An 82,836-nucleotide genomic window follows, 5' to 3' on the forward strand; every position below is an offset into this window, starting at 1 on the left:
ACCGGTTGCCAACAAAGACCCCGCTATCTGGCGGGGTCTTTGTTTTTGGTCTGTTTGCCAAACGAGTTGTGGCTATCAGGGCTGGCGATAGGTGGTGTCGATGATGGGCTCGGCCGGGAAGGTCTTGCCGCTCTTGATGGCTGCCCTGGTCTCGGATTTTAGCTCTTCATCAATCCACAGCAGACCGCCATAGCTGTAACCGCTGTTGTCGCCACCGAGGGGCCAGTAGAGTTGCTCGCTCTTGGGGGTTGCTGGTACTTTTGGCAGTTTGATCCAGCGCCATGCCCCTTCCCGGGTGTAGGGCACCTGATACGCAGGCACGAAGCTGGCCAGCTCATAGAGCCGCTGCTGGATCTGCCGTGACAGGGCAGCTTTTTTGGCAAAGTCGAACTCCTTGTCATACTGCTCCACCAAGGCCGTGATGGCATCGTCATCGATGTTCATGATGTTGTTGGTCTGGGGCTTGTTGGCGTTGACCTTGTGGAAGAACTCCCAATAGGCAGGATAGCGGCTGCCCGCCCAGGCCATCCAGGCGCTCTGGTGCTTTTTCTCCAGCATCGATTTGAAACCGGCCGATGCATCCATCAGGTTGAGCTCCAGATTAAGCCCCGCCTTCTTGGCCTCTTCCCGCAACAGCGTGAGCCGCTGGGCATGCTCTGCGGTGGTGTAGGTGATGGCGAGGGTCAGTGACTGCCCCTTGTCGTTTTGCAAAATCCCCTGCGGCCCCACTTTGTTAAAGCCTGCCTTGGCAAAGTATTCCCGCGCCAGTTTGGGATCGAACGGACGGGCCTTGATCTCGCTGTTGGTAAACTCACCCTGACCTGAGCCATAACTGTTGAGTCGCTGGTAATCCCCCCGCAGCAGGGTGGTGAGCATCTTGTCGAGGTTGAGGGCATGCTGGACCCCGAGCCGCACATCGAGATTATTCAGCTGTGGATCGGCGGTGTTGAGATAGAGCCCCATCGGCGATTGCGGAGTCTGGTTGTAGAACCAGGTGCGCGCGATATACCCCTTCTCGAACTCGGCGGTTTTGGTCTTGTCGTGCCACCAGTTGGGCATCACCAGCGGGAAGGTGTCGAGATCGCCGCGCAGGAAGTGCTGCCAGGCGATGTTCAGATCCCTGAGCACCTTGATCTCGATCCGCGCAGGATTGAAGCGATGCTGGAAGTAGCGCTCGTCATCCCCCCACCAGTGTTCAACCCGTTTGAAGGTGACCGATTTGCCCTTTTTCACCTGATCGATCTGATAGGGGCCGGTGACTGGCAACACCTTCCAGTTGTACTCCTTGACCCAGTTGGCGGTGAGCTTGATGGCGTGGCTCGGCTCCGGGCTGATGGGCAGTGACTCGAGCAGATCCTGGCGGCTCTTTTCGGTGCCGCTGGTGATGGCCAGGGTGTGATCATCAAACTTGGTGATGTCTGCTATCTGGGTGCTGTAGTAGTTGTTGTACCAGGGGTCGTTGATCTCTTTGCTGCGCATCATCTTGAGGGTAAATAGCCAGTCATCGGCGGTGACCGGCTGGCCGTCTGACCAGCGCGCCTTGGGATTGATGCGAAAATAGAGGGTCTTGTTGTCGGCGCCGAAGGCCCACTCGTTTGCCAGCATCGGCATGGGGTTGCCGGTGACGGGATGAGTGCTCAGCAGTGGCAGGTTGGTTTCCCGCACGTAACCGGCAAAGCCGCCGTTGGAGTCGGGGCCATATTTGCGCAGGGTCAGGGGGAAGCTGGTCATAAAGGTGCGAAAGGTGCCGCCGCGCTTGGCGGCCGGATCGGCATAGAGAGGATCCTGGTTGTTGCTCTCCCACTTCAAGTCGGCGGGCAGCGTGGCACTCCAGCCAAACGGGCTCCAGCACAGGGTCAGGGTGATGGCGGTGGCGCGAATGATAGGGGAGAGTCGGCGCTCCCCGGCTGTGATGGTCGATGGCATGTCCTTGCTCTCCTGAAGTCTGCTTCCTGCAGATCACACACTGGTGATGTCAGTCCCGATGGGGACTGGCTCATCATGAAAATTTTATCCTGTCAGGTCAATGAAGTAGCGTGAATTAGCGGGTGGCTTAGGCCGCAACGCAGTGCAGGGTGATCCCCTTGGCCGCGATGGCTGCCCGCATGGGGGCGGGCAGGGCATCGTCGGTAACCAGCACGTTGATCTGGCCCGGCGCGCCAAGCTGGCTCGGGTGGATGGCGCCAAATTTGCTGCTGTCGGTGATCACCACATTGGTCATCCCCTTGGCCAGCACGCTGTTGACCACGTCGGCCCGCATCATGTCGCGGCCGGTAAAGCCCATCTCGGGATGAAAACCGTCGACCCCGATAAAGGCCTTGGAGAAGTGCACCTGCTCGATGCAGAGGCGCGTGAGCGGCCCCACCACGCTCTCGCTCTGATGCTGGAACAGCCCGCCGAGCAGCACCACCTGAGCCGGGGTATCTTTGAGCAGATGGGCGATATAGCTGCTGATGGTGATGATGGTGACCCGTTTGTGCAGGGCCAGATGGCGCGCCAGCATGGCGTTGGCACTGCCCCCTTCGATAAAGACCGTTTCGCCATCTTCCACCAGCTGGGCGGCCCGCTCGGCGAGGCGCTCCTTGAGCAGGTAGTTGATGTTCATCCGGGCATCGGGGTCATCGGTCTCCAGCGCCATGGCCGAGCCGTGTACCCGTCTGAGCAGTCCCTGTTTCTCCAGCGCGGTGAGGTCGTTGCGCACCGTCACCTCAGACACACCTGTGTGTCGGGAGAGTTCACTCACGCTCATCTTGCGAGCCTGATGGACCAGAGTGAGGATCAGTTGGTGGCGTGGATTCATGGTGCGCTCGCATGCAAGGTGGTGGATAGCGGAAAGCCACCCGAGGGTGGCTTGCCAATCATATGACGTCACAGGCGCCATGGGGAGCGCCCCGTCAGAGACTGTGCTCGGTGCGGGCGATGATATCATCTTGCGCATCCGGGGATAAGGCGGTGAAGAAGGCTGAATAGCCCGCCACCCGTACCACCAGATCCCGGTATTGATCCGGATTGGCCTTGGCTGCCAGCAGGGTTTCCCGCGAGACGATGTTGTACTGCACGTGCCACCCCTTGTGCACCTCGAAGAAGGTGCGCAGCAGGCTCATCAGCTTGGCCTTGTCCCGCTCGTTCTCAAGGCTCGCCGGACTCAGCTTCTGGTTGAGCAGCACCCCGCCGAGGATGGCCGCCGTGGGCAGCTTGCCGATGGAGTTGAACACCGCCGTCGGGCCGAGACGATCCGAACCCGACGAGGGGCTGGCCCCTTCCGCCAGCGGCGTGCGGGCGTGGCGGCCATCCGGGGTGGCCATGGTGGCGGCACCGAAGGGGACGTTGGCCGAGATGGAGGAGGTGCCGGCATAGTAGGTGCCGCCGATGGGGCCACGGCCGAAGCGGGTGTTGTGCAACCCCTTAAGCTCGTCGATGTAGCTCTGGTAAGCCTGCACCAGCAGCAGGTCCACCTCGTCCAGATCGTTGCCATATTTGGGGGCTGCATTGGTGAGGCGCTGGCGCAGCTGCTCCCCCGCCAGTCCTGAAAAATCTTGCTCGAGTGCTTCGGCCAGCTCTTGCTGATCCACTATCCCCTGTTCGAACACCAGTTTCTTCAGGGCCGCCAGACTGTTGCCCAGGTTGGCGATCCCCACCTGCAGACCTGAGACCCAGTCATAGACAGCGCCCCCCTCCTTGATGGTCTTGCCGCGCTCGATGCAGTCATCCACCAGGGCGCTGCAGAGGATGTCGTGGGCCTGAGCCTCCAGCACGCTGTCGACCACACAATCGATCTCGATGGATTTGCGGGTGAAGTAGCGCACCTGATCGTTCCAGCGGGCCATCACCTCGTCAAAGTTGCCAAAGCTCCCGTCTCGCAGCGACTGGGGCTGGGGCAGGAATACCTTGCCGGTGGTGGCATCGCGGCCGCCATCAAGGGAGGCCAGCAGGATGCGGGCGAAGTTGATAAAGCTCATGCCGGTGCAGCGATAGCCCCACTTGCCGGGCACGGCGGTCTCGATGCAACCGATGGCGGCGTAGTGGTGGGCATCCTCCACGCTCACCCCGAGCTTGATGAACTCGGGGATCACCACCTCGTCGTTGTTGAAGGCGGGCATGCCAAAGCCGCAGCGGATCACCTGAATGCAGGCGTCGAGGAAATCCTCGCTCATCCCGGCATGGTAGCGCACCGAGAGGTTGGGCTGGGTGGATCTCAGCTGGCCGCAGGACTCCAGAATCGCGTAGGAGAGGCCGTTGACCGCGTCATGGGCACTGCCATCCCGCCAGTTCTGGCCGCCGATGGTGACGTTTTGATAGAGCGGGCTGCCGGCGGATGCCTTGGAGTGGGTGCCGGAGCGGATCTTGTTCACCTCCAGCAACTTGAGCCAGCACCCTTGCAGCAGCTCGATGGCGCGCGTCCGAGGCAGGGATTCCGACAATTCCACCTCGCGGCGATACCAGGGGTAGAGGTACTGATCCATCCGGCCAAACGACACCGAGTGACCGTTGGATTCGATCTGCAGGATGAGCTGGATAAAGTAGCAGAGCTGCAGCGCCTGCCAGAAGGTCTCGGGGGGCTGGTGGGCGATGTGGGCGCAGTTGAGCCCGATGGTCTCAAGCTCGTTTCGGCGCTCGGGGCGAGATTCTTGTGCTGCCATATCATGGGCAAGGGCGGCGTAGCGCGAGATGTGAGCGCTGACCGCATCCAGAGTGATGGCGACGGCGTGCAGGAACTGCTCGCGCTGCAGATCGGCCCAATCCGCCAAATCCAGCCGACTGCGCCGCTCGGCCACCTTGGCCTTGAAGCCATCGAGACCCAGCGTGAGCAGCTCCTCATAGTTGACCGCGAGGTGGGCATCCCCCGAGGTCATGTTGCCCTCGGCCTTGATGATGCCGCTCTCCAGCAGCGCTTTCTGCTCGTCGGTAAAGAGGCCGAAGCAGCGATCCTGCACCGTCTGGCCGCGCCAGAAGGGGGTGAGGGCGTGGATGATCTCCTTGTCGGTTTCGCTGACTGCAAAACCGGCGCCGGGACGGTCTGCCAGCTCGTCGATCTCCTTCTCAATCCAGCTCACCGTGTATTCGGGAAAGAGCGGCGCCGCCCGCACCTGACTGGCCTGATTGCCGACGATCAGCTCGTCGTGCTTGATCCAGATAGTGCGCTCCTTGAGGTGATGAGCCAGCGCAAGAGCGCGGCGCACCGGCAGCGGCCGGGCGAGATGAGCCTGATAGGCCGCGGTGTAGTGGCGGGCACGCTCGGTGCAGACCGGCGGCTGAACGATGTGGATCAGGCTCTCTTTGTGGGCGCGGATCCGTGGGCTCAGGGTATTGAGGTCGAGCTGGGTCATGATCTTATCCTCTGGTCACAGGGGTCAGCCCCTGACGTTGGGCGTATGCATGGGCAAAGTGGAGTAAATCGGGGTCGTCGAGCGGTGTCTCCGGCGCCTGATAGGGCAGATCCAGCAGGGCATATTTGCCCACGCCTAAGGTGTGGTAGGGGAGGAAGTGGATCTCCTGCACGGTGCCGAGACTGGCGGCGGTGTCGGTGATGGCTTCGATCGATGCGCGGTCGGCATTGAAGCCGGGAATGAGCGGCACCCGGATCTGCATCGGCACGCCGTGCTCGGCGAGGCGTTTGAGGTTCGCGATGGGCAGATCCACCTTGCCGCGGGTCCAGTGGAAGAAACGTTCTTTATCCACGTGTTTGAGATCCGCCAGCACCAGATCCAGTGAGGGGAGACTTGGCTCAATCTGGTGCCAGGGCACATGGAGGCAGCTCTCAACCGCTGTGTGCAGCCCTTCGGCATTGCAGCGGGCCAGCAGGGACGCGGCAAAGTCGGGCTGCATAAACGGCTCGCCACCGGAGAGGGTGATGCCACCGCCGCTGCGCTCGAAGAAGGGGCGATCCCGCAAGATGGTGTCCATCAGGGTGTCCAGGGTTTCATCGCGGCCGCACACCTGCAGCGCTTCGCTTGGGCAGAGGCCGCGCAGCCGTTCCATATCGCCGGCCTTGAGGGCAGAACGGCTGAGCTGGATGCCCTCGCTGTCACGCAAGATTGCCGGACAAGCCTGGCTGCAGAGCTGGCATCCCTCGATGCACTGGCGCCGGTCGAGTAGTATGTCCGGCTTGGGAGAGCGGCTTTCCGGGTTTTGACACCACAGACAGGCCAGCGAGCACCCCTTGAGAAACACCAGGGTGCGAATGCCGGGGCCATCGTGAGTTGAATATCGTTGCAGGTCAAAAATCATACCGCCTCCTTTTGTATTTGCATTCTATTTGCTTTCGTTCGAAAGTTGATTTGATTTCGATCAAGCTATTTGCAGATGTTTTATCGCTAGAATGGTGACATATTGAACATCCCGTTAAGGAGTTAGAGATGGAGCTGTATCTCGATACCGCCGATGTGGCGGCAGTGCGTCGCTGGTCACGGATCCTGCCGTTGGCCGGTGTCACCACCAATCCTTCCATTACCGCCGCCGGGGGATTGCCGCTCTGTGAGCTGCTGCCCGCCCTGCGCGACGTGCTGGGCCCCAAGGCGCGCCTGTTTGCCCAGGTGATGGCCAAAACCGAAACCGAGATGGTGCGCGAGGCATTTGCCCTGCGTGAGCTGGACCCGGATCTGGTGATCAAAATCCCGGTGTGCTCAGAGGGGCTGGCGGCCATCAAGAGCCTGACCGCCAACGGTGTGCCGACTTTGGGCACCGCTGTCTATACCCCGCTGCAGGGTTGGCTGGCGGCGGTGGCGGGGGCGGAATATGTCGCGCCCTACGTTAACCGGCTGGATGCTCAGGGGGGCGATGGCATCGCCACCGTGCAGGAGCTGCAACAGCTGCTTGCGCTGCACGCACCGAACAGCAAGGTGCTGGCGGCGTCATTCCGCACTCCCCGTCAGGCGCTTGACTGCCTGCTGGCGGGTTGCCAATCGATTACCTTGCCGCTCGATGTGGCGGAGCAGCTGCTGAACGTGCCTGCGGTGGATGCGGCGCTGGTGAAGTTCGATCAGGATTGGCTGCGCGCTTTCGGTCGCTGATCCCGGTGGCAAGCTGATTGCCGTGATTGAGGGGGAGGGTGAAGAAGCGCGGGTGATGGGGATTGACCGACTAGACTTGAAACAGGTGGCTACATTCGCTGGCCGCCTTGCTGTCTACCGGAGGTATCCCATGAGCGACCATCTGCTACTCCCCCATGGTGAAGATTTGCGTCGTGCGGTGCTTTGGCTCAGCGAGCATCATCAGCACGATATCGCCGCCATTGAAGAGGCCAGCCTGCGTTTTGATCTCTCGCCGCTGGATGAGGAGTTTCTGATCCGGCACTGGCTCGACAGCCAGCGCCAATCATGAAGATCCGAGGTGAGGGATTAGAAGAAGTTGGCGAGGTTGATGCCAAACTCTTTGGGGTCGACCGTGTTTTCGATGCTCTCCTGCACCCCTGACTTGGCCAGATCCAGCCACTGTACGTCGAGGTAGTGACGCTGGGTGGCGTGATAGATCACCTTGACCACCGGCTTGAGCGGCTGCTGCTCGTTGCGCTGCATCACGATAGCCAGGCGCTGGTTTGAGAGCTGTACCAGGGTTCCCACCGGATAGACTCCCATGCACTTGATGAACTTGGTGACCAGTTCGGCATCAAAGTGCTGATTGATTCCCTTGAGCAGAATGCGGAAGGCCTGGGTCGGCTGCATACCCGCTTTGTAGACCCGATCCGCTGTGATGGCATCATAGACATCGACGATGCCGCTCATCCGGGTATAGAGGGAGAGCTGCTCCCCCTTGAGCCGCTGCGGGTAGCCGGAGCCATCGAGCCGCTCGTGGTGGTTGGCGGCCACCTCCAGCATGGTGGGGGTAATGCCAGGGGTATTGCTGAGGATCTCGTAACTGTGCACCACATGCTGACGCATGATGGCGAACTCCTCATCGGTCAGCTTGCCCGGTTTGTGGAGCACCTCGTCCGGGGTCATGATCTTGCCCACGTCGTGCAGCAGGCCACCCAGGGTCAGCTCTTTGAGCACGCTGCGCTCCAGTCCCAGATAGCGGCCGAAGTTGGCCAGCAGAATGGCCACATTCATGGAGTGCTCCATCAGGTAGGCATCCTTGGCGCGAATACGGGCCAGACAGAGCATGGCATCGCCGTGGGTGAACATGGTGTCCACCATCTCTTCGGCGACTTCGGCCAGCGGGGTGATGTCGATGGGCTCACCCGCTTTGAGGTGGCGAATGAACTTGCCTTGCAGCTCGCGCGCTTCCTGATAGAGGCGGCGGATTTTAAGCTCCCGCCCTTCACCGTTGGCACTGGCTCGGCGCCCTACCTGGGCGCTGTTGGCATTGAGATCGGGGGAGGTAACGGCGTCACTCTCGGCACTGCCCAGCTTGCTGCGAGCCAGATCGATGCGTACCGTGAGCACCCCCTGACGCACCAGATTGGCAATTTGCGCCACGCTGGTCACCAAGCCCATCTGGGCGATCTCCATCCCACCTGTCTGGCTGGCGATAGCAATGACATACATGCCGGGTTTCAGCTGGTTGACGGGAATGACGGGATAGGATGCTTGAGACTTCATGAGGGCTTCCTGACTCTTATTATTATGAGTATCGTTCGGATGGGTCACACCGGAGAAGTGTAACATCGGATGACCAGTTCGTCATAATTGGCACCCCTTAACAGTGGCGTTGTCGCCCCCGCCCGATATAATGACGCCCCTTTACTTGTTGGACTCCGAGGTTGTGAATGCGGCTTGATAAATTTCTGTGCGATTGTTCGGATTTGACCCGCTCGCTGGCAGGCAAACTGATCCGTCAGGGTGAGGTCATGGTGGATGGCATTGTGGTCAAGCAGCCCGCCTTTCATATCAATGAGCAGAGCCAGATCGAGTTTGACGGCGTGCTGCTGACGCTGGAGCAGCGCAACCGCTATTTCATGCTGCACAAGCCGGAAGGTTACGTCTGCTCCAACGAGGATCCGGATCACCCGACCGTCTTCTTCCTGATGGATGAACCGGCGATGGGCAAGCTGCATGTAGTGGGGCGCCTCGACCTCGATACCACGGGTCTGGTGCTGGTGACCGACGACGGTCAATGGTCCCACCGCATCACCTCGCCGCGCCACGAGTGTGCCAAGACCTATCACGTCTGGCTGGCCGATCCGGTGAGCCCGGATGCGATCGCGCTGTTCGCCGAAGGGGTCTACCTGCGTAACGAGACCGATAAAACCCGTCCTGCCCAGCTGGAAATTCTCGGCGAGTGCGAGGCCCGACTGACCATTCACGAAGGCAAGTACCATCAGGTCAAGCGGATGTTTGCCTCCATCGGCAACAAGGTCGTTGGCTTGCATCGCGAGCGGGTGGGCGGTCTGACGCTGGACGAAGATCTGGCCCCCGGTGAATACCGCGAGCTGACCGCTGAGGAGATTGCCCTGTTCTGATCAGGGATGGTGCCGGGTGTCAGTGAGTGCTGAAACCCAGCACTAGCGCCGTGCCCAGGGTGGCAATCAGTGCCCCCGCCCAGGCGGCAATGGATGGCCGCTCCCCCGAGTGCCACCACAACAGCGGCAGCAGCAGTACCGGCGTGGTAGAGGAGAGAATGGCCACCATGCCCACCTCGCCCTGCCGCAGCGCCATCAGGATCAGCGTCATCCCCAGCCCCATCGCCAGAAAACCGTTGGTGGCAATCATGGCGAGGATATGGCGATTGACCGGTTTGAGCGGCATGGCCAGCGGCAAGCGCCCCAGCCGCAGGACGCAGTGGGCCAGCAGGGCACTGCCCATCCGGATGCCCGATGCACTCACCGCATCCACCTCACCACTCATCATCACCGGCTTGGCGATGATGGCTCCCACGCTTTGACACAGTGCCGCCGTCAGGCCAAGGCCAATTCCCAGCGCCAGATTGCCACGGATCTGCTCCCACTCGTTGCTGCTACTGCGTCTGCCAAACAGGATCGCCAGCATCACGCCAGCAAAGACCAGCATGGCCCCCAGCAGTCGCCAGCCTGTCAGCTGTTCATTAAAGAGCCACAGCCCAAGCAGGGCGGAAAACAGCGCATGGCAGGAGAAGAGCAGGGCACTGCGTCTTGGCCCCAGCCGATTCATGCAGGCAAACAGCGCGGTATCGCCCACGAAGATGCCGACCAGCCCCGAGATGGCGAGCAGGGGCAGGGCGCTTGCGGTGAGGGTTTGCCAGCCACCGGTGAGCAGACTCATGGTGCCGAGCATCAGGCTGACCAGAAACATGCGCCAGCGGCTGTAGGCAAATGCGCCGAGATGACGGGCCGGTTTGACCGAAATAAGCGCTGCAACTGCCCATAAACTGGCCGACGCGAGGGCCAGCCACTCATAACCCATAAAAACTCCTGAAAAAATTAACCCGAAAGACTCCATCTCCCGGGCAAGCCCGATACAATAAGGGGCGTTTTCGGGGATAACAAGAGCGGCATCAGGCATTCATCAGGCGCGCCGTCGGCCTTCCCCTCCTGCAGTGGTGTTATTTGAGGTTTTGTCATGAGGTATGGTTTCTTCCCCAAGCTGGCACAGCGCTGGCTCTCCCCGCTATTGCTTGCCGTGCTGGCTGGGCCCCTGGCCCATGCCACCACCGTTGAGCAGCAGCCTCTGCTTGCCGATCGGCAAACCCTGGTCAAGGGCAACGGTGCCGAGCCGGAGTCACTGGATCCGGCACTGGTGCGCTCCGGTTTTCCGGGGGAGGCCGTGCTGGTCGATCTGTTTGAAGGGCTGGTCAGCGAAGATGGTCAGGGGCATATCGTTCCTGCTCAGGCCCAGCGCTGGGAGGTGAGTGACGATGGGCTGGAGTGGCGATTCTTCCTGCGACCCCAACTGAAATGGTCCAATGGCGAGCCGCTGGTGGCCGCTGATTTTGTCTATGCCTGGCGCCGTCTGCTCGATCCGGCCATCAACTCCCCTTCTGCCGGATTGCTGCTGGCCACGGGGATCAACAATGCGCAATCCATCTATGCCGGTGCGCTGGAGCTCGGCAATCTGGGCATTGAAGCGCAAAGCGATCAGATCCTGAAAATCACCCTGGAGCGGCCGGCTCCCTATTTCCTGCAGCTCATCAGTCAGCGCCCCTTTGTGCCAGTCAATCAGAAGGCGATAGCCAAATTAGGCAAACAGTGGACCGAGCCCGGCAAGCTGGTGAGCAATGGTGCTTACCGGTTGGCAAGTTGGACGCCAAACGAGCGGATAGAAGCCGAGCGCAATATCCACTACTGGGATGACCTTCACACCCGTATCGGACGGGTCACCTATCTGCCTATCACCTCGCAACATGCGGAGCGGCTGCGCTATGAGGCCGGTGAAATCCAGCTCACCAACAAGGTCTCCCTCGGCTATTACCAGAAGATGAAGCGCGAATCTCCGGAGCGGCTGTGGGGGTTGCCGCTGTTTGGCACCTATCTCTATGCGTTCAATTTGAAGCGCCCGGAACTGCAGGATGTGCGGGTGCGTCAGGCGCTCTCCATGGCGGTTGATCGACAGTTGCTCATTGGATCGGTGAGCGGGCAGGATGAACAGGCGGCATGGTCGCTGTTGCCGGAGATGCCGGGTTACCCCCGGGTGATATTGCCTGTGGCGCTTGAAGATATGCCAACCCGCCAGGCCAAAGCAGCAGCCCTGCTGTCAGCGGCCGGGTATAACAGTGCCAATCCACTCAAGCTGAGCATTACCTACAACAGCGCAGAAACCCACAAGCAGATGGCGATGGCCATTGCTGCCATGTGGCAGAAGCTGGGGGTGCAGGTCACCCTCAACAGTCTGGAGTGGGGCGCCTATCAGGTGGCCAAGGATAGCGGTGATTTTCAGGTGGCCAGAAGCTTCCTGTTTGGCGATTACGTGGAGCCGTCAGCCATGCTGGGCAGCTTCCGTTGTCAGGATCTGCGCAACGAGAGCGGCTACTGCAATCCCGACTTTGATCTGCTGCTGGAGCAGGCGGCCAATACGCTGGACAGCGCGAGCCGGGTTGAACTCTACCGGCATGCCGAACAGTTGCTGCTTGAGGAGGCGCCGATCCTCCCCGTGTATCATTACAATCAGATGAGACTGGTCGATCCCACCCTGCGGGGACTGCCCAGCCAGAATTTGAAAGGGACGATTGCCACCAAGGATCTCTATTTCAGCCCGCAGTGAGGAGCATTTCATGAAACTTGCCATCATTTCCGACATCCACGGCAGCATCATTGCGCTGGAGCGGGTGCTGACCCAACTTGAGCCCTGGCAGCCGGATCACTATCTGCTGCTCGGCGATCTGCTCAACCATGGCCCGCGCAATCCTCTGCCGGAAGGGTATAACCCGGCCGCCGTGGCTGATCGGCTCAACGAGCTGGCACCGCAGATCATCGCGGTGCGGGGCAATTGTGATTCCGAAGTGGATCAGATGCTGTTGCGCTTTCCCATCACCGCCTCCTACAACCAGTTGCTGGTCGATGAGCGGCGCTGGTTTGTAAGCCATGGCCATCTTTATCGCCCGGACGAGGTACAGCTACCGCCGGGCAGTCTGTTCCTGAGCGGTCACACCCATGTGCCGGTGCTGGAGTGGCAGGGGGAGCGGGTATTGATGAACCCGGGGTCGATCTGTTTCCCGCGCGGCGAGTTGCCTGCCAGTTACGGGTGCTATGAGGACGGGGTACTGCGTGTCAATGCGTGTGAGGACGGGCGAGAGTTGTTGCGACTGGTGCTTTAAAACGGAGTGCAAAAATGCAAGGCCTGATAAGAGATGTCAGGCCTTGATACCGTAGGAGCGGGTGCCAGAGCGAGTGTTACCCTTGGCGTCATAGGTCAGGCTGTTGCGATCGCGCAGCTGACTCAGAAAGGTTGCCAGACGACGGTTTGAGACGATGCTCAATTCTAGCAAGCGACCGTTGATATCATTTTGTGCCTGGCAAGCATCCAGTTTCGCACGAAGCTGTGCCATCTCGTCGGGATAGGCTGCCAGCTGCAGTGCCAGTTCCGGCATCTCTGCCAGTGTCTTGTCCAGCGTTTCTATCGCAGCAAGCAACTGCTGTTTGCGCTCGGTCAGTGCGGGCAGGGCCAGTGCCTGATGCTGTTCGAGCAAGCTGAACTCCTCTTCCAGAATGCCTTGCATCTGGCTGAGGTAATCATCTTGGGTGTACAGTAACGAAGGTAAATCCATCATCCCAGAACTTTGTCCAGATTGGCCTCGAAACTGAACATCTTCTTGGCCACAGCATCGCTGTTAACCTGATATTCGCCACTCGAGACGGTTTTTTTCAGCCGTTCGACCTTGCTCTCATTGCCGGTCGAGGCGGTATTGAGGTTTTGTTGCATCTTTTGCAATTGTTGCGCCTCACTGGTCAAGGAGACGGAGTCCAGCTTGACAGTAGCCGCTTTGTTTTCGGGCGATGAGGTGACTGACTTGCTGCCTGTCCCCTGGCTATTAGCGGTATTTTGCAACCGATTATTCGCCAAGTTGTTGATATTGTTGATGGCCATTTTAGTTACCTTCGTCTGCTTTAAGGTTTGCTTACCTGTTTATCGGTGCGGCAGATCAAAACTTTAGAAAAAAAGTTGTCAAGGATCCGGATTTAAAAAGTGACCGATACGGCACCTACTGCACTGACTTTACCCTCAACGGTTTTGCCGGAGCGAATATTCACGAGTTTGATGATCTCTCCGAAGCTGCCATCTTGCAAGGCTCGGGCCATGGTTTTGATCTGGAAGTTGCTATTTTCTGCCGTCAGGGTGACCTGATCCCCTTTGCACACGACACAAACCTGGCTCAAACGGATGGGTTGCCCAGGTTTTAGCTCCCGCTTGCTGCGTACTCCGACAAGAGGGGCTGTGTCAGTCAGGTAGTCGCCGCGGATCAGGGTCTGATCCTGATAGGCCAACACCAGCTGGCTTTCACTCAGCAGGTCCCCCTTGGCGATGGGGTTGGTCACAGTGACATAGGGCTTTTGAATGCTGACCCGCACCGGGAGATAGACGTCCCAGGGCCTCTCCTCCTCACACTTAAGGTAAACTGTTGTATTACGGCGAATTTCCATTTTTGCTGGTAAGCTGATAGTGAGCAGATCTTCGCAGCGGGTCAGTGGGAGCCGTTCATCCAGCGTGGCAGAGGTGACCTCGGCTCTGGCATCCAACGGAATATCCAGCTGGCTGTAAACGAACTCTTGTGCCTTTTCTTGCAGATAAGTAGTGACGTCCGAGGCGTAGCTGGAAGATATGCTGCCAAAAAAGAGGCTGATGAGTAAAAGTCGGTTAATCATTTTCGCTCGTTGGTCGATAAGTTGTTCACGCATATCACCATATTTAACTATGATTGCTTCAGAATCTGTTCGTTGTCACATCGATAGTCTGACGCAATCCATCACGCATGCATGATTAATGCCAAGCGTTTTTAGGGAGTGTTTATGGCCAGTATCCTGGACTCGGTCAACCAACGTACCCAGCTAGTGGGGCAAAACCGGCTGGAGTTGTTGTTGTTTCGTCTCAATGGACGTCAAAGATTTGGCATCAACGTATTCAAAGTGCGTGAAGTGTTGCAGTGTCCCCCCTTGACCGTGATGCCCAAACTGAACTCCTGCATCCGCGGGGTTGCACATATTCGTGGCCAGACTATCTCGGTTATCGACCTCAGCATGGCGGTTGGCAAACGCCCGATTGATGATTTGAGCAAATGCTTCATTATCATCTCCGAGTACAACCGCTCTATTCAGGGATTTCTGGTGCATTCGGTCGAGCGCATCATCAATATGAACTGGGAATCCATCCTGCCTCCGCCCAAAGGTGCGGGTCGCATCAACTACATGACAGCCGTGACTGAAGTCGATGGCGAGTTGGTCGAAATCCTTGATGTTGAGCGGATATTGAACGAAATTTCGCCGGTTGCAACGGATGTTAGTGAGGAGCTGGTTCAGGCCAGTGTCGACCACCCGACTCTGGGGCGTCCTGTTCTTGTTGCGGATGACTCATCAGTGGCACGCAAACAGGTACAACGTGCGCTTGAGGCTATCGGTGTCGAATGCGTGTTGGCAAAAGATGGCCGCGAAGCATTGAACATGCTGCTGGAAATGACCAAAAATGGTCCTATCAAGGATCAGGTTGCGCTGGTTATTTCGGATATCGAAATGCCGGAAATGGATGGCTATACCTTCACTGCCGAGATCCGGAATAATCCCAATCTCAAGGATTTGCATGTTATTCTGCATACATCGCTCAGTGGAGTATTCAACCAGGCAATGGTGCAGAAAGTTGGTGCGAACAATTTTATCGCCAAGTTCCAGCCTGATGAATTGGCCAAGGCCGTACAAAACGCACTCTAATAAAGAAGAACAGCTGCATGAAGACACTTTCGGACGACTTATACAAACAGTTCAGCAACTTTCTGGCGGTACAGAGCGGAATTGTGCTGGGGGATAACAAACAGTATCTGGTGAAGAGCCGTCTTTCACCTTTGATGGCTCAGTTTGGCATCGAGAGTCTGTCTGATCTGGTTACCCGTGCAATGAGTGTGCGAGAGCGTGACCTGAAAATGGCCGTGGTGGATGCCATGACGACCAACGAGACCCTCTGGTTTCGTGATACCTATCCGTTTCAGCTTCTTACTGACAAGATTTTCCCCGAGTTGGGGAAAAGTGGCCGCCCCATCAAGATCTGGTCGGCTGCATCCTCGTCAGGTCAGGAGCCCTATTCCATTGCCATGACGGCACTGGAGCAGCAGATGAAAAAGCCGGGGACCTTGCCTGGTGGCGTGCAGATTGTCGGGACGGATATTTCGACGACCATGCTCAATCAGTGTAAGGAAGGCGTTTACGATAGCCTTGCTCTGGCGCGCGGTTTGTCACCGGAGCGCAAGAAGATGTTTTTTGAGCCCTACGGTGACAACAAGATGCGGGTCGCTGAGCGAGTCAGAAAATTGACCACCTTCCGGCCACTCAACTTGTTGGAGAGTTATAGTCTGCTCGGCAAGTTTGACATTATCTTTTGCCGTAACGTGCTCATCTATTTTGCGCCGGAAGTGAAGTCGAAGATCCTCAACCAGTTTGCTGCCAGTCTCAATCCCGGTGGATATCTGATGCTGGGCGCGTCGGAGTCACTGGCCGGGTTAACCGATCGGTTCGAGATGATCCGCTGCAATCCGGGGATTGTCTACAAGGTCAAATAGGCCTGATGGCCTTGATATTCGGGGTCTGCCGAATATTGCCAGTACATGCAAAGAGGGAAGCTACGAGCTTCCCTCTTTCTTAATCTACAGCTCAGTCTTTCTATTTACCTACCATATCTCGCCACTGCAAAAGTGGTTGCAACCTTAAGGTGGCCAAATGATGCCGTGTGACTCAAGGCACGAGATGCTCCTGCCGTTTTCGGTCTGAAATGTACTCATACCCAAACCATCGAACTGAGTGATTTGCTTATGGCACACCTCTTGCAAACAAAATAAACCAAGCAGGAGGTGTGCTATGGCTCTTTCATTTGACAAGGCATTCGGTGTGCATCAACACACCATAAGCGTTCGCGCCAAGCGTGCTGAGGTGCTTTCCAGCAATATTGCCAACGCAGATACCCCGGGCTTCAAAGCCAGGGATATCAATTTTGCTCAGGCATTGCAGGAGGCCCAGTCGCATCAGGGGTTTGGTTTGGCAACGACCAGCGAAAAGCACTTTGCCTTGAATATGGACGCCCCAGGTACCGTGCAATATCGCAACCCGCTGCAACCGGATACCGGTGACGGCAATACAGTCGATGTGCAGCAGGAGCGCAGCGAATTTCTGCGCAATAGCCTCGAGTATCAAACCTCCCTTGAATTTATGAATAGCAAGATCAGTGGCCTGCTCAAGGCCCTGAAAGGAGAGCAGTGATGAGTTTGTTCAAGGTCTTTGACATAGCAGGCTCGGCTATGAGCGCACAGTCAGTGCGCCTCAACACGGTTGCCAGCAACATGGCCAATGCGGACAGCGTCAGCTCCAGTGTGGAAAATACTTACCACGCCAGGCGGCCAGTCTTTGCCGCCCAGCTCGATCAGGCGATGTCTGACAAGCAGGGCTCGGTCGGGGTTGAGGTGAAGGGGATTGTCGAGAGCAAGGCGCCACTGCTCAAGGAGTACAACCCCAACCACCCGATGGCGGATAAAGACGGTTTTATCTTCAAGCCAAACGTCAACATGGTTGAAGAGATGGCCGACATGATCAACGCCTCGCGCAGCTACCAGACCAACGTACAGGTTGCAGATTCGGCCAAGAAGATGCTGCAGCAGACGCTCCAGCTTGGCAAGTCCTGATAGGAGGGATGCAGCATGGTCGATACAACCAGTAATGTGAACGGCATCAGCCGTACCACGACCCAGACGACAGGCAGCACAACGGCGCCGAAGAAAGAGCTGGATCAGGCTTCTTTTCTGAAGCTGCTGACCATGCAGCTGTCGTATCAGGATCCCTTCAAGCCTGTTGATAACGCCCAGATGCTCTCCCAGATGACATCCATGTCGACCTCGGAGGGGATCAATAGCTTGTCCACCCAGATGGGCAATCTTAATACTCTGATGACATCTAGTCAGGCGCTGCAAGCCTCCGCACTGGTCGGACAAAATGTGCTGCTCCCTAGCAATATCGGTTATTTGGAGAAAGAGGGGTCCATCTCCGGGGTTGTGGCTGTCGGTGTCGAGAACAAGTATTCGAATGTGAAAATTACGGTGGAAGATGAAAAGGGCCAAGTGATCAAGGAGTTTCCTCTGGAAGGTGATTTGCGCGGCAATGTTGAATTTGCTTGGGATGGTAAAGACAAGAGTGGCAATCCGGCCAAGCCTGGAAAATACGTGATTAAAGCTAACGGCACCATGGATGGAAAGTCGGAGAGCATCTCGGCCCTGACCTATGGCAAGGTTGATAGTGTGGTCCTGGGGAACGGAACCAACCCGACTCAACTCAATCTGAGAGGTCTAGGCACTACAACGCTTAACAGTATCCTGCAAATTTCAGGATCTAATCAGAACAAACCAACAACTCAGTCAAAAACCACGTCGACAGCATCGATCTAAGGAGCTGGATATGTCATTTAACAATGCCTTGAGCGGTGTCAACGCGGCACAAAAAGACTTGAACGTCACCGCCAACAACATTGCCAACGTTAATACCATGGGCTTTAAAGAGTCCCGAGCGGAGTTTGCGGATGTTTACGCCAACTCCATCTTTGTCAATGCCAAGACCCAGGTCGGTAATGGTGTGGCGACCGGTGCGGTTGCCCAGCAGTTCCACCAGGGTGCGCTGCAATTTACCAATAACGCACTGGATTTGGCGATTCAGGGGAATGGATTCTTTGTGACCTCCGATGGCCTGACCAACCTGGATCGCACCTATACTCGTGCCGGTGCCTTCAAGCTCAATGAAAACAGTTATATGGTCAACAATCAGGGGCATTACCTGCAAGGTTATGAAATTAACGCCGATGGCACCCCGAAGGCGGTCAGCATCAATGCTACCAAGCCGATCCAGATACCGGATCGGGCGGGCGAGCCAATCAAGACCAGCAAGATTGAGGCAAGCTTCAATTTGCCGTCCAAGGCGACCCCGTTATCGGCGGGCACAATGCCGGATCCTCTTGCTGTACCTCCAATAGTTGGTAGCCTGTCGAGCTTTGATCCAAAGGACTCGAAAACGTACTCGTCCTCCACCTCTGTTGTCGTGTATGACTCTTTAGGTGAGCCCCATACCATCACTAAATATTTCGTTAAAGAAGCCAGCGATGCCGACCCGACCAAACCGGCAGATCCTACAGCATGGCGTATGTATTTATATGAGGGTGAAAAGCCTATTGATATAGCCACGGGGGTTCAGACTCAAATGGCTGCAGGTGTGCCCCAGGCACCTTTGGCTGCGCGTTTTACCTTTGGTGCCGATGGTAAAATGATTACCCCAACCACCCCTGCAACAATCCAAACGGAGCAATTGGGTGCCGCTGGTGCGGGTATTATCACTAATGGTGCTGACCCCACTCAGACTTTTGAGATTTCACTGGGCACAATAACCCAATATGCCTCACCATTTGAAGTCAATAAGTTGTCGCAGGATGGCTCCACTGTCGGCCGTTTGACCAAGGTCGAGATCACTCCGGATGGCATTGTGTCCGCGACTTACAGTAACGCCACCACCATCAAGGTGGCCATGGTCGCCATGGCAAAATTTGCCAACTCGCAAGGATTGACTCAGGTTGGCGATACCTCCTGGCGACAGTCCCTGCTCTCTGGCGATGCCTTGCCGGGGACGCCCAATTCGGGCACTTTCGGGACCATCAAATCATCGGCGCTGGAGCAGTCCAACGTGGATTTGACCTCCGAGCTTGTGGACCTGATCACTGCTCAACGTAACTTCCAGGCCAACTCCCGTTCTCTGGAGGTCAACAGTTCGCTGCAGCAAACCATCCTGCAGATCCGTTAATCTCGCAATAAATGATAATGAGAGGGGGCTTGGCCCCCTCTCTGTTTCTGTCGTATTCCCATCCTCCTTATCCCCCCATATTTCTGCTGTTGGCACTCTAATTGCATTTCTCCTGTCAGAGTCATCTGTTTGACGGAGAATTCCATGGATCACCTGCTTTATATCGCCATGTCCGGGGCCAAAGAGACCATGAACAGCCTGGCTGTTCGGGGCAACAACCTCGCCAATGCCAATACCACCGGTTTCAAGTCCGATTTCGAGCAGGCCAGAAGCATGCAGGCGTTCGGAGAGGGCTTGCCAAGCCGAGTGTTTGCCATGGCTGAGCGCCCGGGTCAGAACCTGCAGCATGGCATGCTGATGACCACCGGAAGGGATCTGGACGTGGCGGTGGATGGGCCGGGCTGGATTGCCGTGCAGGATCCCAAGGGCGGCGAGGCCTATACCCGCATGGGGAATTTGCAGGTCAATGCGACCGGCAATTTGCAGACCTCGACGGGCCTGAATGTGGTGGATGACGGTGGTCAGCCCATCGTGCTGCCGATGCCGATGGAGAAACTCGAGATCAATCGGGATGGCACCATCAGCGGTCGTCCGGAGGGGGCTGCCGCCAACTTGCCGGAAGATTTTCAGCGGATCAAGCTGGTCAACCCGGCCGCCGATGCGGTGGAGAAGGGGCAAGATGGTCTGTTTCGCCGCAAGGATGGCCAGAATGAACCCGCCTCTGCCAATGTCGGCCTGATTGCCGGCTCCCTTGAGGGGAGCAACGTCAATGTGGTGGATGAGATGACCAACCTGATCCGGCTGCAACGCCAGTTCGAAACCCAGGTCAAAATCATGAAGACGGCCGAAGAGAATGATGAAGCTCAAACCCAACTACTGCGAATCAGCTAATCAAGGAGTTACCTATGAATCCCGCACTCTGGATCAGCAAGACCGGGTTGGATGCACAGCAGACCAATATTTCGGTCACCTCGAACAACTTGGCGAACGCCAGCACCGTGGGCTTTAAAAAGTCACGGGCCATCTTTGAAGATCTGCTGTATCAAAATATCAACCAGCCCGGTGGCCGCTCTTCTGCCGATACCGAGCTCCCCTCCGGCTTGATGCTGGGGGCGGGTGCCAAGGTGGTGGCGACCCAGAAAAACCACAGCCAGGGCAACGTACAAACCACTGACAACTCGCTCGATTTGATGATCAGTGGTCGTGGTTACTTTGAAATTCAGCTGCCGGATGGTAGTGCGGCCTATACCCGCAACGGTCAGTTCACCCTTAACGATGAAGGGACCATAGTGACGCCGGGTAATGGTTACCCGCTGCAACCGGAAATCCAGATCCCGGAAAACGCCCAGAGCGTTACGGTGGGTGAAGATGGCCAGGTCTCGGTGCAGCTCAAGGGCGATGGCGCTTCTCAGGTCGTCGGTCAGATCAACATCTCCGACTTCGTCAACGCCAGCGGCTTGCAGCCGATGGGGGAGAACATGTTCGTCGAGACCCAATCCAGTGGTGCTGCCGCCCAGGGGACTGCCGGTGCCGATGGCTTGGGGGTGATCAAGCAGGGGATGCTGGAGACTTCCAACGTCAACGTGACCGAAGAACTGGTGAATCTCATTCAGGCTCAGCGGGTCTACGAGATGAACTCCAAGGTGCTCTCCGCCGTGGACGGCATGATGTCCTTCCTGATCCAGCGTACCTAATTAGGAGGTGCATGATGAAAGCCGTATGGATGCTGGGATTGTTGGTGCTGGGTGGGTGTAGCAGCACTCCCAATACGCCCAAGCCTGATGATCCCGAGTTTTCCCCCGTCTACGGGGAGTCGGAGCCGGTGTCGGTGCGGCCGACAGGGGCGATTTTCCAGCCGGATCAGGTCAATGGCATCTATTCGGATATCAAGGCGCACAAGGTAGGCGACATCATTACCATCGAGTTGTCGGAGTCGACCTCAGCCTCGAAAAAGGCCAATACCCAGAGTGGCAAGGACAATAAATTCAATCTGGATCCAGTCAAGCTGGGTGGTGTGCCGGTCACCGCCAGTCCCTATGATCTCTCTGCCTCCATTGGACAAAACAGCGCGTTCAAGGGCCAGGCCAAAGCGGACCAGAGCAACAGCTTGCAGGGTAATATTTCGGTCAGCGTGGCCAAGGTGCTGCCCAACGGCAATCTGCTGGTGCGTGGTGAGAAGTGGATCATGCTCAACAATGGCAATGAATATATCCGGATCACCGGCCTTATTCGCCCGGAGGATGTGACATCTGATAACAGCGTTTCGTCCCAGAAAGTGGCCAATGCCCGCATTTACTACGGCGGTACCGGCGATCTGGCCAATAGCCAGGAGCAAGGGTGGCTTACCAGCTTTTTCAATGGTCCCTGGTGGCCGCTCTAGGAGATGTTATGAAGTCACTCCGTCTTGTCACTCTGTTTTGCTGTCTGCTGCCCTTGGGTGTGGCCAATGCGGCCCGGATCAAGGACATCAGCTCGGTTGAAGGGGTGCGTAACAACCAGCTGATTGGTTACGGTCTGGTGGTGGGGTTGCCCGGCACTGGCGAGAAGAACAACGCCTTCACCGAGCAGACCTTCCGTACCATGCTCAACAACTTTGGCATCAAGGTGCCGGATAACATCAAGCCCAAGATCAAGGATGTGGCGCCGGTGGCGATACATGCCGACCTGCCCCCCTTCTCCAAGCCGGGCCAGACCATCGATGTGACGGTCTCTGCCATTGGCGAGGCCAAGAGCCTGCGGGGCGGCACTCTGCTGCAGAGCTTTCTGAAAGGGCTCGATGGCCGGGTTTATGCGGTCGCCCAGGGCAGTCTGGTGGTCGGTGGTCTGGGGGCCGAGGGGGCTGATGGTTCCAAGGTAGTGATCAATACCCCGACTGTCGGGCGGATTGCCAACGGTGCGACCGTGGAGCGGGAGGTGCCCAACTCCTTCAGTCAGGGGGACACCATCACCTTCAACCTTAACCGCCCCGACTTTACTACGGCGCGCCGTCTGGCCGATGTGGTCAACGATCTGGTGGGGCCCAATACCGCTCAGGCGCTCGATGCCACCTCTGTCAAGGTCTATGCCCCGCGAGATCCGGGTCAGCGCGTCTCCTATCTCGCCACCATCGAGAATCTGGAGGTGGATCCGGCCAACGAGGCGGCCAAGATCATCGTTAACTCCCGCACCGGCACCATAGTGATCGGCAGTCAGGTCAAGCTCAAACCGGCGGCCATCAGCCATGGCGGGTTGACGGTGACCATCGCCGAAAACCAGCAGGTCTCCCAGCCCAACCCGCTGGCAGGAGGAGAGACAACGGTGACCAACAACTCGACCATCAATGTCCAGCAGGAGCCGGGGCGGATGTTCAAATTTGATACCGGTGCGACCCTGGACGATCTGGTCCGGGCGGTCAATCAGGTTGGGGTCGCCCCGGGTGATTTGATGGCCATCCTTGAGGCGCTGCAGCAGGCAGGCGCCATCGAAGGGCAACTGGTCATATTGTAACAAGCGGCAAGTGGTTGCCACGGGTGGCAATGAGGTAAGCAAAATGGCGGAGTTTGACAGCAACAGCGGCATGAATCTCGGGATGGTACAGGACATCAAGAACCTGGACCGTCTGCGCCAGATGAGCCAAAGCAAAGAGGGACAGGCCGAAGCGCTCAAGAGTGCGTCACGCCAGTTCGAGTCAATCTTTACCCAGATGCTGTTTCAGAGCATGCGTCAGGCCAACGGGGTGTTGACTCAGGACAACCCGATGAATAGCAGCTATACCCAGTTCTATGAAGGGATGCTGGATGAGCAGCGGGTTGCCGACATGTCCAGCAAGGGTGGGCTGGGATTGGCTGACATGGTGGCCAAGCAGCTCTCTCCCGAGACCTTTACCCATCAGGATGGACGGGTGCTCAAGATGCCGCAGCGCACCGAACGGACCTACAAACCCTATCAGCCACCGACGGCCGCTGCCGATGATTTGATCGCGGCATCAAAAGTTGGCAAAGATTTTGCTGAAAAAGAGATGACCGAGGGGGTCAAGGAGAGCCACGCACTCACTATGCCCCGTCGAGCGCACCGCAGCATTCCGCCCATGGGGCGCATGGCCAGCGAAGAGGGCAGTGCCACCGGTAGTGGAGGCAAAGAGTTCGATACGCCGGAAGAGTTTGTCAATCGTCTGATGCCGCTGGCCAAGAAAGCGGCCGACAAGCTGGGGTTAAGCCCGGCGGTACTGGTCGCCCAGGCGGCACTGGAGAGCGGTTGGGGCAAGCGGGTGATCAAGGATGGTGAGGGGCAGGTGACCCATAACCTGTTTGGTATCAAGGCCGATCCGCGCTGGGAAGGGCCAAAGGCGGTGGTCAGCACGCTCGAGTATGAGCAAGGTGTTGCCTCCCGTCAGAAAGCGGCATTTCGCTCCTATGAGTCGTTTGAAGAGAGCTTCAACGACTATGTGGACTTCCTCACTTCCGGCTCTCGCTACAAGGGAGCCCTGGCGAAGGTGGATAGTCCTGATCGCTACTTTGAGGCGCTGCAACAGGCGGGTTATGCCACCGACCCGCACTACGCCAGAAAATTGAAACAGGTATTGCGCAGTGATGCCATTGCCCAATACAACGAGATGGAGCTGTAACGTATGGCAAGCGACCTGCTTGGGATTGGTTCATCGGGCGTGCTGGCACAGCAACGCCTGCTGCAGACCACCAGTAACAACATAGTGAACGTCAATAGCCAGGGCTATGTGCGTGAGCGTACGCTGGTGTATACCAATACCATCGGTCTGGGGACCGGTGACATCAAGACCCAGCGGGTAATCAACGACTATATGCAGGGGGAGGTGCGCCGTGATACCTCCGCCTATCATGCCTCCCTGACCCATTATGAACAGCTGGCTGGCGTTGACAGCTTGCTTGGGGATACCAGCAACAGCGTGGGGGCGGCCATCACCTCCTACTTCAAGTCATTTCACTCTGCCAATGAATCGCCTGCCGAGATCGGTGGGCGCAAGGTGGTGATGACTGAGTTGAGTGGCATGGTCAACCGTTTTCATACCCTCTCGGCGCAGCTCGACAAGCAGAACGATACCCTCAATACCCGCATTGAAGATGAAACCAAGCAGGTCAACAGCCTGCTCACCAGCATCAATGATCTTAATCAGGCCATCATCCGCACCCAGGGGTCACCCGAAGAGAACCTGATGCTGTTTGATCAGCGGGATGAGGCGATCCGCCAGCTGTCGGAGAAGATGGATATTCGCACCGTAGCCCAACCCAACGGCAGCATGCTGGTCAATATGAGCACCGGCCATTCGCTGATCCTCGATGGGGGCGTCGCCCAGTTCAAGGTGATTGCAGGAGATCCTGACTCCCGGGATCAGGAGCTGCAACTGACTCTGGGGGATAATCAGGCAACCATCGACCACGATACGTTTGGTGGCGCCATGGGGGGGCTGTTCAAGGCGCGTACCGACCTTGAGCCTACCAAGCGCGAACTGGGGCAGCTGGCCGTGGCGATGGCCGATGCGATGAACCAGCAGAACCGCCTCGGGATGGATCTGGATAACGAGATTGGCGGTGACATCTTCACCCTGCCTACCAGCAAGGGCTTACCCTACGGTAATAACACCGGGACGGTCGGGGCGAATGTTAGCTTCGTGCCGGGCAAGGGGACATCAGTGACCCCGTTTGATTACGAAGTGCGCTTTAGCAGCGCCACCGGTTATGAGGTGTTCTCGCTGGACAAGTCTGGTAATCGAACCTCTGTGGCGATTGGCACGACCCCTCCTGCAACGTTTGAACTCACGGGTCACGGCATTTCAATCGATCTCACCGGTGCGCCAGCTGCGGGTGACAGACTGTTGCTGCAACCGACCAAAAGTGCGGCCGCCGGTTTGGGTCAGCTGATCACCCGACCGGAAGATCTGGCCTTGGCCTCTCCGCTTAAAGCGGAAAAGACCACCAATAATGGTGGCGGGGCTGATATCAAACTGGGTGGTGTATTCAATACAGGTGCAGGGTCAGGTTTTGGTACCAATAGTCTGAGCCCGACAGCGCCTCAGGTCGTCAAGATTGACGCCAACGGTAACTATCAGGTGTTTCAAGCCGATGGCACTACCCTGATTGGCACTGCCCCTGCGAGCAGCAAAGGGCAAAACCTGATGTCTGCGATCGTCAACCCTTTCCCCGCCGGAGCCGCAGTCTATGCCAACCCGAAACAGGCCCCCGGCTACGAGTTCAGCATCACCGGAACGGTGAATGCTAACGACAGCTTCAAGCTCAGTTACAACAGCAATGGCTTTGCCGATAACAGCAATGGCCTGGTTCTGGCCGAGCTGCAAAACAAGGATCTGGTGCGCAAGAGCACCAATGGTGGGACGACCAACGACAAGATGACCTTCAATCAGGCCTATTCCGGGTTGGTGATGGAAGTGGGTAACAATACCAGTCAGGCAAAAACGCTGCTCAAGGCCAATGAGTCCAAGCTTATCCAGAGCACCGGCATCTTTGAAAGCGTGTCTGGGGTCAATCTGGAGGAGGAGGCGGCCAATCTGATCCGCTTCCAGCAATCCTATGCGGCATCGGCGCAAATCGTCAGCACGGCCAAAACTATTTTCGATACACTGCTCTCTTCCGTGAGGTAACGTCATGCGCATCACCACCAACATGATCTACGACCGGAATATCTATTCCCTCAACAGTGCCAACGAGCGGTTGAATACTGCCTATCAACAGCTGCAAACCGGCAATAAATTTCAGACTGCCGGCGAAGATCCTGCGGGGATGAGCCAGAAGATGGCACTGACCAAGGAGATTGACCTGTTCAAGCAGTACAGTGTCAATGGCAGCTTGCTGGAAAACAGCCTGGGGCATGAGGAGACGGTATTAACGTCGATTAACAATGCAATGCTTAGTGCCCAGACCCTGATCCAGAAGTCAAATAATGGCGCTATCAGCATGGATGATCGCAAGGCCATAGCCAGCGAGCTGGAAGGGTTGCAGCAGCAAATGTTTGATCTGATGAATAGCAAAAACTCTTCGGGTGAATTTATATTTGGCGGCAATCAGAGCAAGACCCAGCCATATATCAAAGATGCCAACGGAAAGTATATCTATCAGGGGGACCCAGGTCAGCGAAATATTCAGGTCTCACCCACAGTACAAATTGCTGCCAATGATTCCGGGCAGGATCTGTTTGAAATCGTGGCGACCAGAAGAACTGCCAGTGCAACCACCGCAAATATCAAGGTCGGAGTCGGCGATCAGGGCAACTTTGATAATTTCTATAAGTCCAATTATAACTCGGCACTGCCCAGCAACACCTATACCGTATCAACCACCATAGGCCCGCCTGATACCTATGATATCAAGGATGCCGGTGGTACTACCCTGCAAACGGGTAACTACACTGCTGGCACCAAGATCCCCTTCAATGGTCTGGAGTTGACCCTTGATTTGCCTGCAGGTGGTGCGGCTCAGCAGTTTGACCTTAATCCACCGAAGAATGACAACATATTGAATGGTATGTCGGATTTTATTACCGCCTTGCGTGATCCCGCTATTACCGCTGACAACTTTGCGCTGGAAGTAGCCGATGCTACCGTCCATATGAAAAATGCTCACCTGAATATCGATCATGGATTGGGGGAGTTGGGTGGCAGGATGAACAGTCTCGAGGCTGTCATGGATTCTAACGAGGGGTTGAGTACCCTCAACGCCGAGGCGAGAGCCAAGGTATCGGAAGCGGACCTCTATGAAGTGATTTCCGCGTTGTCAAAAGAGGATGCGGCATTGAGTGCCTCGCAACTCTCGTTCAGCAAAATAAGCCGTCTGACACTGTTTGACTATATTCGCTAATAAATAAGGGGCCCTTTGGGGCCTTTTCTTTTATCCAGGTTCTGTAAATTGGTTCCGTGTCATCTCCTGCCAATTGTAACAAGCTGTTGCCGTTGCCAACTTAATGGTGGTTGCGGGGTTGACCTCCCAGCGGGATTGGATAATCATGCCGCCCGCACAACAGAGGGTTGTGCGAATTATTTGCAGCATCTCGTTAGGCGAGGCTCCTGTATAAACACAGGCCACTGATCTCACGACGTCCAGAGACGCCCAAGATCAGGACAGTTTTCATCGGATTAAGGTGTAAACCCAAGTGGCTTCCGGCATGCCGGATACGTTATACAGTGCTAAAGCTGGTACGTGGGGATGATGACACGCCGAACGGCGTCATTTCCTGCCTATTACTCGTCAATCAAATTGCTGTTTTCTTGTCGTTGCCTCCGGCTATTTCCGGAGGCATTCAGGCTCGCCTGAAATCACATGAGGATATCTGTGATGAAGAAAACACATACCATTCTTAACCGTCACCAACTGCTCGATCTGGCCGCCCTGCAGGGTTGGCTGGAACATAATCTGGATCCGGTTCAGCGCGCCGATCAACTGCTGACCCTGCGTCCGGAAGAGCTCAACTGCATCTTTGATACCCTGCCAATTCCGCAAGGTGCCGAACTGCTCGGCTCACTCTCGGCCGAGAGTGCCGGGCGCCTGTTGCAGCGGCTCCATGGCAGCATCGTCAGCGTGTTGCAGGAGGCCATTCCCCGCCGTGATATGGTCGCCATCCTGCGCAAACTGAGTCGTCAGGATCGCACCATGTTGCTGGCTCGCTTCCCGACCCAGGCGCAGGCCATGTATTACTCCCTGCTGGATTGGCCCACCGAGTCGGTGGGGGCCAACATGCGCCACGAATATCTGGCGGTGCGGGAGGAGGACACGGTCGGTCACGCCAAACAGCTGATCCACGATGCCTGGGACAATGCCCAGCTGTTTCGCCATATCTATGTGGTCAACGGGGATGGTCGTCTGCAAGGGAGCCTCTCCCTCAAGACCTTGCTGATCGCTGACCCGCTGGCCAGTGTCGCGACCCTGATGGATCGGGAGACGGTGCGGATCAATGCCCGTGCGGATCAGGAGCTGGCAGCGCGTCTGCTGATCGACCGCGACCTGTCGGTATTGCCGGTCGAGGATCAGGGGCGACTGGTCGGTATTTTCCACGTCGATGATGCGGCGGATATTCTGGAGCTCGAATCCACCGAGGATGCCGAGATGCAAGGGGGCTCATCACCGCTCGACACCCCTTACTTGCAGGCGACGCCCTGGCAGCTGTGGCGCAAACGGGTGGGCTGGCTGCTTATCCTGTTTGTGGCGGAAGCCTACACCGGCACCGTGCTGCGGGCATTTGAGGAGCAGCTGGAAGCGGCCATCGCGCTGGCTTTCTTTATCCCCTTGCTGATCGGTACTGGTGGTAACAGCGGCACCCAGATCACCACCACCATAGTACGAGCCATGGCGGTCGGGGAGGTGAGTCTGCGCAATCTCGGCACAGTGCTGAAAAAGGAGCTCTCCACCGGTCTGCTCATCTCGGGTGCCATTGCCATGGCGGCCTGGGTACGGGCATGGAGTCTCGGCGTCGGTCCCCAGATTGGCATGGTGGTGACCTTTACCATCATCGCCATCGTGCTCTGGAGTGCCACGGTCGCGTCCATTATTCCCATGGTGCTGCGTCGTTTCCGCATCGATCCGGCGGTGGTCTCTGCGCCATTCATCGCGACACTGGTGGATGGCACCGGCCTTATCATCTACTTCGAGATGGCCAAGTGGTTGTTGCCCGAGTTGCAGTAACCGGGAGATTGAGATGAAAAAGGCAGCCAGTGGGCTGCCTTTTGTATTTATCTTTCCGGTTTAGCCGAGCTGGAACAACAGTGGCCAGCCCTGCTCCTGGCAATAACGATGCTCTTTCTCCAGATTCTGCATCAGGAGACGGTTCTCTTCGCACCAGTCGATCGGCAGGGTCACGACCAACTGATCGCCTTGCACTGCGACTTTCCACTCAGGCAGCAGGTTGTCCTGGCGCTTGTGGTGAGCGGCGACTGCGAGGCGCAGGATGCGGATGCAGCGCAGCACCGTCTGCATGTCGTGGTTGGGCAGGGGCGGCAGCTCGGAGAGTTTTAGCCCCTTGCGCTGAAAGCGTACTAGCGCGGCCAGCAGGGCCTGATCGTCCTGGTTGAAGCCGGGCAGGTCGGTGTGTTGCAGGATATAGGCGGAGTGGCGATGAATGCCGCTGTAGTTGATGGCAAGGCCAATTTCGTGCAGCCGCGCCGCCCAGCCTAGGATGGCGCGATAGGGCTCTACCTCCATCTGCCAGGGCTCTTGCAAGGCATCGAACAACGTCAGCACGCTCTGCTCCACCCGGGCGGCTTGTTTGCGGTCCATCCGGTAGTGGGTACCGAGCGCCTGTGCGGTACGCTCGCGAATATCGTGGTGCTGCAAGCGCTCCTCGAACTCATACAGCAATCCTTCGCGCAGAGCACCATCGGAGTAGTCGAGCCGCTCGATGGGCAATGAGGTAAACAGGCCAAGCAGGATGGCGACCGCAGCGGCAAACACCTCCTGACGCTCCTCGGTAAGCCCGACCAGCTTGAGGTTATCCACTCGCTTGCGCTCAATCATCAGCGCCTTGAGCCGCTCCAACCCCTCCAGCGTAATGCTGCCGTCAGTCAGCCCTTCGCCTTGCAGTACATCCCGTACCGTACGAATGGAGCCTGAGCTGCCAAGGCAGCTCTGCCAGCCCAGCTTGCGGTACTGGTTGACGATGGGGGCGAGCTGGTGCTGCGCCTCCAGCACGGCATTGGTGAAGTGCTTGTCGCTCAGCTTGCCGCTGGCAAAGAAGCTTTGGGTAAAGCTGACGCAGCCCATCTTGCGACTGGTGAGGGCCTTGTGTTCAAACCCTTCACCGATGATGAGTTCGGTGCTGCCGCCGCCGATATCGATCACCAGTACCTGGCCCTCGATATGCTGGGTATGGGCAACCCCCTGATAGATGAGCCGTGCTTCTTCCTGCCCGCTGATGATCTCGATGGGGTGGTTGAGCACCTTGGCTGCTTCACTCACAAATTCGCGCGCGTTGCTGGCACGGCGCAATGTGTAGGTACCGGCGATGCGGATCTGATCCGGCTTGATATTGGTGAGGCGCTCGGCAAACAGCGACAGGCAGGCGAGACCGCGTTCCATCGCCTCCGGGCTCATGCGTTTTTGCTCATCCATCCCTTCCGCCAGCCGCACTCGCTCCTTGATGCGATCGACGATGCGAAAACGCCCTTCGCTCAGATGGGCGATCACCATATGAAAACTGTTGGAGCCGAGATCCACGGCGGCATAGAGACTATTGTCCATTGTTTGACTCGATACGTTTGAGATAGTCGTAAATCGCCACCTGAGAGCGGATCTTGCGGCGGTTGCCCCGCTTCACATATTCGTTCTGCTGGTCGGCATCGATGACCCGCGCCTTGCAGGTATCACTCAGTTGTAGCTCGAGAATGTCCATGATGCGCTGCTTGAGCCGCTCGTCATAAATGGGGGTGCCCACCTCGATCCGGCCGTCGATATTGCGGCTCATCCAGTCGGCGCTGGAGATATAGAGCTGGGGGTTGCCCTTGTTGTGGAACACCATCACCCGCGGGTGCTCGAGGAAGCGGTCGATGATGCTGATCACCTTGATGTTGTCACTGAGGCCCGGTACGCCCGGACGCAGGGCGCACATGCCACGGATGATCATCTGGATCGGCACCCCGGCCTGCCCAGCGGCATAGAGCCGGTTGATGAGATCCTTGTCCACCAGATTGTTGATCTTGAGGATGATACCGCTCGGCTGGCCCGCCTTGGCGTTGGAGAGCTCGTTGTCGATGAGGCGATAGAGCTGACGGCGGCTGTTGATGGGGGAGACCAGCAGGTGGTTGAATTTGTAACGCTTATAGGGGTACTCGATGTATTCAAATACCCCTTCCACTTCGGCGGTGATATCCGGATTGCGGGTGAGCAGCGAGAAGTCGGTGTAGATCTTGGCGGTCTTCTCGTTGAAGTTGCCGGTACCGATATGGGCATAGCGCACCGCCTCGCCATTTTCGTGGCGGGTGATGAGGCAGAGCTTGGAGTGGATCTTGAGGCTCGGCACCCCGAACACAACCTTGACCCCGGCATCGGTGAGAATATTGGCCCAGTCGATGTTGGCCGCTTCGTCGAAACGGGCGCGCAGCTCGACCACCACGGTCACCTTCTTGCCGTTGTTGGCGGCATCGATGAGGGAGTGGATGATCCGCGACTTCTTGGCCACCCGGTAGATATTGATGCGAATGGCGCTGACCGCCGGGTCGAACGCCGCCTGGCGCACCAGCTCGGTGAAGTGGTGGAACTTGTGATACGGGTAGTAGAGCAGGATATCCTGCTTGGTAATCGCATCGAAGGCGTTGACGAAGCCGTCAAAATCGCGGCAATCGAGGGCCGGCAGCTTGGGGTTTTCCAGATAGTCACGGCCCACGTTGGGGAAGCCGATGAAATCCTTGAAGTTGTGATAGCGTCCGCCCGGCATGATGGCGTCGTAGGAGCTGATCTGCAGCTTGAGCTTGAGGAAGCTTATCATGGCAGCGGGCATCTCCCGCTCGTAGACGAAGCGCACCGGCATGGCGGTGAGGCGCTGCTTCAAGCCGTCACTCATCTTGTCCACCAGGCTCAAGTCCAGCTGGTCGGAGAGATCATATTCGGCATCCCGGGTCAGCTTCACCGCATAGGCGGCAATCTCGTCGTAGTCGAAGAAGCCTTTGAAGATCTCGTCGAGGCAGAAGCGGATGACGTTATCCAGAATGATGATCTGCTTCTTGCGGCGGGTCCCTTCCGGCGGCAGCTGGAAGAAGCGGGGCAGGTCGTCGGTCGGCACTTCCACTAGGGCGTACTGGATCACCTGACCGTTCTTCTTCATCTCGATGGCCAGATAGGTGTACTCATCCTTGAGGAATTTGACCGGATTGACCTCTTTGTTGAGCAGGATCGGGATGATGTGACGCAGCACCTTCTCCTTGAAGAAGACCCGCAGCCACTTCTGAATGGCATCGGAGAGCTGGTTCTCGTTGACCAGAAAGATGTTGTGGCGGGCCAGCGCAATCAACAGTTCTTTATAGGTGTTGTCGAACGCTTCACCGAGCGCCATCACTTTTTGCTGGATGGCGCGCAGCAGCACTTTCGCTTCATCGTCGCCACCATGTACTTCATTGATGAGGATGCGACGCTTGACGTCCGATACCCGTACCTTGAAGAACTCATCCTGGTTGGAGGAGAAGATCCCCAGAAAACGAACCCGCTCGATGAGGGGCACCGTCTTGTCCATTGCCTCTTGCAACACCCGTTCATTGAATGAGAGCCAGCTCAGCTCTTTCTCTTCATACTGCTTGTCGGTGCTCATCTTGTGCCTCTGTTTCAGGTCGCGTCTGCGCGGCAGTTATGGTGTTAATATATGACAAATAAATGACAGTATTGTTACTGCTCGCTGAACGCTTCGTCGATGTCGACCACCAGATCGTCGGAGAGGGATTCCAGCGCGGTGATAAGCGTATCCATCGCGAGCCCGTCGGGCAGAGCAACCAGCGCATGGGCATAGAAGAGCGGGGCGCCGGAGTGGGGAGCCGGTTCACAGCCAGTGGTGAGATCGGCCACGTTGATCTCGAGCTAGCGCAGGATGCTGGCTACTTCATGGACGATACCGGGGCGGTCGTTGCCGGTCACCGTCATCATGACTTGATGGGCTGGCTCGGTGGTCGGTGTCCCTTCGGCAAAGCTGATGGTCAGACCCGGTAGCAGGGCCAGTGCTTCGCACAGGCTGCGATAGTGCTCATCGGGGACAGAGACATGGAGGATACCGGCAAACTGTCCCGCCAGTTCGCTCATGGCGCTGCCCAGCCAGTTGCCCTGCTCGCGGCTGATGACTGCAGCCAGACTCTCGACGATCCCGGGTTTGTCTGCACCGATCACGGTGACCACCAATTGCTTTTGCATCCTGCTCTCCTTGAAATGGGATTTCTTGCTCTATCCCTATTGTGCCTGCTGGGGCTGGTCATATGAACCCCCGCCTGCTGACAAATAGATAAAAAGACGGGACTTTTCACTTTCTATACACGGGTCTGCTGCCTTGCTCCGTGGCGGCTGTGGTAAAGTAATTCCCCTTTCGTGTCGTGAACTGGATCGTGCTCTCATGAATACCCTTGTCCTATCGGGATTGTTGTTGCTGGCGCTGCTTGTGCTGGCGATCTTCTGGAGCAGAGGCAGACAGCAAAAGCGCCTGCCCTATGATGTGCAGGAGACCCTGTTCAGTCCCGCCGAGCGATCCTTCCTCGGGGTGCTGGATCTGGCGGTGGGTGACAAGGCCCGGGTCTTTGCCAAGGTGCGGGTGGCCGATGTGCTGACGCCGCAGGCCGGGATCGGCAAAAGCAAATGGCAGCAGCATTTCAACAAGATCAGCGCCAAGCATTTCGACTATCTGCTTTGCCACCCTGCGGATCTCTCCTTTATCTGCGCCATCGAACTCGATGACAGCTCCCATCGTCACCAGAAGCGCAAGGCGCGGGATCTCTTTCTGAAAACTGCCTGTGACAGCGCCGGTCTGCCGTTGCTGCAGATCCCGGCAAGTGCCAGCTATCTGGTGGAAGAACTGCGCGAACAGATCCTGCCGCTGCTGGTCAAAACCAGCGAACCGGTGATCGACGATCTGCCGCACGGGGCGCGCCGCGAGCCGACGTTCAACCCTCTGTTGCTGGACGGCGTGGATGTTGGTGCCGGGATGCGTGGCCGCACTCCCCATGCCGAGGCGATCTCGCCCGCGCCATTTCACGAGCCCGTCATCCAGTCCAAGGGGGGGGGTGAGGCGCCACAGAGTGAGGGTGAGCTGGTCGATAGCCTGTTCGCCGATGTAGAGGATGACGAGGAGCATGAAGTGCACCACTGCCCTCGTTGTGATGCGCCGCTGGTGGAGCGGGAGGCGAAAAAAGGCCCCCACGCCGGTCGACTCTTTCTGGCTTGCAGCCGTTTTCCCGAGTGTCGTTACGCGGCGCCGCACCACCATAATCGCCACTGAGAGCGCTTCACTGTGTCCCATGCTGCCCTCTGACGAGGGCAGTTTTCTTTCCGCTTTTGGCTGCGTTTGTTAACGGCGCCAATGCAGAAAATTCCTCGGCAAAATTTATCTAATCTCCCGTTTCTGTCGATACACTTAGCAAATGCCCCGTAAACCCTCGCCCAATCGGGCGGGGATATAAGGGGAGCTAATCTGGTGTTTTCTGCGATGCCACATACGCCTTCAGCGTTTCGATAGTGGCCCCTCCTGCGCTACAGGCAAAGTAAGAGCGTGACCACAGCATCCCACTATTGCTCTGTTTCCGTAGATGCGTATTCAAAATCCGCACATGGCGGCTGCTGATTGACTTTAAATTGTTGACCAGCACGCTGATGGACAGCTTGGGCGGATAAGCAACGAGAAGATGAACGTGATCGGCTTCTCCATCCATCTCCAAAATCTCCACCTCCAACTTCTCGGCTGCGGACAAAAACGCGTGGCGCATCTGTTCGATCATGGTGCCGTCGAGCAGTTTGCGGCGGTACTTTGTGGTGAAGATTAAATGCACAACCAGCTTGCTGACGGAATGACGTTTGCGCAGATAGCCAGTGAAATCAATGTTGTGCTCACTCATTTGAAATGTCTCGAATTAAAGCATATAGTGCCTGAACTTTATCAGTGAGCAGTGACCGTGAAAAGAGCTACTAAAGTACGCCTTTACCCAACAAACGAACAGGCTACATTTTTAAATGCCCAGTTCGGAGCTGTGCGGTTTGCGTACAACAAGGCTCTTCGTATTCAACGGCACATGTTCAAGCGCCGTGGTGTATCCCTGAAGCCCAAGCGTGACTTGAAACCGCTACTAGCGGTGGCAAAAAAATCGCGCAAATATGCCTGGCTCAAAGAGTACGATTCCCTCGCCTTGCAACAGGCAGTGATCAATCTGGACAAAGCATTTGCCAACTTTTTCAACCCTAAGCTCAAGGCTCGGATGCCGACTTTCAAGAGCAAACGGGGCAGGCAATCGAGCTACCACCCCAACGGGAAGGTACTGGCCGATGCTATCCAGCTACCGAAGATGACGCCGATCAAAGCAGTGCTCCACAGGGACATCAAAGGAACAATCTCTAGCATCACGATCAGCCGTGGCCCGACAGGGAAATACTACGCGTCAATTCTCAGTGATGATGGCTGCGAAGCGCCCGCCAAGCCGACACTCATCACAGATGTGACAGGCTGCGACATGGGGCTGTCTCACTATCTCATCGCGTCCAACGGCAAGAAGATCGACAACCCGCGTCACCTTATCAATGCCAGCCGCAATCTGCGGCGCAAGCAAAAATCGTTATCTCGCAAAAAAAGAGGCAGCGCCAACCGAGCGAAGGCACGGATACAGCTGGCCGCCCTGCACGAACGTGTAGCCAACGCCCGCGCCGATTTTCAGCACAAACTCTCCCGAACGATGGTTGACGAAAACCAAGCGGTCATCGTAGAGACATTGAAATCAGCGAACATGATGAAGAATCACAACCTAGCCAGAGCCATAGGAGATGCGGGCTGGCATGGATTTATCATGAAGCTGGAGTACAAAGCAGAGGCGCAGGGGAGACACGTGGTCAAGCTAGACCAATGGTTTGCCAGCTCGAAACTGTGCAGCTGCTGCGGGCACAAGATGCCTGAAATGCCATTGCATCAGCGCAGTTGGGCTTGCCCAGCATGTAATGCGGAGCATGACCGGGATATCAACGCGGCCATGAACATCCGACAGCAAGGCATATTGGAATTAAAAGCGGCGGGACACGTCGTTTCTACCCATGGAGGCCAGCGTAAATCTGCCAATTCGGCAGTAGCGGCCTAAGAAGTGGGAAGCCTCGCCGCTTGCGGCGGGGAGCAGTCACCCTGAATACGACAATTTTTGACAATGTGTCGGAATTTTGGCACTTTGTGTGCCAGCAAAAAGACAGTCGGTAGCTGTTTTATCATCAAATAAAACAATAAGTTAGTTCAGGACATCGCGAGGAATGGATATGGTGGAGATGGGCGTGTTGATTGTTGATGCCGATGCGCAGCGGCGCCAACAGTTGGGAACCGTGCTCTCGTTTATGGGGATCCCGTGGCAGGAGGTGGCAGAAAGCGATCTGGATGTAGCCATCGAATCCTCCGGTCCGCTGCAAGGGGTGCTGGTGGGTGAGCTGACCGACCGTCCCTTGTCAGAGCTGCTGACCGCTTTCCCCCGTACTCCCTTCCTCTCGCTGGTTGAGGCCGATCTGCCCAACAGCAACTTTATCGGGGTCGCGCTCTCGCCCTTTACCTATGAATCCCTCACCCGTCATCTGCACTTCTGTCAGGCCTTTGTATCCTTGCATCCCCGTCAGCAGACCCATGACAAGGGGCAGGCCCTGCTGCGTTTGCTGGTGGGCAAAGGGAAGGGGATCCAGGAGGTACGCCGCCTCATCAGCCAGGTGGCCGAGACCGATGCCAACGTGCTGATCCTCGGCGAGTCCGGCACCGGTAAAGAGGTGGTGGCTCGCGCTATCCACGAACTCTCTTCCCGCAGCAGTGGCCCCTTCGTGCCCATCAACTGCGGCGCTATTCCGGCCGAATTGCTGGAGAGCGAACTGTTTGGCCATGAGAAGGGGGCGTTTACCGGCGCCATCGCAGCCCGTCGCGGTCGCTTCGAGCTGGCGCAGGGGGGCACCCTGTTCCTCGACGAGATCGGCGACATGCCGATGCCGATGCAGGTCAAACTGCTGCGGGTATTGCAGGAGCGGTTGTTCGACCGGGTCGGTGGCGGCAAGCCCATTCAGGCCGATGTGCGCATCATAGCGGCGACCCACCGGGATCTGGAGGCGATGATCCGCACTCAGGGTTTTCGTGAAGATCTCTACTACCGCCTCAACGTTTTCCCCATAGAGACGCCGCCGCTGCGGGATCGCATCGATGACATCCCGCTGCTGCTGCAGGAGCTGCTCAACCGCCATGCCGAGCAGCACCACGGTTTTATTCGGCTGACTCAGCGGGCGCTGGAGTCGTTGATGCAGTACCCCTGGCCCGGCAACGTGCGCGAGCTCTCTAACCTGCTGGAGCGACTGCTGATCCTCTACCCGCACCAGATCGTCGATGTGGCCGATCTGCCGAGCCGTTATCGCCTGCTGCCGAGCGAGCCGCGGGATGAGCGGCTGACCGAGATGGATGAACGGGATGCGCTGGCGGCGGTGTTTCAGGATCCGCCCGAGCTGGATCACGCCCTCGCCTCCTCAGAGATCCCCTCATTTTTAGAGACTCAAATAATTCCAAGTGTGCGGGTATATAAGCGGTGTTGCTTCAGGTAGTAGATAAATTTATCCATCAACAAGACCGCATTGGCTTCTTTCATTTTAGGTAGCAACTGGTAATAGATGACCCCTTGCCGAAAGAACGAATAGGTTCGGCTCTTGCTGGTATTGACCTTGATCGTTCTCTCTAGACCGACACTGTCTCCAGCCTTACCCAGCAGCGTCAGCAAGACGATGGCCAGGGCACTGAATAAAAACAGTCGGTCGCGCCGGACCGGATTACTGATGTGCACATCTCCCATACCCATGCCGAATTTGTAATCTTTGATATCACGAAAACTGGTCTCGATACCCCAGCGCTGGCCGTATAGTTGCAACGCCTTGGCGGCGCTCAGGTCGGTCCGGTTACTGGCCAGAAACCACGCGTCTTTCATGCCACTCTTATGACAACAATAGACCCGTTCGACAGGCTGTCGCTGCCCAGTTAGCTCCACCGCTTTGAGGGTTCGGGTGCGCCCGGTCGGCGTTAGCCAGTCCCGAGCTGGAACCTGCTCTACACCAGGGTAACCAACCAAAACATTTCCTTTAAATCTAATGAGATAAGCAAAGCCTAGCTCTTGCTCCAGGCGTTCGAACAGCTCCATGTAACCAAAGCCGCGGTCAGCTACTACCGTCACGAAGATACCCTCTGGCAACGTCTGCTTGAGCTTGGTGAGCAGCTCTTTCTCATGGGCATTGCGTTGCCCTTTGAGCAACGATTTCCGATGGGTTTTCCACAGCAGCGGAGTACTGCGACCGTGGTTGGTTTGCAGGCTGATAACCAAGGTACTGTGATCATCGGCATCGAATTCGGTCCAGTCCATGGAGACTACGATCTCGGTACGTTCACCGACCACATAGGGCACCCAATCGTCAAAGAGGCTCCAGACATTGAGCTTGGTGTTAGTGAGCAGGCGATCCACCTGTTTAACCGCATGTTTACGTTCGAGACCGTTGGCCAAGGAGAGGCCACTACCGATGGCGTGGATGGCCAGTGAACCTGACTCGATAACCCCGAGGGTAGCATTGGCGAGGGAAAGAACACGCTTAGCATGCATGTCCTGTCCAAATATATCGTCGATGTGGTTGAGGATTAGTTCGTGGTTAAACATGGGGATAGTCTGTTGGGTATTAGCTGGTCAAGGATGGCGATCATACCTCAGAAGCCGCGCCACGCCTCGCTCATATGAGGGGATGGTTAAGCCTCGCCTCGGCTCGCACCATGCAGCTGCCGGAGGAGGGGGTCAACCTCAAAGAGATGCTGGCCGACCTCGAAGTGGAGCTGATCCGTCAGGCGCTGGAGTCTCAGGACGGGGTGGTGGCCCGCGCCGCCGATCTGCTCGGCATGCGCCGTACCACCTTGGTGGAGAAGATGAAAAAGTACGGGATGAGCAAGGACGTCTGAGGGTCAAAGCCTTGACGCTCATGCGCAATTCATTGTTTTAATTCATATAATTTAGTGGCATGGAAATTGAATAACCTGACCCAATAGCCAGTTTGAGGTCAGGTTTATGACAATCCAGCAGCAGGACATGCCACTCCAGTCCCACGAAGTGAGCCAGCTCTATGCCATCTTCAAGGCGCTCCCCACAGGGGTGTTGCTGCTTGACGGGGCTGGGGTGGTCACGCGCGCGAATCCGGCTGCCATCTCCCTGCTGGGGGAGCCGCTGGAAGGGGAGCTCTGGCGTCATATCATTGCCCGCTGCTTCGAGCCGCGCGAGGATGATGGCCACGAGATCTCCCTGCGTGACGGGCGCCGGGTCCAGCTCTCTACCCAACCGCTGCCGGATCAGCCCGGCCAGCTGGTTTTTATCAATGACCTGACCGAAACCCGTAAACTGCAAGACCGCATCAACCACATGAAGCGGCTGTCGGCGCTGGGCAATATGGCGGCCTCGCTCGCCCACCAGATCCGCACGCCGCTCTCCGCTGCCATGCTTTATGCCGCAAACCTGGCCAACCGCACCCTCAAGCCGGAATCCCGCACTCAGTTTCAGCAAAAGCTGATGGCCCGTTTGCAGGATCTGGAGAAGCAGATCAACGACATCCTACTGTTCGCCCGCAACGGTGACAATCAGGTGGTCACTCCCATCTCGGTACAAGGGCTGCTGGCCGAAGTGCAGGCCGGAGCCGAGGCCTTCTGCCAGCAGCAGGGCTGCGAGCTGCACATGGAGGCGCCGGAGCCCGATCTCTGCCTGCTGGCTAACAGCAGTGCGCTGGCGGGGGCCATCAACAACTTGATTGCCAATGCCCAGCAGGCAGGGGCCACCTCACTCTTGGTCAGCGCGGTGCGCAGCGGTGCCCGGGTGGAGATGCGGGTCATTGATAATGGCAAGGGGATCCCTTCCCATCAGCTCGGTCAGGTATTCGAACCCTTCTTTACCACTCGCTCCCAAGGCACTGGTCTCGGGCTGGCGGTGGTGCAATCTGTAGTGCGTGCCCATCAGGGGGAGGTCGGTGTGGCCTCGGTTCCCGGTGAGGGCACCTGCTTTACTCTGTCGTTCCCCCTGCATCAGCAACCGGTGCAGCTTGGAGGTGTAGCATGACACAGGCCAGGATCCTGGTAGTTGAAGATGACAATGGTCTGCGCGAAGCGCTGGTGGATACCCTTTTGCTCGGCGGTTATGAGTGCCGTGAAGCGGACAGCGGCGAGCGGGCTCTGCTGGCCCTCTCCCGTCAGCCATTTGACATGGTGATCTCCGATATCCAGATGGGGGGGATGGACGGTCTCACTCTGCTGGCTACTATCCGCCAGCAATATCCGCAGATACCTGTGCTGCTGATGACCGCCTACGCCAATATCGACGGCGCGGTGCGCGCCATGCGTGAAGGGGCCATCGACTATCTGGCCAAGCCGTTCTCGCCGGAGGTGCTGCTTAATCAGGTCAGCCGCTATGTGCCCGCCCAGAAGGTGGAGAAACGCGCTGTGGTCTACGGGGATCCCAAAACTGCCGAGCTGTTCCAGCTGGCGACCCGGGTGGCCAGAAGCGAAGCGACCGTGATGGTGACCGGCCCGAGCGGGACGGGGAAAGAGGTGCTGGCCCGTTACATTCACGATAACTCCAGCCGCGCCGAGCAGCCCTTCGTCGCCATCAACTGCGCCGCCATTCCGGAAAACATGCTGGAGGCGACCCTGTTTGGCTACGAGAAGGGCGCCTTCACCGGTGCGGTACAGGGGTGCCCGGGCAAGTTCGAACAGGCGCAGGGGGGCACCCTGCTGCTTGACGAGATCACCGAGATGGATCAGGGGCTGCAAGCCAAATTGCTGCGGGTGTTGCAGGAGAAAGAGGTGGAGCGGCTCGGCAGTCGCAAGATGATCCCGCTGGATGTGCGGGTCATCGCCACCAGCAACCGGGATTTGAAAAAAGCGGTGCAGGATGGCCTGTTCCGCGAAGATCTCTACTATCGCCTCAACGTCTTTCCGCTGCGCTGGTCTGCCCTGTGCGAGCGGCCCGGCGACATTCTGCCGCTGGCGGAACATCTGCTGGCGCTTCATGCCAGTCAGCAGGGGCTGCCGACACCACAGTTGACGGATGCCTCGAGGGTACGGCTGCTGGCTCACCCCTGGCCCGGCAACGTGCGGGAGTTGGACAACGTGGTACAGCGTGCCCTGATCCTCAGCCCCGACGGGGTCATTGATTGTGACCACCTCATTCTGGAGGAGCTGGATGAGCAGGAGATGGAGTTTGTCAGCGTGGAGCGCAGCTATGGTGGCGATCGCCTCGGCAGCGAGCTCAAGCAGCAGGAGCACCAGATCATCCTCGACACCCTGCAAGATTGTAACGGCAGCCGCAAGGCGGTGGCCGACCGACTCGGCATCAGCCCGCGCACCCTGCGCTACAAGCTGGCCCAGATGCGGGAGGCGGGGATCGACCTGCCAGCCTGAGGCCGAGAGGGAAACCGCACTGTGTGGGGGCTGTCATGGTCTTGACGGCCCGGCTCGATTATCATGGGGCCCTTGGCGTTTTGAGCCTGGGCCCTGTTTTTATTGGTAAAGCAGGGGACCGAGCCTTAATAAGGGACCCCTATGATCTCTCATCGAAAACTCGAAACCGTACTGAACCATCTGCTCGAACCGCACGCCATCAAGGATTACTGCCCTAACGGCATGCAAGTGGAGGGGCGCGAGCGCATTCGCAAGGTGGTGACCGGTGTCACAGCCAGTCAGGCGCTGATTGACGCGGCGGTGGCTGCCGAAGCCGATGCCATTCTGGTTCATCACGGCTACTTCTGGAGCGGTGAACCGGCCCAGATCACCGGCATGAAGCAGCGTCGGCTCAAGACCCTGCTGACCCACGATATCAACCTGTTTGCCTACCATTTGCCGCTGGATGTCCACCCCGAGGTGGGTAACAACGCCCAGCTCGCCAAGCTGCTCGACATCAAGGTGCGTCGCGGTCTGGAGCCGTGGAACAGCAAGAGCGTCGCCATGGTGGGCAAGCTGGAAGAGCCGATGAGCGGCAGCGATTTTGCCAAGCTGATTGCCGAGCGCCTTGGCCGTGAACCACTCTATTGTGGCGACAGCGGCCCCGAGCTTATCCGTTCCGTGGCCTGGTGCACCGGTGGCGGTCAGAGCTACATCAATCTGGCGGCGGAGCAGGGCATCGATGCCTTTATCTCCGGTGAAGCCTCCGAGCAGACCATTCACACCGCTCGCGAGATGGGGATGCACTTCTACGCTGCGGGCCATCACGCTACCGAGCGTTACGGCGTCAAGGCGCTGGGGGAGTGGCTGGCGACTGTGCATGGGCTGGATGTGACCTTTATCGATATCGACAATCCTGTCTAAACCTATCCACGATCTGGCTATGAAACCGTGATCAAGGCTCATGTGCTGCTCGCTTATGTATACAGCAAAGAGTGCTCACGTATGTCCATACGCTCCGGTTCCTGGGCAGCTTGTAACCTTGTTGACGGTTTCTCGCTGCAGGTCGTGAACAGGTTTAAGCCTGTGCCTGTGGTGGGAAAATTCAGGAAACAAAAAGGAGGCCATCGGCCTCCTTTTTCACATTTCGACAAGGCGTCTGCTTACTCGCATGCGTAACCAGCGGGGCCCAGCAGGGCGCCATCCAGTTGCACAGCGCCGTCCACCATCTGCAGCCTGCCTTCGCAGAACCAGCGCACCACCAGCGGGTAGATGCTGTGCTCCTGCGCCTGTACCCGTGCCGCTACCTCGTCCGCAGTGTCCCCTTCAAAGATGGGCACGCGGGCCTGCAGGATAACCGGGCCACCATCCAGCTCTTCGGTGACGAAGTGGACGCTGGCGCCATGCTCACTATCACCGGCATCGATAGCGCGCTGGTGGGTGTGCAGGCCCTGATACTTGGGCAGCAGGGAGGGGTGGATATTGATCATTCTGCCGGCGAAATGGCGCACCAGATCGCCGCTCAATATCCGCATAAACCCGGCCAGCACCACCAGATCCGGCTGATAGTCTGCCATCAGCGCCAGCAGGGCGGCGTCATACTCCTCCCGGCTGGCAAACTGCTGCTGGGCCAGAATGGAGGTCGCCACGCCAGCTTCTTTGGCGCGAACCAGACCATAGGCATCGGCCTTGTTGCTGATAACGCCGACCACTTCACCGGCAATCTTGCCGCTGGCGCAGTGGTCGAGGATCGCCTGCAGGTTGCTGCCGCTGCCAGAGATTAGGACGAGGATCCGCATCATTTGATGACGACCTGCTCCTCACCGTCTGCTGCCTTGGCGATATGACCGATGTGCCATGCGTTCTCGCCTTCTGCCTTGAGCAGGGTCAGCGCCTTCTCCAGCTGGTTGGCGGGCAGGGCGATGATCATGCCGACGCCGCAGTTGAAGGTGCGATACATCTCGTGACGGGTGACGTTGCCAGCCTGCTGCAGCCAGCTGAACACCGCCGGCCACTGCCAGCTCTGCTCATCGATCACCGCTTGGGTGTTGGCGGGCAGGACACGGGGGATGTTCTCCCAGAAGCCACCGCCGGTGATGTGGGAGAGGGCGTGGATCTCGCACTCCTTGATGAGCTTGAGCACAGGTTTCACATAGATGCGGGTCGGCTCCAGCAGGGCGTTGGCCAGAGTGGTGTCACCCAGCGGCTGATGCACGTCGGCTTTGGAGACTTCCAGAATTTTACGGATCAGGGAGAAGCCGTTGGAGTGAGGGCCGCTGGCAGCCAGCGCGATCAGGGCATCCCCTTCACCGACCTTGCTGCCGTCGATGATTTCGCTCTTCTCCACCACACCGACGCAGAAACCGGCGATGTCGTAGTCTTCCCCTTCATACATACCCGGCATCTCGGCGGTCTCGCCGCCCACCAGGGCACAGCCTGATTGCTCGCAACCGGCACCGATCCCGGTGACCACCGCGGCTGCGGTGTCCACGTCCAGCTTGCCGGTTGCATAGTAGTCGAGGAAGAACAGCGGCTCGGCGCCCTGTACGATCAGGTCATTGACGCACATGGCCACCAGATCGATGCCCACGGTGTCGTGCTTCTTCAGGTCGATGGCCAGCCGCAGCTTGGTGCCCACACCATCGGTTCCGGAGACCAGGACCGGCTCCTTGTAGCCCGCAGGGATTTGACACAAGGCCCCAAAGCCGCCAAGACCACCAAGGACTTCAGGACGACGAGTGCGCTTTGACACGCCCTTGATACGTTCAACCAGTGCATTGCCGGCATCGATATCTACGCCAGCATCCTTGTAGCTCAGTGAGGTTTTGTCAGTCACGAGTATTCCCCGTCATGTAAAGAAGTGGAGGGTAAAATTCGGGGCGTATTCTAACAGTGGCGGTGAAAAACCAGAAAGGAAATCGTTTGCGCGTTTTTGCGCGGAAATGCTCTACAAGCGGTGGCTTTTGTTGTATGATTCCGCGATTTTTTTGCGGCAGGTTAGAGGAGATAATAATGAAAGTCGTTGAAGTCAAACACCCCCTGGTCAAACACAAGATCGGTCTGATGCGTGAAGGCGATATCAGCACCAAGCGTTTCCGTGAACTGGCCAAAGAAGTGGGCAGTTTGTTGACCTATGAAGCGACCTCTGACTTCGAAACCGAGAAGGTTATCATCGATGGCTGGAATGGGCCAGTAGAAGTTGACCAGATCAAAGGCAAGAAGGTAACCGTCGTACCTATCCTGCGTGCCGGCCTTGGCATGATGGATGGCGTGCTGGAGCACATGCCGAGCGCCCGCGTCAGCGTGGTCGGTATCTACCGCGATGAAGAGACCCTGCAACCGGTTCCCTATTTCGAGAAGATCGTCAGCAACATCGAAGAGCGTCTGGCGCTGGTCATCGATCCGATGCTGGCCACCGGCGGCTCCATGATCGCCACCATCGATCTGCTGAAGAAGAAAGGCTGCCAATCCATCAAGGTGCTGGTACTGGTTGCCGCGCCGGAAGGGATCAAGGCGCTGGAAGCGGCTCACCCTGACGTAGAGCTCTACTGCGCTTCTGTCGACCAGGGGCTGAACGAGAAAGGCTACATCGTGCCGGGTCTGGGCGATGCAGGCGACAAGATCTTCGGTACCAAATAAGTTTATGCCTTGACCTGCTTCCCATGTGGAAGGGGTGATCGGAGCCGGCGCATCGCCGGCTCTGCTGTTTGTGGCCGCTTGTGCCAGCCTTGCCGCAGGATGCGCCTTGCCGCTACCATAAGCACACTCTCCCATTTCGAGACTCTGTTCATGTTCAAACGTGTTGTGACCGCCCTCTGCTGCGGCTTGTCATTCATGGCCTCGGCCGCTCAGGTGACCGACCTCTATCAGGGCAAGGCACCGACCAGTGGTGACATGGTGGCCGCTCAAGGGCAGGCACTGGGTCAGGTGCTGATCAAGGTGACCGGCAAGCGCGACATCCTCACCCAGCCGGTGGTGGTCAAGGCGCTGGCGGCCCCGGGCGACTATGTCAAAAGCTATGGCTATCAGGATCAGGACTCCGTCAAGTATCTGAAAGCCGAGTTCAAGAGTGACAAGGTCAACAGCCTGGTCTCCGAGAGCCAGTTTGCCCTGCTTGGCCCAGCTCGTCCCCAAATGGCCATCTGGCTGGTGGTGGATCAGGGTGAGCGTCGCTTGCTGGCGGATCAATCCAGCGATGGTTGGGCGCAAGCCTTGCGCGAGCAGGCCCAGATGCTGGGGCTGCCCATCAGCATTCCGCTGATGGATCTCGATGACAACATGGCGGTCAGTGCCACCGACGTCTGGGGACGCTTTGCCGACCCGATTTTGCATGCGAGCCAGCGCTATGGCGCCGAGATGGTGGTGTTGGGCAAGCTGACACCGGAAGGTGACAAGTGGAGCATCGATTGGGGACTCTATGGCCCCAAAGCGGCCGGTGAAGTGGCCGAGTTGACCCGTGGCAATAACACCGGCACTCAGGCCGAAGTGGCGCAAGGGTTTGCCGATACCCTGGCGGCCTGGCTGGTGAAAAACTACGGTGCCCGCATTTCTGGTCCGGCAACCAGCCAGACCCTGGTGGTGGATGGCCTCTCCGAAGTGGACAGCATGATCGCCGTGCAGAAGATGCTGCAGGGGATGGCCAACGTCAGCAAGGTGGCGATCGGCAAGCTGGAGGGGGACCAGGTCACCTTCAACTTTACTCTGCAAGGGGATCAGGCCGAATTGGTGCGGGCGCTGCAACTTGAGAGTCGTTTGCGCAAGGTTGACGATAATGGCAGCGGTTTGCGTTACCAATGGTCGCAGCCCTGATTTTATAAGGCTTTTGTAGACCGCCCGGCTTGTCCGGGCGGTTCTCTATCAGCCTTTGCGATGATACACTTAGCCACAAATGTCACAGTCAAAGCTCAACGAGTGAAGCAACCGGCCCAACTGTCTTTAGCCGTACAACTACCGGATGATGAAACCTTCGTCAGTTTTTATCCCGGCACCAATGCTCATCTGATCACCGCCCTCAAGAATGCGGCCATCGGTCAGGGGTCGCCTTTCCTCTATTTCTGGGGAGCCAAGGGATCCGGACGCTCTCATCTGCTCCACGCCACCTGTGCCGAGGTCAACGCCCGCGATGCGGCGGCGGCCTATCTCTCCCTCGATCAGTTTGAACAGCTCGATCCCAGCATGCTCGATGCCCTCGAAAGCCTGCCGCTGGTCTGTCTCGACAGCCTTGAGGCGATCGCCGGCAATGCCGTGTGGGAGCGGGCGCTGTTCGATTTCTACAACCGCTGGCAGGAGAAGGGCGAGGGGACGCTGGTGGTCACCGGCTGCAGCGCACCGCGCAAACTGGGGCTGCAACTGCCGGATCTCGCTTCGCGCCTCGACTGGGGGGTGAGTTTCCATCTCGAAGAGCTGGATGACGAAGGCAAGCTCAGTGCCCTGCAGCTGCGTGCCGAGCTGCGGGGCTTCAAATTGCCCATCGATGTGGGCCGCTTCCTGCTCAACCGACTCTCCCGCGATATGCGCACCCTGCTCACCACTCTCAATCAGCTCGACAACGCCTCATTTCGCGCCAAGCGCAAGCTGACCATTCCCTTTGTCAAAGAGATCCTCGAGCTCTGAGCCTCTCGACTGTGTGCGGTTGTGCGCCTGACTTTCGTTTGAATTACAGATAAAAAGAAACCCCGGCTTCAGGCCGGGGTTTTGCTATTTCAAGACAGCTCTGCCTATCAGTGGAACTGATCTTCTTCGGTGGAACCGGTCAGCGCGGTGACCGAGGATTGGCCACCCTGAATGACGGTAGTCACCTTGTCGAAGTAACCGGTACCGACCTCCTGCTGGTGTGCCACGAAGGTGTAGCCACGGCTGGCGGCGGCAAATTCCGGCTCCTGCACCATCTCGACGTAGTGCTTCATCCCTTCGCCACGGGCGTACTGGTAGGCCAGCTCGTACATGTGGAACCACATGTTGTGGATACCCGCGAGGGTGATGAACTGGTACTTGTAGCCCATGTCGGAGAGCTCCTGCTGGAAGCGGGCGATGGTGGCATCGTCCAGATTCTTCTTCCAGTTGAAGCTCGGGGAGCAGTTGTAGGCCAGGATGCGATCCGGGAACTTGGCCTTGATTGCTTCGGCAAATTTACGCGCTTCGTCCAGATCCGGCTTGGCGGTTTCACACCACACCATGTCTGCGTAGGGGGCGTAAGCCAGACCGCGAGCGATGGCCTGATCGATTCCGGCACGTACCTTGTAGAACCCTTCGGCAGTGCGCTCGCCAGTCAGGAAGTCTGCATCGTACGGGTCAGCGTCGGTGGTCAACAGGTCAGCGGCGTTGGCGTCGGTACGGGCGATCACCAGAGTTGTGGTGCCGCACACATCGGCTGCCAGACGGGCGGCAACCAGTTTCTGTACCGCTTCCTGAGTCGGTACCAGCACCTTGCCACCCATATGACCGCACTTCTTGACCGAAGCGAGCTGATCTTCGAAGTGCACGCCAGCGGCGCCCGCTTCAATCATCCCCTTCATCAGTTCGAAGGCGTTAAGCACACCGCCGAAACCGGCTTCCGCATCCGCCACGATGGGCAGGAAGTAGTCGATAAAGCCCTCATCCTGCGGTCCAACCTTGTTGGCCCACTGGATCTGGTCGGCACGGGCGAAGGAGTTGTTGATGCGCTCCACCACGGACGGTACCGAGTTGGCCGGGTAGAGGGACTGATCCGGATACATGGTGGAGGACAAGTTGTTGTCCGCCGCCACCTGCCAGCCGGAGAGGTAGATCGCTTCGATCCCCGCCTTGGCCTGCTGCACCGCCTGACCACCGGTCAGGGCGCCGAGGCAGTTGACGTAGCCTTTCTTGGCGTCGCCGTGGATCAGACCCCACAGCTTGTCGGCACCACGCTGGGCCAGAGTGTGCACCGGCTGCAAGCTGCCGCGCAGGTTCACCACATCTTCGGCGCTGTAGCCGCGCTTGATCCCTTTCCAGCGGGGGTTTTCCGCCCAGTCTTTCTCGATAGCCTGGATCTGTTGCTCACGGGTCAGTGCCATATCAGTTCCCTCTTTCATTGATTTCACGTTTCCATTGACTTGTTATTGGCGAGCCCCGCTGGGGGCCCGTGATTCAGAGCCGCTCGTAACCGGGCAGCGTCAGAAAATCGATCAGGGTATCGGCGCAGGTGATCTCTTCCATCAGCTCGCCTGCCTCGGCAAAGCGTCCTGCCTGCCAGCGCGCGGCGCCCACCTCGGCTTTGACCACCTCCTGCTCCTCGGCCAGCATCTGGCGGAACAGATCCTTGGTCACTACCTTGCCATTAGACAGGCTCTTGCCGTGGCGGATCCACTGCCAGATGGAGGTGCGGGAGATCTCGGCTGTGGCGGCATCTTCCATCAGACCGTAGATGGGCACGCAGCCGTTCCCGTTGATCCAGGCCTCCAGATATTGCAGGGCGACCCGGATATTGGTGCGCATCCCTGCCTCGGTGCGCTCGCCCTCACAGGGGGCCAGCAGGTCGGCGGCGGTGATTGGGGCATCCTGCTCACGCAGCACGCCAATCTGGTTCTTGGCACCAGCCGCAATGGTGGCGTTGAACACCGCCATGGCGGTATCAGCGAGGCCAGGGTGGGCGACCCAGGTACCGTCGTGGCCGTTGTTGGCTTCGCGCTCCTTGTCGGCCTTGACCTTGGCGAAGACCTGCTCGTTGACGGCCGCGTCCTTGGCCGGAATAAAGGCGGCCATACCCCCCATCGCCAGCGCACCGCGCTTGTGACAGGTCTTGATCAGCAGCCGCGAGTAGGCGGAGAGGAACGGCTTGTCCATGGTCACCACCTGGCGGTCGGGCAGTACCCGATCCGGATGGCTCTTCAAGGTTTTGATATAGCTGAAGATGTAGTCCCAGCGGCCGCAGTTGAGGGCGACGATGTGATCCTTCATCTGATAGAGCAGCTCATCCATCTCGAATACGGCTGGCAGGGTTTCAATCAGCACGGTGGCCTTAATGGTGCCACGGGGCAGACCGAACTTGTCCTCGGTCCAGGCGAACACCTCGCTCCACCAACGCCCTTCCAGATGGCTCTGCAACTTGGGCACGTAGAAGTAGGGGCCCGAGCCTTTGGCCAGCAGCGCCTGATAGTTGTGCAGGAAGTAGAGGGCAAAATCGAACAGGCCGCCGGGGATGGGTTCGCCATCGAAGGTGACATGTTTTTCCGGCAGGTGCAGACCGCGCACCCGGCAAATGAGGACGGCCGGATTGGGGTTCAGGGTATAAGCCTTACCTTCCGGACTGGTGTAAGAAATGGTGCCGTTGACCGCATCGCGCAGGTTGATTTGGCCCTCGATCACCTTGTTCCAGGCGGGTGCCAGTGAATCCTCGAAATCCGCCATGAACACCTTGACGTTGGCGTTGAGGGCGTTGATCACCATCTTGCGCTCGACCGGGCCTGTGATCTCCACACGGCGGTCTTGCAGGTCGGCAGGAATGCCGCGAATGGTCCAGTCACCTTCACGGATGTGGGCGGTTTCCGGCAGGAAGTCCGGCAGCTCGCCACCATCGATACGGGCCTGACGTGCCACACGTTGTTTCAGCAATTCCCCTCTTTGGGGAGCAAAACGTTCCACCAGTTCGGAGACCAGAGCCACCGCGTCCGGCGTCAGAATTTGCGCGTATTCGGGCAGCATCTCGCCCTGGATGCGAAGGCGGGCGCTGCAGTGGGTCTGAGCCGGTGCCGACATAAGGTTCACTCCTTTGAGAATTACATTTTGAACTTACTAACTACGACTAAAGTCGAATCCCTGTTCCTGAAACGTTCCCGCAACAACGGGATAACACGATTGATAAGGTGCGAAATATTGTTGAGTACGTCAACAGTTTTTTTTAAACACTTGTTTTTTGGATATGGTTAAGTTGATGTTTTTTATTGCTTTATTTGGTTGGTATAAAAACTCTACGCAGATGGTTATGCTCCTGCTTTTTCCCATCGGACAACGGCTAATTTGGGCCGTTACCCTGCCCCTCATTTTGTAACTTGTTACGTAATAAAATTACAAATGCAAAAACAAATCCCGACCTAACTCCAGGCTTTGCCAAAACAGCCGTATAAAGCGCGTTTGAATGTGGCAATGAATGTTTTGCTAATGCTAGACCTGATTGGTGAACGTGCGTTTTAAACTTGGTGTGGTGACGCAGGCTCTGTTGGCACCAGCGGTTGCAACGATGGAAAGTGAAGCGCAATAACGTAGGTTTGTATCAATTGTCGGGGGGAATGCTGGAGAGGGAAGGGGGAGACGCATTAGTCAATAATACTGCCATCCTTGATAGAATTAGCAGTTTGTCGTTTTTTGCAGATTTCTCGCCAAGGGTGTGAAACTGAGTGTGTTGAACAGGCGATGCCCCAGTGATTGAGCGGCCATCTGGCCGGGCTCAATAGTCATCATCCGGTTCGGCAAGATCGATCACATCCAGCTGGATGACCTGTTCATTTTCGCTTTCGGTGTGGCAAGGGGTGTCGTGAGGAACGGAGTAAAGCGTAATGGCGGGTGCGAAATCGGTGTTCTGGTTCATGCCTGGTCCTGTGTTGCACGCAAGCCGGACAGTGATCCCTTCACTCGTGTTTCCACCTCCTTGTGTTGTCTACCGGCGGAAAGTTGCGCATCTTAATGAGTTCGGAAAAAAGATTCAAGTGGTTCTGAGTGTTTTTTGTTCTTGGTAGGCTGACGTTGTCAGGAGGATAAATCGGAGGCAAAAAAATAGCCCAGTCGTTTGACTGGGCTATTCTCGGGGAAAATGGTCGGTGTGAGAGGATTCGAACCTCCGACCCTCTACACCCCATGCAGATGCGCTACCTGGCTGCGCTACACACCGACGGAGTCAGACTCGGCTGACGGGGAGGAAGTCTAATAGCATGGCCAAACGGGTGCAACTCCTTTTTTATCATAGAGATGCCGATTGCTTCTTTATTGCTCAGTCGGGATGCGGCTTGGGTCTGACGTGCAGATTTGGCATAATCGCCGCCCTGTCACCGCGAGCTATCATGCCTGCTATCTATGGAATTATCTGACAGATGTGGATAGCTGGAATGCAAACAGCACAATTGAACAATATAAAGAGGGGATGGGCGTGAAACCATCAGAGATCCCAGAGACACCGTGTCAAACCGAGCAGGACGAACAGTGGATGCGCCATGCCATGGCATTGGCCGCCCGGGCCGAAGGGATTGGCGAGATCCCGGTTGGTGCCGTACTGGTGCTGGATGGTCAGGTGGTGGGAGAGGGGTGGAACCGCTCCATCAGCGAACACGATGCCTGTGCCCATGCCGAGGTCATGGCAATCCGGGCGGCGGGCAAACAGCTGGCGAACTACCGCCTGCTCGACACCACTCTTTATGTGACGCTGGAGCCCTGCTGTATGTGTGCCGGTGCGCTGATCCATAGCCGGGTCAAGCGGGTGGTTTACGGCGCCCGAGATCTCAAGACCGGTGCCGCTGGGTCGGTGTTCGAGATCTTGCAGGACCCGCGCCACAACCACAGTGTCGAGCTGACCGGCGGTGTGCTGGCTGATGCCTGCTCGGCCCAGTTGTCGGCCTTCTTCAAGCGCCGCCGTGCCGAGAAAAAGGCGGCCAAACTGGCGCTGCAACAATCAAACGATACCCTTTCCTGAATTATTCGGGGGCAGCGCAGGCTGCCCTTGCTGATTATCCTCATAAATATCCCTTTATAAACAATATATTGCGTTCATCTTCCTTCGAAGGGGTCCCCGCTCATTTTTCCGCTAACAACCTCGGTTAAAGCGTTCTCGATGTAACAAAACTGTCATGCAACCGCCATATAATGCCGCGAAGCCTAGCTTACATTGAGGTCTTGCATGTCATCGGAATCGTTAAACCTGGTCATGGCGGGCAGTAGAAAACGCCGGATCAAGGATAAATTGGCCAAATATGGCGTCACCACAGGCGGAGCCCTGGTACTGGTGGCGCTGCTGCTTATCTTCTTTTATCTGCTCTATGTGGTGAAACCCATCTTCAATGGCGCCTCCATGGAGCCGACCGCCTCGTTTACCCTGCCTGCCGCAGGGAAGACCGCCTGGCTCGGCGTGGAAGAGCAGAACGAGATCGGCTATCGCTTCAGCGATAAAGGGCAGGTCAACTTCTTTGCGGTGCAGGGAGATGACAAGATCAAGGTCGGCCAGTCACTGGGTCAGGCCCAGGTTGCTGGTGACATCACCACGGTAGCGACCCCAGCACCGGGTCAGCGGCTGATCGCTTACGGCTTTGCCGATGGCAAGGCGCAGGTTGTCCAGCCAGCGTTCAAGGTCTCCTATCCCAACGATGTGCGGGTGATTGAACCCAGCCTGCAATATCCCTTCGGCGAAGAGCCTGTGGTGATCGACCCGCAAGGGAAGGCACTGCAACTGATGGTGTTCGAAGCCACCAAGGACAAGATGGCGACCGCCGCCGTGACCGAAGATGGTCGTGGCGTGATGACGGTGATGAACGGTGAGGAGAACTTCATCTCCGGGGAGATTGAGTGGAGCAGTGAAAACTACACGATTCCCTCCCTGCCGCGCCATGTGGATCAGATGTTGCTGACCCCCAATCTGCGGATCCTGTTCGTGCGCGAGGGCAATCGCCTCTCCGTCTATGACATTCATAACCTGAGCGAAATCTCCCTGCGCAACGTGTTGGAGATCAATGCCCCCAACGCCAATGTGACCCGGGTTCAGCTGCTCTCCGGCGCCTCTTCACTGCTGGTGGGTAATGACAACGGCGTGATTTCCCAGTGGTTCGAAGTGGCGAAGGATGGCAAACGCCAGTTCACCCAAATTCGTGACTTCAAGGGTGATGGCGCAGTGGATCTGCTGACTCCCGAGCACTTTCGCAAAGGCTTCATCAGTGCCGACAAGGACGGCATCATCAGCTTCTTCCACGCCACCGGCGAGACCAAGCTGCTGACCGAGACGGTGGAAGGGGGCGAACTCTCTGCCCTGGCCATCTCCCCCCGTCACAACCTGTTGCTGATGCAGCAAGGGAACAGCTTCAAGCTCTTCTCGGTGGAGAACGAACACCCCGAAGTGACCTGGTCTGCCCTCTGGCAACAGGTGTGGTACGAAGGCTATCCGGAGCCCCAGTATGTGTGGCAATCCACCTCCGCCAGCAACGACTTTGAAGCCAAGCTGAGTTTGGTGCCGCTGGTATTCGGTACGCTGAAAGCCTCTTTCTACGCCATGGTGTTTGCTGTACCGCTCGGCGTGGCCGGTGCCATCTATACCGCCTACTTCATGTCGGCGGGGCTGCGCAAATACGTCAAGCCGACGGTCGAGATCATGGCGGCGCTGCCGACTGTTATCCTGGGTTTCCTGGCGGGTCTGTGGCTGGCGCCGATCATCGAGGGGGCGCTGCCCGGGGTGATCCTGCTGCTGATATTGCTGCCGATGGGGATGCTGCTGACTGCATTGCTCTGGAACTATCTGCCGGAGCGCGGCAAGTCCTGGCTGCCGGAGGGGTGGCACGCCATCCTGCTGATCCCGGTGCTACTGCTGATTGGCTGGGGGGCCTTCGCCCTGAGCCCGCTCATCGAGAATGCTTTTATGCACGGCGATTCGCGCATCTGGCTGACTCACGAAATGGGCATCAAGTTTGACCAGCGCAACTCGCTGGTGGTCGGTATCGCCATGGGCTTTGCGGTCATCCCCACCATCTTCTCTATCGCTGAAGATGCGGTCTTCTCGGTGCCCAAGCACCTGACCCAGGGCTCGTTGGCGCTGGGGGCCACCCCGTGGCAGACCCTGAGCCGGGTGGTGATCCTCACCGCGAGCCCGGGCATCTTCTCTGCGGTGATGATGGGCCTTGGCCGCGCCGTGGGCGAGACCATGATCGTGCTGATGGCTACCGGCAACACCCCCATCATGGACTTCTCCATGTTCCAGGGGCTGCGCACCCTCGCCGCCAACATCGCGGTAGAGATGCCGGAATCGGAAGTGGGCAGCTCCCACTATCGGGTACTGTTCCTCGCGGCCTTCGTCCTGTTTGTGTTCACCTTTTTGTTCAACACCCTGGCCGAGTTTGTCCGTCAGCGGTTGCGTGAAAAATACAGCTCGATGTAAGGGGCGACTCTGTAATGGACAAGGAATCGACAATGGGTAAGTGGTTTAAATCAGGGGCCCCCTGGATCTGGATGACCGGCGGTGCCGTCAGCCTGAGTCTGGTGGCGGTACTGGGTCTGCTGCTGCTGATCGGCTGGCGTGGTCTGGTCTACTTCTGGCCGCACCCCATCTATGAGTGGCAGCTTGAAGACGCAAATGGCAACAAGAGCGTACTGATCGGCGAAATCAACGATCGCGAGCAGGTTCCGGTGGAGCGACTGCGCGCCGCAGGGCTGCCATTGGAAGGGGAAGAGCGCGAGCTGCTGACCCGCTATCTGGTCAAGACCGGCAACCGCGAGTTTGTTGACCTCGATTTTCGCTGGGTGCTGGAGACGGACATCAAGTCCCAGAGCCAGCCGGCTGAGCTGGCCATGGTTGAGCGTGCCACCAACGGCAACTTCTATGGCTATATCGTCGGGGTGAAAGAGGATGGCCGCGAGCTCACCTCTGATCTGCATCCTGCCCTGCAGCGGGTGCTGGCGCGAGCCAATGCCCTTTCAGAACAGGCCAACGATCTGCAAAAAGGGGACATCGGCGGCATCAACTATCAACTGGAGCGGCTGCGCCTGAAAGAGCGCAAGGCCGAGCTGGATGACAAGCTGACCGATCAGCTCAAAGCGGAGCTGGCCAGTGAGCGTCAGGCCCTCAACGATCGTTATCAGGTGCTGGAAAAAGAGCTCTTCTCTCTGCGTAGCCAAGCCGATCGCGACGCCATCACCGTCAAGGATATGCGTGGCGAGCTGGTGACCATGCCGATGTCCAAGGTACTGGACGTGGTATGGCCCAACGACATGAGCCTGCTGGCCAAGGTGGGTCACTGGTTCCATCAGATTGGCAAGTTTGTTTCCGGTGAGCCTCGCGAAGCCAACACCGAGGGCGGGGTGTTCCCGGCCATCTTCGGTACCGTCTTCATGGTGTTCCTGATGGCGATCATCGTGACCCCGCTGGGGGTGGTAGCGGCAGTCTACCTGCACGAATATGCGGGCAAGAACAGCCTGACCAAGATCATCCGCATTGCGGTGATCAACCTGGCGGGCGTGCCCTCCATCGTCTACGGCGTGTTTGGTCTGGGCTTCTTCGTCTACACGCTCGGTGGTTCGCTGGATCAGCTGTTCTACCCGGAAGCGCTGCCGAGCCCGACCTTTGGCTCACCCGGCGTGATCTGGTCGGCGCTGACCCTGGCTATCCTGACCCTGCCGGTGGTGATTGTCTCCACCGAAGAGGGGTTGGCGCGGATCCCGAGCACCATCCGTCAGGGCTCGTTGGCACTGGGTGCCACCCAGGCCGAGACCCTGTGGCGCATCGTGCTGCCGATGGCGAGCCCGGCCATCATGACCGGCCTTATTCTGGCGATTGCCCGTGCAGCCGGTGAAGTGGCGCCGCTGATGCTGGTGGGGGTGGTAAAACTGGCACCGACCCTGCCGATGGATGGCAACTTCCCGTATCTGCATGTGGAGCGCAAGTTCATGCACCTGGGCTTCCACATCTATGACGTCGGCTTCCAGAGCCCCAACGTCGAGGCGGCCCGCCCGCTGGTCTACGCCACCTCCTTCCTGCTGGTGACGGTGATCGTGGGTCTGAACCTGACCGCTATCGGTATTCGTAACCACTTGCGCGAGAAATTCCGGTCGCTGGAGCATTAATCCGGCGCCGCTTGAGTGATACAAGAGTGAGATAACAGAGGGGCGGCCGAGCGCGAGCCGCCATCTCTCTGCACCAATACGTGAGGGGCGCCGGCAGCAGTCCGGCCACTCCAGATTGATTTTGAGGTAACAGATGATCAACGTAACGACCACGTCTACCCAGCACACCGCGCTGGACCTGCTCAACCTTACTCCGGAGCAGACCGCGCTGGAGGTGAAGGATCTCAACCTGTACTACGGCAGCAAGCAGGCGTTGTTCAACGTCAACATGAAGATCCCCAAAGGGCAGGTGACCGCCTTTATCGGCCCGTCAGGCTGTGGCAAATCGACCCTGCTGCGCTGCATCAACCGGATGAACGATCTGGTGGAGATCTGCCGCATCGAGGGGGAAATTCAGCTGCACGGCCACAACATCTATGACAAGAGCGTTGATGTTTCCGCCCTGCGCCGTCAGGTGGGCATGGTGTTCCAGCGCCCGAACCCGTTTCCCAAGTCCATCTACGAGAACGTGGTCTATGGTCTGCGCCTGCAGGGGATCAACGATCGTCGCACTCTGGATGAGGCCGCCGAGCGCTCCCTACGCGGTGCGGCCCTGTGGGACGAGGTGAAGGATCGTCTGCATGACAACGCCTTCGGTCTCTCCGGTGGTCAGCAGCAGCGTCTGGTGATTGCCCGAGCCATCGCTATTGAGCCGGAAGTGTTGCTGCTCGATGAACCGACCTCGGCGCTCGACCCCATCTCCACCCTCACCATTGAGGAGCTGATCAACGAGCTCAAGAGCCAGTTCACCGTGGTGATCGTGACCCACAACATGCAACAGGCTGCGCGAGTGTCGGATCAGACCGCTTTCATGTATATGGGCGAGCTTATCGAGTACTCGGATACCAACACCATTTTCACCACCCCGGCCAAGAAAAAGACCGAAGATTACATTACCGGTCGTTACGGCTAAGGAGAGGAGAGGATGAATCTCAGCAAACAGATTGGCAGTCGGTTCAACGGCTAAGGCATAATCGGAGCAATCAAGGATTATTTGTATGGACAATATGAACCTCAATAAACACATCTCCGGTCAGTTCAATGCCGAGCTAGAGAGCGTGCGCAACCAGGTGCTGGTGATGGGCGGTTTGGTGGAGCAGCAGCTCACCGACGCCATCGCGGCGATCCACGATCAGGATCTCGATGCGGCGCGCAAGATCGTGGCCAACGACCATAAGGTCAACGCCATGGAAGTGGCGATCGACGAGGAGTGCACCCGCATCATCGCCAAGCGTCAGCCGACAGCCTCCGACCTGCGACTGGTGATGGCCATCATCAAGACCATCACCGATCTGGAGCGCATTGGCGACGTGGCCGACAAGATCGCCCGCATGCTGACCGACAACGCCAACAAGCCGCAGCCGCCGCTGGTGTCGCTGGAGAACATGGGCCGTCGTACCATCAAGATGCTGCACGATGTGCTCGACGCCTTCGCCCGCATGGATCTGGATGCGGCGCTGGCGGTCTACAAAGAAGATGACAAGGTAGACCGCGAGTACGAGTCCATCATCCGCGAGCTGATGACCTATATGATGGAAGATCCCCGCACCATCCCCCAGGTTCTCAACGTGCTGTGGGCGGCGCGAGCCATCGAGCGGGTCGGCGATCGCTGCCAGCACATCTGCGAGTACATCGTCTACTACGTGAAAGGCAAGGATGTGCGCCATACCAAGGCGGACGATCTGGGCACCCTGCTGGGCAAGGGCTAACCGGAAGTGAATAAAAAGGCGCGTGAAGCGCCTTTTTTGTTGCATAACTGGTCGGAGTAAGATAAAGCCCCCAACTGGCTGTTTTCTGATAGAATACTCCCCCTGTGTGAGTCCCGGATGGGCTCACGGTCCGGTCTCCCGGGCCCAGTTTGCCGTCTTGTGCTAAGGCGGGTGTAGCAATAGGTTAATCATGAGTTTTGCCGATAGTTTGTTCTTTTTAATGCTGCTGGTTGGCGGCAGTGTGTTCTTCTCCCTCTCCGAGATCTCTCTCGCCGCGTCTCGCAAAATCAAATTGCAGGTGATGGCGGATGAAGGTAATCGCCAGGCCGAAAAGGTGCTGGCCCTGCAGGCCCAGCCGGGCAACTTTTTCACCGTGGTGCAGATTGGCCTCAATACCGTCGCCATTCTGGGCGGTATCCTGGGTGAGTCTGCCCTCAACCCCGCCATCAAGGGGATTGTCTCCCAGTTCTACCAGGGCCCCTGGCTTGGCGAGATCAGCTCCGGTGCCTCCTTCGTGTTTGTCACCGGCATGTTTATCCTGATCGCTGATCTGATGCCCAAGCGTCTGGCCATGACCATGCCCGAGCAGATTGCCGTGGTGGTGGTGCGCCCGATGCTCTTCTTCGTCACCGTGTTGATGCCGCTGGTGTGGGTCTTCAACGGATTGGCGAACTCCCTGTTCCGTCTGATGCGTGTCTCCACGGTGCGCAACGACGAGATCACCTCCGACGATATCTATGCGGTGATGGATGCCGGTGCCGAGGCGGGGGTTATCCAGCGCGAGGAGCATCAGCTCATCGAGAACGTGTTCGAGTTGCAGTCCCTTGGTGTCACCTCTGCCATGACGGCCCGCGAGAGCCTTATCTACTTCACCCTGCAAGAGAGTGAAGAGAGCATCAAGGCGAAGATCGCCGAGCATCCCCATAACAAGTTTCTGGTCTGTGACCACAACCTCGACAGCATCAAGGGCTTTGTCGATGCCAAAGAGCTGCTGATCCGCGTTATCGGTGGCCAGAGCATCGACCTTATCGGTGGCAACCTAGTGCAGAACGTCATCATCATCCCCGATACCCTGAACCTCTATGAGGCGATGGAGTACTTCAAGAATCATCGTGGTGACTTTGCCGTGGTGATGAACGAGTACGCGCTGGTGGTGGGGATTGTCACCATGAACGACCTGATGAGTACCGTCATGGGCGAGTGGGCGACCCACGTGGTGGAAGAGCAGATCGTCCAGCGCGACGAGAACTCCTGGCTGGTGGACGGGGTCACCCCCATCTCCGACGTGATGCGCGCCTTCGATATCGAAGAGTTCCCCGAGAACCAGAACTACGAGACCATCGCCGGCTTTATCATGTATATGCTGCGCAAGATCCCCAAGCGCACTGACTCGGTCAAATATGCCGGTTACAAGTTCGAAGTGGTCGATATCGACAGTTACAAGATTGACCAGCTGCTGGTTACCCGGGTCGAACCGGCTGTGGCCGAGAAGCCAGCTCAGGAATCGTAAAAGGAGCGATATAAGAGTCATGAAGATGCAGTCTCATTCCCGTGCGCTGGCCTGTATCGCGCTCGCCCTGGCACTGGGTGCCTGTAGCCAGAGTGCGCCGCGCAAAGCCACAGTGGCAGCCAAGCCGGTAACCCCCAAGCCTGCCGTGGTCGTGCCGCAGCCGGATCCCGACGCGGTGGTACAAAGCGGCATGGCCGAGCCGAGCCCGGTCTTTGACGAGCAGTACCATGGCCCGGATCAGGGATCGCTGGAGTCGGTGACCGCTCTGTTTGCCCGTGGCTACATCGAGTCCGCCATGCGCGAGACCATGCTGGCGGCGGTGCACAACGACTATCCGCTGCTCGGCATGCGGGATGTGCGGTTGACCGATCCGGTCTCCAAATTCCTCACCTCCGAGCATGCGGCCACCACGGCCCATGACTACCTCTATGCAGGCGTGCAGCGTCGCCTCGGTCGTCCGCTCAGCCCTGCCCAGTGGGAGCAGATCTGGCGCGGTTTGCCGCAGCAGGGTCGGGTCTCCGACTGGGTCAAACAGATCAAGCGAGTGCTGGCCGGGCGTTAAGTTACCAGCGGATCAAGATTGTGATGAGGCCACCTTAGGGTGGCCTCTTGCATTTCTGCGTTTGCCTCGCCGTTTGCACGCTGATTTCTGCTGATACTGATTGCCGCCCGTGGCACTTTGTTTTATCTTGCTTTGGCCATCTAAACATCTATATGTTTTTATGGCTACCTAATAAAAGGGCTTCCCAGGATGAAGCAGGACGATCTGCAGCGATTCGATGCGAAACCGCAGATCAACAAAACAAACAGATAAATACGCAAATAAACAACGCACATAACAAAGAGACACGACAGATGGAAACCAGGGAATTGTGGGTGCTGGATGGGGGCATGGGGCGCGAGCTGGCACGGCGGGGGCACCGTTTCGTCAACCCGAGTGGTCGGCGCTGGCCTTGATGGAGGCGCCAGAGACGGTGCGTGACGTGCATCAGGCCTATGTGGCGAGCGGGGCCAGGGTCATTACTACCAACAGCTATGCACTGGTGCCGTTTCATATCGGCGATGAGCGTTTCTTTGCCGAAGGGGAGGGGTTGGCGGCGCTGGCCGGTCAGCTGGCCCGCGAAGTGGCTGACGAGCAGAAGGGCGCCGTGCAGGTGGCGGGTTCTCTGCCACCGTTGTTTGGCTCCTACCGTGCCGATTTGTTCAAGGCGGACAGGGTGAGCGAGCTGGCGACGCCGCTTATCCGGGCGCTATCCCCTTATGTGGATATCTGGTTGGCCGAGACCATGAGCCTGATTGCCGAGCCACTGGCCTTGAAAGCGCTATTGCCTGATGACGGCAAGCCGTTCTGGGTCTCCTTCACGCTGGAAGATGAGGCGCCGGGCAACGAGCCGCGACTGCGTTCCGGCGAGCGGGTGGCTGATGCGGTGACCACGTTAGTGGCGGCCGGGGTCGATGCCATCCTGTTCAACTGCTGTCAGCCCGAGGTGATCGAGGGGGCGCTCAAGGTGGCAAGTGCTGCGTTGCAGGCAGAGGGTCGCAGCGACATCCGCCTCGGAGCCTATGCCAACGCTTTCCCGCCGCAGCCCAAAGAGGCCACCGCCAACGACGGACTGGACGAAATCCGCGCCGATCTGGGGCCGCTGGATTATCTCGGCTGGGCCGAGCGCTGGCGCGCGGCCGGGGCGAATTTGATCGGCGGTTGCTGCGGTATCGGTCCCGAGCATATTCAGGCGCTGAGCCGCCGGTTGCGCTAAGGAGCTTCCATGAAAGAGAGCAAGATTGGGCTCTGGTCACTCACCGCGCTGGTGTTCAGCTCCATGGTGGGGGCGGGGATTTTTAGCCTGCCCCAGAACATGGCCGAGGTGGCTGGCGCCCGCGCCGTGCTGATCGGTTGGGGCGTGACGGGTGTGGGCATCCTGGCGCTCGCCATGAGTTTTCTCTATCTGTCGCGACTCAGGCCCGATCTCGACGGCGGCATCTACAGCTATGCCCGCGCCGGTTTTGGCGATCTGGTGGGCTTCTTCTCCGTCTGGGGTTATTGGCTCTGTGCCACCATCGGCGTGGTGGGTTATCTGGTCATTGCCTTTGCGGCGCTGGGCAGCTTCGTCGATACGCCGGAGCAGATCTGGTTTGGTGACGGCAATACCCTGGCGGCGTTTGTCGGCGAGTCCTGCATCCTCTGGGCTGTGCACCTGCTGGTGGCCCGCGGCGTGCAGCAGGCGGCGTTGTTCAATCTGGTGGCGACCCTGGCCAAGAGCCTGCCGCTGCTGCTGTTTATTCTGTTTGCCTGCTACTGGTTCGATCCGGTCACCTTCGTGGCGGATCAGCAGGGCAGCACCCTGGCGGTGCCGGTCTCCGAGCAGGTGCGCAACACCATGCTCATCACCCTCTGGGTCTTCACCGGTATCGAGGGGGCAGCGGTGCTGTCGGCCCGCGCTCGAAACCGGCAGGATGTGGGCACTGCCACCGTGCTTGGGGTGGTGCTGGCGCTGCTGCTCTATGTGCTTATCTCGGTGCTGGCGCTGGGGATATTGAGTCGGCCCGAGCTGGCGGCGCTACCCAACCCCTCCATGGCAGGGCTGATGGCCCAGATGACCGGCTCCTGGGGCAAGCTGCTCATCAGCGTCGGCCTGATTGTCTCGGTGCTTGCCTCCTACGTGAGCTGGACCCTCTTCTCGGCGGAGGTACCGTTCAGCGCGGCCCGCCACGGTGCGTTTCCTGCTATCTTCCGGCGCCAGAACCGCAACGGGACGCCTATCGCATCGCTCTGGCTCACCAGCCTGACGGTGCAGACTTGCCTGCTGCTGGTATGGCTGCTCGGCAAGGGCTACACCAGTCTGCTGCTTATATCGACCTCGATGATTTTGGTGCCTTACCTGCTGATCGGCCTGTTCTTGCTCAAGCTTTCGTTCAGCAAGGAGGAGGAGAGTGGGCAGGGGCGAGGCCTGATGCGGGCAGTGGCGCTGGTGTCGAGCGGTTACGGCTTCTGGCTGCTCTATGCTGCCGGGGTGGAGTATCTGTTGCTGTCGTTGTTGCTGTACGGGCCGGGTCTGCTGCTGTTTCTCTACAGCCGCCGTCAGCTGGGCACAGATCTTTGCCTGAGTGGCCGCGAGCGGCTGTTGGCCGGAGTGACCTTGCTGAGCCTGATCCCCGCCGTCTGGTCGTTCGCCCATCTCTGACATCGAAGATGTGACTGATCATAAAAGAGAGCGCCGCCGTGGCGCTCTCTTGTTATCAGGGACTGGTTATCAGGGGCTTGCTATCCGGGAGTTGCTATTCGGGGCGAAGGCTCAGCGGCTGGCAGGTCCGGCCGGTTTGCCAAACAGCACCGCGAGTTTTTGTCGCCACGGCAAGCCACGGGCGTCATGCAGCATGTCGCGCCACTCGTGGAAGGTGAGAGTGAGGGGGTTGAAGCTGTGGATCGGCTTGGTGATGCCAAAGCGACACGGCTCGGCCGGGTCCTCCTCGACAAAGGTGCCAAACAGCCGATCCCAGATGATCAGCACCCCGGCAAAGTTGCGGTCTATGTACTTGGCGTTGCTGGCGTGATGCACCCTGTGGTGGGAGGGGGTGTTGAAGATCCACTCAAGCCAGCCGAGTTTGCCTACCACCTGGGTGTGGACGAAAAACTGGAAGCCCAGACTCAATAGCACGGTGGCGACCACCGCCTCGGGCGGAAAGCCGATGACAATCATCGGGATCCAGAACAGCCACATGCCGGAGATGGGATACATCAGGCTCTGGCGAAAGGCAGTGGAGAGATTGAGCCGCTCCGAGCTGTGGTGCACCACGTGGGAGGCCCACAGCCAGCGAACATGGTGGCTGGTGAAGTGGAACAGCCAGTAGCAGAGATCCTGCAACAGGAACAGCAGCAATACGCTCCAGAAGGTGATCTCGATGTCGAACAGTCGCCAGCCCCAGAGGGTGTCATACAGATAAGCAATGGCGATGGCCGCCAGCGCGTCGCCCCCTTGGTGCATCAGGGCCAGCGTGGCGTTGGCGAACAGATCCCGCCACTGGTAGGTGGCGGTGGGAAAGGCCGCGCCATGTTTGCGCAGGTAGAGCATCTCCCAGCCGATAAAGGCCAGAAAAATCGGGGAGAGGTAGAGCAGAAGCAGTTGCACATCCATATGCGGCCATCCATTCAGAGCAATTGCTCCCCAGCATAAAGGATGGCTTTAATATTTCATTAACATTTTTCAACCAACGAAGAGATGGCATGAAATATGGCGCGGCAGCAGAGGAAGGCGCGCTGGATGGCTATGCTTGATGGAGGCTTTTTCAGGAGGTGCTGGCTTATGCGCGTCTGGTGTTGCTTGTTGTTGGGGTTGTGCATGATGGCGCACGCCAAGACCCGGGTCGAGATCCTGGCGGATGCCGCCTATCCCCCCTACTCCTGGCAGGAGGGGGAGGAGGTCAGGGGGATCTATGCCGACATCATCCGCGAGGTGACCTCTGCCATGCCTGACTATGAGGTGGTGCTCAAGCCCATGCCGTGGCGGCGCGGTCTGAGCATGGTGGAACAGGGGACAGCCTTCGCCATTTTTCCACCCTACTACATGCCCGATACCCGCCCTTACATGTGGCCCTACTCCCAGCCGATGCTGGATGAAGAGCTGGTGGTGATGTGCGGTGCCAGTGTGGCGGCCAATACCCCGCAGGCCAGGTTTCCGCTCGACTATCACGGTTTACGCTTTGGCATGAACGCCGGTTTTGCCGTCGGCGGCGATGCCTTTTGGCAGGCGGTAAAAGAGAAGCAGATCGACGTGGAGGAGGTGAAAAGCAATCGGGAGAACCTGCTCAAGATTGTCCGCGGCCGGGTCGATTGCACCATCAATGATCGCCTCTCCCTGCTCTATGAGTTGCTCAACATGATAAAGGCCGATCAGCTGGCGGTGGCCGATATGTCCCTGCTCAAACAGGGGCCGGTGCTCAGCAAGGAGCAGGGGTTTCTCGGCTATAGCCGCAAGGGGGAGTACCCCTACAAACAGGCCTTTATCGACCAGTTTGACAAGGAGCTCTATCAGCTCAAAAAACGTGACGGGGTGAAAGTGATCGTGGAGCGCTATCTGGGAAAGTCCCCGCGCTGAGCCGATGAGATGGGCACTCGGGTTCAGCTGGGTTGAGTCTGCTCAGCGTGATGCACAAAAAGAGAGCTGAGGTATCCTGATTTTCACAGACAGTTCCGATTGTTACGATGAGACAATCGGGGGTATTGAATGAAATAGAGAGAACACAATTCACCAGAGTTTCGGGCAGAGTCGGTTCGACTGGTGTTGGAGCAAGGCCTTGGCCAAGCTGAAGCCGCCAGAAGGTTGGGTATAGCCAAGGGCACACTGAGCAACTGGGTGGTCGCAGCCAAAGAAGGAAAGGATACACATCGGCCCGCGTTCTGCCAGCCGAGCTGGAGGCTGAAGTGGCCCGGCTACGCAAAGCTCTCGCACAAGCCAACATGGAGCGCGACATCATAAAAAAGGCCGCCGCGTACTTTGCTCAGGAGTCACTGCCAAGTACGCGTGGATAGCCAACCAGCAGGACTTCTATCCCGTTTCCATGATCTGGAGGTATCTCGTGCGGGCTTCTACCACTGGCTCCAGCGTCCACCGTCACAGCGCCAACAAGAAAATGAACGACTCAAGGTCGCCATTCGGGCTGCTCACAGCAAGATACGGCAGACCTATGGCGAAGCGCGTTTACAAGCTGAGTTGGCCGCCGAAGGATTTTACGCCGGACGGGACCGGATTGGGCGATTGCGCCGTGAAATGGGGTTGTCTTGCAAACAAAAGCGCAAATTCAAGGCGACAACCCATTCTTCTCATTCCCTGCCGGTGGCGGAGAATCTCCTTGGTCAGGTTTTTGCGCCGACGAAGCCCAACGAAGTCTGGACCGGTGATATCACCTATATCGCTACCGACGAAGGCTGGCTTTATCTGGCTGGTCTCAAGGATGTGTTTACCTGTGAGATAGTGGGTTATGCGATGGAAGAACGAATGACCACCGGGTTGGTCAGTCAGGCGCTGTTTCGGGCTGTGCAGCAGAAGAGGCCGCCCGTAGGGCTTATCCATCACACAGACTGGGGCAGTCAGCACTGTGCCAAGGCTTACCGGGCTCTCTAGGTACAATTTGGCATGCAGACCTCCATGTCACGCAAGGGGAACTGCTTCGATAATGCCCTGATAGAAAGCTTCTGGGGGTCTCTTAAAAATGAACTGGTTCACCACCATAGATTCAAGACGAGAGCAGAGGCCAAGGCAGCGATCCAGGAATACATAGAGATTTTTTACAACCGCCAACGTCGGCATTCACGACTTGGCAATGTCAGCCCGGCGGAGTTTAACAAGAGGTATTGGAGAACAGCTCAGGCTGCTTGATCCGAGACTGTCCGATCTTGCCAGGACACCCCAGCTCGACCAGCGCCAGTTTAAAAGTCAGCGAGTAATCGCGCTGTGTCCGTTTCACACCTTGTCCCATCGGATTCTCCATTTATTGGGGGGAAAGGTGTAAACCATATTTAGGACGGGACCGTAACAAACAAAAAAGGAAGATGCCTGAGTATCTTCCCTTGAGCGTTGCTACTTTTGCAGGATTAGCCGTGTTGGCGGCGGTCGTTGGCCTGGGCCAGTAGCATGCGGCTTTCACGCAGGAACTGGTCGGCATGCTCGCCGAAGAAACCGGAGACTTGCGAGAAGGCATCGATGAAACCGTCCCTGTCCCCCGTTCCAGCAGCCCCAGCGCTTCGCCGAAGTTTTGGTAGTAGCGACGGATCATCGCCAGATTCTGCGGTGACAACAAAATGATGTCGGCATAGAGGTGGGGATCCTGAGCGAACAGCCGCCCCACCATGGCGAGTTCCAGCCGGTAGATGGGGGAGCTCAAACTCAGCAGACGATCCAGATTGGCCTGCTCCCGGGAGAGGTGCCAGCCATAGGCAAAGGTGGCGAAGTGACGCAGTGCCTGAATGAGGGTCATCGCCTCATCGTGGGCCTTGGCTTCCACCTGTTGCAAGCGGGCGCCCCAGATGGTCATCTGATCCAGCAGCCATTGGCTGGCGGCGGGGTCACGACCCTGGCAGCAGACGATCACCTGCTTGGCGAGACTCGCCACATCCGGCCCGAACATGGGGTGCAGTCCCAGTACCGGCCCTTGGTGCACCGCCAGCATATGTTCGAGCGGCGCCGCTTTCACGCTGGTGACATCGACCAGCAGGCAGTGGGCGGGCAGGTTGCCGAGGCGGTCGATGATCTGGCAGGTGATATCGATGGGCACCGCCACCATCACCAGACCTACTCCGGCGAGGATCTGGTCAGCGCGCGGCCAGTCGGCTTGTTCCAGCGTCTCGACCCGATAGCCTGAGAGGCTGAACATATGACCGAACAGCCGACCAAGCTGGCCTTCACCGCCGATGATGACCACCTTGCCAAGATCCGGCTTTATGCATTTGAAGCCTGTATCTTTCTCGCTGGCATAAGATTCACGCATCACCCGGCGCAGCACGTCTTCGATGAGATCGCCGGGCACCCCCAACTGCTCGGCCTCGGCGCGGCGGCGGGCCAGCATGCTCGCTTCCCGATCCGGTGCATAGATGGGCAGGCCGTGGCGGCTCTTTACTTCACCCACTTCTCCCACCAGGGCCAGACGGGCGGCCAGCAGATCGATCAGCTGCTTGTCCACCGCATCTATCTTGTCCCTGAGTACATTCAACTCTTCAGCCATATCCAGTCCCTGCTAGCGCCGCAGCGGCGGCGCCCTGAAAATCAAGATGCAACAAGGTATCACGGCATGAGCGGTTTGATGCCACCAGCGGTGATACCTCGATTGTTCAATAGGTTACGACAAGATACCACGGCTTATCGTGCAGTTCTGCCCTTGAGGGGGTCAGCCAGCTGGTTGTGGCAGCGGGCCAGCAGGGTAGCGGTGGTGTCCCAGTCGATGCAGGCATCTGTGATGGAGACCCCGTAGCGCATCTGCTCCTTGGGCTGCTCGCTGGACTGGTTTCCCTCGAACAGGTTGGATTCGAGCATCACCCCGATGATGGAGCGGTTGCCCTCCTGGATCTGGTGGATGACGTTGTCGGCCACCTTGGGCTGCAAACGGTGATCCTTGCTGGAGTTGCCGTGGCTGCAATCTACCACCAGACCGGGCAGCAGGCCCGCCTTTTCCAGTGCCTCTTCCGCCAGCGACACGTTGACCGAGTCATAGTTGGGATGTTTGCCGCCGCGCAGGATCACGTGGCCATCCGGGTTGCCCTGGGTCTGCAGCAGCGCAACCTGGCCCTGCTGGTTGATCCCCATAAAGGCGTGAGGGGAGGAGGCCGCCTGCAGCGCATTGATGGCAGTCCCCAAGTTGCCGTCGGTGCCGTTCTTGAAGCCGACCGGCATGGAGAGGCCGGACGCCATCTCCCTGTGGGTCTGGGATTCGGTGGTGCGGGCGCCGATGGCTGACCAGGAGAAGAGCTCGGCCAGGTATTGCGGGCTGATGGGATCGAGCGCTTCTGTGGCCAGCGGCAACTCCAGCTCCGCCAGCCAGCAGAGCAGCTCGCGGGCACGGTGCAGCCCCAGCTCCACATCGAAGGTGCCATCCAGATTGGGGTCGTTGATAAAGCCTTTCCAGCCTACCGTGGTGCGCGGCTTCTCAAAGTAGACCCGCATGACAATGTAGAGAGAGTCCTGATAGGCATCATGCAGCGCTTTGAGTCTGGTTGCGTACTCTTTGGCGGCGTCCATGTCGTGGATGGAGCAGGGACCACAGATCACCAGCAAGCGGTGATCGCGACGGTGAATGATGTCGGCGATGGTATTGCGGGCCCCTTGCACGAATGCCAGCGCCTTGTCGGAGATGGGTAACTTCTCCTTGAGCTGGGCAGGCGTGATCATCACTTGTTCGGACTGGATGTGGATGTTGTTCAGGGGGTCTCTTTGCATGATTTCATTCTCTCTACTGTATTAAGCCAAAAGCGATTGTACCGATATGTTTACGTTGGTACCTGCCTTGTTACGCAACCGCCCTCACCTTACCAAGGAAAAACAAACAATCAAGTGAAACTAGCGGATTTACCGCTAAAAAGTCAGATAAAGGAGCTGCTATATAGTGCGAACAGGAATAATACAGAGAGGTTTTCGGAGGGTTAATGGTTATTTTGTAATTTAATGTTTACAGTTTGAGGGTGTGAAGGCTGCGTTGCCCAGCTGTTTACCCACAGTAAATGGTATCTCTGGGAGACTGCAACGCGATGGCAATGATGGTGTGAGGTGGCTATCTGGTCAGCCATAGAAAGAGGGAGCCATAATGGCTCCCTTTGCGGTAGGAAGGGGGATCCCGTCTGGCTGCGGATCAGCGCTTTTGTTTTCCCTGCAGCTCTTTGTTCAGGCGAGTGAGCATCCCCTGGGTGACCAGCACTATGCCCTGCTCGGAGCGGTGGAAGCGACGTGCATCTTCATCGGCGTTTTCACCTATCACCGTGCCTTCCGGCAGTTTGCACCCCTTGTCGATCACCACCCGGCGCAGTCGGCAACCGGCACCTATCTCAACTCCCGGGAAGATAACGGCCTGATCCAGGGTGCAGAAGGAGTCGACCCGCACATTGGTAAAGAGCACCGAACTCAGGATGAAAGAGCCACTGACGATGGTGCCCCCGGCAAACATGGAGTTGATGGTCATGCCGTGCTGGCCGTTTCGGTCCTGCACGAACTTGGCGGGAGGAGTCATGTTCTGACTGGTCCAGATGGGCCAGTCCTGATCGTAGATATCCAGCTCAGGCGTGACGGAAGCGAGATCCATATTGGCTTCCCAAAAGGAGTCCACGGTGCCCACATCGCGCCAGTAGGGGCGGCGATCCGGACAGCAGCCGACACAGGACATGCCAAACGGGTGAGCGAATGCGGTGCCCTCTTTCACCACGCGGGGGATCACGTCCATGCCGAAATCGTGATGGGACTGCTCGTTGGCAATGTCCTCTTCCAGCAGCTGATAGAGATACTCCGCATCGAAGATATAGACGCCCATGGAGGCCAGCGCGGTGTCGGCCTTGCCCGGCATGGCGGGCGGGTTGGCGGGCTTTTCGACGAAGGCATTGATCTTGCGATCATCATCCACCGCCATTACCCCGAAGGCGCTTGCTTCACTGCGTGGCACCTCGATGCAGGCAACGGTCACCTTGGCGCCCATATTGACGTGATCGAGCAGCATGGCGGCGTAATCCATCTTGTAGATGTGGTCGCCTGCCAGCACCACCACATATTTGGGGGCGTGATCGCGGATGATATCCAGATTCTGGTAGACCGCATCGGCGGTACCCCGATACCAGTTCACCTCATCCACCCGCTGCTGGGCAGGGAGCAGATCGATAAACTCGTTCATCTGGTAGCGCAGGAAAGACCAGCCCGATTGGAGATGGCGCAACAGGCTGTGGGATTTGTACTGGGTCACGACACCGACCCGACGGATGCCGGAGTTGATGCAGTTGGAGAGCACGAAATCGATGATGCGGAATTTGCCGCCGAAATGAACGGCAGGTTTTGCACGGTTGTCGGTTAACTGTTTGAGGCGACTACCCCGCCCTCCTGCGAGTACCAAAGCCATGGTCTCGTTCAGCAACTGTCTGGATTTTGCTGTATTGGCAGGTTGTAACAACATCTCATATCCCTTTGTAGATAAATCACTACAATGTTGCCTCCTTTGAGCCCTCAAGAAAGTGCTTTCAGTCACATTTTATGGTTTCTGACGTAATAAAATGACCTTTTTGTTATTAAAAATGACGGGTTGATCCGTCATTGCTTTCAATATGGTCAGTTGTCAATTGAAGCGAGCCGAGCAACAAAAGGGACGGCGAGAGACCGAGAGGAGGGATGAAAAAGCCCCTGCCAATGGTTGGCAGGGGCCCGGTTTGTTGAGACCCGGTAAGCCGGGCCTGGTTAACAAGGTTCAGGCTGCGTTGGCCAGTGGCTCCTCGCTCTTCTTCTGGTAGGCCTGAGGGGTGAGCCCAAGCAGCTCCTGCACGGTCGAGGCGACGGTAATGGAGGAGACGGTGCCCACCAGGATCCCGGCAAACAGGGTGAAGGAGAAGCCGTAGAGGGCGTCACCGCCAAACAGCAACAGAGCGCCCACGGTAAACAGGGTGGTGCCCGAGGTGATCATGGTGCGACTGAAGGTCGCCTTGATGGCCACATCGGAGCACTCGTGGATGCCCATCTGGGTACGCGAGCTCAGCAGATCCCGCAGCCTGTCCGAGATGACGATGCTGTCGTTGAGGGAGTAGCCGATCACCGCCATCAAACCGGCGATGATGTTCAGATCGAATTCGATCTGAAAGAGTGACAGCAGCCCCAGCGCCACGATGGCGTCATGGACCACCGAGAGCAGGATGCCGATGGCCTGACGCCACTCAAAGCGAAACGCCAGATAGGCCGACATCGCCAGCGAAGCCACCAGTACCGCCAGCATCCCCTGCTGGAACAGCTCGGCACCCACCTGAGGACCGACGATGGTGGTGCGCAGCAACTCGACCGGCATCCCCAACTGCTGGGTCAGCATGGTGGTGAGATCTGCCGCGGGCCAGGGCAGTTCGTGGGGGGGCAGCTTGATCAGCCACTCGCCGGGAATACCGGCCGAGCTCAGCTCAACGGCTCCCGCCAGCGGGGAGACCAGCATGGCATTGAGCTCATGGGCCTCTTTCAGGGTCTGGATATGAAACTCCAGCAGGATCCCGCCGGTAAAATCGAGCCCCAGAGTGAGGCCGTTCACCAGCAAGATGGCAACGCTGGCCACGGTCAGCAGGATGGAAGCCCACAGGCCAATATAACGCCAACGGGTCAGCCCCATGGCAACGATCATTCTCAACATAATTATCTCCTTGGCCAGCCAGCACCAGGCTGTTGGCCCATCACGACGTGTCGCGACACGCCGGGAAAATAGTGTTCTGCTTTGGCCGCTCCGGCCATATCCATAGCCGATGGCGCAGCCAAAGCCGCTCATCAGAGGGACGGCTGTCCCGTTACACCTTCAGCGTGCGCTCGCTGCTGCGTCCCCACAGGGGGTTGATGATGGCGCGTGTCCCCCAGATCCCGGTGATCATGCTGGAGAGCAGACCCAGGATGAGGGTGATGGAGAAGCCCTGCAGCGGCCCGGAGCCGATGGAGTAGAGCACCACGGCGCAGATGAGCGTAGTGATGTTGGCATCGAAAATGGTGTGGAAGGCCGAGCGATAGCCAAAGTCGATGGCGTTGGCCAGTGAGCCACCCTCTCGCAGACGGTCCCTGATCCGCTCGAAGATCAGCACATGGGTATCCACCGCCATGCCCACCGTCAGCACCAGACCGGCGATCCCCGGCAGGGTCAGCACGGCGCCCGGCAGCACTGCCAGCATGCCGACCTGCATCAACAGGTTGGCGACCAGCGCCGTGATGGCAACCCAGCCGAATTTGCGGTACCAGGCCATCATGAACAGCATCATGCCTGCCATGCCGAAGGCCAGCGCGGTGAAGCCCGCCTCGATATTCTGCATCCCCAGCGTCGGGCCAATGGAGCGCTCCTCCAGGATCTTGAGCGGGGCGGTGAGGGCGCCGGCACGCAGCAGCATGGCCAGCTCTTGCGCCTCCGGCAGACTGCCAATGCCGGTGATGCGGAACTGGTTGCCAAGGGCGGTCTGGATGGTGGCGACGTTGATCACCTCGCTCTGGGCGCGCAGTTTGCCCTGGGCGTTGGTCTTGTACTCGGTGAAGACGGTCGCCATCGGCTTGCCCACATGCTGGCGGCTGAACTGGTTCATCTTGCTGCCACCCAGGGTGTCGAGCACGATATTGACCTGGGGTTGACCCATTTCGCCCATGTTGGCGCGGGCATCGACGATGTGCTCGCCGGTGAGTACCGGCTTGCGCGCCATGCCAACAGCCTGACCGTTGCGATCGGCGATATAGAAATGGCTGTCGGCTTTGGCCTCGTAGAAGGCCAGCGAGGCGGTGGCGCCGATCACCTCTTTCGCCTGCTTGGGGTTATGTACCCCAGGCAGTTCGATACGGATACCATCCTGCCCCTGGCGCACCACCGAGGCCTCGACGATGCCGAGCTCGTTGATCCGTTTTTTCAGGATCGACAGGTTCTGGGTCACGGCGTTGTTGACCAGCAGGGTACGCTCCGCCTCGCTCAGCACCAGTTTCAGATCATTGCCGGAGCGGGTCAGCTTCCACTGATCCTGACGGGTACCGGCACTCTCTTTGATGATAGAGAGCCAGCTCTCCTGTTCGGCGACCTCCGGCAGGGTGACGGTTACGGCGCCCTGTGCCGTGCGCGTGACGCTGGCGCCGCGCAGGTTGGCTTCACGGAAACGGGTGCGCAGGGTGTCCACCAGATTCTTGGTCTGATTGTCGATGACAAAGTCCACGTCCACCCCGATCAGCAGCTGGGAGCCGCCACGCAGGTCGAGCCCCAGCTTGATGGGATCGGCGCCGAGGCGAGTGATCCATGCCGGCGCGTTGGAGTGAAACTCCAGGGTCAGGGCGGCACTGTCGACCCCTTGCTGCTCCAGCAACTGCTTGGCGCGCTGCTGTTCGCCCTGGCTGGCAAAGACCAGCTCGACTCGCTCAGGTTGCTCGATCACCTTGACCGGTGCTAGGTGCTTGTCGCTCAGCAGCATCTGTTGCTGGGTGGTCAGGCGCTGCTGTCCGTGCAGGCCGAGGGAGGGCTGCTCACCGAAAAAGGTGGGCAGGGAGTAAAAGGTAAAGGTCAACAGCATCAACAGCAGCAGTGCGTACTGCCACTTGCTCATGCGGTTGAGAACGGTGCGATTGCTCTTTCTCATGGCAAACAAGCCTCTGTCAGGAGAATGGTGCCCGGGCCGATAGCAACAAGGCTCGGCAAGGCGCAAAAAATGGGATGCATCAGATGCGGATCAGGCGGCCGCCGGATCCGTCAGGAAGAGGAGATGAGCAAACAGTGGATGTGCCAACCCCCCCGGGGTCAGGCGCTCAGATAGCTCTGGGTGAAGCGGTATTGCAGATGTTGGCGCTGTAGATGGCGCCGGTGGATCGCGCCAAAGCGATCGCGAAAACTCTGTTTGTGATAGAGCTCGGGTGCCAGCATTAGCCAGCCGAGCAGCAACAGCAGGATGGCTTGGGCCGACCAGCTCTGGATCAGCTCGTAGACCACACTCTTGGGCTGGTTGTCACTGCGCAGGGATTGTTCGAGACGCAGCAGGTGATTCTGATGGCTGCCGACAAACTTGATGATGCCATCATCGCTGTCGCTAAGCTGATTGAACACCTGAGTCTGCTGCTGTTCACTGTGGGGAGATGCGGGTAGCAGCGAGCCTTCCATTCGGGCGATGGAACAAAGCAGGGTGAGGGCGATAACCAGAGTTACCAGCACCAGTTTTACTTTGTCGATAAGGCGCAAAAGTTAATTCCCGATAAATAGGAAGGGCAAACTACCATAAGCGCCCGGTTTGAACAAGGTTGCTCGGGCGCACGGCACCATTCGGTGCCGTTTGTCAGCTGCCGCTCATCTGCTTGAAGTCGCGGGCGTAGCCCTTGAGCAGGGAGTAGAGATGGGCCCGCTGGGAGATATCCAGCGACTGGCTCATGGTGCTCAGCCAGTTGACGGTACGCTGGCGCGACTGTTCGGTATAGCCGGTAAAGCGGCCATCCATCAGCCCATCCCCCTCAGCCAGCAGGTCAGTCAGCTCGCGGGTAAAGTCGGGACTCTGGCGCTGCTTCATCAGCCTGTCCAGCTCCTGGGTCCAGGACTCCTGAAACTCGAGCCAGGGGGGCATCAGCTCGTATTGCCATTCGGCCCACTGGGCCACCAGTGGTGCCTGTGCCGGTTTCACCTCGCCAATCCAGAACTCGAGCCGCTTGTTCATCTTGTCGCGAAACTCCGCCAGCATCTGCTCTTTGGGCTCAGTGGCAAAGTCCTTTTGTCGCTCCTGTTGCCGCTTGACCCGATCGGTCATAAAGCGGGCTACCTGCTCGTCGGTCAGGGTGCGCGCCAGCCTGACCGCGCGGGGGATAGTGTTTTCAAGGGTACGGGTCAGACTCTGCTGCACCGCATCGAGATTGGTCGAGATCTGCTCCGGCGTCATGGGGCTGGCCACCGCCTTGGCCAGTGCATCGAGATCCCTGGCGTAGCGAGGCAGCTCGTGCTGGCGGTGCCAGGCCATCAGCCCCTTCACTTCGCGGCTGAGCAGATCCTTCTGCGAATAGGAGAGGGCAAAGTAGTCATCCAGCTGCCAGATGATGGCGGTATCGAGCCAGTAGTAGATCACCCGGGTGGAGCAGCCGGTCAGCAGCAGGCCGATCAGCAGCAGACCCCAGGTTTTCGGCTTGTGCCAGCGCACCTTGTTTATCATCTGTTACTCCAGTCGTTGCCGGTTGATGGCGATCAGGGTGTCATAGTCGAGTGAGGGCTGTTGCTCTGCCATCAGCAGGGCCCAGAGCAGGCCGATATAGTCGACCCAGGGTAAAAATGCCTCGCTCTGAAAATCGGGCCACTGGTGGCGCGGCACGGCCTGCAGATAGTGCGCTTCCAGCTCGTCACGCCGCTCGGCGGGCCACTCATGGGTGCGCTGGATGCTGGCGAGCTCAAAGCCGGGGTGACCTGCCGCGCCATACTCCCAGTCGATGACCCAGGGTTTGCTTCCCAACAAGTTAGCCGGATTGAGATCATGGTGGCAAGGGCGCCAGCAATCATTTGGCTCACTGCTGGCGAGCAAGCCCCGCTCCAGGGCGGGCAGCCAGGAGGGAATGTGGGCCAGTCGGGCGCGATAGCCCGCGGCGTGGGCTCGCACCGCCATCACCACCTCAGGCAGCGGCAGGCGATGGAGCTTGCGCAGCACCTCAGCCAGCAGACGGGGCTGATCGGCTGCCGGTGGTGCCGCGAGCACCCAGTTTGGCTCATCGCACCATTCGAGCAGCATCAGACCGCTGGCGGGATCGCCATAGTGGCAAGACAGTGCCAACCCTTCGGCCATCGCCCCCTGATAAAGCTGCCACTCGGTGGGACGGTCGATACCAAGGCGCACCGGGTCGGAGTGGCCCTGACGCAAAAAGTAACTGCGCCCCGAGGGGAGGCGCAGTCGATAGTTGCAGTTGGTCAGGCCTAACCCAAGTGGTTCCAGCTGCCCCTCCCGCCAGGGGGCGGGCAGGCTGGCCAGTAGCGGATCACAGTTGCCTGTCTGCGGGAGCCTGTTACCAGCCAAAGGTGGATTTCTTCGCCTGTTTGCGGATCTCTTTCTGATCGGCCCACAGCAGTTCGCCGTTTTGCAGATCCATCAGGTTCATGGTCATCTGGTAGTAGACATCCTTCACCTTGCCATTGTCTTTGACGATGCTGGCGAGGTTGCCATAGACCATGTAGCGGGCACCGGTCTGCTTGCCCAGACGCACCATGGAGGCAGGATCCACCATGCCGCTGCTCTGCTGGTATTCGAGCTGCTGCTTGACGGCGGCCACCTTGCTCATGTCGACGAAGCGGAACTTGCCGGCCCGCAGCAACTTGGTGCGGATGGTATCGGTGATGGCTTCGGTATCGATGTGCTCGGAGGTCTTGTTGCGGATAGAGTCCATAAACATCACCGGACGACCGCCTGCGGTGATCTCGCTGGTGGCTGGCGACGCCAGCATGGAGTCCGCCATCTTGTCGGCGATGGCCTGCAGGTCGCTTGAGCCGTAATCGACGGTGACGGTTTCGGTTTCGGTCGGATCGCCATAGCTGACGGTGGTGCTGGAGCAGCCGCCCAAGAGCAATGCAGAGGTCAATATCAGCAGGGCATGATTCATTTTCATCAGTTGGATTCCTCAATCACTTCGCGTACGTAAATCCGGTAACCCTGCGCCGCCGGGCTGGGCGCCAGGGCCGAGAGGGTGCGGGTCTGATAGCCATGCAGCTTGATGGGGGTCCAGCCGCGGCCATCGCTGGCGACCTCCTGACCGGCCTCATCATACCAATAGAAGATATATTGCAGCTTGTTATCGCCGCGCTGGGTGCTGGCGGCGGCCACATTGACCTGCAGCAGGCCATTTTGCTGGCGGCGGCTCAGCTCGGTCAGGGTGACGTTGACGTTTTGATGCTGCTCCAGCGTGGGTGCACCGCCCGCCGGGCCATAGAGCGCCACGCCTGAGGTGTTGGTGGCGCAGCCGGTCAGCAGCAGCGCGAGCCCGAGGGCCAACCCGTATGCTTTCATCTTGCTCTCCTTAATCGGGGTGAGTGGGGCCGCGTGTGTGCCTGCCCGGTTAATTGTCTTGCTCATCTCTCTTCGCCGTCTGCTCAGAGCGGCATCACCCGGGTGGTCAGACCGGCGCCGAGGCGCTGTACCCAGACCAGGGTGATGCGTCCCTTGTGGATGGTGAGCGGCAATTGCCGCTGGGCTGCCCCCGCGCCCAGGGTGAGATTGATGTCACCTGCCGGCACTATTCCCTGCCAGCTCGATGCCTGAGCTGGCAGCGTCAGCCAGCTGCGGGTATCGGCCCGCTCCGAGAGGGTGTTGAAGATCCCCACCAGAATATTGCCCACATCCCCTCCCTCTTTGGCTGCGGTGCGGCGCATCTGCTCCTTGGCCACCAGCCGCAGCGCCTGGCGGGTCAGCATGCCGGGCAGCCGCTCTTGCAGATCTTTGGCGGCCAGCGCTTCCAGCCTGACCAGCTCGCTGGTCTGCCAGGCCCGCTTGCCGACTTCCACCGTCAGCGGGCCGGTGTTGCTGGCCCGATTATCGTAATAGGGGATGGCGACGGTAAAGGTGCGAAAATCGCCGCGGGAGGTGGAGATGGGGAGCGGCAGGAACAGTTCGCGCCGTGCCGGGATCAAACCATCTTCAAACAGCACCACCAGTTGGCCTTGATCTTTTGCAAGCGGCGGTGCTTTGCGGCCTATCTTTTTCTCGGTCTCGCGGATCTCGTCCGGTGAGCCACGCAGCCGCGCCAGACGCAGCAAGGCATCTTGCAGGCTACGGTTGTCCGGCGCTATCTGGTAGCCGCGCTGATAGTCGACCCAGGCATCGTTGAGATCCCCGGCCGCCTCATAAAGCACGGCGGAAAAATAGAAGGTGTAGGCGTTCTGAAAACCGTTTTTGACCTTGCCGATCAACCGGTCGAGATCCGGTGCGCCGCGCGACATCAGTTGGCGCATCTCACCTTCAGCCCTGGCCTCTTCGCTCTCATCCTTCGCCTTGCGCACCTCATCGGCTCGCCGTTTCAGAGCCTGCTCCTGTACCTGATTGGCCCGGCGTACCTCCACCAGGGCGCCATCGGCATCACCCCGTTGCAGATAGTTGAGGGCCAGATAGTGATGCAGCATGGTGCGTTCGTAATCGGGAGTACGATAGGCCATCGACTGGTCGTTGGTGAGCAGACTGCCCACCTGATCCAGACCGTGGCTCAGCCGGTATTCGGCCTGATTGTCCTCCCACTGAAGGCGGCTGTCGGCGGCGGTGAACGCCTGCTTGCTGCCCGCATCCTGACCGGCGAGCCAGGCAATTCGCCCCTGTTCGAGCCGATCCAGTACAAAGGTGTCATCCCCAAGGGTGGAGTCGCGCACCTCGGGCAGCGCCTCGGCGGCATGGCCCAGCAGCAGCTGGTTGCGCAGGGGCACCATCTGATCGGAGTAGGAGACGAACATATCCTGCCAGCGGGAGGCGCAGCCTCCCAGCAACAGCAGGGCGCCGCAGAGCAACAGGGCGCTGCGGCAGGTAGAGGCGTGGCGATTCATTACAGGCTGAGCAGCGGTCCCAGCGGCTGGCCACCGACCAGATGCATGTGGATGTGGTAGACCTCCTGCCCGCCGTGGCGGTTGCAGTTCATGATGAGGCGGTAGCCATCTTCGGCGATGCCAGCCTCAGCGGCCAGTTTGCGGGCCACGGTGAACATCCGGCCAAGGGCCAGTTCATGTTCGGCTTCCACGTCATTGACGGTGGGGATCAGCACATTGGGGATGATCAGAATATGGGTTTTGGCCTTGGGCTGGATATCCCGGAATGCGGTGACCAGATCGTCTTGATAAAGGATGTCGGCGGGGATCTCTTTACGGATGATTTTGCTGAAAATGGTTTCTTGCGCCATGGCTAACTCCCTTATATGAAACAGAAAATTGAACTAGAACCCCAAGCGGCTCCCGAAAGGGGGGCGAGCAGCACGCCAAGTGTGACACAAGCCGACATTTGACACAGCTGATGTCCCATTCCCTTCATTTATTGTTAAAAATACCGATAGCCAGAGGGACGTCATCTGCAACGCCTGTTCAGGGTGGTCTGCAGGGTATCAAAAGGACGGGGTACTCAGGCAAGGGACTTTTGCATATACAGCGGGACAATAATGAAACAAACAATGTCGGATCTCTCCATCTTGCAGCGAGTCTACCTTGGCTTCGCGATCCTGGTGGCCGTGATGGTGGCCAGTTCACTGCTCACATTTCGTAGTCAGGAGACCCTGGGGAACGCACTGGAGCAGGTTACCCAGCAGTCTATGCCGCTGGTGATTGCCAGCAGCCAGACCCAGATCACCCTGCTCAGCGCCAACAAGTGGCTGGGGGATGTGCTCACCGAGCAGGACCCCAAACAGCTGCCGGCCGAAGTGGCCGAACTGAAACAAGCCAAGGCCGCGGTGGGCAAGAGCCTCGACGTCTTGCGCCAGCAGGTCGCCCACCACCCCGAACTGCAAGGGGAGATGAGCAACCTCAGCCAGCAGGTCGACAGCTACCTGCAACTGACCGATACCCTGCCCGGCGAACACGAGGCGCTGCTCACCCGACTGCACAAGGTCAATCTGGCCAAGGGGCAGTTTCAGGTCAGTCTGCCCCAGTTCAAGAAGAGTCTGGGTGACATGATGGTCACCATCGACGACAGCTTTATCAAGATGCTCTCCGAGACCCTGACCACCAAGCTCTCCGCCATTGAACTCTCCACCATGGACGCCCTCAATCAGACTATTCCGGCTCCCATCGAAGGGGCGCTCAAGCGCAACAAGATGCAGATCGAGGGGTTCAACAGCACCATCAAGGATCTCCAGGGGGAGCTCAAGAACTTCGAGAACGACATGGGCCACTATGTTCACGGCTTCGTGCGCGACACCACCGCAAGCGAAGGGGTGCTCTCCCAGTATCTGGCGCTGATGAAGCAGCAGGAACAGATGCGGGAGAAGAGCAAGCAGGCCAGCGCCCTGATCGTCGAGATCCAGAACCGGCTTGAGCGGATCACCGGCCAGAGTCAGCAGCTGATGAGTCAAAGCATTCAGCACGCCAAAGCCACTCAGAGCCAGAGCACTCTGACCCAGGGAACCAGCATCGTCGTCGCCATCCTGATCGCCATGCTGGTGGCTTATACCCTGGGCAAGGCCATTCGCCGTCCGCTCAGGGAGTTGCTGCGGGTGCTGACCGAAGTGACCCAGGGCGACATGACCCAGCGCATCGGTTTTCGCAGCAAGAACGAATTTGGTCAGCTGGGCAGCCAGATCAACCTGCTGATTGCCCAGATGGGGGAGGTGCTGGCACAGCTTTCACAAGCGTCGGCCCAGCTTAACGATGCCGCCCACGGCAATCGCCACACCACCGAATCGGTGCGGGCGGATCTGGAGAAACAGCGGCAGGAGACCGCCTCGGTTGCCGCCGCCATGACCCAGATGGAGGCCTCGGTGCGGGAGGTGGCGCAGGCTGCCAACCAGACTCTGGAGCGGGTGCAGGATGTGGAGAAGGCCTCCGAGATGGGACGCAAGGTGATGGCAGGCAATATCACCACCACTCATCAACTGGCGGGCAAGCTGCAACAGACCGGCAAGGTGATTGGTGATGTGAGCGCCATGAGCAGCCAGATCGGCAATATCCTCGATGTCATTCGCGGCATCGCCGAGCAGACCAATCTGCTGGCCCTCAACGCTGCCATCGAAGCGGCGCGGGCCGGCGAGCAGGGGCGCGGTTTTGCGGTGGTGGCCGATGAGGTGCGCAGTCTGGCGGGGCGCACCGCCCAGTCCACCAGCGAAATCCAGACCATGATCGAGAACCTGCAGCAGGGGGTTGCCAAGGCGGTGACCGTAATGCAGGAGTGCTCTCGCGAGATGGATAGCTGCGTGGATCAGAGCTCTCACGCCAACAACGCCATGGAGGAGGTGCAGGGGATTGTGGTGCTCATCAGCGACATGTCGAGCCAGATCGCCTCTGCCGCCGAGCAGCAGCAGGCCACCAGCGCCGATATCGCCACCAACCTCAACCGCATCTCCGATATCTCGGATCTCAACTATCAGGGGATCGAGCGGGTAGCCGAGACCAGCCAGCAGCTGGACTCCCTTGCCGAGCAGCAGGAGAGCCTGGTCAAGCGCTTCCGTCTCAGCGCCTGATGGTCGAGAGTTGAAACAACAAGGCCCCGCAGATGCGGGGCCTTCTCTTTATTGCTGCAGCAACAAGGGGATCAGGCGTAGGCAATCGCACCCTTGCCGACCCCTTCATAGGCGACAATCTTGACGAACTTGTCGCCCACTATCTTCTTCACTTCGCGAGCAATGTAGCAGGCCAGCAGCTCGACCGTGGTGTCGGTGTCGATCATCTCCACCTCGGCGGTGGGGATGGCCAGCTGGAACAGCCCTTGCGGCGCCACATATTGAAGCCGGTGTGATGCTCGCCAAGCAGGGCATTGGCGCGAGGGCTCAAAGCGAGCTCGGTCAGCGCCACCTTGTCCTCCTCGGTGCCGAGGTAGATATCCCCCCAGCGTTCGGCCCAGTTGAGCTCCAGCTCCTGGTCGCGCTCGCCATCGACGTGGATCTCGATGGGGGAGCGGTGGCCGTGGGCGATACGCTGGCAGTTGCCATCATGCTTCTTCAGACCGTGGCTGTAGTGGTAGAAGGCTCCGGTGATCGCCTCCTGACGCAGGGTCAGGGAGAGATCCTGATATTGCCCGGCAGCCGTTTGGCCAGTACCGCCAGCAGGTAGCGGGTCACCGACTCTTTATCGACTTGCGGGGCAGGGATAAAGGCAAAGCCCTGGGATGGGCAGCGCAGATGGATGGAGCGACCCGGGCGCAGCAGATCCACTGTGCTTTCGTCACCATCCAGTGTCTCGACGTGGATCAGCGGGCACCCGGTCGGCACCAGCAGCTTGTGGTCCACCTCTTCATCGATGATCGACTTGATCAGCTTCTTTACCCGGCCAAAGTCCAGCAGCATGCTCATTTCGTTGAGCTCACCGCTCATTTCGATATCTACCAGCCAGCTCTCCCCCACCATGCCGCGGCGTTCGCAGAGGTAGCTGGAGTCGATCACGGTCAAATCTCTTACAAATAACTTCATCAGTCAGGCCTTGCTACAGAGAAAGGGCAGTTTTGCGCTATTATGACCCGCGATTATCGGCAAAGGAACTGGAACCCCCCATGAACAAACTGCTTATCAAGAATGCCACCTTGGTCAACGAAGGCCGTATCTATGCCTCCGATGTGTTGATCGAGGGGGAACGGATTGCCCGCATCGCCCCGGATATCGAGGCGCCCGATGCGCTGGTTATCGATGCCGCAGGTCGCCATCTCATCCCCGGAATGATCGATGATCAGGTCCACTTCCGGGAGCCGGGATTGACCCACAAGGGGACTATCGCCAGCGAATCCCGCGCCGCCGTCGCCGGTGGCACCACCAGTTTCATGGAAATGCCCAACGTCAATCCCCAGACCACCACCCTCGACGCCCTCGAAGCCAAATACCAGATCGCCGCCAACTCCTCCGTCGCCAACTACAGCTTCTATCTCGGCGCCACCAACGACAACCTTGAAGAGATCAAGCGTCTCGACCCCAAGCAATCCTGCGGGGTCAAGGTGTTTATGGGCTCCTCGACCGGCAACATGCTGGTGGACAATCAGGAGACCCTGGCGGCCATCTTCCGCGAGAGCCCGGTGATGATCGTGACCCACTGCGAAGACACCCCGACCATCGCCAAGGCGGAAGAGGCAGCACGGGCCAAGTGGGGCGAGAATGTGCCGATGGGCGAGCACGGCCGCATTCGCAGCGACGAAGCGTGCTACAAATCCTCCAGCATGGCGGTGGCGTTGGCCAAGCAGTACGGTGCCAAGCTGCACGTGCTGCATCTGACCTCGGCCAAGGAGCTGTCGCTGTTTACCGCCAGCCACGACCTGAGCGAGCTGAAGGACAAGAACATCACCGCCGAGGTGTGTGTTCACCACCTCTTCTTCAATGAAGCCGATTACGAGACCCAGGGCAGCCTGATCAAGTGCAACCCTGCGGTGAAGAGTGCCGCCGACCAGCAGGCACTGCTGGATGCGGTACGCAACGACGTGCTCGACATCATCGCCACCGACCACGCGCCCCACACCTGGGAAGAGAAGCAGAACAGCTACTTCAAGGCGCCGTCCGGTGTGCCGCTGGTGCAGCACTCTTTGCAGGCGCTGCTGGAGCTCT

Annotated in this window: 68 protein-coding genes, 1 tRNA gene, 7 pseudogenes and 1 riboswitch; of the genes and pseudogenes, 42 read left to right on the forward strand and 34 right to left on the reverse strand. The window is 58.3% G+C overall.

Going from position 1 to position 82,836, the window contains the following annotated elements; all coding sequences use genetic code 11:
• Positions 1 to 75 precede the first annotated feature (75 nt).
• From ACTG1K_RS22065 to ACTG1K_RS22080, 4 genes are all read right to left on the reverse strand, one after another.
• Positions 76 to 1,926, reverse strand: coding sequence for an extracellular solute-binding protein (locus ACTG1K_RS22065; RefSeq protein ID WP_440006049.1), 1,851 nt, complete (start codon positions 1,924 to 1,926; stop codon positions 76 to 78).
• 127 nt (positions 1,927 to 2,053) lie between these two features.
• The gene (locus ACTG1K_RS22070; RefSeq protein WP_005350628.1) at positions 2,054 to 2,800 is read right to left on the reverse strand and encodes a DeoR/GlpR family DNA-binding transcription regulator; all 747 of its coding nucleotides are present in this window, start codon (positions 2,798 to 2,800) and stop codon (positions 2,054 to 2,056) included.
• 94 nt (positions 2,801 to 2,894) lie between these two features.
• The gene (locus ACTG1K_RS22075) at positions 2,895 to 5,327 is read right to left on the reverse strand and encodes a formate C-acetyltransferase/glycerol dehydratase family glycyl radical enzyme (protein WP_440006047.1); all 2,433 of its coding nucleotides are present in this window, start codon (positions 5,325 to 5,327) and stop codon (positions 2,895 to 2,897) included.
• Positions 5,328 to 5,331: 4 nt separating this feature from the next.
• Positions 5,332 to 6,228, reverse strand: a complete 897-nt coding sequence (locus ACTG1K_RS22080) for a glycyl-radical enzyme activating protein (protein ID WP_252656798.1) — start codon at positions 6,226 to 6,228, stop codon at positions 5,332 to 5,334.
• A gap of 128 nt (positions 6,229 to 6,356) precedes the next feature.
• On the opposite strand from ACTG1K_RS22080, the gene fsa reads away from it, so the two are divergent.
• Entirely contained in the window at positions 6,357 to 7,010 is a 654-nt protein-coding gene (fsa, locus tag ACTG1K_RS22085; protein ID WP_252656797.1) for a fructose-6-phosphate aldolase, read from the forward strand.
• A gap of 130 nt (positions 7,011 to 7,140) precedes the next feature.
• Complete coding sequence (locus ACTG1K_RS22090) at positions 7,141 to 7,320, forward strand: hypothetical protein (protein WP_005344504.1); 180 nt, start codon at positions 7,141 to 7,143, stop codon at positions 7,318 to 7,320.
• A gap of 17 nt (positions 7,321 to 7,337) precedes the next feature.
• On the opposite strand, the gene ACTG1K_RS22095 is transcribed toward ACTG1K_RS22090, so the two are convergent.
• Entirely contained in the window at positions 7,338 to 8,537 is a 1,200-nt protein-coding gene (locus ACTG1K_RS22095) for an HD-GYP domain-containing protein (protein ID WP_005350638.1), read from the reverse strand.
• A gap of 167 nt (positions 8,538 to 8,704) precedes the next feature.
• Here ACTG1K_RS22095 and rsuA point away from each other — a divergent pair, with 167 nt between their 5' ends.
• Positions 8,705 to 9,397 carry a 16S rRNA pseudouridine(516) synthase RsuA gene (gene rsuA / locus ACTG1K_RS22100; protein ID WP_064336826.1) on the forward strand — a complete coding sequence of 231 codons (693 nt, stop codon included), beginning with the start codon at positions 8,705 to 8,707 and terminating at the stop codon, positions 9,395 to 9,397.
• A gap of 19 nt (positions 9,398 to 9,416) precedes the next feature.
• Here the strand turns inward: rsuA and ACTG1K_RS22105 are convergent, their stop codons facing one another.
• Positions 9,417 to 10,316 carry a DMT family transporter gene (locus ACTG1K_RS22105; RefSeq protein ID WP_019446127.1) on the reverse strand — a complete coding sequence of 300 codons (900 nt, stop codon included), beginning with the start codon at positions 10,314 to 10,316 and terminating at the stop codon, positions 9,417 to 9,419.
• A gap of 156 nt (positions 10,317 to 10,472) precedes the next feature.
• On the opposite strand from ACTG1K_RS22105, the gene ACTG1K_RS22110 reads away from it, so the two are divergent.
• Both ACTG1K_RS22110 and yfcE read left to right on the forward strand, forming a co-directional pair.
• Positions 10,473 to 12,110: a peptide ABC transporter substrate-binding protein gene (locus tag ACTG1K_RS22110; protein WP_440006044.1), complete on the forward strand. Its 1,638-nt coding sequence runs from the start codon at positions 10,473 to 10,475 to the stop codon at positions 12,108 to 12,110.
• Positions 12,111 to 12,120: 10 nt separating this feature from the next.
• Positions 12,121 to 12,663, forward strand: coding sequence for a phosphodiesterase (gene yfcE, locus ACTG1K_RS22115; protein ID WP_407970096.1), 543 nt, complete (start codon positions 12,121 to 12,123; stop codon positions 12,661 to 12,663).
• A gap of 36 nt (positions 12,664 to 12,699) precedes the next feature.
• On the opposite strand, the gene ACTG1K_RS22120 is transcribed toward yfcE, so the two are convergent.
• The 3 genes from ACTG1K_RS22120 to flgA all read right to left on the reverse strand — a co-directional run bounded on the left by ACTG1K_RS22120 (position 12,700) and on the right by flgA (position 14,209).
• Positions 12,700 to 13,116: a flagella synthesis protein FlgN gene (locus ACTG1K_RS22120; RefSeq protein ID WP_407970097.1), complete on the reverse strand. Its 417-nt coding sequence runs from the start codon at positions 13,114 to 13,116 to the stop codon at positions 12,700 to 12,702.
• The gene (flgM, locus tag ACTG1K_RS22125; protein WP_440006042.1) at positions 13,113 to 13,433 is read right to left on the reverse strand and encodes a flagellar biosynthesis anti-sigma factor FlgM; all 321 of its coding nucleotides are present in this window, start codon (positions 13,431 to 13,433) and stop codon (positions 13,113 to 13,115) included. Before flgM ends, ACTG1K_RS22120 begins: the two co-directional genes overlap by 4 nt.
• Positions 13,434 to 13,525: 92 nt before the next feature.
• Complete coding sequence (flgA, locus tag ACTG1K_RS22130; protein ID WP_005334175.1) at positions 13,526 to 14,209, reverse strand: flagellar basal body P-ring formation chaperone FlgA; 684 nt, start codon at positions 14,207 to 14,209, stop codon at positions 13,526 to 13,528.
• A gap of 144 nt (positions 14,210 to 14,353) precedes the next feature.
• On the opposite strand from flgA, the gene ACTG1K_RS22135 reads away from it, so the two are divergent.
• From ACTG1K_RS22135 to mgtE, 14 genes are all read left to right on the forward strand, one after another.
• Positions 14,354 to 15,265 (forward strand): chemotaxis protein CheV, encoded by a 912-nt coding sequence (locus ACTG1K_RS22135; RefSeq protein ID WP_005334174.1) that lies wholly within the window; start codon positions 14,354 to 14,356, stop codon positions 15,263 to 15,265.
• A gap of 17 nt (positions 15,266 to 15,282) precedes the next feature.
• Positions 15,283 to 16,107 (forward strand): CheR family methyltransferase, encoded by an 825-nt coding sequence (locus ACTG1K_RS22140; RefSeq protein ID WP_005350656.1) that lies wholly within the window; start codon positions 15,283 to 15,285, stop codon positions 16,105 to 16,107.
• A 295-nt stretch (positions 16,108 to 16,402) separates the two neighbouring features.
• Positions 16,403 to 16,801 (forward strand): flagellar basal body rod protein FlgB, encoded by a 399-nt coding sequence (gene flgB / locus ACTG1K_RS22145; RefSeq protein ID WP_005334169.1) that lies wholly within the window; start codon positions 16,403 to 16,405, stop codon positions 16,799 to 16,801.
• The gene (gene flgC, locus ACTG1K_RS22150; protein WP_005350658.1) at positions 16,801 to 17,220 is read left to right on the forward strand and encodes a flagellar basal body rod protein FlgC; all 420 of its coding nucleotides are present in this window, start codon (positions 16,801 to 16,803) and stop codon (positions 17,218 to 17,220) included. The genes flgB and flgC overlap by 1 nt, the downstream gene beginning before the upstream one ends.
• 15 nt (positions 17,221 to 17,235) lie before the next feature.
• Entirely contained in the window at positions 17,236 to 17,976 is a 741-nt protein-coding gene (locus ACTG1K_RS22155) for a flagellar hook assembly protein FlgD (RefSeq protein WP_425854420.1), read from the forward strand.
• Positions 17,977 to 17,986: 10 nt separating this feature from the next.
• Positions 17,987 to 19,372, forward strand: a complete 1,386-nt coding sequence (flgE, locus tag ACTG1K_RS22160) for a flagellar hook protein FlgE (RefSeq protein WP_103250540.1) — start codon at positions 17,987 to 17,989, stop codon at positions 19,370 to 19,372.
• 144 nt (positions 19,373 to 19,516) lie between these two features.
• Positions 19,517 to 20,263 carry a flagellar basal-body rod protein FlgF gene (gene flgF / locus ACTG1K_RS22165; RefSeq protein WP_005334159.1) on the forward strand — a complete coding sequence of 249 codons (747 nt, stop codon included), beginning with the start codon at positions 19,517 to 19,519 and terminating at the stop codon, positions 20,261 to 20,263.
• A gap of 14 nt (positions 20,264 to 20,277) precedes the next feature.
• Positions 20,278 to 21,066: a flagellar basal-body rod protein FlgG gene (flgG, locus tag ACTG1K_RS22170; protein ID WP_005334158.1), complete on the forward strand. Its 789-nt coding sequence runs from the start codon at positions 20,278 to 20,280 to the stop codon at positions 21,064 to 21,066.
• Positions 21,067 to 21,080: 14 nt separating this feature from the next.
• Positions 21,081 to 21,752 (forward strand): flagellar basal body L-ring protein FlgH, encoded by a 672-nt coding sequence (flgH, locus tag ACTG1K_RS22175; RefSeq protein ID WP_127006858.1) that lies wholly within the window; start codon positions 21,081 to 21,083, stop codon positions 21,750 to 21,752.
• 8 nt (positions 21,753 to 21,760) lie between these two features.
• Positions 21,761 to 22,858, forward strand: coding sequence for a flagellar basal body P-ring protein FlgI (locus tag ACTG1K_RS22180; RefSeq protein WP_227273396.1), 1,098 nt, complete (start codon positions 21,761 to 21,763; stop codon positions 22,856 to 22,858).
• A 43-nt stretch (positions 22,859 to 22,901) separates the two neighbouring features.
• A complete protein-coding gene (flgJ, locus tag ACTG1K_RS22185) occupies positions 22,902 to 23,975 on the forward strand; it encodes a flagellar assembly peptidoglycan hydrolase FlgJ (protein ID WP_064338291.1) in 1,074 nt (357 codons plus the stop codon).
• A 3-nt stretch (positions 23,976 to 23,978) separates the two neighbouring features.
• Positions 23,979 to 25,982: a flagellar hook-associated protein FlgK gene (flgK, locus tag ACTG1K_RS22190; RefSeq protein WP_307895146.1), complete on the forward strand. Its 2,004-nt coding sequence runs from the start codon at positions 23,979 to 23,981 to the stop codon at positions 25,980 to 25,982.
• 4 nt (positions 25,983 to 25,986) lie between these two features.
• Positions 25,987 to 27,195 carry a flagellar hook-associated protein FlgL gene (gene flgL, locus ACTG1K_RS22195; protein WP_440006038.1) on the forward strand — a complete coding sequence of 403 codons (1,209 nt, stop codon included), beginning with the start codon at positions 25,987 to 25,989 and terminating at the stop codon, positions 27,193 to 27,195.
• Between the two features lie 182 nt (positions 27,196 to 27,377).
• Positions 27,378 to 27,547: riboswitch (M-box (ykoK) riboswitch) on the forward strand.
• A gap of 122 nt (positions 27,548 to 27,669) precedes the next feature.
• Positions 27,670 to 29,013, forward strand: coding sequence for a magnesium transporter (mgtE, locus tag ACTG1K_RS22200; RefSeq protein WP_203116249.1), 1,344 nt, complete (start codon positions 27,670 to 27,672; stop codon positions 29,011 to 29,013).
• Between the two features lie 60 nt (positions 29,014 to 29,073).
• On the opposite strand, the gene ppx is transcribed toward mgtE, so the two are convergent.
• From ppx to ACTG1K_RS22215, 3 genes and pseudogenes are all read right to left on the reverse strand, one after another.
• The gene (gene ppx / locus ACTG1K_RS22205) at positions 29,074 to 30,564 is read right to left on the reverse strand and encodes an exopolyphosphatase (protein ID WP_204483821.1); all 1,491 of its coding nucleotides are present in this window, start codon (positions 30,562 to 30,564) and stop codon (positions 29,074 to 29,076) included.
• Complete coding sequence (gene ppk1, locus ACTG1K_RS22210; RefSeq protein ID WP_005350671.1) at positions 30,554 to 32,623, reverse strand: polyphosphate kinase 1; 2,070 nt, start codon at positions 32,621 to 32,623, stop codon at positions 30,554 to 30,556. Before ppk1 ends, ppx begins: the two co-directional genes overlap by 11 nt.
• A 74-nt stretch (positions 32,624 to 32,697) precedes the next feature.
• Positions 32,698 to 33,213, reverse strand: a pseudogene (locus ACTG1K_RS22215) (glycine cleavage system protein R).
• Positions 33,214 to 33,409: 196 nt separating this feature from the next.
• Between ACTG1K_RS22215 and ACTG1K_RS22220 the strand changes: the two are divergent.
• Positions 33,410 to 34,288, forward strand: coding sequence for a DUF2726 domain-containing protein (locus tag ACTG1K_RS22220; protein WP_374885246.1), 879 nt, complete (start codon positions 33,410 to 33,412; stop codon positions 34,286 to 34,288).
• 187 nt (positions 34,289 to 34,475) lie between these two features.
• Here the strand turns inward: ACTG1K_RS22220 and tnpA are convergent, their stop codons facing one another.
• A complete protein-coding gene (gene tnpA / locus ACTG1K_RS22225) occupies positions 34,476 to 34,901 on the reverse strand; it encodes an IS200/IS605 family transposase (protein ID WP_440005151.1) in 426 nt (141 codons plus the stop codon).
• A 51-nt stretch (positions 34,902 to 34,952) separates the two neighbouring features.
• On the opposite strand from tnpA, the gene ACTG1K_RS22230 reads away from it, so the two are divergent.
• Both ACTG1K_RS22230 and ACTG1K_RS22235 read left to right on the forward strand, forming a co-directional pair.
• Positions 34,953 to 36,125 carry an RNA-guided endonuclease TnpB family protein gene (locus ACTG1K_RS22230; protein ID WP_440005152.1) on the forward strand — a complete coding sequence of 391 codons (1,173 nt, stop codon included), beginning with the start codon at positions 34,953 to 34,955 and terminating at the stop codon, positions 36,123 to 36,125.
• Between the two features lie 169 nt (positions 36,126 to 36,294).
• Positions 36,295 to 37,509, forward strand: a pseudogene (locus ACTG1K_RS22235) (sigma-54 dependent transcriptional regulator); the annotation flags it as partial.
• A gap of 41 nt (positions 37,510 to 37,550) precedes the next feature.
• Here the strand turns inward: ACTG1K_RS22235 and ACTG1K_RS22240 are convergent.
• Complete coding sequence (locus ACTG1K_RS22240) at positions 37,551 to 38,693, reverse strand: IS4-like element ISAs18 family transposase (protein WP_041204923.1); 1,143 nt, start codon at positions 38,691 to 38,693, stop codon at positions 37,551 to 37,553.
• A 101-nt stretch (positions 38,694 to 38,794) separates the two neighbouring features.
• On the opposite strand from ACTG1K_RS22240, the pseudogene ACTG1K_RS22245 reads away from it, so the two are divergent.
• The 4 genes and pseudogenes from ACTG1K_RS22245 to ACTG1K_RS22260 form a co-directional block, all read left to right on the forward strand.
• Positions 38,795 to 38,986, forward strand: a pseudogene (locus ACTG1K_RS22245) (helix-turn-helix domain-containing protein); the annotation flags it as partial.
• Between the two features lie 106 nt (positions 38,987 to 39,092).
• Positions 39,093 to 40,127, forward strand: a complete 1,035-nt coding sequence (locus tag ACTG1K_RS22250; RefSeq protein ID WP_005334126.1) for a sensor histidine kinase — start codon at positions 39,093 to 39,095, stop codon at positions 40,125 to 40,127.
• Entirely contained in the window at positions 40,124 to 41,467 is a 1,344-nt protein-coding gene (locus ACTG1K_RS22255) for a sigma-54-dependent transcriptional regulator (protein ID WP_111899698.1), read from the forward strand. The genes ACTG1K_RS22250 and ACTG1K_RS22255 overlap by 4 nt, the downstream gene beginning before the upstream one ends.
• A gap of 141 nt (positions 41,468 to 41,608) precedes the next feature.
• Positions 41,609 to 42,370: a Nif3-like dinuclear metal center hexameric protein gene (locus ACTG1K_RS22260; protein WP_421298560.1), complete on the forward strand. Its 762-nt coding sequence runs from the start codon at positions 41,609 to 41,611 to the stop codon at positions 42,368 to 42,370.
• A gap of 239 nt (positions 42,371 to 42,609) precedes the next feature.
• Here ACTG1K_RS22260 and purN read toward each other — a convergent pair whose 3' ends face one another.
• Positions 42,610 to 43,248 (reverse strand): phosphoribosylglycinamide formyltransferase, encoded by a 639-nt coding sequence (purN, locus tag ACTG1K_RS22265; RefSeq protein WP_005350686.1) that lies wholly within the window; start codon positions 43,246 to 43,248, stop codon positions 42,610 to 42,612.
• Complete coding sequence (purM, locus tag ACTG1K_RS22270; RefSeq protein WP_021231046.1) at positions 43,245 to 44,282, reverse strand: phosphoribosylformylglycinamidine cyclo-ligase; 1,038 nt, start codon at positions 44,280 to 44,282, stop codon at positions 43,245 to 43,247. Before purM ends, purN begins: the two co-directional genes overlap by 4 nt.
• Positions 44,283 to 44,458: 176 nt before the next feature.
• On the opposite strand from purM, the gene upp reads away from it, so the two are divergent.
• The 3 genes from upp (at position 44,459) to hda (ending at position 47,059) form a co-directional block, all read left to right on the forward strand.
• Complete coding sequence (gene upp / locus ACTG1K_RS22275; RefSeq protein WP_005334115.1) at positions 44,459 to 45,085, forward strand: uracil phosphoribosyltransferase; 627 nt, start codon at positions 44,459 to 44,461, stop codon at positions 45,083 to 45,085.
• A 150-nt stretch (positions 45,086 to 45,235) separates the two neighbouring features.
• Positions 45,236 to 46,255 (forward strand): DUF2066 domain-containing protein, encoded by a 1,020-nt coding sequence (locus tag ACTG1K_RS22280; protein WP_270656641.1) that lies wholly within the window; start codon positions 45,236 to 45,238, stop codon positions 46,253 to 46,255.
• A 102-nt stretch (positions 46,256 to 46,357) separates the two neighbouring features.
• A complete protein-coding gene (gene hda, locus ACTG1K_RS22285; protein WP_021231044.1) occupies positions 46,358 to 47,059 on the forward strand; it encodes a DnaA inactivator Hda in 702 nt (233 codons plus the stop codon).
• A gap of 107 nt (positions 47,060 to 47,166) precedes the next feature.
• Here hda and aceA read toward each other — a convergent pair whose 3' ends face one another.
• From aceA to ACTG1K_RS22305, 4 genes are all read right to left on the reverse strand, one after another.
• Positions 47,167 to 48,480, reverse strand: coding sequence for an isocitrate lyase (aceA, locus tag ACTG1K_RS22290; protein WP_005344572.1), 1,314 nt, complete (start codon positions 48,478 to 48,480; stop codon positions 47,167 to 47,169).
• Positions 48,481 to 48,553: 73 nt separating this feature from the next.
• Positions 48,554 to 50,161, reverse strand: a complete 1,608-nt coding sequence (gene aceB, locus ACTG1K_RS22295) for a malate synthase A (RefSeq protein ID WP_270656643.1) — start codon at positions 50,159 to 50,161, stop codon at positions 48,554 to 48,556.
• Between the two features lie 688 nt (positions 50,162 to 50,849).
• Positions 50,850 to 50,990, reverse strand: a complete 141-nt coding sequence (locus tag ACTG1K_RS22300) for a hypothetical protein (protein WP_005334106.1) — start codon at positions 50,988 to 50,990, stop codon at positions 50,850 to 50,852.
• Between the two features lie 223 nt (positions 50,991 to 51,213).
• Positions 51,214 to 51,290: transfer RNA gene (locus ACTG1K_RS22305), tRNA-Pro, on the reverse strand.
• 249 nt (positions 51,291 to 51,539) lie between these two features.
• Here ACTG1K_RS22305 and tadA point away from each other — a divergent pair.
• The 9 genes and pseudogenes from tadA to ACTG1K_RS22350 all read left to right on the forward strand — a co-directional run bounded on the left by tadA (position 51,540) and on the right by ACTG1K_RS22350 (position 62,649).
• Positions 51,540 to 52,085, forward strand: a complete 546-nt coding sequence (gene tadA, locus ACTG1K_RS22310; protein ID WP_180349337.1) for a tRNA adenosine(34) deaminase TadA — start codon at positions 51,540 to 51,542, stop codon at positions 52,083 to 52,085.
• 204 nt (positions 52,086 to 52,289) lie between these two features.
• Complete coding sequence (locus ACTG1K_RS22315) at positions 52,290 to 54,527, forward strand: ABC transporter permease subunit (protein WP_184232272.1); 2,238 nt, start codon at positions 52,290 to 52,292, stop codon at positions 54,525 to 54,527.
• Between the two features lie 32 nt (positions 54,528 to 54,559).
• Complete coding sequence (gene pstA / locus ACTG1K_RS22320; protein WP_440006871.1) at positions 54,560 to 56,209, forward strand: phosphate ABC transporter permease PstA; 1,650 nt, start codon at positions 54,560 to 54,562, stop codon at positions 56,207 to 56,209.
• A gap of 133 nt (positions 56,210 to 56,342) precedes the next feature.
• On the forward strand, positions 56,343 to 57,161 hold the full coding sequence (gene pstB / locus ACTG1K_RS22325) for a phosphate ABC transporter ATP-binding protein PstB (protein WP_005334102.1): 819 nt from the start codon (positions 56,343 to 56,345) through the stop codon (positions 57,159 to 57,161).
• Positions 57,162 to 57,246: 85 nt separating this feature from the next.
• The gene (gene phoU, locus ACTG1K_RS22330) at positions 57,247 to 57,957 is read left to right on the forward strand and encodes a phosphate signaling complex protein PhoU (protein WP_005334097.1); all 711 of its coding nucleotides are present in this window, start codon (positions 57,247 to 57,249) and stop codon (positions 57,955 to 57,957) included.
• Between the two features lie 190 nt (positions 57,958 to 58,147).
• Entirely contained in the window at positions 58,148 to 59,467 is a 1,320-nt protein-coding gene (locus ACTG1K_RS22335; protein WP_005334094.1) for a hemolysin family protein, read from the forward strand.
• A 19-nt stretch (positions 59,468 to 59,486) separates the two neighbouring features.
• Positions 59,487 to 60,029 (forward strand): hypothetical protein, encoded by a 543-nt coding sequence (locus ACTG1K_RS22340; protein ID WP_440006032.1) that lies wholly within the window; start codon positions 59,487 to 59,489, stop codon positions 60,027 to 60,029.
• Between the two features lie 293 nt (positions 60,030 to 60,322).
• Positions 60,323 to 61,224 (forward strand): annotated as a pseudogene (locus ACTG1K_RS22345) (homocysteine S-methyltransferase family protein).
• Positions 61,225 to 61,233: 9 nt separating this feature from the next.
• The gene (locus tag ACTG1K_RS22350; protein ID WP_440006030.1) at positions 61,234 to 62,649 is read left to right on the forward strand and encodes a basic amino acid/polyamine antiporter; all 1,416 of its coding nucleotides are present in this window, start codon (positions 61,234 to 61,236) and stop codon (positions 62,647 to 62,649) included.
• Between the two features lie 111 nt (positions 62,650 to 62,760).
• Here ACTG1K_RS22350 and ACTG1K_RS22355 read toward each other — a convergent pair whose 3' ends face one another.
• The gene (locus tag ACTG1K_RS22355) at positions 62,761 to 63,600 is read right to left on the reverse strand and encodes a sterol desaturase family protein (protein WP_236340889.1); all 840 of its coding nucleotides are present in this window, start codon (positions 63,598 to 63,600) and stop codon (positions 62,761 to 62,763) included.
• A 168-nt stretch (positions 63,601 to 63,768) separates the two neighbouring features.
• Here ACTG1K_RS22355 and ACTG1K_RS22360 point away from each other — a divergent pair, with 168 nt between their 5' ends.
• On the forward strand, positions 63,769 to 64,560 hold the full coding sequence (locus ACTG1K_RS22360) for a substrate-binding periplasmic protein (RefSeq protein WP_005334089.1): 792 nt from the start codon (positions 63,769 to 63,771) through the stop codon (positions 64,558 to 64,560).
• A 180-nt stretch (positions 64,561 to 64,740) separates the two neighbouring features.
• Positions 64,741 to 65,841, forward strand: a pseudogene (locus ACTG1K_RS22365) (IS3 family transposase).
• Between the two features lie 215 nt (positions 65,842 to 66,056).
• On the opposite strand, the pseudogene tyrA reads toward ACTG1K_RS22365, so the two are convergent.
• The 12 genes and pseudogenes from tyrA to hinT all read right to left on the reverse strand — a co-directional run bounded on the left by tyrA (position 66,057) and on the right by hinT (position 78,510).
• A pseudogene (gene tyrA, locus ACTG1K_RS22370) lies at positions 66,057 to 67,183 on the reverse strand (bifunctional chorismate mutase/prephenate dehydrogenase).
• 134 nt (positions 67,184 to 67,317) lie between these two features.
• A complete protein-coding gene (locus ACTG1K_RS22375) occupies positions 67,318 to 68,391 on the reverse strand; it encodes a 3-deoxy-7-phosphoheptulonate synthase (RefSeq protein ID WP_139407255.1) in 1,074 nt (357 codons plus the stop codon).
• Positions 68,392 to 68,800: 409 nt separating this feature from the next.
• Positions 68,801 to 70,102, reverse strand: a complete 1,302-nt coding sequence (gene glgC, locus ACTG1K_RS22380; protein ID WP_005334047.1) for a glucose-1-phosphate adenylyltransferase — start codon at positions 70,100 to 70,102, stop codon at positions 68,801 to 68,803.
• A 288-nt stretch (positions 70,103 to 70,390) separates the two neighbouring features.
• Positions 70,391 to 71,308, reverse strand: coding sequence for a protein translocase subunit SecF (secF, locus tag ACTG1K_RS22385; protein WP_258720374.1), 918 nt, complete (start codon positions 71,306 to 71,308; stop codon positions 70,391 to 70,393).
• A 151-nt stretch (positions 71,309 to 71,459) separates the two neighbouring features.
• Positions 71,460 to 73,262: a protein translocase subunit SecD gene (gene secD, locus ACTG1K_RS22390; protein WP_440006025.1), complete on the reverse strand. Its 1,803-nt coding sequence runs from the start codon at positions 73,260 to 73,262 to the stop codon at positions 71,460 to 71,462.
• A gap of 158 nt (positions 73,263 to 73,420) precedes the next feature.
• The gene (locus ACTG1K_RS22395; protein WP_429150498.1) at positions 73,421 to 73,855 is read right to left on the reverse strand and encodes a hypothetical protein; all 435 of its coding nucleotides are present in this window, start codon (positions 73,853 to 73,855) and stop codon (positions 73,421 to 73,423) included.
• Positions 73,856 to 73,949: 94 nt separating this feature from the next.
• Positions 73,950 to 74,807, reverse strand: a complete 858-nt coding sequence (locus ACTG1K_RS22400) for a DUF6279 family lipoprotein (protein ID WP_429150496.1) — start codon at positions 74,805 to 74,807, stop codon at positions 73,950 to 73,952.
• A 3-nt stretch (positions 74,808 to 74,810) separates the two neighbouring features.
• Positions 74,811 to 75,656 (reverse strand): phosphotransferase, encoded by an 846-nt coding sequence (locus ACTG1K_RS22405; protein WP_429150494.1) that lies wholly within the window; start codon positions 75,654 to 75,656, stop codon positions 74,811 to 74,813.
• Positions 75,646 to 76,242, reverse strand: a complete 597-nt coding sequence (lpoB, locus tag ACTG1K_RS22410; RefSeq protein ID WP_005334041.1) for a penicillin-binding protein activator LpoB — start codon at positions 76,240 to 76,242, stop codon at positions 75,646 to 75,648. Before lpoB ends, ACTG1K_RS22405 begins: the two co-directional genes overlap by 11 nt.
• Positions 76,242 to 76,640: a YcfL family protein gene (locus ACTG1K_RS22415; protein ID WP_108612840.1), complete on the reverse strand. Its 399-nt coding sequence runs from the start codon at positions 76,638 to 76,640 to the stop codon at positions 76,242 to 76,244. The genes lpoB and ACTG1K_RS22415 overlap by 1 nt, the downstream gene beginning before the upstream one ends.
• 83 nt (positions 76,641 to 76,723) lie before the next feature.
• The gene (locus ACTG1K_RS22420; RefSeq protein ID WP_440006873.1) at positions 76,724 to 78,160 is read right to left on the reverse strand and encodes a COG3014 family protein; all 1,437 of its coding nucleotides are present in this window, start codon (positions 78,158 to 78,160) and stop codon (positions 76,724 to 76,726) included.
• On the reverse strand, positions 78,160 to 78,510 hold the full coding sequence (hinT, locus tag ACTG1K_RS22425; RefSeq protein ID WP_005334033.1) for a purine nucleoside phosphoramidase: 351 nt from the start codon (positions 78,508 to 78,510) through the stop codon (positions 78,160 to 78,162). The genes ACTG1K_RS22420 and hinT overlap by 1 nt, the downstream gene beginning before the upstream one ends.
• 252 nt (positions 78,511 to 78,762) lie before the next feature.
• Between hinT and ACTG1K_RS22430 the strand changes: the two genes are divergently transcribed.
• A complete protein-coding gene (locus tag ACTG1K_RS22430) occupies positions 78,763 to 80,775 on the forward strand; it encodes a methyl-accepting chemotaxis protein (RefSeq protein ID WP_440006020.1) in 2,013 nt (670 codons plus the stop codon).
• 71 nt (positions 80,776 to 80,846) lie between these two features.
• Here ACTG1K_RS22430 and ACTG1K_RS22435 read toward each other — a convergent pair.
• A pseudogene (locus ACTG1K_RS22435) lies at positions 80,847 to 81,720 on the reverse strand (6-pyruvoyl trahydropterin synthase family protein).
• An 80-nt stretch (positions 81,721 to 81,800) separates the two neighbouring features.
• Between ACTG1K_RS22435 and ACTG1K_RS22440 the strand changes: the two are divergent.
• Positions 81,801 to 82,836, forward strand: a 1,036-nt coding sequence (locus tag ACTG1K_RS22440) for a dihydroorotase (protein ID WP_440006875.1), incomplete at its 3' end; no start/stop codon positions are given.

The sequence above is a fragment of the Aeromonas sp. 102P genome (assembly GCF_051920345.1).
In the GTDB taxonomy this organism is placed as follows: Bacteria; Pseudomonadota; Gammaproteobacteria; order Enterobacterales; family Aeromonadaceae; genus Aeromonas; species Aeromonas veronii.

Excerpts from the sequence above, each read along its gene's own strand:
- purN (WP_005350686.1), bottom strand. The coding sequence starts at position 43,248 with ATGATGCGGATCCTCGTCCTAATCTCTGGCAGCGGCAGCAACCTGCAG.
- yfcE (WP_407970096.1), top strand. The coding sequence starts at position 12,121 with ATGAAACTTGCCATCATTTCCGACATCCACGGCAGCATCATTGCGCTG.
- flgG (WP_005334158.1), top strand. The coding sequence starts at position 20,278 with ATGAATCCCGCACTCTGGATCAGCAAGACCGGGTTGGATGCACAGCAG.
- ACTG1K_RS22315 (WP_184232272.1), top strand. The coding sequence starts at position 52,290 with ATGTCATCGGAATCGTTAAACCTGGTCATGGCGGGCAGTAGAAAACGC.
- ACTG1K_RS22075 (WP_440006047.1), bottom strand. The coding sequence starts at position 5,327 with ATGACCCAGCTCGACCTCAATACCCTGAGCCCACGGATCCGCGCCCAC.
- flgM (WP_440006042.1), bottom strand. The coding sequence starts at position 13,433 with ATGGCCATCAACAATATCAACAACTTGGCGAATAATCGGTTGCAAAAT.
- ACTG1K_RS22080 (WP_252656798.1), bottom strand. The coding sequence starts at position 6,228 with ATGATTTTTGACCTGCAACGATATTCAACTCACGATGGCCCCGGCATT.
- ACTG1K_RS22140 (WP_005350656.1), top strand. The coding sequence starts at position 15,283 with ATGAAGACACTTTCGGACGACTTATACAAACAGTTCAGCAACTTTCTG.
- ACTG1K_RS22155 (WP_425854420.1), top strand. The coding sequence starts at position 17,236 with ATGGTCGATACAACCAGTAATGTGAACGGCATCAGCCGTACCACGACC.
- ACTG1K_RS22095 (WP_005350638.1), bottom strand. The coding sequence starts at position 8,537 with ATGAAGTCTCAAGCATCCTATCCCGTCATTCCCGTCAACCAGCTGAAA.
- flgJ (WP_064338291.1), top strand. The coding sequence starts at position 22,902 with ATGGCGGAGTTTGACAGCAACAGCGGCATGAATCTCGGGATGGTACAG.
- ACTG1K_RS22070 (WP_005350628.1), bottom strand. The coding sequence starts at position 2,800 with ATGAATCCACGCCACCAACTGATCCTCACTCTGGTCCATCAGGCTCGC.
- flgL (WP_440006038.1), top strand. The coding sequence starts at position 25,987 with ATGCGCATCACCACCAACATGATCTACGACCGGAATATCTATTCCCTC.
- fsa (WP_252656797.1), top strand. The coding sequence starts at position 6,357 with ATGGAGCTGTATCTCGATACCGCCGATGTGGCGGCAGTGCGTCGCTGG.
- ppx (WP_204483821.1), bottom strand. The coding sequence starts at position 30,564 with ATGGACAATAGTCTCTATGCCGCCGTGGATCTCGGCTCCAACAGTTTT.
- flgF (WP_005334159.1), top strand. The coding sequence starts at position 19,517 with ATGGATCACCTGCTTTATATCGCCATGTCCGGGGCCAAAGAGACCATG.
- ACTG1K_RS22430 (WP_440006020.1), top strand. The coding sequence starts at position 78,763 with ATGAAACAAACAATGTCGGATCTCTCCATCTTGCAGCGAGTCTACCTT.
- ACTG1K_RS22180 (WP_227273396.1), top strand. The coding sequence starts at position 21,761 with ATGAAGTCACTCCGTCTTGTCACTCTGTTTTGCTGTCTGCTGCCCTTG.
- lpoB (WP_005334041.1), bottom strand. The coding sequence starts at position 76,242 with ATGAAAATGAATCATGCCCTGCTGATATTGACCTCTGCATTGCTCTTG.
- ACTG1K_RS22065 (WP_440006049.1), bottom strand. The coding sequence starts at position 1,926 with ATGCCATCGACCATCACAGCCGGGGAGCGCCGACTCTCCCCTATCATT.
- ACTG1K_RS22250 (WP_005334126.1), top strand. The coding sequence starts at position 39,093 with ATGACAATCCAGCAGCAGGACATGCCACTCCAGTCCCACGAAGTGAGC.
- ACTG1K_RS22335 (WP_005334094.1), top strand. The coding sequence starts at position 58,148 with ATGAGTTTTGCCGATAGTTTGTTCTTTTTAATGCTGCTGGTTGGCGGC.
- ACTG1K_RS22255 (WP_111899698.1), top strand. The coding sequence starts at position 40,124 with ATGACACAGGCCAGGATCCTGGTAGTTGAAGATGACAATGGTCTGCGC.
- upp (WP_005334115.1), top strand. The coding sequence starts at position 44,459 with ATGAAAGTCGTTGAAGTCAAACACCCCCTGGTCAAACACAAGATCGGT.
- ACTG1K_RS22105 (WP_019446127.1), bottom strand. The coding sequence starts at position 10,316 with ATGGGTTATGAGTGGCTGGCCCTCGCGTCGGCCAGTTTATGGGCAGTT.
- rsuA (WP_064336826.1), top strand. The coding sequence starts at position 8,705 with ATGCGGCTTGATAAATTTCTGTGCGATTGTTCGGATTTGACCCGCTCG.
- secD (WP_440006025.1), bottom strand. The coding sequence starts at position 73,262 with ATGAGAAAGAGCAATCGCACCGTTCTCAACCGCATGAGCAAGTGGCAG.
- pstB (WP_005334102.1), top strand. The coding sequence starts at position 56,343 with ATGATCAACGTAACGACCACGTCTACCCAGCACACCGCGCTGGACCTG.
- ppk1 (WP_005350671.1), bottom strand. The coding sequence starts at position 32,623 with ATGAGCACCGACAAGCAGTATGAAGAGAAAGAGCTGAGCTGGCTCTCA.
- aceB (WP_270656643.1), bottom strand. The coding sequence starts at position 50,161 with ATGTCGGCACCGGCTCAGACCCACTGCAGCGCCCGCCTTCGCATCCAG.
- flgB (WP_005334169.1), top strand. The coding sequence starts at position 16,403 with ATGGCTCTTTCATTTGACAAGGCATTCGGTGTGCATCAACACACCATA.
- tadA (WP_180349337.1), top strand. The coding sequence starts at position 51,540 with ATGGGCGTGAAACCATCAGAGATCCCAGAGACACCGTGTCAAACCGAG.
- ACTG1K_RS22240 (WP_041204923.1), bottom strand. The coding sequence starts at position 38,693 with ATGTTTAACCACGAACTAATCCTCAACCACATCGACGATATATTTGGA.
- ACTG1K_RS22355 (WP_236340889.1), bottom strand. The coding sequence starts at position 63,600 with ATGGATGTGCAACTGCTTCTGCTCTACCTCTCCCCGATTTTTCTGGCC.
- pstA (WP_440006871.1), top strand. The coding sequence starts at position 54,560 with ATGGGTAAGTGGTTTAAATCAGGGGCCCCCTGGATCTGGATGACCGGC.
- ACTG1K_RS22400 (WP_429150496.1), bottom strand. The coding sequence starts at position 74,807 with ATGATAAACAAGGTGCGCTGGCACAAGCCGAAAACCTGGGGTCTGCTG.
- aceA (WP_005344572.1), bottom strand. The coding sequence starts at position 48,480 with ATGGCACTGACCCGTGAGCAACAGATCCAGGCTATCGAGAAAGACTGG.
- ACTG1K_RS22415 (WP_108612840.1), bottom strand. The coding sequence starts at position 76,640 with ATGAAAGCATACGGGTTGGCCCTCGGGCTCGCGCTGCTGCTGACCGGC.
- ACTG1K_RS22135 (WP_005334174.1), top strand. The coding sequence starts at position 14,354 with ATGGCCAGTATCCTGGACTCGGTCAACCAACGTACCCAGCTAGTGGGG.
- ACTG1K_RS22220 (WP_374885246.1), top strand. The coding sequence starts at position 33,410 with ATGAATACCCTTGTCCTATCGGGATTGTTGTTGCTGGCGCTGCTTGTG.
- ACTG1K_RS22340 (WP_440006032.1), top strand. The coding sequence starts at position 59,487 with ATGAAGATGCAGTCTCATTCCCGTGCGCTGGCCTGTATCGCGCTCGCC.
- mgtE (WP_203116249.1), top strand. The coding sequence starts at position 27,670 with ATGAAGAAAACACATACCATTCTTAACCGTCACCAACTGCTCGATCTG.
- flgC (WP_005350658.1), top strand. The coding sequence starts at position 16,801 with ATGAGTTTGTTCAAGGTCTTTGACATAGCAGGCTCGGCTATGAGCGCA.
- secF (WP_258720374.1), bottom strand. The coding sequence starts at position 71,308 with ATGTTGAGAATGATCGTTGCCATGGGGCTGACCCGTTGGCGTTATATT.
- ACTG1K_RS22120 (WP_407970097.1), bottom strand. The coding sequence starts at position 13,116 with ATGATGGATTTACCTTCGTTACTGTACACCCAAGATGATTACCTCAGC.
- flgK (WP_307895146.1), top strand. The coding sequence starts at position 23,979 with ATGGCAAGCGACCTGCTTGGGATTGGTTCATCGGGCGTGCTGGCACAG.
- ACTG1K_RS22110 (WP_440006044.1), top strand. The coding sequence starts at position 10,473 with ATGAGGTATGGTTTCTTCCCCAAGCTGGCACAGCGCTGGCTCTCCCCG.
- flgA (WP_005334175.1), bottom strand. The coding sequence starts at position 14,209 with ATGATTAACCGACTTTTACTCATCAGCCTCTTTTTTGGCAGCATATCT.
- ACTG1K_RS22420 (WP_440006873.1), bottom strand. The coding sequence starts at position 78,160 with ATGAATCGCCACGCCTCTACCTGCCGCAGCGCCCTGTTGCTCTGCGGC.
- hinT (WP_005334033.1), bottom strand. The coding sequence starts at position 78,510 with ATGGCGCAAGAAACCATTTTCAGCAAAATCATCCGTAAAGAGATCCCC.
- ACTG1K_RS22360 (WP_005334089.1), top strand. The coding sequence starts at position 63,769 with ATGCGCGTCTGGTGTTGCTTGTTGTTGGGGTTGTGCATGATGGCGCAC.
- ACTG1K_RS22300 (WP_005334106.1), bottom strand. The coding sequence starts at position 50,990 with ATGAACCAGAACACCGATTTCGCACCCGCCATTACGCTTTACTCCGTT.
- tnpA (WP_440005151.1), bottom strand. The coding sequence starts at position 34,901 with ATGAGTGAGCACAACATTGATTTCACTGGCTATCTGCGCAAACGTCAT.
- phoU (WP_005334097.1), top strand. The coding sequence starts at position 57,247 with ATGGACAATATGAACCTCAATAAACACATCTCCGGTCAGTTCAATGCC.
- flgE (WP_103250540.1), top strand. The coding sequence starts at position 17,987 with ATGTCATTTAACAATGCCTTGAGCGGTGTCAACGCGGCACAAAAAGAC.
- ACTG1K_RS22090 (WP_005344504.1), top strand. The coding sequence starts at position 7,141 with ATGAGCGACCATCTGCTACTCCCCCATGGTGAAGATTTGCGTCGTGCG.
- glgC (WP_005334047.1), bottom strand. The coding sequence starts at position 70,102 with ATGTTGTTACAACCTGCCAATACAGCAAAATCCAGACAGTTGCTGAAC.
- ACTG1K_RS22280 (WP_270656641.1), top strand. The coding sequence starts at position 45,236 with ATGTTCAAACGTGTTGTGACCGCCCTCTGCTGCGGCTTGTCATTCATG.
- flgH (WP_127006858.1), top strand. The coding sequence starts at position 21,081 with ATGAAAGCCGTATGGATGCTGGGATTGTTGGTGCTGGGTGGGTGTAGC.
- ACTG1K_RS22375 (WP_139407255.1), bottom strand. The coding sequence starts at position 68,391 with ATGCAAAGAGACCCCCTGAACAACATCCACATCCAGTCCGAACAAGTG.
- ACTG1K_RS22350 (WP_440006030.1), top strand. The coding sequence starts at position 61,234 with ATGAAAGAGAGCAAGATTGGGCTCTGGTCACTCACCGCGCTGGTGTTC.
- ACTG1K_RS22260 (WP_421298560.1), top strand. The coding sequence starts at position 41,609 with ATGATCTCTCATCGAAAACTCGAAACCGTACTGAACCATCTGCTCGAA.